Origin of the sequence: Corynebacterium sp. BF-R-2 (genome assembly GCF_024586525.1) — a bacterium.
Classification (GTDB): Bacteria; Actinomycetota; Actinomycetes; order Mycobacteriales; family Mycobacteriaceae; genus Corynebacterium; species Corynebacterium singulare.
This window is the reverse complement of record NZ_JAMFTP010000002.1, coordinates 57,672-171,010: the sequence shown is the minus strand read 5'-3', so window position 1 is coordinate 171,010 and position 113,339 is coordinate 57,672. Positions and strand designations below refer to the sequence as shown.

The 113,339-nt window shown below is 60.3% G+C and carries 109 protein-coding genes, 1 tRNA gene and 1 pseudogene (2 of these 111 cut by a window edge); 60 read left to right on the top strand and 51 right to left on the bottom strand.

Features of this window, described 5'->3' with window-relative positions:
* From M5J09_RS01925 to glpR, 4 genes are all read left to right on the top strand, one after another.
* A protein-coding gene (locus M5J09_RS01925; protein WP_257156787.1) for a UTP--glucose-1-phosphate uridylyltransferase crosses the window boundary here: on the top strand, positions 1–87 show its 3' portion. It extends 843 nt beyond the left edge of the window; only the last 87 of its 930 coding nucleotides appear in the window; its start codon lies beyond the left edge, outside the window; its stop codon occupies positions 85–87.
* Positions 88–147: 60 nt separating this feature from the next.
* Positions 148–1,440: a gephyrin-like molybdotransferase Glp gene (gene glp, locus M5J09_RS01920; protein WP_239179971.1), complete on the top strand. Its 1,293-nt coding sequence runs from the start codon at positions 148–150 to the stop codon at positions 1,438–1,440.
* A gap of 4 nt (positions 1,441–1,444) precedes the next feature.
* Entirely contained in the window at positions 1,445–2,155 is a 711-nt protein-coding gene (locus M5J09_RS01915; protein WP_257156786.1) for a GNAT family N-acetyltransferase, read from the top strand.
* Positions 2,156–2,297: 142 nt separating this feature from the next.
* Positions 2,298–3,629, top strand: coding sequence for a gephyrin-like molybdotransferase receptor GlpR (gene glpR / locus M5J09_RS01910; RefSeq protein WP_257156785.1), 1,332 nt, complete (start codon positions 2,298–2,300; stop codon positions 3,627–3,629).
* Here glpR and M5J09_RS01905 read toward each other — a convergent pair whose 3' ends face one another.
* Together M5J09_RS01905 and M5J09_RS01900 are read right to left on the bottom strand one after the other, a co-directional pair.
* Complete coding sequence (locus tag M5J09_RS01905; RefSeq protein WP_257156784.1) at positions 3,630–4,247, bottom strand: DNA-3-methyladenine glycosylase I; 618 nt, start codon at positions 4,245–4,247, stop codon at positions 3,630–3,632.
* A gap of 24 nt (positions 4,248–4,271) precedes the next feature.
* The gene (locus M5J09_RS01900) at positions 4,272–4,841 is read right to left on the bottom strand and encodes a methylated-DNA--[protein]-cysteine S-methyltransferase (RefSeq protein ID WP_257156783.1); all 570 of its coding nucleotides are present in this window, start codon (positions 4,839–4,841) and stop codon (positions 4,272–4,274) included.
* A 19-nt stretch (positions 4,842–4,860) separates the two neighbouring features.
* Between M5J09_RS01900 and M5J09_RS01895 the strand changes: the two genes are divergently transcribed.
* Positions 4,861–5,274 (top strand): DoxX family protein, encoded by a 414-nt coding sequence (locus M5J09_RS01895; protein ID WP_239179962.1) that lies wholly within the window; start codon positions 4,861–4,863, stop codon positions 5,272–5,274.
* Positions 5,261–5,950, top strand: coding sequence for a zf-HC2 domain-containing protein (locus tag M5J09_RS01890; RefSeq protein WP_257156782.1), 690 nt, complete (start codon positions 5,261–5,263; stop codon positions 5,948–5,950). The genes M5J09_RS01895 and M5J09_RS01890 overlap by 14 nt, the downstream gene beginning before the upstream one ends.
* A 35-nt stretch (positions 5,951–5,985) precedes the next feature.
* On the opposite strand, the gene M5J09_RS01885 is transcribed toward M5J09_RS01890, so the two are convergent.
* A complete protein-coding gene (locus tag M5J09_RS01885; protein ID WP_257156814.1) occupies positions 5,986–7,572 on the bottom strand; it encodes a phospholipid carrier-dependent glycosyltransferase in 1,587 nt (528 codons plus the stop codon).
* 56 nt (positions 7,573–7,628) lie between these two features.
* Between M5J09_RS01885 and rsmI the strand changes: the two genes are divergently transcribed.
* The 6 genes from rsmI (at position 7,629) to M5J09_RS01855 (ending at position 14,430) form a co-directional block, all read left to right on the top strand.
* On the top strand, positions 7,629–8,477 hold the full coding sequence (gene rsmI, locus M5J09_RS01880; protein WP_070536783.1) for a 16S rRNA (cytidine(1402)-2'-O)-methyltransferase: 849 nt from the start codon (positions 7,629–7,631) through the stop codon (positions 8,475–8,477).
* A gap of 310 nt (positions 8,478–8,787) precedes the next feature.
* A complete protein-coding gene (locus tag M5J09_RS01875; protein ID WP_257156781.1) occupies positions 8,788–10,629 on the top strand; it encodes a BCCT family transporter in 1,842 nt (613 codons plus the stop codon).
* 92 nt (positions 10,630–10,721) lie between these two features.
* Entirely contained in the window at positions 10,722–12,554 is a 1,833-nt protein-coding gene (gene metG / locus M5J09_RS01870; RefSeq protein ID WP_144791516.1) for a methionine--tRNA ligase, read from the top strand.
* 5 nt (positions 12,555–12,559) lie between these two features.
* Positions 12,560–13,753 carry an MFS transporter gene (locus tag M5J09_RS01865; protein WP_257156780.1) on the top strand — a complete coding sequence of 398 codons (1,194 nt, stop codon included), beginning with the start codon at positions 12,560–12,562 and terminating at the stop codon, positions 13,751–13,753.
* 100 nt (positions 13,754–13,853) lie between these two features.
* Positions 13,854–14,135 (top strand): type II toxin-antitoxin system RelE/ParE family toxin, encoded by a 282-nt coding sequence (locus M5J09_RS01860; protein WP_070536774.1) that lies wholly within the window; start codon positions 13,854–13,856, stop codon positions 14,133–14,135.
* Positions 14,136–14,169: 34 nt separating this feature from the next.
* Complete coding sequence (locus M5J09_RS01855; RefSeq protein WP_042530098.1) at positions 14,170–14,430, top strand: HigA family addiction module antitoxin; 261 nt, start codon at positions 14,170–14,172, stop codon at positions 14,428–14,430.
* A gap of 36 nt (positions 14,431–14,466) precedes the next feature.
* Here M5J09_RS01855 and M5J09_RS01850 read toward each other — a convergent pair whose 3' ends face one another.
* Positions 14,467–14,970: a GNAT family N-acetyltransferase gene (locus M5J09_RS01850; protein ID WP_070536772.1), complete on the bottom strand. Its 504-nt coding sequence runs from the start codon at positions 14,968–14,970 to the stop codon at positions 14,467–14,469.
* Between the two features lie 9 nt (positions 14,971–14,979).
* On the bottom strand, positions 14,980–15,171 hold the full coding sequence (locus M5J09_RS13285) for a GNAT family N-acetyltransferase (RefSeq protein WP_042530102.1): 192 nt from the start codon (positions 15,169–15,171) through the stop codon (positions 14,980–14,982).
* Between the two features lie 24 nt (positions 15,172–15,195).
* Here M5J09_RS13285 and M5J09_RS01840 point away from each other — a divergent pair, with 24 nt between their 5' ends.
* The 5 genes from M5J09_RS01840 to M5J09_RS01820 all read left to right on the top strand — a co-directional run bounded on the left by M5J09_RS01840 (position 15,196) and on the right by M5J09_RS01820 (position 21,139).
* Positions 15,196–16,020 (top strand): TatD family hydrolase, encoded by an 825-nt coding sequence (locus tag M5J09_RS01840; protein ID WP_257156779.1) that lies wholly within the window; start codon positions 15,196–15,198, stop codon positions 16,018–16,020.
* Between the two features lie 233 nt (positions 16,021–16,253).
* Positions 16,254–17,402 carry a resuscitation-promoting factor gene (locus M5J09_RS01835; protein ID WP_257156778.1) on the top strand — a complete coding sequence of 383 codons (1,149 nt, stop codon included), beginning with the start codon at positions 16,254–16,256 and terminating at the stop codon, positions 17,400–17,402.
* 34 nt (positions 17,403–17,436) lie between these two features.
* On the top strand, positions 17,437–18,279 hold the full coding sequence (gene rsmA / locus M5J09_RS01830) for a 16S rRNA (adenine(1518)-N(6)/adenine(1519)-N(6))-dimethyltransferase RsmA (RefSeq protein ID WP_257156777.1): 843 nt from the start codon (positions 17,437–17,439) through the stop codon (positions 18,277–18,279).
* Between the two features lie 8 nt (positions 18,280–18,287).
* Positions 18,288–19,223, top strand: a complete 936-nt coding sequence (locus M5J09_RS01825) for a 4-(cytidine 5'-diphospho)-2-C-methyl-D-erythritol kinase (protein ID WP_374982089.1) — start codon at positions 18,288–18,290, stop codon at positions 19,221–19,223.
* A 32-nt stretch (positions 19,224–19,255) separates the two neighbouring features.
* Positions 19,256–21,139 (top strand): ABC-F family ATP-binding cassette domain-containing protein, encoded by a 1,884-nt coding sequence (locus tag M5J09_RS01820; RefSeq protein ID WP_257156775.1) that lies wholly within the window; start codon positions 19,256–19,258, stop codon positions 21,137–21,139.
* Positions 21,140–21,147: 8 nt separating this feature from the next.
* Here the strand turns inward: M5J09_RS01820 and M5J09_RS01815 are convergent, their stop codons facing one another.
* Positions 21,148–22,062, bottom strand: coding sequence for an AEC family transporter (locus tag M5J09_RS01815; RefSeq protein WP_257156774.1), 915 nt, complete (start codon positions 22,060–22,062; stop codon positions 21,148–21,150).
* A gap of 112 nt (positions 22,063–22,174) precedes the next feature.
* On the opposite strand from M5J09_RS01815, the gene M5J09_RS01810 reads away from it, so the two are divergent.
* Positions 22,175–22,732: a hypothetical protein gene (locus M5J09_RS01810; protein WP_257156773.1), complete on the top strand. Its 558-nt coding sequence runs from the start codon at positions 22,175–22,177 to the stop codon at positions 22,730–22,732.
* A gap of 99 nt (positions 22,733–22,831) precedes the next feature.
* A complete protein-coding gene (locus M5J09_RS01805) occupies positions 22,832–23,155 on the top strand; it encodes a putative quinol monooxygenase (RefSeq protein ID WP_070536824.1) in 324 nt (107 codons plus the stop codon).
* Between the two features lie 110 nt (positions 23,156–23,265).
* On the opposite strand, the gene M5J09_RS01800 is transcribed toward M5J09_RS01805, so the two are convergent.
* Positions 23,266–25,152 (bottom strand): acyltransferase family protein, encoded by a 1,887-nt coding sequence (locus M5J09_RS01800; protein WP_374982091.1) that lies wholly within the window; start codon positions 25,150–25,152, stop codon positions 23,266–23,268.
* 508 nt (positions 25,153–25,660) lie between these two features.
* Between M5J09_RS01800 and M5J09_RS13250 the strand changes: the two genes are divergently transcribed.
* Positions 25,661–25,963, top strand: coding sequence for a hypothetical protein (locus M5J09_RS13250; protein ID WP_257156771.1), 303 nt, complete (start codon positions 25,661–25,663; stop codon positions 25,961–25,963).
* 91 nt (positions 25,964–26,054) lie between these two features.
* On the opposite strand, the gene M5J09_RS01790 is transcribed toward M5J09_RS13250, so the two are convergent.
* On the bottom strand, positions 26,055–26,843 hold the full coding sequence (locus tag M5J09_RS01790; protein WP_042530124.1) for an HAD family hydrolase: 789 nt from the start codon (positions 26,841–26,843) through the stop codon (positions 26,055–26,057).
* Positions 26,844–26,913: 70 nt separating this feature from the next.
* Here M5J09_RS01790 and M5J09_RS01785 point away from each other — a divergent pair, with 70 nt between their 5' ends.
* Complete coding sequence (locus tag M5J09_RS01785) at positions 26,914–27,948, top strand: 3-hydroxyisobutyryl-CoA hydrolase (protein ID WP_257156770.1); 1,035 nt, start codon at positions 26,914–26,916, stop codon at positions 27,946–27,948.
* A gap of 7 nt (positions 27,949–27,955) precedes the next feature.
* Here the strand turns inward: M5J09_RS01785 and M5J09_RS01780 are convergent, their stop codons facing one another.
* From M5J09_RS01780 to M5J09_RS01760, 5 genes are all read right to left on the bottom strand, one after another.
* On the bottom strand, positions 27,956–29,140 hold the full coding sequence (locus M5J09_RS01780) for a DUF6882 domain-containing protein (protein WP_257156769.1): 1,185 nt from the start codon (positions 29,138–29,140) through the stop codon (positions 27,956–27,958).
* A 23-nt stretch (positions 29,141–29,163) separates the two neighbouring features.
* The gene (locus M5J09_RS01775; RefSeq protein ID WP_257156768.1) at positions 29,164–30,306 is read right to left on the bottom strand and encodes a glycosyltransferase family 1 protein; all 1,143 of its coding nucleotides are present in this window, start codon (positions 30,304–30,306) and stop codon (positions 29,164–29,166) included.
* A 7-nt stretch (positions 30,307–30,313) separates the two neighbouring features.
* Complete coding sequence (locus tag M5J09_RS01770; protein ID WP_070536757.1) at positions 30,314–31,537, bottom strand: NAD-dependent epimerase/dehydratase family protein; 1,224 nt, start codon at positions 31,535–31,537, stop codon at positions 30,314–30,316.
* A gap of 238 nt (positions 31,538–31,775) precedes the next feature.
* Positions 31,776–32,378 carry a TetR/AcrR family transcriptional regulator gene (locus M5J09_RS01765; protein WP_070536754.1) on the bottom strand — a complete coding sequence of 201 codons (603 nt, stop codon included), beginning with the start codon at positions 32,376–32,378 and terminating at the stop codon, positions 31,776–31,778.
* On the bottom strand, positions 32,371–34,749 hold the full coding sequence (locus tag M5J09_RS01760; RefSeq protein WP_070536753.1) for an MMPL family transporter: 2,379 nt from the start codon (positions 34,747–34,749) through the stop codon (positions 32,371–32,373). The genes M5J09_RS01765 and M5J09_RS01760 overlap by 8 nt, the downstream gene beginning before the upstream one ends.
* A 183-nt stretch (positions 34,750–34,932) precedes the next feature.
* On the opposite strand from M5J09_RS01760, the gene M5J09_RS01755 reads away from it, so the two are divergent.
* From M5J09_RS01755 to M5J09_RS01740, 4 genes and pseudogenes are all read left to right on the top strand, one after another.
* Positions 34,933–35,589: a GAP family protein gene (locus tag M5J09_RS01755; RefSeq protein ID WP_257156767.1), complete on the top strand. Its 657-nt coding sequence runs from the start codon at positions 34,933–34,935 to the stop codon at positions 35,587–35,589.
* Between the two features lie 268 nt (positions 35,590–35,857).
* The gene (locus M5J09_RS01750; RefSeq protein WP_070536750.1) at positions 35,858–37,510 is read left to right on the top strand and encodes an ABC-F family ATP-binding cassette domain-containing protein; all 1,653 of its coding nucleotides are present in this window, start codon (positions 35,858–35,860) and stop codon (positions 37,508–37,510) included.
* Positions 37,507–38,751 (top strand): MFS transporter, encoded by a 1,245-nt coding sequence (locus M5J09_RS01745; protein WP_070536748.1) that lies wholly within the window; start codon positions 37,507–37,509, stop codon positions 38,749–38,751. Before M5J09_RS01750 ends, M5J09_RS01745 begins: the two co-directional genes overlap by 4 nt.
* Positions 38,748–39,732 (top strand): annotated as a pseudogene (locus M5J09_RS01740) (IS481 family transposase). Before M5J09_RS01745 ends, M5J09_RS01740 begins: the two are co-directional and overlap by 4 nt.
* A gap of 67 nt (positions 39,733–39,799) precedes the next feature.
* On the opposite strand, the gene M5J09_RS01735 reads toward M5J09_RS01740, so the two are convergent.
* A complete protein-coding gene (locus M5J09_RS01735) occupies positions 39,800–40,345 on the bottom strand; it encodes a gamma carbonic anhydrase family protein (RefSeq protein ID WP_257156766.1) in 546 nt (181 codons plus the stop codon).
* Positions 40,346–40,361: 16 nt separating this feature from the next.
* Positions 40,362–40,763, bottom strand: a complete 402-nt coding sequence (locus M5J09_RS01730; RefSeq protein WP_257156765.1) for a hypothetical protein — start codon at positions 40,761–40,763, stop codon at positions 40,362–40,364.
* A gap of 35 nt (positions 40,764–40,798) precedes the next feature.
* Between M5J09_RS01730 and M5J09_RS01725 the strand changes: the two genes are divergently transcribed.
* Positions 40,799–41,668, top strand: coding sequence for a patatin family protein (locus tag M5J09_RS01725; protein WP_257156764.1), 870 nt, complete (start codon positions 40,799–40,801; stop codon positions 41,666–41,668).
* A gap of 180 nt (positions 41,669–41,848) precedes the next feature.
* Positions 41,849–43,411, top strand: a complete 1,563-nt coding sequence (locus M5J09_RS01720; RefSeq protein ID WP_257156813.1) for a TrkA C-terminal domain-containing protein — start codon at positions 41,849–41,851, stop codon at positions 43,409–43,411.
* A 31-nt stretch (positions 43,412–43,442) separates the two neighbouring features.
* Here M5J09_RS01720 and M5J09_RS01715 read toward each other — a convergent pair whose 3' ends face one another.
* Genes M5J09_RS01715 through pth (M5J09_RS01705) form a run of 3 tightly spaced genes read right to left on the bottom strand, consistent with a single transcriptional unit; the run spans position 43,443 to position 46,671 of the window.
* Positions 43,443–45,086 carry a peptide chain release factor 3 gene (locus tag M5J09_RS01715; RefSeq protein ID WP_257156763.1) on the bottom strand — a complete coding sequence of 548 codons (1,644 nt, stop codon included), beginning with the start codon at positions 45,084–45,086 and terminating at the stop codon, positions 43,443–43,445.
* 24 nt (positions 45,087–45,110) lie between these two features.
* A complete protein-coding gene (locus M5J09_RS01710) occupies positions 45,111–45,956 on the bottom strand; it encodes an SDR family NAD(P)-dependent oxidoreductase (RefSeq protein WP_239179929.1) in 846 nt (281 codons plus the stop codon).
* A 49-nt stretch (positions 45,957–46,005) separates the two neighbouring features.
* Positions 46,006–46,671 (bottom strand): aminoacyl-tRNA hydrolase, encoded by a 666-nt coding sequence (gene pth / locus M5J09_RS01705; protein ID WP_257156762.1) that lies wholly within the window; start codon positions 46,669–46,671, stop codon positions 46,006–46,008.
* A gap of 37 nt (positions 46,672–46,708) precedes the next feature.
* On the opposite strand from pth (M5J09_RS01705), the gene M5J09_RS01700 reads away from it, so the two are divergent.
* Both M5J09_RS01700 and M5J09_RS01695 read left to right on the top strand, forming a co-directional pair.
* Complete coding sequence (locus tag M5J09_RS01700) at positions 46,709–47,692, top strand: nitronate monooxygenase (protein ID WP_257156761.1); 984 nt, start codon at positions 46,709–46,711, stop codon at positions 47,690–47,692.
* A 126-nt stretch (positions 47,693–47,818) separates the two neighbouring features.
* Positions 47,819–49,210, top strand: a complete 1,392-nt coding sequence (locus M5J09_RS01695; protein WP_371440944.1) for a glyceraldehyde-3-phosphate dehydrogenase — start codon at positions 47,819–47,821, stop codon at positions 49,208–49,210.
* 180 nt (positions 49,211–49,390) lie between these two features.
* Here the strand turns inward: M5J09_RS01695 and ppk2 are convergent, their stop codons facing one another.
* The 8 genes from ppk2 to M5J09_RS01655 all read right to left on the bottom strand — a co-directional run bounded on the left by ppk2 (position 49,391) and on the right by M5J09_RS01655 (position 57,010).
* Positions 49,391–50,284: a polyphosphate kinase 2 gene (gene ppk2 / locus M5J09_RS01690; protein WP_257156760.1), complete on the bottom strand. Its 894-nt coding sequence runs from the start codon at positions 50,282–50,284 to the stop codon at positions 49,391–49,393.
* Positions 50,285–50,365: 81 nt separating this feature from the next.
* On the bottom strand, positions 50,366–50,692 hold the full coding sequence (locus M5J09_RS01685) for a PepSY domain-containing protein (RefSeq protein ID WP_257156759.1): 327 nt from the start codon (positions 50,690–50,692) through the stop codon (positions 50,366–50,368).
* Between the two features lie 237 nt (positions 50,693–50,929).
* Positions 50,930–51,805 carry a fumarylacetoacetate hydrolase family protein gene (locus tag M5J09_RS01680; RefSeq protein WP_257156758.1) on the bottom strand — a complete coding sequence of 292 codons (876 nt, stop codon included), beginning with the start codon at positions 51,803–51,805 and terminating at the stop codon, positions 50,930–50,932.
* Between the two features lie 5 nt (positions 51,806–51,810).
* Positions 51,811–52,362, bottom strand: coding sequence for an aminoacyl-tRNA hydrolase (pth, locus tag M5J09_RS01675; protein WP_257156757.1), 552 nt, complete (start codon positions 52,360–52,362; stop codon positions 51,811–51,813).
* Between the two features lie 105 nt (positions 52,363–52,467).
* A complete protein-coding gene (locus M5J09_RS01670) occupies positions 52,468–53,136 on the bottom strand; it encodes a 50S ribosomal protein L25/general stress protein Ctc (protein WP_257156756.1) in 669 nt (222 codons plus the stop codon).
* Positions 53,137–53,345: 209 nt separating this feature from the next.
* A complete protein-coding gene (locus tag M5J09_RS01665; protein WP_042530161.1) occupies positions 53,346–54,320 on the bottom strand; it encodes a ribose-phosphate diphosphokinase in 975 nt (324 codons plus the stop codon).
* A 24-nt stretch (positions 54,321–54,344) separates the two neighbouring features.
* Complete coding sequence (glmU, locus tag M5J09_RS01660; protein ID WP_257156755.1) at positions 54,345–55,808, bottom strand: bifunctional UDP-N-acetylglucosamine diphosphorylase/glucosamine-1-phosphate N-acetyltransferase GlmU; 1,464 nt, start codon at positions 55,806–55,808, stop codon at positions 54,345–54,347.
* Between the two features lie 65 nt (positions 55,809–55,873).
* Entirely contained in the window at positions 55,874–57,010 is a 1,137-nt protein-coding gene (locus M5J09_RS01655) for an MFS transporter (RefSeq protein WP_257156754.1), read from the bottom strand.
* 70 nt (positions 57,011–57,080) lie between these two features.
* Here M5J09_RS01655 and M5J09_RS01650 point away from each other — a divergent pair, with 70 nt between their 5' ends.
* The 5 genes from M5J09_RS01650 to M5J09_RS01630 all read left to right on the top strand — a co-directional run bounded on the left by M5J09_RS01650 (position 57,081) and on the right by M5J09_RS01630 (position 64,641).
* Entirely contained in the window at positions 57,081–58,709 is a 1,629-nt protein-coding gene (locus tag M5J09_RS01650; protein ID WP_257156753.1) for a multicopper oxidase family protein, read from the top strand.
* 248 nt (positions 58,710–58,957) lie between these two features.
* A complete protein-coding gene (locus M5J09_RS01645) occupies positions 58,958–59,698 on the top strand; it encodes a trimeric intracellular cation channel family protein (RefSeq protein WP_257156812.1) in 741 nt (246 codons plus the stop codon).
* Positions 59,699–59,899: 201 nt separating this feature from the next.
* Entirely contained in the window at positions 59,900–60,508 is a 609-nt protein-coding gene (locus M5J09_RS01640; RefSeq protein ID WP_042530172.1) for a TetR/AcrR family transcriptional regulator, read from the top strand.
* A complete protein-coding gene (mfd, locus tag M5J09_RS01635) occupies positions 60,509–64,159 on the top strand; it encodes a transcription-repair coupling factor (RefSeq protein ID WP_257156752.1) in 3,651 nt (1,216 codons plus the stop codon).
* A complete protein-coding gene (locus M5J09_RS01630) occupies positions 64,159–64,641 on the top strand; it encodes a hypothetical protein (RefSeq protein WP_257156751.1) in 483 nt (160 codons plus the stop codon). Before mfd ends, M5J09_RS01630 begins: the two co-directional genes overlap by 1 nt.
* Before the next feature lie 115 nt (positions 64,642–64,756).
* On the opposite strand, the gene M5J09_RS01625 is transcribed toward M5J09_RS01630, so the two are convergent.
* Positions 64,757–66,244 (bottom strand): amino acid permease, encoded by a 1,488-nt coding sequence (locus M5J09_RS01625; protein WP_070538517.1) that lies wholly within the window; start codon positions 66,242–66,244, stop codon positions 64,757–64,759.
* Between the two features lie 82 nt (positions 66,245–66,326).
* On the opposite strand from M5J09_RS01625, the gene M5J09_RS01620 reads away from it, so the two are divergent.
* On the top strand, positions 66,327–66,941 hold the full coding sequence (locus M5J09_RS01620; protein ID WP_257156750.1) for a MazG nucleotide pyrophosphohydrolase domain-containing protein: 615 nt from the start codon (positions 66,327–66,329) through the stop codon (positions 66,939–66,941).
* Here the strand turns inward: M5J09_RS01620 and M5J09_RS01615 are convergent.
* Positions 66,938–67,360, bottom strand: a complete 423-nt coding sequence (locus M5J09_RS01615; RefSeq protein ID WP_257156749.1) for a hypothetical protein — start codon at positions 67,358–67,360, stop codon at positions 66,938–66,940. The two genes, M5J09_RS01620 and M5J09_RS01615, sit on opposite strands and share 4 nt — an antisense overlap.
* A gap of 169 nt (positions 67,361–67,529) precedes the next feature.
* Between M5J09_RS01615 and M5J09_RS01610 the strand changes: the two genes are divergently transcribed.
* The 9 genes from M5J09_RS01610 (at position 67,530) to M5J09_RS01570 (ending at position 76,772) form a co-directional block, all read left to right on the top strand.
* On the top strand, positions 67,530–68,321 hold the full coding sequence (locus M5J09_RS01610) for a lytic transglycosylase domain-containing protein (RefSeq protein ID WP_257156748.1): 792 nt from the start codon (positions 67,530–67,532) through the stop codon (positions 68,319–68,321).
* 131 nt (positions 68,322–68,452) lie between these two features.
* Positions 68,453–69,730 (top strand): phosphopyruvate hydratase, encoded by a 1,278-nt coding sequence (eno, locus tag M5J09_RS01605; protein WP_257156747.1) that lies wholly within the window; start codon positions 68,453–68,455, stop codon positions 69,728–69,730.
* A 157-nt stretch (positions 69,731–69,887) separates the two neighbouring features.
* On the top strand, positions 69,888–70,439 hold the full coding sequence (locus M5J09_RS01600; protein ID WP_070538523.1) for a septum formation initiator family protein: 552 nt from the start codon (positions 69,888–69,890) through the stop codon (positions 70,437–70,439).
* Positions 70,440–70,473: 34 nt separating this feature from the next.
* Positions 70,474–71,022, top strand: a complete 549-nt coding sequence (locus M5J09_RS01595) for a DUF501 domain-containing protein (RefSeq protein ID WP_070538537.1) — start codon at positions 70,474–70,476, stop codon at positions 71,020–71,022.
* Positions 71,023–71,038: 16 nt separating this feature from the next.
* Positions 71,039–71,992, top strand: a complete 954-nt coding sequence (locus M5J09_RS01590) for a Ppx/GppA phosphatase family protein (protein WP_042530188.1) — start codon at positions 71,039–71,041, stop codon at positions 71,990–71,992.
* A gap of 53 nt (positions 71,993–72,045) precedes the next feature.
* Positions 72,046–72,122 (top strand) — tRNA-Leu (locus M5J09_RS01585).
* A gap of 241 nt (positions 72,123–72,363) precedes the next feature.
* The gene (locus M5J09_RS01580) at positions 72,364–73,170 is read left to right on the top strand and encodes a Bax inhibitor-1/YccA family protein (RefSeq protein ID WP_144791461.1); all 807 of its coding nucleotides are present in this window, start codon (positions 72,364–72,366) and stop codon (positions 73,168–73,170) included.
* Between the two features lie 1,023 nt (positions 73,171–74,193).
* On the top strand, positions 74,194–74,943 hold the full coding sequence (locus M5J09_RS01575) for a DUF3558 family protein (protein ID WP_257156746.1): 750 nt from the start codon (positions 74,194–74,196) through the stop codon (positions 74,941–74,943).
* Positions 74,944–75,179: 236 nt separating this feature from the next.
* Positions 75,180–76,772 carry a hypothetical protein gene (locus M5J09_RS01570; protein WP_308937007.1) on the top strand — a complete coding sequence of 531 codons (1,593 nt, stop codon included), beginning with the start codon at positions 75,180–75,182 and terminating at the stop codon, positions 76,770–76,772.
* A 50-nt stretch (positions 76,773–76,822) separates the two neighbouring features.
* On the opposite strand, the gene M5J09_RS01565 is transcribed toward M5J09_RS01570, so the two are convergent.
* The 3 genes from M5J09_RS01565 to M5J09_RS01555 form a co-directional block, all read right to left on the bottom strand.
* Positions 76,823–77,029 carry a hypothetical protein gene (locus M5J09_RS01565; RefSeq protein ID WP_070537014.1) on the bottom strand — a complete coding sequence of 69 codons (207 nt, stop codon included), beginning with the start codon at positions 77,027–77,029 and terminating at the stop codon, positions 76,823–76,825.
* Between the two features lie 46 nt (positions 77,030–77,075).
* The gene (greA, locus tag M5J09_RS01560; RefSeq protein ID WP_042530214.1) at positions 77,076–77,597 is read right to left on the bottom strand and encodes a transcription elongation factor GreA; all 522 of its coding nucleotides are present in this window, start codon (positions 77,595–77,597) and stop codon (positions 77,076–77,078) included.
* A 102-nt stretch (positions 77,598–77,699) separates the two neighbouring features.
* Entirely contained in the window at positions 77,700–78,191 is a 492-nt protein-coding gene (locus M5J09_RS01555; protein WP_042530216.1) for a DUF4307 domain-containing protein, read from the bottom strand.
* 92 nt (positions 78,192–78,283) lie between these two features.
* Here M5J09_RS01555 and mca point away from each other — a divergent pair, with 92 nt between their 5' ends.
* The 3 genes from mca to M5J09_RS01540 are packed head-to-tail and all read left to right on the top strand — an operon-like array spanning position 78,284 to position 80,258.
* Entirely contained in the window at positions 78,284–79,174 is an 891-nt protein-coding gene (gene mca, locus M5J09_RS01550) for a mycothiol conjugate amidase Mca (protein WP_257156745.1), read from the top strand.
* Positions 79,175–79,177: 3 nt separating this feature from the next.
* Positions 79,178–79,471, top strand: a complete 294-nt coding sequence (locus tag M5J09_RS01545) for a hypothetical protein (RefSeq protein WP_042530219.1) — start codon at positions 79,178–79,180, stop codon at positions 79,469–79,471.
* Positions 79,472–79,487: 16 nt separating this feature from the next.
* On the top strand, positions 79,488–80,258 hold the full coding sequence (locus M5J09_RS01540) for an isoprenyl transferase (RefSeq protein WP_042530221.1): 771 nt from the start codon (positions 79,488–79,490) through the stop codon (positions 80,256–80,258).
* Here M5J09_RS01540 and coaA read toward each other — a convergent pair.
* Entirely contained in the window at positions 80,255–81,181 is a 927-nt protein-coding gene (coaA, locus tag M5J09_RS01535; RefSeq protein ID WP_042533172.1) for a type I pantothenate kinase, read from the bottom strand. The two genes, M5J09_RS01540 and coaA, sit on opposite strands and share 4 nt — an antisense overlap.
* Positions 81,182–81,326: 145 nt before the next feature.
* On the opposite strand from coaA, the gene glyA reads away from it, so the two are divergent.
* Positions 81,327–82,628: a serine hydroxymethyltransferase gene (gene glyA, locus M5J09_RS01530; protein ID WP_042530224.1), complete on the top strand. Its 1,302-nt coding sequence runs from the start codon at positions 81,327–81,329 to the stop codon at positions 82,626–82,628.
* On the opposite strand, the gene M5J09_RS01525 is transcribed toward glyA, so the two are convergent.
* On the bottom strand, positions 82,625–82,957 hold the full coding sequence (locus tag M5J09_RS01525) for a DUF5997 family protein (RefSeq protein ID WP_141741459.1): 333 nt from the start codon (positions 82,955–82,957) through the stop codon (positions 82,625–82,627). The genes glyA and M5J09_RS01525 overlap by 4 nt on opposite strands.
* Positions 82,958–83,043: 86 nt before the next feature.
* On the opposite strand from M5J09_RS01525, the gene M5J09_RS01520 reads away from it, so the two are divergent.
* From M5J09_RS01520 to M5J09_RS01500, 5 genes are all read left to right on the top strand, one after another.
* Positions 83,044–83,733 (top strand): LysR family transcriptional regulator substrate-binding protein, encoded by a 690-nt coding sequence (locus M5J09_RS01520; RefSeq protein WP_257156744.1) that lies wholly within the window; start codon positions 83,044–83,046, stop codon positions 83,731–83,733.
* Positions 83,734–83,841: 108 nt separating this feature from the next.
* On the top strand, positions 83,842–84,519 hold the full coding sequence (locus tag M5J09_RS01515; protein ID WP_239179889.1) for an LGFP repeat-containing protein: 678 nt from the start codon (positions 83,842–83,844) through the stop codon (positions 84,517–84,519).
* 267 nt (positions 84,520–84,786) lie between these two features.
* On the top strand, positions 84,787–86,145 hold the full coding sequence (locus M5J09_RS01510; RefSeq protein WP_042530232.1) for a PhoH family protein: 1,359 nt from the start codon (positions 84,787–84,789) through the stop codon (positions 86,143–86,145).
* Positions 86,146–86,217: 72 nt separating this feature from the next.
* Positions 86,218–86,787, top strand: a complete 570-nt coding sequence (locus M5J09_RS01505; protein ID WP_042533174.1) for a GNAT family N-acetyltransferase — start codon at positions 86,218–86,220, stop codon at positions 86,785–86,787.
* Between the two features lie 57 nt (positions 86,788–86,844).
* Positions 86,845–87,981, top strand: a complete 1,137-nt coding sequence (locus M5J09_RS01500; RefSeq protein WP_257156743.1) for a hypothetical protein — start codon at positions 86,845–86,847, stop codon at positions 87,979–87,981.
* A 66-nt stretch (positions 87,982–88,047) separates the two neighbouring features.
* Here the strand turns inward: M5J09_RS01500 and M5J09_RS01495 are convergent, their stop codons facing one another.
* The 4 genes from M5J09_RS01495 to glpX form a co-directional block, all read right to left on the bottom strand.
* Positions 88,048–89,619: an MDR family MFS transporter gene (locus M5J09_RS01495; RefSeq protein ID WP_257156742.1), complete on the bottom strand. Its 1,572-nt coding sequence runs from the start codon at positions 89,617–89,619 to the stop codon at positions 88,048–88,050.
* A complete protein-coding gene (locus M5J09_RS01490) occupies positions 89,613–90,224 on the bottom strand; it encodes a TetR family transcriptional regulator (protein ID WP_186302131.1) in 612 nt (203 codons plus the stop codon). Before M5J09_RS01490 ends, M5J09_RS01495 begins: the two co-directional genes overlap by 7 nt.
* A gap of 180 nt (positions 90,225–90,404) precedes the next feature.
* The gene (locus tag M5J09_RS01485) at positions 90,405–91,805 is read right to left on the bottom strand and encodes a class II fumarate hydratase (protein WP_257156741.1); all 1,401 of its coding nucleotides are present in this window, start codon (positions 91,803–91,805) and stop codon (positions 90,405–90,407) included.
* Between the two features lie 98 nt (positions 91,806–91,903).
* Complete coding sequence (gene glpX / locus M5J09_RS01480; protein ID WP_042530243.1) at positions 91,904–92,923, bottom strand: class II fructose-bisphosphatase; 1,020 nt, start codon at positions 92,921–92,923, stop codon at positions 91,904–91,906.
* A 162-nt stretch (positions 92,924–93,085) separates the two neighbouring features.
* On the opposite strand from glpX, the gene M5J09_RS01475 reads away from it, so the two are divergent.
* Positions 93,086–93,715: a DUF4245 domain-containing protein gene (locus M5J09_RS01475; RefSeq protein ID WP_257156740.1), complete on the top strand. Its 630-nt coding sequence runs from the start codon at positions 93,086–93,088 to the stop codon at positions 93,713–93,715.
* On the opposite strand, the gene M5J09_RS01470 is transcribed toward M5J09_RS01475, so the two are convergent.
* The 3 genes from M5J09_RS01470 to xseA are packed head-to-tail and all read right to left on the bottom strand — an operon-like array spanning position 93,705 to position 95,607.
* A complete protein-coding gene (locus M5J09_RS01470; protein WP_239179881.1) occupies positions 93,705–94,058 on the bottom strand; it encodes a hypothetical protein in 354 nt (117 codons plus the stop codon). The genes M5J09_RS01475 and M5J09_RS01470 overlap by 11 nt on opposite strands.
* On the bottom strand, positions 94,059–94,313 hold the full coding sequence (locus M5J09_RS01465) for an exodeoxyribonuclease VII small subunit (RefSeq protein ID WP_042530249.1): 255 nt from the start codon (positions 94,311–94,313) through the stop codon (positions 94,059–94,061). It abuts the gene before it with no gap.
* 52 nt (positions 94,314–94,365) lie between these two features.
* The gene (gene xseA, locus M5J09_RS01460) at positions 94,366–95,607 is read right to left on the bottom strand and encodes an exodeoxyribonuclease VII large subunit (protein WP_042530250.1); all 1,242 of its coding nucleotides are present in this window, start codon (positions 95,605–95,607) and stop codon (positions 94,366–94,368) included.
* 140 nt (positions 95,608–95,747) lie between these two features.
* Between xseA and M5J09_RS01455 the strand changes: the two genes are divergently transcribed.
* On the top strand, positions 95,748–96,707 hold the full coding sequence (locus M5J09_RS01455; protein WP_186302130.1) for a 4-hydroxy-3-methylbut-2-enyl diphosphate reductase: 960 nt from the start codon (positions 95,748–95,750) through the stop codon (positions 96,705–96,707).
* Between the two features lie 51 nt (positions 96,708–96,758).
* On the opposite strand, the gene M5J09_RS01450 is transcribed toward M5J09_RS01455, so the two are convergent.
* Genes M5J09_RS01450 through M5J09_RS01440 form a run of 3 tightly spaced genes read right to left on the bottom strand, consistent with a single transcriptional unit; the run spans position 96,759 to position 100,111 of the window.
* Positions 96,759–97,487: a DUF6542 domain-containing protein gene (locus tag M5J09_RS01450; protein ID WP_257156739.1), complete on the bottom strand. Its 729-nt coding sequence runs from the start codon at positions 97,485–97,487 to the stop codon at positions 96,759–96,761.
* Positions 97,488–97,522: 35 nt separating this feature from the next.
* Entirely contained in the window at positions 97,523–98,623 is a 1,101-nt protein-coding gene (locus M5J09_RS01445; RefSeq protein ID WP_371440956.1) for a DNA recombination protein RmuC, read from the bottom strand.
* Between the two features lie 6 nt (positions 98,624–98,629).
* Positions 98,630–100,111: an AI-2E family transporter gene (locus M5J09_RS01440; protein WP_070537023.1), complete on the bottom strand. Its 1,482-nt coding sequence runs from the start codon at positions 100,109–100,111 to the stop codon at positions 98,630–98,632.
* A 47-nt stretch (positions 100,112–100,158) separates the two neighbouring features.
* Here M5J09_RS01440 and ychF point away from each other — a divergent pair, with 47 nt between their 5' ends.
* A complete protein-coding gene (gene ychF / locus M5J09_RS01435; RefSeq protein ID WP_042530257.1) occupies positions 100,159–101,244 on the top strand; it encodes a redox-regulated ATPase YchF in 1,086 nt (361 codons plus the stop codon).
* Between the two features lie 27 nt (positions 101,245–101,271).
* Positions 101,272–102,462 (top strand): amidohydrolase, encoded by a 1,191-nt coding sequence (locus M5J09_RS01430; protein ID WP_257156738.1) that lies wholly within the window; start codon positions 101,272–101,274, stop codon positions 102,460–102,462.
* Here M5J09_RS01430 and M5J09_RS01425 read toward each other — a convergent pair.
* Genes M5J09_RS01425 through M5J09_RS01400 form a run of 6 tightly spaced genes read right to left on the bottom strand, consistent with a single transcriptional unit; the run spans position 102,459 to position 107,447 of the window.
* Entirely contained in the window at positions 102,459–103,301 is an 843-nt protein-coding gene (locus tag M5J09_RS01425; protein WP_257156737.1) for a MurR/RpiR family transcriptional regulator, read from the bottom strand. The two genes, M5J09_RS01430 and M5J09_RS01425, sit on opposite strands and share 4 nt — an antisense overlap.
* Positions 103,302–103,319: 18 nt before the next feature.
* A complete protein-coding gene (phnE, locus tag M5J09_RS01420; RefSeq protein WP_257156736.1) occupies positions 103,320–104,138 on the bottom strand; it encodes a phosphonate ABC transporter, permease protein PhnE in 819 nt (272 codons plus the stop codon).
* Positions 104,135–104,929 carry a phosphonate ABC transporter, permease protein PhnE gene (gene phnE / locus M5J09_RS01415; protein WP_257156735.1) on the bottom strand — a complete coding sequence of 265 codons (795 nt, stop codon included), beginning with the start codon at positions 104,927–104,929 and terminating at the stop codon, positions 104,135–104,137. Before phnE (M5J09_RS01415) ends, phnE (M5J09_RS01420) begins: the two co-directional genes overlap by 4 nt.
* On the bottom strand, positions 104,926–105,726 hold the full coding sequence (gene phnC / locus M5J09_RS01410; RefSeq protein WP_257156734.1) for a phosphonate ABC transporter ATP-binding protein: 801 nt from the start codon (positions 105,724–105,726) through the stop codon (positions 104,926–104,928). Before phnC ends, phnE (M5J09_RS01415) begins: the two co-directional genes overlap by 4 nt.
* A 45-nt stretch (positions 105,727–105,771) precedes the next feature.
* Positions 105,772–106,764, bottom strand: a complete 993-nt coding sequence (locus tag M5J09_RS01405; protein WP_257156733.1) for a phosphate/phosphite/phosphonate ABC transporter substrate-binding protein — start codon at positions 106,762–106,764, stop codon at positions 105,772–105,774.
* 26 nt (positions 106,765–106,790) lie between these two features.
* Positions 106,791–107,447, bottom strand: coding sequence for an HAD family hydrolase (locus tag M5J09_RS01400; RefSeq protein WP_144791923.1), 657 nt, complete (start codon positions 107,445–107,447; stop codon positions 106,791–106,793).
* Between the two features lie 128 nt (positions 107,448–107,575).
* Here M5J09_RS01400 and M5J09_RS01395 point away from each other — a divergent pair, with 128 nt between their 5' ends.
* The gene (locus tag M5J09_RS01395; protein ID WP_042530272.1) at positions 107,576–108,484 is read left to right on the top strand and encodes a cation diffusion facilitator family transporter; all 909 of its coding nucleotides are present in this window, start codon (positions 107,576–107,578) and stop codon (positions 108,482–108,484) included.
* A gap of 9 nt (positions 108,485–108,493) precedes the next feature.
* Here M5J09_RS01395 and M5J09_RS01390 read toward each other — a convergent pair whose 3' ends face one another.
* Positions 108,494–109,450 (bottom strand): winged helix DNA-binding domain-containing protein, encoded by a 957-nt coding sequence (locus tag M5J09_RS01390; protein ID WP_257156732.1) that lies wholly within the window; start codon positions 109,448–109,450, stop codon positions 108,494–108,496.
* A gap of 10 nt (positions 109,451–109,460) precedes the next feature.
* A complete protein-coding gene (locus M5J09_RS01385; protein WP_257156731.1) occupies positions 109,461–111,008 on the bottom strand; it encodes a succinic semialdehyde dehydrogenase in 1,548 nt (515 codons plus the stop codon).
* Positions 111,009–111,098: 90 nt separating this feature from the next.
* On the opposite strand from M5J09_RS01385, the gene M5J09_RS01380 reads away from it, so the two are divergent.
* Positions 111,099–112,271: an alanine racemase gene (locus tag M5J09_RS01380; protein WP_257156730.1), complete on the top strand. Its 1,173-nt coding sequence runs from the start codon at positions 111,099–111,101 to the stop codon at positions 112,269–112,271.
* A protein-coding gene (locus M5J09_RS01375; protein ID WP_257156729.1) for a D-arabinono-1,4-lactone oxidase crosses the window boundary here: on the top strand, positions 112,268–113,339 show its 5' portion. Its footprint extends 209 nt past the window's final position; 1,072 of the gene's 1,281 nt are visible here — the first part of the coding sequence; its start codon is at positions 112,268–112,270; the stop codon falls past the right edge of the window. The genes M5J09_RS01380 and M5J09_RS01375 overlap by 4 nt, the downstream gene beginning before the upstream one ends.

The following is a 113,339-nucleotide window of genomic DNA, read 5'->3' as shown; positions in this document are numbered from 1 at the left end:
CGTGATGAGAAGTATGGCCCTGCGCTGTACAAGGCCCTCAAGCACATCATGGATGAGTATGAAGCGGAGAACGGCCTGAAGGGCTAGCCTCCGCACATTAAGCTTTAGTCCATCCCCCACAGACCCCACAGCGAAGGTAGGCGGTGTATGCGTTCGGTCGATGACCAGATGGCGTTCATTCTTGATGCGGCGGTGACCCCGGAGCCGGTGCGCATAGCCATCGCGAATGCCCTGGGACTCAAGTGCGCTGAGGAAGTGCAGGCGAATCAGCCGCTGCCGGGCTTTCCGCAGGCAGCGATTGATGGATATGCAGTGCGTGCAGTTGATGTCGGCGGAGAGAAGGCACTTAAGCCCCGTCCGCGGCCGGCAGAGGATGAGGCGGGTGACCCTGCCTCAGAACCGGAGACTGAACGTTCCCTACCTGTGGTCGGTGAGGTACCGGCAGGTTCGCGTCAGCCTTTGCGCCTTCAGCCTAAGCAGGCAGTGCGGGTGTACACGGGTGCACCTTTGCCGACGCTTGCCGACGCTGTCCTGCCCCTCGAATGGTCTGATCGCGGACGCAAGCGCGTAACCTCGCACCGTCCAGTGCGCTCGGGTGACTTTGTCCGTCGCGTGGGCGATGACATTCAGCCGGGTGACGTTGCAGTGTCCTCTGGGACCGTCCTGGGGCCAGCACAGATTGGCCTACTCGCTGCGGTAGGCCGCTCCAAAGTTTTGGCCTATCCACGTCCGCGCGTGACCATCGTGTCCTATGGCAAAGAGTTGGTCGATATTGACCGTGAACCGGGCTTAGGTCAGGTCTTTGACGTGAATTCCTATGCCTTGGCGGCCGCAGCGAAGGAGGCCGGCGCCGACGTGCAACGCGTGGGTATTGCTGCCGGCGAGCCGCGCCGCGTGCGCGAAGCTCTGGAAACCCACCTCGCGCGTAGTGAAGTTCTCGTCATTTCCGGTGCCGTGGGTGGCGCAGGCGCAGACGAGATCCGTGGGGTTCTCGATGAGCTTGGTGACGTCGATACCTCACGTGTAGCCATGCACCCAGGCTCGGTTCAGGGCTTTGGCTTGCTGGGAGAGGAACGTATCCCGACCTTCCTGCTGCCCTCGAACCCGGTCTCTGCGCTGGTCATTTTTGAGGTCTTTGTTCGCCCGCTTATTAGGCTATCCCTGGGCAAGCGAAGCGGACAGCGCCGAGTGGTGCGCGCTCGTGTGCTCAACCACGTTGAGTCTCGCCCGGGCCGGCGTGGCTTTATCCGTGCGCGCTTGATGCGTGACGCTGAAACCTCTGACTACCTTGTGGAAGGGCTCGGTGGGGCCGCGGGCGCACCTGCTCACCTGCTTGCCGGTTTGTCAGAGGCCAACGCCATGATTCGTATTCCGGAGGAAGTCACGGAGATCCGACCAGGCGATGTGGTTGACGTTTTGTTCTTGACCCAGCGCAGCTAGGCCCATGCTGGATCCCTTTGGAAATGCCGCTGGGCGGCTGTCGAGCCCTGCGAGCGGTGAGGTTAACCCGAATCATCCTGGTTGGCCAGAGGCCACTCCCGTCGTTCGCATGAGACCAACTCCGGCGTTTCCACACGGACTGTCTGTGCGTCTGCGGCCGCTCATGCGCGGTGATGGCGGAGCTTGGCGGCAGCAGCGAATTGAGGATCGTGAGTTTCTCAAGCCGGTGGAACCAACCCTGCCCACTTCTTGGAACTCCGCGCATTCTCAGTCCGCGTGGTGGAACCACCTGATGTTCCTGCGTGATTCAGCCCGCTCCGGCACCGTGGTCCCTCTTGTTATCGAGGTTGACGGCCAGTTTCGTGGTCAGTTGACCTTGGGAAACATCCAGCACGGAGGAGTCAGTGAATGCTGGGTGGGCTACTGGGTACATTCAGGGGTACACCGCGCGGGTATTGCCACTGCGGCCTGCGCATTGGGGGTAGATCATGCTTTCTGCCGGGTTGGTCTGCACCGCGTGACCGCGACCTATCTTCCGGGCAATCCCGCTTCCGGCAAGGTCCTTCACAATAACGGTTTCCGTGATGAGGGTTTCCTTCGCCGCAATTTGCATATTGATGGTGCGTGGCGTGATCACCACTTTTTGGCGCTCAATCGAGAGGATTTTGCATCGAGTGCCGTCGAGCGCCTGCGTAGTAGTGGTCGTATCGCATAAAGGCCGTCGACCTCTGCTTTCACTTAAGTCACAACCTTGTAATTTTGGGGCCGACAATGCCCGAATCGGGTAGTAGGGAGGCTAAAGTGGGGGCCTAGTTGTACTCCCTTTTCGTCGACCCTGGAAAGTGGGAACCTTCCTCATGATGACCACTGTGCCCATCATCCTCGTCATTGTGGTGTGGCTTTTCATTCTTGCTCCGTGGCTGCTGCGCTCCCAGCGCCCCATGAGCCACACCGGTGAGGCCTTCGAGGAGACCCGCGTGCTCTTTGAAGGCGACTCTGGCTCCGTACCGGGCCGCCGCAAGCCACGATTGGGTAAGGCGGATATCCGGCCCAGCGCCCGCGTCTCTGCCGAGGACCCGGATGCCGAGTATGAGTTGGTGCTGGCTGATGATGCCTCGGATGAGGATTCCAGTACTGCTGATGTCGCTTCCAGTAAGGGTCCCGGTGAGGGGACTGAGGGCCATGTCGTGGCGGACACTATCGACGGCGAAGTGGTCGAGACCCCTGAGGGCGCCACCACGGCTGATTCTGTGGCGGCGGTCCCCGTCGGTGCTGAGAATGCCGCATCAGATGCAGACGCGGCCGAGGACACCAGTGATGACGACGGTGAGGATGACGTCATCGTGGAAGAGGAACGCATCCAGGAGCCCAACGCAGACGTCGATCCCGTTGAAGCTGAGGTCTTTACCACGCCGGCCCACACCTCAGTGGCAGAGGATGCCTACGACTTCGATGAGACCTTCACGTCCCCGGTTGATCTCCTTTATCCGGGGGCTATCGATGCCCCGGCTGCCGCGAGTGCTGCTGACATTGGTGAGGGTACGGCTGATGCTGAGGAGGCTGATGCTGAGGACTCCGCAGAGTTCGATGATGCCGTCTCTTCCGGATCGGCTGCTGTTCCCATGAGCGAGGCCGTTGACGGGGAAGAAGAACCGGAGCGCAACCCACACACCGATACCGAGCTTTCCGCTGAGGAGCTTGCCTTTGCACAGCGCCGCCTCGGACGCGGCGGCTGGGATCCGGTAAAGGAGAAGGAAGCATCCGCAACCCGCTACCAGCGCCGCCAGCGCACGCTTATAGGCTTGGCCGTGGCCGTGGTTGCCACGGTTTGTCTCGGCATCGTCTTTGGCGGCTGGGCTTGGTGGCTCGCCGGAATCGCCGGTGTCATCACCACCGTGTACCTCGTCGCATTGCGCTCCCAAGTGCGCCGCGAGCAGGAGTTGCTGCGCCGCCGCGTCTACCATTTGCGCCGTGCACGCCTTGGAGTGCGTAACGCAGAAAACCCAGCTGAATCGTTGCCGCCAAACCTGCGACGCCCAGGTGCCCTCGTCCTCGAGATTGATGATGAGAGCCCTGACTTCGATTACTTGCCGGTCTACGACGAGGATGACACTGACGGTGATTTCGACGGCCCGCACAGCTCTCCACGTCAGCGCCGCGATGACCTTGCGGCGCGCCGTGTGGGCTAGTTAGGCCGGCCAGATACCGGAGGTGCCGCGGCGGTGTGAGCCCACCAAGTGGGCATCCACCATGCCGATGGCCTCCATGAGGGAGAAACAGGTCACCGGCCCTACAAACTTGAATCCTGCATTCTTCAAAGCTTTGGACATGTCTTCAGCTTCCGGCGTGTATTTGGGAATATCTTCCTCGCATTCAGGAGCGATGGTGTCTTCTGGCAGGAAGCTCCAAATGAACTCATCGAGCCCGCCCTCCTCGCGTAATGCCACCGTGGCCTTAGCGTTGGTGAGGGTGGCCTTGATTTTTAAGCGATTGCGGATAATGCCGTCATTTTCCATGAGGCGTTCGATTTCTTCCTCCCCAAAGCTGGAGAGCAGATCCGCATCAAAACCGGCAAAGGCTTCGCGGAAAGCATCACGCTTGCGCAGCACGAGCTCCCAGTTCAACCCTGCTTGAAATCCTTCGAGGCACAGTCTCTCCAAGAGAGCGGACTCTTCGTGAACGGGCATACCCCATTCAGTGTCGTAATAGTGGCGTAGCAGCGGCGAGGTCATCGCCCATGCGGGGCGCCCCAATCCCTCCGCGTCGTACACAGGCCCAGTATCGTTCGTCATTTCCGTAACAGTCATACCTTCTTAGACTGCGCAAACCTCTCAGCGGTTCCCGCTCTGCGCCATCCTAGCGTGGTGTTCTTCGTGTTCTAGGAGGAAAGCCTTGGCTTCGGCGCCGCCGCGGTAGGAACCGATAAGCCCGTCGGCGCGCACTACTCGGTGACAAGGAACCACGATCGGCAGCGGATTGGATGCGCAGGCGCTGCCGGCTGCCCGAACCGCACGCGGGCTTCCTGCGGCCTGTGCTAAGTGCGCATAGCTCCACCGATGCCCATAGGGAATGAGGCCGAGAGCTCGGTGGGCGCGATCACGGAAGGACAGCGGGGGAGTAGGCAGGGCGAGTTGCACGTCGAAATGGTGGCGGGTGCCGCCAAAGTATTCGATGAGTTGTTTCGTTGCGGAGCAGAGCACGCGCTCGGGTACGCAGGTAGACCTAGCCGCTGCTGTTGCAAGTGGGGGTTGCGGGACCGCATCCAGATCAGGGTTCTCAGTAGGAAAATAGACATGGGTTAAGCCGTCGTCGCTGGCGACGAGGGTCAATGAACCCAGCGGTGAATCTACGGTGGTCCAGATGCTCATGGCGCGGGAGTCCTTTCGTAGGGCAGTGGGCATCCAGGGTAGTCTATGAATCATGAATCGACCCGCTGTTCGCGATGCCGCGTTGCTCATCTTCCGTGCAGTGCTGGGCGTCATCTTCGTGGCGCATGGCGTGGACAAGATGTTCTTTGCTGGCATGGACGAAACCACCGGGCAGTTCTCTGCGTGGGGAATCCCGCAGCCGCAGCTATCGGCCTATTTGGCCAGCGTTGCGGAAATGATTGGTGGCGCCGCCTTGGTCGTCGGCCTGTTGACCACCTTTGTGGCCGGCGCACTGGCGCTGCTCATGGCATGTGCTCTTTACTTCGTGCATTTGAGTAATGGCCTCTTCACTGCGGACGGTGGTATCGAGTATCCGCTGGTGCTCATGGTGTCCTTACTCATGATTGTCGTGTTTGGTTCGGGTCGCGCCAGCGTAGATGGGGTGTTGAACCGTGCTGACGCATGAGCAGGTGCAGGCGGCAATCTCCGCGCAGTTGGACGGTGAAGTGCCGCAGCTTGCTCCGGATGTCATCGATGCCCACCTTTCCGGATGCCCGGAATGTGCGGCCTTCCGCGATAAAGCAGCTGCGCTGTCTCATTCATTGAGCCAGGTCCAACCTGCAGGGCACCCCCCTCGGGACCTCTCAGAGGTCATCCTCGCGGGCGTGGAACCGGAATGGCAGCGGGCCTCGAGCGCACGCCAAGCCTCCGTGGCTCTTGCGAGAATAAGCCTGTCAGTACTGTCCGTGGTCTTTCTTGTGTGGGCAGTGGTGGTCGTGGTGAGTGCATCTGGGCTGACCACCACCGGCAGTGAAGGAACTCTGGCAGAAGGTGCGGATCCGGAACGCGCACGCCTGCTCATGGAAGCAGCTGCGTTGCGCTTTGGACTAGCCAGTGGTCTTGGCTTTGCCGCTTGGCGGCCAGCATCAGCGCCTGGCCTGCTGCCGGTCGCCTGTACCATGTTCGCCTTCCTCTGTGGCTTCACCATGCGGGATTTCGCATTGGGAACGGCGGGGGCCGGCCAAATCTACATCCTTGTGGCCACGGGATTGGCTGCAGTGGGCCTGGGCTGGGCGTGGGCCGCGGACAGGGGCTTTGTGCTGCGGGACGTTTATCGCGCCCTGACTGCGAGCCCTCGTTAAGCGTTAGGGGAACAGACACATCCTGTGAGGTGGGATTAGCTCCACGATGGCAGCCACATCATCGACTGATACCACGATTCAGGGATGAGAAATCCGTACAGAATGGGGGAGAAGTACGCGAACATGGCGACCACGAGCGCCGCATAGCACACAGTCAGGAAGGTTCCTAGCGGTATCGCTGAACCGAAGATCGAGCGGAGCCATGGCCACCTGAGTTCCGGCCCACGGCCAATCATCTGGCCACACGCGAGAGCAATGAGCACGATGACAAAGGGGATGAAGGCCGTGGCGTAGAAGAAGTACATCTGTCGGTCAAAGACCATGAGCCAGGGGAGGAAACCGGCAGCTGCGCCCACGAGTGGGATGAGGAAAGCACGGTTGCGTCGCACGAGCAGCGACCACAGGCCCCACAACACGGCCGGAATGACGAGCCACCAGATAGCGGGGGTGCCGAAGAGATAGAGCATCTCGCGGCAGTCACCACCATTGGGGCAGGTGAGATCGGTAGAGGAGTAATAGAGAATAGGGCGCGCTGCCACGAGCCACGCCCATGGCTTGGAATCCCACGGGTGGCTATGGCCGCCCGAGGAGGTTAATGAAGCGTGGAACTCCAAGACCGAGCTGTGATAGTAGAACCAGCCTGCAATAGGTTCGGGGAGATTGAGGAGCCACGAACCTTCGTCGATCGTGCCGTCCACCTTTGCGTGGCGGTACACGGCGGTTTCATCGGCAAACCATGCACGCCAGGACCAGGCGTACAGGGCAATGGGCAGCACGACGATGGAGGCGAGAGCTGCCGGAGTGTCACGGATGAGGGTGCCAAGGACGTAGCGGCGCACACCGTACATGCGGCGCAGAGCTAGGTCAGAGAAGACGCTCATGAGGCCGAAGAACATGATGTAGTACAGGCCGGACCACTTCACGGACAACGTCAGTCCCAAGAAAACACCGGCCGTAAAACGCCACCAGCGGAAGCCAAAACGGGGACCGAAATCAGATGTACCCATCGCCCCCGTGATGAAAGCGGTGTGGAGGCGCTCACGCATCTGCTGGTGGTCACGGGCAAGCGCCCAAGCGGCGGCGACAACAAAGAAGACCTGGAAGATGTCCAGCATGCCAAACTTCGAAGAGACGAGGAGCACGCCATCGCATACGGCGATCAGTCCAGCTAAGAATCCGACGTGCCAGGAACCCGACAAGCGGCGAGCCAGGGCCATCGTGAGTAGTACAGTGCCCACACCGAAGAGGGCGGTCATGAAACGCCAGCCCATCGGGGTATAACCAAAGACAGACTCGGAAAGAGCGACAATCTGCTTTGCTAGCGGTGGGTGAACCACGAGACCGTAGCCGGGGTTGGACTCGATTCCGCCGAGGAACAGGTTGTGCCAGCTGCTCACCATGTCCCAGGCCTGCGGCACGTAGTGCTTCTCGTCGAAGACCGGGGTGCCTTCCGATACTGGACTGGTGAGGCCTACAAAGCGCGTGATGAAGGCCAGCACAGCGATAATGGCGGTGCTAATGGTGTCGGAACTGGTCCAGACGTAGGGGCGGGGCGCAGGCGGCGCCGGCCGGGTATGGCGGCCGGGCGCGGCGGTGTGGCCCTTCCGGGCAGGTCGGGGGATGGACGTTGCGATACTCACTCGGAAGAGTTTAGCGTGCGTGTGCCATGCTGGGGTGTATGAGTCTTCAGCTTGATCCTTTGCCGCGCGGTGTCATCCTCGCTGCGACGCCCCTAGGAAATCCTGGCGATGCCTCCGCACGCCTCATGCAAGCCTTGGGGCACGCCGATGTCATCGCTGCGGAAGATACCCGCCGCGTACGCAACCTAGCCCAAGCATTGGGCGTGGACATTCGAGGCAAGGTGGTCTCCAATTTTGATCACAATGAGGCGGAGCGCTCACGAATGCTGGTCGACGCCGCGCGAACCGGGACGGTTCTTGTCGTGTCCGACGCAGGAATGCCGTTGGTTTCTGATCCTGGTCATTCCATCGTCGATGCGGCCGTGGCGGCAGGTGTCCCCGTCACCTGCTTCCCTGGTCCGTCCGCGGTGCCCACGGCCTTGGCGCTCTCAGGCTTGGGGGTGGGGCACTTTCTCTTCGATGCCTTTCCTCCGCGTAAGCCTGGTCCACGCAAAGCGTGGTTGGAGTCGTTGGTAGGGGAGCGCCGCGCTATTGCCTTCTTCGAGTCGCCGCACCGGCTAGCGCAGACGCTTGGCGACGCCTCCACGATCCTCGGCGCCGAACGCCGCGCTGCGGTGTGCCGCGAACTGACCAAGACCTATGAAGAGATCAAGCGCGGAACGTTGGGTGAGCTTGCTGAATGGGCAGAAGAGAATGCGCGCGGCGAAATCACCGTGGTGATTGAAGGTGGTGCTGCTGAGCCCGCGTCGCTAGAGGAGCTACTTGCTGAGGTCCGTGCTGAGGTGGAGCGCGGCGTGCGCGCAAAGCAGGCCTGCAAGCAAGCAGCCGCGGGGACTGAATGGTCGAACCGTGAGTTGTACGACGCGTACCTCGCTGCCCGCGACTAGCCTGCCGCCGTTCCCGCGCAGTGGGGGAATGTGTGGTTGTGCAGCATCGACGTTGTGTGGTGACCGCTGTCTCTCTTTCCCTAATCGTTATCGTATCGTTACGTGATCGATCTGTGAGTACGCGGTGAGACGGTCTAAAATCCTCTGTCAGCTGCGCAGTCCCAGTTCGGGACAGGACCGCGGTGGGGAAAAGGGGGACGTCGGAAAGCACGGGCTCCTGCCTATTTTTCTGCGGATATGTGCGATACGGTGCGCCTTTAGCGCGCCTGCAAGTTGACTAGTTGGTGGCAGGGCAGCAAGGTCTGAGACTATGACAGACTCGACCAATGTAGACAACGTAAAGGACACGGGGGTCTCGTCAGCCGTGCCGAGCGGGACAAGCTCGCAAAGCACGGTCGATGAGTATCGCACTGTCGATGAGCGCCTCGAGGCAGCCTCGGCCACGAGCCAGCTCCAGGACATGATCACCAACAAGGCCTTCAACCCGGGGGCCTACTCGGTGCCCGCAGAGGACAAGGAAACCGAGGAGTTCGGCCCCGGCGGCATTGATTCGCCGATTGACTGGTCCATTGTTGGCATCGCCGGCCTTCTTGTGGCCGCCATCGTGGCCTGGGGCCTGGCCGCACCGGATAACTTCGGTGCTTTCGCAAGCAACGCCCTGAATTTCGTCGTCAATGACTTCGGCTGGGCCTACGTGCTGTTTGGCACCATCTTCGTCGTCTTCGTGATCTTTATCGCGATGTCGAAGTTTGGCACTATTCGCTTGGGGCACATCGATGAAGAGCCCGAATTCTCCACGGTGTCCTGGATTGCCATGATGTTCGCTGCCGGTATGGGCATCGGCCTCATGTTCTACGGCGCTTCCGAGCCGCTCAACTACTTCAAGAACGGCGTGCCCGGCCACGGCGAGCACGAGGTGGGGACCGCCATGGCCACCGCGATGTTCCACTGGACCCTGCACCCCTGGGCCGTCTACGCCATCGTGGGCCTGGCCATTGCCTACTCCACTTTCCGTATCGGTCGTAAGCAGCTGCTGAGCCAGACCTTCGTGCCGCTCATTGGTCAGCGTGCCGCTGACGGTGCTCTGGGCAAACTCATTGACATCCTGGCCATCTTCGCCACCGTCTTCGGAACCGCCTGCTCCCTGGGCCTGGGTGCTACCCAGATCCAGGCAGGACTTGAGGCCTCGGGCCTGATTGAGAACCCGTCCCAGGGCGTTGTCATCGGCATCGTGCTTGTGCTGACCTTGGCCTTCATCCTGTCCGCCATGTCTGGTGTGGGCAAGGGTATTCAGTACCTGTCCAACGCCAACATGGTTCTGGCTGCACTGCTGGCCATCTTCGTGTTCATCCTGGGCCCGACGGTCACCATCCTTAACCAGATTCCAGGTTCGATTGGTAACTACCTGGCCAACTTCACCGAGATGATCGCCCGTACCGCTGAGTCCAACAACGGTGAGGCAGCCGAGTGGCTATCGTCTTGGACCATCTTCTACTGGGCGTGGTGGGTGTCCTGGTCCCCGTTCGTCGGTATGTTCCTGGCGCGCATTTCTCGCGGCCGCTCTGTCCGCGAGTTCTGCATCGGCGTCCTCCTCGTCCCGGCTGGTGTGTCCACCATCTGGTTCGCCATCTTCGGTGGCACCGCCATTCACATGGAGCAGAACGGCAACTCCATTTCCGGTGATTCTGCTGAGCAGGAGCTCTTCAACCTCCTGCAGAACCTTCCGGGAGGCTTCATTGCCGGCATCGTCGCTGCAATCCTCCTGGCCACGTTCTTCATCACCTCGGCCGACTCCGCGTCCACGGTCATGGGCTCCATGTCCCAGTCCGGCGCCACCACCGCCAAGCCGTGGCTGTCCGCCACGTGGGGTGTGCTCACCGCGGCCGTTGGTCTGACGCTCCTGCTGTCCAGTGAGGACTCCCTGTCCAACCTGCAGAACGTCACCATCGTGGCAGCCCTGCCGTTCCTCTTCATCGTCGTTGGCCTCATGTTCGCCATCTACAAGGACCTGAGCAACGACGTTATCTACTTGGAGTACCGTGAGGCCCAAGCCTTCCAGCGCAAGCTAGCCCGTGAGCGCCGCCTGCACCGCGAGTTCCAGCGCGAAGAGGCCTACAAGGCCCGCCGCCGTCAGCGCATGCACAAGAATTAGTCGCGCCCGGTAAGTTCGCGCCTGACAGCGAACACGTAGTGACACCCCCTCACTGCACATACGGTGAGGGGGTGTTCGATAGAGTAGGGGCCATGACTGAGACAGTTGTCGTTAATGTTGCTTGGCCCTATGCCAACGGACCCCGCCACATCGGACACGTGGCGGGCTTCGGCGTTCCTTCCGATGTGTTTGCGCGCTTCCAGCGAATGCGCGGCAAGGATGTCCTCATGGTCTCCGGCACGGACGAGCACGGCACCCCGCTGCTGGTCCAAGCGGACAAGGAAGGCGTTACCGTTCGTGAACTGGCGGATCGCTACAACCGTCAGATCGTGACCGACTTGGCGGGCCTCGGACTGTCGTATGACCTTTTCACCCGCACCACCACCCGCAATCACTACGCGGTGGTGCAAGAACTCTTCAAAGGCCTCTACGAGAACGGCTACATGCTCAAGGAGACCACCCAGGGTGCTATCTCGCCATCGACGGGCCGTACCTTGCCGGACCGCTACATTGAGGGCACCTGCCCGCTGTGTGGCGCCGATGGTGCCCGCGGTGACCAGTGCGATAACTGCGGCAACCAGCTGGACCCGGTAGACCTCATCAACCCAGTGTCCAAGATCAACGGGGAAACGCCGGAATTCATCGACACCGAGCATTTCCTGCTGGACCTGCCTGCGGTCAAAGACGCCCTCGAGTCGTGGCTGAAGACCCGCGAAGAGTGGCGTCCCAACGTGCTGAAGTTCTCCCTCAACCTGCTGGAGGATATGCGCCCGCGTACCATGACCCGCGATATTGACTGGGGTATCCCGATCCCGGTTGAGGGCTGGGAGGACAACGGAGCGAAGAAACTCTACGTGTGGTTCGATGCGGTTATCGGCTACCTGTCTTCCTCCATTGAGTGGGCACACCGCACCGGCAACCCTGAGGCATGGAAGCACTACTGGCAGAACCCGGAGGCCCGCCACTATTACTTCCAAGGCAAGGACAACATCACCTTCCACTCCCAAATCTGGCCGGCGGAGCTCTTAGGCTACGCGGGCAAGGGAGCAAAGGGTGGTCAGCTGCACACCTACGGTGAGCTGAACTTACCCACGGAGATTGTCTCCTCGGAATACCTGACTATGTCGGGGTCCAAGTTCTCCTCCTCCAAGGGCGTGGTTATCTACGTCAAAGACTTCCTCAAGGAGTTCGGCCCCGATGCCCTGCGCTACTTCATCGCAGTGGCCGGTCCAGAGAACAATGACACCGACTTCACCTGGGATGAGTTTGTCCGCCGTATCAACAACGAGCTGGCCAACGGCTGGGGCAACTTGGTCAACCGCACGGTGTCAATGGCGTTTAAGAACTTCGGCGAGGTACCGGCCCCGGCTGCTCTGGAGCAGCCGGACAAGGATATTTTGGCACTGGCGGAGGACACCTTCGCCACTGCCGCGGACTTCCTTGAGCAGTCCAAGTTCAAGCAGGCTATGACTTCCATCATGCACGTCGTGGGTGAGGCCAATGCCTACGTTGCCGCAATGGAACCATGGAAGCTGGCCAAGGATGAGACGCACCGCGAGCGCCTCGCTACCGTTCTGTGGACGGCACTTCAGGTGGTTTCTGACTGCAACGTCATGCTCACCCCCTTCTTGCCTTTCACCGCGCAAAAGGTACACGAGACCTTGGGGCGTGAGGGTGTATGGGCCGCACAGCCACAGGTTGAGGACGTTGTCGATGACATGCCGGTCGAGGTCGTGGGTGTGAACCTTCCGCCGGAGAACCACCCGTATCCGATCATCACTGGTGATTACACCGCACAGCAGGCGGCGTGGAAGCGTATCGACGTCACGCCGGGCACCACGCTGCAGAAGCCGAAGCCGCTCGTGGCCAAACTTGACCCAGAGCTCGGTGAGACCGGCCCAGAATGGGCCCCGGTACAGAAGTAGGTTCTGTGGGGCAGCGCTTCCGGCGCACACTCGCGCCTGCCTTGCTGTTCACCGTCGTGTGCCTCACGGCGGTGAACTTGCGATCCGGCATTGCCTCGGTAGCGCCGGTTCTCGGACAGATTCAGGGATTCTTCGGTATCTCGTCCGGTGCAGCCGGACTGCTCACCGCGCTGCCAGGCCTGTGTTTTGCGGTCATGGGCTTGGCTGCTGTTCCCATCGCGCGTCACGTAGGGCTGAGCCGCACCTTGGCGGCCGGCACGGTAGCACTCGTTGCCGGATTGGCGCTGCGCCCATGGGTCAGCAGCTTCCCGCTCTTTGTGGTCCTGACAGTCTGCGTTGTCGCCGGCATCGCGCTGGCCAATGTCCTGCTTCCAGCGTGGATTAAACAACATGGCTCGGGACGCACCCTAGTGGCGCTCATGACGACGTACACGACGATGCTGGGGGTATCGAGTGCGCTGGGGCCGTTGTCGGCGGTCACTCAGCGCACATGGCAGGGTGCGCTGTGGGTGTGGTGCCTGCCCGCCATCGCGCAACTCATCGCGTGGATGGTCGTGCTCCCGCGGACCGGACGCGATGTTGCCCACGGAGCTGTCGACGGCGAGGGCGCCCCGCGCCCCATGTATACCTCGCCCACGGCTGTGGCCATGCTCTTCTTCTTTGGACTGCAATCAACCATGGCCTATGTACAGATGGGCTGGCTGCCCCGCATGCTCGTAGAAAAAGGCGTGGGTGAGAACACCGCGAGCGTGGCTCTGGCCATCATCGGTGTCTTTAACATTGCTGGCGGCGTGATCATGCCGTGGCTTATCTCAAGAATATACAGGCTGGCGGCTGTTCCTGTGGTGCTGGCGCTGTGCACGGGCGCCGGCTGGGCCGGTGTGCTGCTGGCTGCTGACTCCACGCCGCTTTTGTGGGCCTGCCTGATGGGCATTGGCGGCATGTGCTTTCCTTTGGCGCTGGCTTTGCTGACTGCACGGACCCGCAGCGCGCTGACAACTGCGCGCCTGTCCGGCTTCGTCCAACCTGGCGGCTACATCCTCGCTGGGTGTGTGCCTCTGCTCGTTGGTGTTATTCGTGGTGCCACCGGTAGCTGGACCGTCGTGCTAGTCGGCCTTTTGGTGCTGTCGCTGTGCATGCTTGTCGCTGGTTTGCGCGCCACCACGCGGGTCTACATTGATGACGAGCTTGTTGGCTAGCGAACTCAGAGCTGGCAAGATACATTTTTAGCTACAATGAAGAAGCATTTGACGCCTTGCGTTATTGACGCGCGGCGTCATGGGGGGATAGGGTGAGACTGTGATCCAGTCGTTTGCGGACAAGGCCACCGAGCGTTTATGGAATCGTGAGAAAGTACCTTCCATCGACCCGCGTATTCACACGGTTGCTCTCCGTAAGCTGAGGCAGCTGGGTTATGCCCAGAGGCTGGATGAGCTCCGAATACCTCCGGGAAACAGACTCGAAGCGTTGAAGGGTGCTCGGCAGGGTCAGTACAGCATTCGCATCAACAGTCAATGGCGGATCTGTTTCCGATGGACCGCCGCAGGGCCACAGGAGGTTGAGATCGTTGACTACCACTGAGAAGCTCCCCCCAGTGCATCCAGGTGAAATTCTTGTGGAGGATTTCCTTAAGGAGATGGGGATAACCCAACACAAGCTCGCCGTATCGATTGGAGTTCCGCCTCGTCGGATCAATGAAATTGTCCACGGCAAGCGAGCTATCACCGCTGATACTGCACTGCGGTTGGCCAAGTTTTTCGGAATGACTCCGCAATTTTGGCTAGGTCTCCAGTCGCACTACGACTTGGATGTCGCGGAAGATAAAATCCTCTCTGAGTTAGAGGAAATTGAGCCGCTCACACCGGCTTCAGCCTAACGACTCGGCATAGCCAACGGTGGAGCGGTCAACGCGCTAGGAGCGGTCAAAATCGCGTTGCAGGTGCACCAGCCCCAGGCGCACGCCGTCCTTGGTGTGGATATTGGGCATGCGGCCGGTTTCGCTAAAGCCGAACTTCTTGTGCAGGGCAATAGAGGACTCATTGGTGTCCACGATGTAGGTAATGATGGTTTCCACGTACTCATTCTCGGCGGCATGATCCATGAGCGTGGCCATCAGTTCGCTGCCGACACCCCTGCCGCGCGCAGACTCAGCGATGTAGATGGAGTCTTCAGCGGTGCCGTAGTAGATGGCGGGGGTCACGAACTGGAAATATGCTGCCCAGCCGACGATCTCCTCGTCGTCCACAGCGACATAAACCGGGTAACCTTCTTTCTCCATCTGTGTAAGCCACTGCTCGCGGTCTTCCACGGTTTCCTGCCAGGTGACGAGGTTAGCAGCCGGCGTTGCAGCGGAGGCGGAGTTATAGATGGCGGCGATGGCGGGGGCGTCGCCAAGCACTGCGGGACGAACGTGCATGATTGATCCTTAAACCATGAGTTGCAAATGGGTGAGGTCGGGCCAGCGCCCAGCCTTGCAGGTCACTTTCTTGAACGTACCTACAGTGGCAAAGCCGAACTTCTCATGCAACTTGATAGAGGCCGTGTTCTCCGGAAAGCCCGGTTGAGGGCCGATGTTATCGCGGGGGACAGTGGAGTCCGTCGCTGTGCGGATTCTCATGCGCGCGCGACTACACTCGCAGCCATGTCTAAGAAGAAGCCACGCCCCACGCCCGTGCCCGCCGAAGGTCTGAGCCAGCTTATCGACGCCCACACGCACCTCGCCTCGTGTCGCGACTCTGACGCCGACTTGGTTGTCCGCGCCCGTGCCGCTGGAGTGGAACGCATGGTCACCGTTGGTGATGGTTTGGCTGAGGCTGAAAAAGCCCTGGCTGCCGCCCACGAGTTCGATAACGTGTATGCCGCGTGCGCAATTCACCCGACAAAGGCGGGTGAGCTCGACGAGGCCGCCCGTGCTCGCCTGACTGAGATGGCTGCGGACCCGCGCTGCGTGGCCATCGGCGAGACCGGCCTGGACACATATTGGATTCATCACGAACCGGAGAGCACCGCACCGCTTGAGGTGCAGGAGGAAGCGCTGCGCTGGCACGCGGAGCTGGCGGCCAAGGTTGGTAAAACCCTTATGATTCACAACCGTGAAGCTGACGAGGACCTCATGCGCGTGCTGGGGGAGTGCGCTCAGGCGCCGACGGTGATGCTGCATTGTTTCTCCTCCCCGCTGGAGGTGGCCAAGGCAGCGCTCGACCGCGGCTATATCCTCTCTTTCGCCGGCAATGTGACTTTCAAGCGCAATGAAGAGATGCGTCAGGCGGCGGCACTGGCACCAGCGGGTCAGCTGCTTATTGAGACCGACGCTCCGTACATGACTCCGGAGCCTTTCCGTGGGTCGCGCAATGAGCCTTCGCTTATCGGACATACCTACCGTTGTGTCGCGGAGGCCCGTGGTCAGCAGGTGGAAGAACTTGCTGCGGAGGTGACGGAAACTTTCGCCGCAACCTTCGGGGTGTGAGGATCTTCACTTTTGCTAAACCTCCTGCTCAGAGGTGGCAGGCGTGTTTGTTGTGACGAGTGTTCTGCCAGTGGTAGCGGCGTGTACGTACTTCTCGATTGTTACGTCCTGTTACCGTATCGTTATCCAAAGTTAGCCCGGCATTGAGATTGCCGGGGCGCGCATTCTGTCGCGCAGAGTCAGGTGCCGGGCGCATGCTCGGCACGTCATACTGCAGAGACGAGAAAAGGTTTATGTCCCCGAAGAAGCAGATCAAGCGAATCAACAATTCCCGCTCCCTGCCGTTGCGCATGGCAACCGGCGGTGTACTGGGCACCCTCGCCGTGGGCGGTGTTGTCGCCGTCGGTGCGCAGAAGGACATCACGCTTGACGTCAACGGTGAAACCACCACTCTGGCTACCTTTGCCGGGGACGTCAACACCGCCTTGGAAGCCGCCGGGGTCAGCGTAGACGGTGAGGACCTGGTGTACCCGGCCCTCTCCGAGCAGCTTGCCGACGGCGACTCCATCACCGTTCGCACCGCCAAGCCGGTCGCCGTCACCATTGATGGCGTGGAAACGCAGCTGTCCTCCACCGATCTCACCGTCTCTGATCTGCTCGGCGGCCTCGACGGCATTGTGCCGGGAGCTGCGGTAACCTCCGGGGCGAAGGAAATCGCGGACGACGAGGTAGTGACCGAAGGGATGAACATCGAGGTAATTTCTCCGAAGATTGTCAAGGTCTCCGACGGAGGCTCCGTCTCCTATGCAAGCGTCTCGGCGAAGACCGTTGAGGATGCGCTCGAGGCACGTGGCATCACCGTGGACAAGGATGACCGCGTCAGCCCAGAGCTTGATACCCCGGTCACCGCCGGCATGAGCATCACCGTGGATCGAGTCACGGTCTCTAAGGAAGACAACACTGAAGAGTTCGATGCACCGGCTAAGTATGTGGATGATCCTGAGCTGGAAGAGGGCACCGAGGAGGTCCGCGAAGAGGGCACTCCAGGCTCCCGCACCGTCACCCGCAAGATCGTGACGGTGAATGGCGAAGAAGAGTCGAACGACGTCATTAAGGAAGACGTCCATACCGAACCGATCGCCGCCCTCATCGCGCGCGGCACTAAGCCGAAGTCCACCGCCCCTGCCGTCGCTGAAGGCTCGGTCTGGGATGCCATCGCGCAGTGTGAAGCCACTGGCAACTGGTCCATCAATACCGGTAACGGCTTCTCCGGCGGCCTGCAGTTCACCCCGTCCACTTGGGCTGCCTTCGGTGGCAATGAATACGCACCACAGGCCTGGCAGGCCACCCGCGAGCAGCAGATTGCCGTAGCTCAGAAGGTCCAGGCCGCTCAGGGCTGGGGCGCATGGCCTGCCTGCACCGCGAAGCTCGGCCTGCGCTAAAGCTTTAAGTGCTCGGCGTATTAATCTGGATGACATGACACAACCCCTCCTGCTGGGCCCGGTGGAGATACGCGAGCTTGCTGCCGAGCTCGACGTGACACCGACAAAGAAGCTGGGCCAGAATTTCCTGCATGACCCCAACACCATTCGGCGCATCGTTGCCGCCGCGGACCTTGACTCCGAGGACCGCGTGGTGGAGGTTGGGCCGGGTTTGGGATCACTGACCCTGGGCCTTGTGGGAGAGGTCGAACATGTCACGGCCGTGGAAATCGATCCGCGCCTGGCTGGCAAGCTTCCGGGAACCGTCGCTGAGCGTGCTCCCGAGCAAGCGGATCGCCTGACCCTCGTAGAAAAGGACGCCCTCGCCGTTGGGGCCGGGGAGCTGGGGGAGCCCACCGCACTCGTGGCCAACCTCCCGTACAACGTCGCCGTTCCGGTTCTCCTGCACCTGCTTGAGCTTTATCCTTCGATTCGTCGCGTACTCGTTTTGGTTCAGCTCGAGGTGGCCGAACGTCTTGCTGCCGCGCCGGGCAGCAAGGTTTATGGCGTGCCCAGTGTGAAAGCCTCGTTCTACGGGCCGGTGCGCCAGGCCGGGACGATAGGCAAGAACGTGTTCTGGCCCGCCCCCAAGATCGAATCGGGCTTGGTGCGTATCGACTGCACGCGTCCTTATGACGAGTCTCTTCGCCCGCGTCTCTTCGCGCTGGTTGACGCTGCTTTCGCACAGCGCCGTAAGACTCTTCGCGCTGCGCTGGCTGGGCACTACGGCTCCGCCGCGGCGGCTGAAGAAGCGCTGCGTGCAGCGGACATTGATCCGCGCCTGCGCGGTGAGAAGCTTGGTGTGGAGGACTTTGTCCGACTGGCGGAAGTCTCATGAGCAATCCCATGACAACACCCCCGCGCCTGTGGCAGGCCCGTGCCCATGCCAAGGTGAACCTGCACCTCGGGGTTGGCCAGGCGCGCGAGGACGGCTTTCACGAGCTCGCCACCGTGTTTCAGTCCCTCGACGTACACGATCGAGTGAGCTACCGCTGGGCCGAGGACACCACCGTGGAGGTCACTGGGCTTCACTCGGCGGGGGTGCCGGCATCCATCGACAACTTGGCCTGGCGTGCCGTGGAACTGGTGGCGCAGCGCCTCATGGTGCCGGCGACTGGCACCCTCACGATGGAGAAAAGCATCCCCGCTGCCGGCGGCATGGCGGGCGGATCGGCCGATGCTGCTGCGGCTCTGCTCTTGGCCAATCATGCGCTGAGCACCGAGTTCGGCCGCGAACCCGTCACCGAGGAGATGCTCTTCGAACTCGCCGCCGAGTTGGGCTCTGACGTGCCCTTCACGCTCATGGGCGGCACCGCACTAGGCCGCGGCCGCGGCGAATTGCTCACGCCGATGCTGGCGCGTGGCCGTTACATCTGGGCCATCATCACCAATTCCGAAGGCCTATCCACCCCGACGGTCTTTCACAAACTTGATGAACTGCGAGCCGCCGGCCGAGGAAGCGCTCCGCACCTCGATACAGAGGCTGTGGGCCAAGCACTCGTCAGCGGCAACCCGCGGGAGCTTGCCGCTGCTGTGCACAATGACCTTCAACCGGCAGCATTGTCCCTACGCCCAGACCTGCGCAAGATTCTGGATACTGGTGAGGCTGCCGGCGCGCTCACAGGCATTGTCTCTGGTTCTGGCCCGACCTGTGCCTTTCTATGCGAGGACGAGGAGACGGCGGCTGAGGTCGTTGCCAGTGTGTGCGCTGATAACCGCGGGACTCGTGGACTTGTGACCACGGCTCCTGCCACGGGCGCAAGCCTCGTCGATCTTTCCTAATTGATACTGCCACCCACTAGGATGAAGGCGTTATGGCGAACCTCATCAACCTGGAAAATGTAAGCAAGTCCTTTGGACTCAAGACCCTCCTGAACAGGGTCTCTCTCGGTGTTCAAACCGGTGATCGTATCGGTATCGTCGGCGTCAACGGTGGTGGTAAAACCACGCTGCTGGAGGTCCTCACGGGCATTGAGCCGCCGGATTCGGGGCGAGTATCGCACAACTCGGATCTACGCATGGCGGTGGTGACGCAGCGCTTTGAGGTGGAGGAGTCGCTCACCATTGCCCAGGTCATTATCGAGCCCCTCGGTTTGGAAACCTTCGAGTGGGCCTCCAATGCCAAGGTGCGCGATGTCCTCGGCGGGCTCGGTATCGTCGACCTCGGCCTCGATACCCCGGTGGGATCCCTTTCCGGTGGTGAGCGCCGCCGCGTGAATCTTGCGGCCGCGCTGGTGCAGGACCTTGATGTGGTGGTGCTTGATGAGCCGACGAACCACCTCGACGTGGAAGGCGTGCAGTGGCTGGCGAAGCACCTGCTTGCCCGCAAGCTAGCGGTCATCGTTGTCACCCACGATCGCTGGTTCCTCGACACCATTGCTACGACCACGTGGGAGGTCCATGATGGCGTGGTTGATGCGTACGAGGGCGGTTACAATGACTGGACTTTCGCCCGCGCTGAGCGAGCCCGGCAGGCCGATGCCATGGAGCAACGCCGCCAGAATCTGGCGCGCAAGGAGCTCGCGTGGCTGCGCCGCGGTGCACCGGCGCGAACCTCGAAGCCGCGCTACCGCATCGAGGCCGCTGAGGCACTCATTGCGGATGTTCCCGCACCGCGCGACAAAGTTGAGCTCATGGCCTTCTCCAAGCAGCGCCAAGGGCGCGTTGTCATTGAACTCGAGGATGCCACAGTTACGACGCCGGATGGTCGCACGTTGGTGGATCACCTCACGTGGCGCCTCGCCCCAGGTGAGCGCATTGGGCTTGTCGGTGTCAACGGCTCAGGTAAGACAACGTTGCTGCGGGCGCTCGCAGGTGAGGTGGAGCTGGCCGCAGGTAAGCGTATCGAAGGTAAAACCGTGCGCCTTGGTTGGTTGCGGCAAGAGCTTGATGACCTCGACCCAGAACGCAGGCTTCTCGACGCCGTCGAGGACGTCGCCACCTATGTGCATCTGGGAAAGAAGGAACTCAGTGCTTCTCAGCTGGCGGAACGCCTGGGATTTTCCGCCAAGCGCCAGCGCACTCCAGTGGGTGATCTGTCCGGAGGTGAGCGCCGCCGACTGCAGCTGACCCGTGTGCTTATGGCGGAGCCGAACGTGCTGCTTCTCGATGAGCCCACGAACGACCTTGATATCGATACCCTTCAAGAGCTGGAATCCCTCTTGGATTCTTGGCCGGGCACGATGGTGGTTATCTCGCACGATCGCTACCTCATCGAACGCATCGCGGACAATACCTATGCGCTCTTCGGCGATGGCAAGCTCACCAACCTTCCCGGTGGTATCGAGGAGTATCTCCGGCGCCGCCAGCAGATGGAGGCCACCGCGTCTCGCGGTGTTATTGATCTTGGGGAGAAGTCTTCGGAACCTGCCGCGGACGCTGCCTCCAGCTCAGCAGCAGATTCCGCGCAAGGACCGGCACGAGGTTCTGCCGCCGCAGCCCCCACCAAGCGTCTCAGCTCCCAGGAAGAGCGTGAACTCACCAAGAAGATGAATTCACTCGAGCGCAAGATGGCCAAGCTTGATGAGAAAACCTCACAGTTGAACGAGAAAATGGCTGCCGCCGCCGAGAAAATGACCTCCGGCGAGGGCGATTCCGCAGAGCTGTCGACGCTGGACGCAGAACTCAAGGCCGTTGCCGCCGAGCGTGAGGAGCTCGAGATGGAATGGCTGGAGCTGGGAGAGAAGCTCGAAGGATAGGGAATGCCCTAGCCGAAGAGAGCCGCGATACCCAGCATGGCTGGCAGTGAGAGGAACGTGGTGAGGAAAACCGTATCGCGCGCTACGGTCTCACCAGTCTGGTAGGTTGCGGCGTAGTTGTACACGTTTTGTGCCGTGGGCAGCGCCGCCAAGATGAGTGCGGCATAGAGCTCGCTACCGCTTAAGCCAAAGGCTAGGCCTGCAGCAAGGGCGATGGCCGGCATGGCGATAAGTTTGAGCACTGTCGCGGTGATGGTAGGAAGCCGGTCATTGTCCAGAAGTGAGTCTCCTTTGAGGGAAGCACCAAAGCTCATGAGGATCATCGGAATGGATGCCCCGCCTAGGATCTCCAGAGGCGCCATGATGACGTCCGGCACGGTCCATCCCATGGCCGAGACGATGAATCCCAGAACTGCCGCGATGACGACCGGCGCGGTGAGACCTGAAGTCACTGAGCGGGTCACAGAACGGAAGCTTGTTCCTTGTGCATTGAGTCCCGCGATGATGAACGGGGACAGCACCGCCATTTGAAGCACGAGGGCGGGGACGACGAAGGTGGCGTCACCGATCACGTAGGTAGCGATGGGGAGACCGATGTTGACCGAGTTGTAATAGCTTGAGGCCGCAGCTCCCGCCATCGTCTCTGCGCCGCTACGACGGAAGAACAGCAGGCTCAGCAGCCCGTATAGCCCCATCGTCGCTACCGAGGCAACCGCAATGACCGCCACGACAGGAGAAGCAAACGCCGAGGTATCTGACTGTGCCACACTGGAGAAAATTAGCGCCGGGGTTGCAGCCCAAAATGCAACTCGGTTGAACTGCAGCCGAGCTTCGCCTTTACCGATGACACCTTTCTGTGCCAGCACGAAGCCCACAGCGATAACGACGAAGATAATCGCAAACCCCGTCACAACATCCAGCACTACTGCTCACCCTTTCGCCTACGTCTCGGAGGATAACAATGCCATATCGAATTTCCTGTGAGTCCGGAAGGTTAGTTCTCAAACACGGGGATTCTATGGCACGGTAGTAGGCATGAATGCATTCCGTCGTGTTTCTCGCCTGTCCGCCACCGCTGTTCTGACCACAGCCCTCGCGGTGTCCGGCGCATCAGCCGCCCAGGCACAGGATATTAACCAGCTGTCCTCCCAGGCCACTGAGCAGATTAATTCTCTCCAGATCGAGCTGCCTGCCCAAGCATATGATGTTGCGAAGCAGTTCAATGTCCAGCTGCCGGCTTTCATCAAGAAGCCGACTCCCGCCGTGGCGAATGAGCTCGTTGGAGCTACTCACGCTCACCTGCTGAAGCAGGGCCACCATGCTGATGGGAACGCCAAGAACATCGCCCAGGAATGGGCGGACCAGGCAGCTGCCGGCAAGGTCACCTTCCATGAGAACGCCGGTGACGGCCTGACGCACCTAGAAGAAGGCAGCGGCAATATCTACAAGCTCACCGAGTCTGAAGCGAAGGACCGCGTTAACTGGCTCAACCGCGATGTACCCGTGACCAAGACTGACGGCACTGGCTTCGGTGTTGCCCAGTCCTACGACGGCACTTACGTCTATGTGGCGGAGTACTTCTTCAACAAGTAGCCCCCACAAAATAACCCCAACAAAGACCAGTGAACGAAGCCCTGCCGTTGTAGGCAGGGCTTTCTGCACGTTTTCGGCCAGCGCGTTACTGTGGGGTTCATGATTTTGATCAACGTACAGTTCCACGTCAAGCCTGAGTACGCCGAGACCTTCCTCGATGAAATTGACTGGTACACCAAGGCCTGCCAGGCCGAGCCCGGTTGCATCGACTTCAAGTGGTTCCGCGATCCGGAAGACAAGCAGCGCTTCCTGCTGCTGGAGTCCTACAAGGACGGCACGGATGTCGACCACGTCAATACCGAGCACTTCAAGCGTTCTTGCGAAGAGCTCCCTAAGTACTTAATGGAAACCCCGGACATCATCAATACGAAGATCGAAGGAAAGACCGAGTGGGATAAGATGGCCGAATTTTCCGTCGACTAATTCGCTGCTACCGACTTATCTGGGCTTACCCCACACGACAAGCGCCGCTTCCGAGCGGCGCTGTTGGCGTTTTATAGGGAGCAACCAGGCTTACCTCCGCTGGGAGTGGCTCATGCTTCGCATGCGGTCGCGAGAGATTTGTCGTCGTTGGCGTATTGTTCGAGAGCTTCCTCAAAGGCGTGGGCGTACAGGCTCGCGCCTTCGGCTAGCGGATGAACACCATCGTCATACAGCAACGCCGGGTTCTCTTGTGCGGTGCCGCACCAATCCGCCAGGTAGACGTTGTCGCGCTGCGATGCTGCCTCGACCATCTCCGCGCGTGCTTGGCCCATCCACTCGCGGTCACCATACGGTAGGGCGAGGATGACGGTTCGCTCGGGGCCGATAGTATCGAGTAACTCATCCAACTGCCCGTCAGCGGCCGCGCCATTGGTGCCAAGTCCTACAAAGACGGTGGAACGCAGCTGGCCGGACTCACTCAGGGATGACACCTGGGGGAGTGCAGCGGAGTAGTGGCGGGAGACCTCCGCATCTATGTAGATACCGGGGAATGCAGCATTGAGCGCCTCTGAGGAGGCGAGCATGACGGAATCACCTATCGCCGTAATCTCCGCGCCAGTGGGAAGCTGTCGCTTCTCCTTCGGCTTCTCTGAAGCCGTAGGCGTTGCTGCGGCAGACGCTGCCGCCTCTTCGTTGGACTGCGCCATGCGCTCCAACTCACGCTCAAGTTCCGTCTTGTCACTGGAAGTCACTACTCCGTAAATCACTCCCACGACAGAAAGCACGACGAGGGCTGGGACGGCGGGCCACATGGCCTTGCCAAAGCCCTCCTTCATCTCATGCAAGGAGGGGCGTGCTGCCCAGTAATTGTGCCATGTCTTGAGGTAACCACCGCGGCGGAAGGGGTTTTCCACAAACTGATAGGTGATCTCTGCCAGTACGAAGGAGAGCGGCAGGGCAAGAATCCCCAGGGCCCACGCGGGTGCATCGGAGACAGCCAGCAGAATCATGATGATGGGCCAATGCCACAGGTACAGGGAAAAGGACCTCTGTCCCAGCCAACGCATGGCGCGCGTGCGGAACAACCAGGTCAGTGGCCCAGCTTCGCGCACCACGCCCCATATCATGGCAGCACCGAGCACACTGGTGAGCACAAGTCCGCCCCGGTACGTGAACTCGCGGTCCGCGCCCATCCATACCAGCTGCGTCAGATAAGCCACACAAGCCAGGGTTCCCACGGTGCCGGCGATTGCGCCTTTGCTTGATGACGCCCACGAGTCCGCCCCCGCATCCTTCGCCGTCGTGGTGAGCACGAAGGACAAAAGCGCGCCGATGAGGAGGCCGAAGGCGTGCGTATCGGTTCCATAGTAGACGCGGGTAGGGTCCTCGCCGGGCGTGAAGAGGAACGCCATAGCGAGGGCAGAGGCGATAGCGAGCAGCAGAGTCACCGCGATGGGGAGGCGCTTGGGTTTCGCGCGTGAGATGCGGAAGACACCGATCATGAGAAGCGGCCATAGCAGGTAGAACTGCTCCTCCACAGCAAGCGACCAATAGTGTGCAAAGACCTGAACTTCATTGGGCGCGAAGTAGGTTTGGCTGGTGGCAATTTGGGTCCAGTTGTTGACAAAGAACAAGGTGCCCAGGAATTGCTCACGGATGCCAACGGCCAGGTCACCCCCTATCGCTGCGACTAGTGCAGTGCACACGCAGAGCACGATGAGCGCCGCCGGCAGGATGCGACGGAAACGTCTGATCCAGAAATCCTTGAGGTTAATGCGTCCGGTGACGTTGTACTCGCGGACAAGCAAAGAGGTAATGAGGAAGCCAGACAGGACAAAGAACATGTCCACGCCCAAGTAGCCGCCTGGCACAAGGTCACCGAAGAAGTGATACAGCACCACAGCTAGGACTGCGAGGCCACGAAGGCCGTCGAGCCCCGGTACGTGGCGCAGGCGTGCGCGCCGCTCCCGCTTAACGGTGGCGGATTCCTTCGGCACAGCCAACACGTCAGTAGCGTGCTCGTTCCCATTCTGGCTGACTGCTACAGCAGATGATTCAGCACGTTGATCGGCGCGGACCTGTTCCTTATCGGTCAGCTTGCTATCTTCCGCTGTGGTTGCGGACCGCCGCTGTTCACGGGAGGGGTGTGCCGGCTTGAGCTGTTGCGCGGTCGGTGTGCCCACGGGCTGGGAGCGGCGAGCCAAGGCGCGCGCAATCTCGTTGTCTGATGTTTCTGTGACCGGCTTTGTCGTGATAGACGGGCTCGGAGTGGTCTTCTTCGGCGTGCTCGGCTCTGGCAATGGTTGCACTGGACTAGTGGGAACCGCGGGAGCAGTGCGTTTTGCCTGTTGTGCAGCAGCGGCCCCTGGCTGAATCTTGACAGCACGCGGGAGCGGGCGGCGGCGTCGCGAGGGTGTGTCCTCGGCATCTTCGCGGGCCTTAGTAAGTTGTGCCTTGCGCACAGCGGACGCTTTGGGGAGGGACGCCGAATCTAGCTCAAGGGAGGTGTTGTCGCTCCTCCGGGGACGTAGGCGGCCAGATTTCGGTGCGGGCTTCGGCGCCGGTTTAGAAGCTGGCTTGGGCTTCGGCTCTGGCTTGGGCTCAGGCTCGGACACTGGCTTCGGCTTAGGCTCTGCCTTGGGCTTAGGCTCGGACACTGGCTTCGGCTTAGGCTCTGCCTTGGGCTCTGGCCTCGGCTCGGGTGCGGCCGATGGCGGGGAAGAAGGGGAGGGCGTCGAGGGACTTGAGGAAGACTTCTCACGCTTTGTCGAACGTGACAACAACGACCGCACAAACTTCTTCACGTAAACACTCCGCACGTGGGGATCAGAGGGCTAGGGAACCCGGGTAATGCTACTCCGCGGGCATGGTTGAACCGGACAGGATACCTGGGAGCGTGTTAGGAGCTAAGAAGCTTACGCAGAACCACGCTGACACCATTGTCTGTATTGGCTGGGGCGATGATGTCTGCCACCTCCTTGAGCTGTGCGTGCGCGTTGTCCATGGCAACGGCAGTACCAGCAACGCGCAACATCTCCAGATCATTGAGATAGTCGCCGAAGGCAACTGTGGCAGAAACAGGAACCCCAGAGAGTTCTGCCAGTGTGGTGAGCGCGGCGCCTTTATCAACGCCACGGGCCATCACATCGAGCCACATCTTGCCGGACACCACGACGTTATCGTCGGGCACAGCTCTCCGGATGGGCTCATAAACGTGCGCCTCGGTACCGGATTCACAGAAGATAGCGATTTTGATGATGTTGGTATCGGGGACGTCGCCAAGCACAGGCACCCATGTGACCGCCTTGTAGTACGTGGAAATTTCCTCGCGGGCGGCTGCCGGTACATCCTCAGAGGCGAAGGCCGTCTCCGGGGTGCACAGAACAGTGGCGTGCGGCTCGGTGATGGCATCCGCGGCGGCGCGAGCGGCGCGCACAGTTTCTTCCCCGATAGGCGAGGTAGCGATAATCTCCCCGCCACGCACGACCACAGAACCATTCTCCGCAATGAAGGTACCAAGGTCAGGGAACATCTCCGTGAGCGTGGCAAGCTGACGGCCCGACGCCGGAACCAGTTCGCAGTGTTGCGCGGCGGCCAACGCGCGGAGTTCAGGAAAATCGGCGGGCAGCTGGCCGTGCGGATTGAGAAGCGTGCCATCCATATCGAGGGCAACGAGCTGTGGAAGCAAGAAAGAACACCGTTTCTGTAATCGTAAAATTCGGTGGCCGAAAGATTTGTGATGTGGAACACTGGTGCGTATGACTACGACTGATCCAGTGCTCGTTTCTGTCCGCAACCATACCGGAGTCCTTGAACTCAACCGACCTAAGGCACTCAACTCGCTGAACCCAGAGATGATTAACATCATTCGCCGCAGCCTCGAGGAGTGGGCAGAGGATGATTCTATTGAACAGGTCCTCATTCACTCAGCGAGCGAGAAGGCATTCTGCGCTGGTGGCGATGTTCGTCATGCGCGCGAAGGGATTGCTGATGACAGACTCGAGGACGTTGATGCTTTCTTTGCCTCCGAGTACCTCACTAACGGCGACATAGCTGAATTTCCAAAGCCCTACATTGCGGTGATTGACGGCGTTGTCATGGGCGGTGGCCTGGGCATTTCACTTCACGGTTCGCATCGAGTGGTGACGCAGCGCGCCTTTGCTTCTATGCCGGAGATGAACATTGGCTATGTCACCGACGTCGGTGTGGCCTATGCAGCTCAGCGTATGGTGGGCACCCGTGGGGTGGCATCACCTGGTCTGGCTAAGTTCTGGGGAATCACTGGCTACCGCATGTATGCCGCCGATATGCTGTGGACTGGCGTTGCTACGCACGTGGTGAAAGATGCTGCTCAACTCATCGAGGCAGCCATCGAGCGCGGGATCGACGCTGCCTTGGCCGACCTAGCCCTTCCTGCACCGCAGGAACCAGCACCGCTGGAGCAGGTAGCGAAGGACTTGGAGGAGACCTTTGCGCTGTCGACGTGGGAGGAGATTTCCACAGAACTGGACAAGCGCCCGATGATCGCTGGTGAAGTGAAACGGCTCATGTCCGCGGCATGCCCAGCGGCGATCATTGCTGCCAACGAGCTTTTTGAGGCCGAGGCGAAGGTCGATGACATCCGCGAAGCCCTCTTGTTGGAGCTCAAGCTCGGCATGCACATGTACCGCCGTCCGGATTTTTCGGAGGGCGTGCGGGCGGTTCTCGTGGACAAAACCCAGGATGCGCAGTTCACTCCGTCCTCGATTGAGGAAGTTGATTCGGAGGAATTCCGCGCAATCCTCACGCCCTAGTGAGAAGTTAGAACCCGCGCTGGCGTTGATAGGCGGCGCGGGCACGCTGCTCATCAACCCCCTGTGGCACGGGGATGCGCAACGTGGCGTCAATGGCGGCTGGTGAGGGCGCAGGCAGGCGGAAGGCAGGGGCGTCGGACAGCGCGAGGCCGTGGCGCCCATCCGGTAGGCGCACCGGCAAGAGCGTCCACAATCCGAGGATGGGCAAGGCCAGCTGTGGCAGACGAGCGTGGCGGGCGTAGGCTACGGGGACTCGAGCCCGGAGGAGGTCAGGCACGGCGTGGTCATAGGCGAACCGCCGCAGATTGCCAGCTGCCTGTGCTGCCTTGGTGGAGGCGAGGGCATCGGCCCAGGCCCATGTGTAGGTCCCAGCCTTCTCATCGAGTGTGGCGATGAGGTGAGCTGAGGCCGTCAACGAACCATGGGCGGTCGTCACCACGGTGCGTGAGGTATCAGGATCCAGGTCTGCACTGAGGTTGGGGAAGCGCCCGTCGAGGAAGAATTGGTGCTCGGCAGCAAGGTAGTGGGCATCGGCAAGAATGTCACGCGCGGTGGGGCCCGGGTGCTGCGAGGGGTGAGGAAGAGCAACGATACGGGAGCCCTCGAACTGAGCTAGAGCGTCGGGGGTATCGTTGGGCACATTCATATAGGAGGCGAGCTCGGCGGTAGCAATGCGCTCGTCGACGCCTCCCTCGATGTCTCCACTCCGCTCCACACCGGCGAGGATGACCGCAGCGGGATGTGGGTCGAGCTCTGCGAAATCCACGGCAACGAGGGACTCGCCCTCACCCTGGGGAACGCGGACGACAGGCCGGTCACCAACGAGGCGGCGTGCTAGGCCACGCAGGAGCTCATTGTCCGGCTGGGGGCCGCGAAATTCCGGGATAGCGGAGTGTTCAGCCAAGCCCGTGGCCCAGTGGAACTGGCCATCCTTCATGGTGGCAAGGCGCAGGCCCTCAAAATCGTAGGTGCCGTTGGCGGTGGTAAAACGCACGGTGGCGCGCTGGTCCAGAGCAGGGTGATCCTCCTGCTCGGGCTGCTCTGTCTGCTCGACATTCGCCGCCTGACGCGGTGGGGTGGGAACGAAGTTGACCTCGACGTCACTGACATCGCCGAGGCGGCGAGCGAAGGCGGCGTCAATGCCGGCCTGGATAAATGCGCCGGCGGAGTACAGGTTCTTCGCTGAGTCCATAAGTGCTCCTTGACTGTTGCTCTTTAGTCCCTGCGGTAGGGATGCTCGATAGCCTCCTCATATGCGGCGAGGAGGGCCTGAGTGGATTCTACCCAGGAATACTTTTCTGCCTCGCAGCGGGCAGCAGCTCCCATGTTCTCTCGGCGTGCGGAATCCTGAAGCAGCTCAACCGCAGCGTTTGCCCAGGCAGCGTCCCCGGCATCGGGATCGATGAGGTGTCCGGTGACCCCTTCCTCAATGACGAAGGGAATACCACCTGCTCGCGTGCCGATGACGGGCACGTGCGACGCGAAAGACTCGAGAGCGACGAGCCCTAGTGTTTCAGTAGCGGACGGGAAGAGGAAGACATCCCCAGTCGCAAACGCCGCGGCCAATTCCTCACCGGAAAGATAGCCGGTGAAGACGGTGAAGGAAGGGTCAAAGGTTTCCTTGAGCTCGTTGAGGAAGGGGCCGTCGCCGACGATGGCTAGACGGGCATCGTCACACTCAGCACGCACGAGACGCATCACGTTGTTGAGTCGCTTGAGATCCTTCTCCTTGGAGACACGGCCGATGTAAGTGAGAAGCGGCGCTTCAGGGTTGCCATCGGTAAGGCGGGTGCGCATCTCCGCGGTGGCCCGGGAGGGATGGTAGGTCTCAGTATCCACGGCCTTCGGCCACAACTTCATATTTCGAATTCCTACCTCGCGGGCCGTGTCCACCATGGGGCCAGAGGTACACAGGTTCACTGCAGCCTGATTGTGGAGATACTTGAGCGCGGCTTCAGTGAGCGGGCGTGTCCAACCGATGCCTAGGGCATCGACATACTCGGGGACGTTGGTGTGGAAGCTCGCCACGAGAGGAACGGCATCGCGCTGCGCGGCAAAAACACCGAGGGCGGCGGTCCAAATGGGGTTGACGGCATGGATGACATCGGGGTCGAAATCCCGAATCTCTCTGAAGAAGTTCCAGGAGGGCAAGCCAAACTTGATCTCTGGATAGACCCAGAGTGAGAGGCTCGGGATACGCGTGACTTCGAAGCCGGCATAGGTGTCAGGCGCCTTGCCTGTGGCAAAGATGCGGACCTCATGGCCCATCGCCGCCAGCTGATCTAGAGTGCGGGTCAGACGTGTGACCACGCCGTCAATTTTGGGCAGAAAAACCTCGGTAACGATCGCGATGCGCACGGGCAGATTAGGCCTTTGCTGCGTTGTCGGCCGCGTCTACCGCGGTGTCAGGAACACCTGCGTGCTGCTGCTTGGTCCACAGGGACTGGGCCGGAATCTTAGAGCGATCGACGCGCTCTGCGTATTTGCGAGCAACATCCTCGACCTCATGGAGCAAACCTTCCGACAAGGTGGTGGGCTGCAGTCCCAGTTCCAAGAAGGTGTCATTGGTGACATGAAGCTCGTTTTCCGCGGACTCCTTGCGCGGGTTGGGCACGTAGGCCACCTCGGCGCCGGAAATCTTCGCGAGCAGCTCAGCCAAGTCACGCACGCGGTGGGTCTCAGTCATCTGATTAATGATTTTGACGCGCTCTCCACGTGCCGGCGGGTTGTTGAGTGCTAGCTCGATGCAGCGCACCATGTCCCGGATGTGGATAAACGCGCGGGTCTGGCCGCCGGTGCCGTGGACGGTGAGGGGGTAGCCAATACCTGCCTGGATGAGGAAGCGGTTGAGCACCGTGCCGTAATCGCCGTCGTAGTCGAAACGGTTGATGAGGCGCTCGTCGCGCGCGGTCTGCTCGGTGTGGGTGCCCCAGATAATGCCCTGGTGCAGGTCGGTGATGCGCAGCTCGTCGTTCTTGGCGTAGTAGGCAAACAGGTGCTGGTCCAGCACCTTCGTCATGTGGTAGACCGACCCCGGGTTGGAGGGGTAGAGGATTTGTTGCTCCACCACGCCGTTATCCCCGGTATCCACCTGGACGTCCAGGTAGCCCTCCGGGATCTTCATGCCGGCGGTGCCGTAGCCGTAGACGCCCATGGTGCCCAGGTGCGCAACGTGAATGTCCTGGTCGGACTCCACGATGGCGGCGAGCAGGTTGTGGGTGGCGTTGATGTTGTTATCCACCGTGTAGCGCTTGGTGCGAGAGGACTTCATGGAGTACGGCGCGGCGCGCTGTTCGGCGAAGTGCACAACGGCGTCAGGACGCTCGGTGGTGAGGAAATCCAGCAGGGCATCGTAGTCCTGCGCAACGTCGATGTTGCGGAAACCGATGGTCTTGCCGGTCACTTCGTTCCATGCGGCAAGGCGTTCGTCGATGCTCACGATGGGGGTGAGGGACTCAGCACCCAGCTCCGTGTCGATAGCGCGGCGGGAGAGGTTGTCCACGATTGTTACCTCGTGGCCCTGGTCGGAGAGATAGAGGGAGGCGGGCCAGCCGCAGAAACCGTCGCCGCCGAAAATCGCTACCTTCACTGTTTATTTTCTCCACATCACTAGTTCGGGGGCATTACCTACGGCGCCTTGTGCTCCGCCGTTCTGCTCCCGTAGAGGAGGGAGTGAGGCGATACAGAACTAGCCGCCGGATGTGGAAGATCCACGCCGCGGCGGCAGGCACACTTTTAGAAACGATACCCGCCGGGCGCCTCCTGAGAGGGGCCAAGCGGGTAAACAGTGAGTGAATGTTTCCTAAGGGTGCAGAAAATACGTGCGCCTAGGGCGCAGGAGGGACGGTGCGCAGGGCCGAGAACGCTCGCTTGACCAATTCTTCGGCACCGACCGAGTCATTGGTGAGCTGGTGCGTGTTGCATTCCTTCAGCGCCACGATGGCGGCACCGGCGCTGGCCTGCAGAAGAACTGCTACCTCGAAGGAGTCACGCGCGGGAAAGCGTGCGTGGAAGGAATCCAGCACGCCGTGTGCCACAGCTTCGTACTTCTTCTTTTCCTCGCTCGAGGTGCTGAGGTTCTCCAGGGCCTCGCCGACGCGAAACAGGGAAGTCAGAGAATGCAGCTGCGCCTGTTGGTCGCCGAGGGAGTCGAGGACGATGGACTCGAAGAGCTCGGTGACACCGCGTGCCTCCGGGAAGAGGTCCGGCACCTCAGCGCTGAACTGCTCGAGGACGTCCGCGGTGAAATACAGCAGCGCGTCGGCCGCGGAGGTGAAGTAGTTGTGGAAGGTGCGCGCAGACACCCCGGCGGCCTTGGCGATGGCGCCGACGGTGACGGCATCGCTGCCACAGCTCAGGGCGAGGCGCGCGGCGGCGTCGGCCAGCGCGCGGCGCGTCGCTTCCTTCTTGGTTTCACGCAGGCTAGCCATTGCGCACCTTCTCCTGCTGGAAGGCCAGGAGCTCGTCGCGGTTGCGGGACAGGGCTTCGCCCTCGATGTCGAGGTTCGGGGTGATCTTGTCCAGCCACTTCGGGTAGTACCAAGCGCGGGAATCCAGGATGAACATGGTGGCCGGGATGATGAGCATGCGGACCACGAAGGCGTCGAACAGCACGCCCACCGCCAGGGCAAAGCCCATGGTCTTGATGAACGGCTCATCCATGAGGATGAAGGCGGCGAAGACCGAAATCATAATGAGGGCGGCAGCGGTGACCACGCGGGCACCGTGCTTGAAGCCATTCGAGGTGGCGTTGCCCGCCGTCTTGCCGTGCGCATAGCCCTCGCGCATGCGGGTGACCAGGAAGACCTGGTAGTCCATGGCCAGGCCGAAGGTGAGGCCGATGAGCATGATGGGCAGGAAGGACAGCAGCGGCTGCGGGTCGTCGATGATGCCCAGCATGCCCTCCTGGAAGATGGCCACGGTCACGCCGAAGGCGGCGCCCATGGACAGGGCGAAGCCGGCCGCGGCGATGAGCGGTACCCACAGGGAGCGGAAGACGAGCATGAGGACGAGGAAGGCCAGGCCCAGGACGATGGCGATGTAGGGGACGAGGACGTCGCTGAGCTTCTGCGAAATGTCGTCGAAGATGGGGGTAATACCCGTGATGCCATAGCTGCCGCCGGTGGAGTCCGTGAACTCCTGCTGGTAATCGCGCAGGTGGTTCAAGGTGTCGGTGGTCGCCGGATCGGTAGCGCCGGTGGTCGGGGTGATCATGACCTGGGCGGCGTCGCCATTCTCCGTGGTCTGGACAATCTGGGCGTTCTCCACGCCCTCGGTGCCCTGGATCTTGGTGAGCAGCTCCTGGAAGGCCGGCATGCGGTCCTGCTCGGCCACGTTGGCGACGTCCACGAAGGCGATCATCGGGGCATTGCGGCCGGGGCCGAAGGCCTCCTCGGTCATCTCGTAGGCATCGCGCTGCGGCGTGCCGAGCTTAGCGGTGCCATCCGTGGGCATGGCCAGGCGCAGCTGCGCGGCCGGGATGGTGAGGATGCCCAGCAGGACCACGCCTGCGATGAGGTGCAGCCACGGGTGGGCACGGATGCGGCGTACCCAGAGCAGGCCCATGGTCGGCTTCTCGTCCTCTGGGTCCGGAACCTTCGGTCCGGGAACGCGGCCAGCAAAGACCTTCGTGCCCAGCAGCCCGAGCAGACCCGGGATGAAGGTCAGCGCCACGCACACCGCGATGATGACGGTGGCGGCCGCGGCGAGCGCCATGGTGGACAGGAAGGGGATGCCGATGATGATCAGGGCGGTCAGTGCGATGACCACGGTAATACCGGCGAAGACCACGGAGGAGCCGGCGGTGCCCAGCGCGATGCCCATGGCGTGCGCGCGGGTGGCCTTGTCCATCTTCTTCAGCTCCTGCGCCAGCTCCTTCGGGCTCAGGTTGTTGAGCCCGGAGGAGGTAATGAGCTCGTTGCGGAAGCGGTTGACAATGAACAGGGCATAGTCAATGCCCACCGCCAAGCCAATCATGGAGGCCAGGGTCGGCGTCATATCGGAAATGGTGTCCGTAAACAAGGTGCACAGCTGCACGCCCAGGATGCCAATGCCCACACCAATGACGGCGGAGATGAGAGGCATGCCAGCGGCGACAAAGGAGCCGAAGGTGATAAGCAGTACCACGGCGGCGACGATGATACCGATGAGCTCCGCGGAGCCGTTCATGCTTTCGGCTGCACCGCTAAAGGCGTTGCCGGAGTACTTCACAGTGAGGTCGCTGCCATTGTCGTCGAAGTCCTTGAGTACATCGGTAACCGCAGTGAGGTCATCGGCCGGAATGTCCATGACATTGTCGGCATCAAAGGTCACAGAAACGGTACCGGTGCGTTTGTCTGCGCTGAGCGGGGAGAGTTGCTGCAGGTTCTTTTCAATCTGCTCCTGTGGCATGCCCTGGGAGGCCATCTGCTCACCCATCTGTTTTTGCATGCCGGCAGCGGCCATAACGGGGTTGACCAGGGAGTCAGTATCGGTGAGGACTCCGGTGTCCTTCAACTCGCCGAGCAGCTTGTCGACGTCCCCCGCTACCTCCGTATCCTGCAGCGTGCTGCCTTCAGGGGCCTGGATGAGGACCGTGCCGGAAGGCTCGCTCATGGCATCAGTCTCGGTGCCGAAGCGCTCCATCATCTCTTCCTGAGTGACGGTGGAGTCCATGTCCGGCATGGAGAAGTTTGGGTTGGGCGATTTGGCAAAACCAGCGGCGAGTCCGCCGAGGGCGATGAGAAGTACCAGCCAGAAGGCAAGGAAAGGCCATACCTTTCGGTAGGACCAGCTGCCCAGGCGGTAGAGGAATGCTGACATACGTGTTCCTTCATTGGAAAGTCGGAGAATATTTCACCTAACGCGAAACATTGCACAGTTTATGCAAACTTGCGCGATATGTGCACATTCGCCGGTGGGTATCACGCAGATGCACGTTGTGTGATGTGGGATACTGGTGGACTCTCTGGCTGGTGTGAAAAGTTGCCCTGTACACTGGCCCGCATGCTCGAAGCCGTGCTCAATGCCTTTGCCGATTCCGTCAACGCTCTACTGATCGGAATCCTGGTGGCCATCGGCATCATGCTTCCGCGGGGTAGCTATCGCAAGATTGCGGCCCTAGTCATCGTCGGTGATTGGTTCGGCGTGCTTACCGCAGCGGCCGTGGTCATGTTCGTGTTCGTCGGCATCCAGGACAAGGTGGCCGCCGCACTGGAATCGCCGCTGCTCGGCTGGGGGCTGGTCGTCATCGGTCTAGGACTAGGCCTCTTGGCATGGCGTTCCAAGGGCGAGCCCAATGAGATGGTACAGAAGCTCCTCGGCCCGCTGCGCACACCTTCGGCCAAGACTGTCGCGGTAGGCTATGCCATGGGCGTTATCCAGTCCTTGACCTCCGTGCCTTTCTTCTATGGCCTGATGCACCTGGCGGCCGGAGATTTCAGTAACACCATTAAGTACGGTGGACTCTTCTTCTATGCCACCTTCGCGCTCTCGCTGCCCACGCTGTGCGGGCTTTTCATCGCTGTGGTTCGGGCGAAACCGCATTCCTGGGCGGGCCGCGCCTTCGCATGGGCGCGGGATAATTCTGCCGCAGTTGCGCTCTGGAGCGGCTACGGCGTGGCCGCCTTCCTGATGATCATGGGTATCTTCGCTTTGCTTTAGGGCTCGCTTTTTAAGTGATGCGACTGCTGTCCTAGCTTCGCGGACGTGGAACTGGCCTAGCTGTACTGACCGGGAACGTTCGTTGACTTGCGTGGCATCGCCCGGGCACTGTATCCTCGGCCGCATGTACTCAGGCATCGCCTCAATGAAGCTGCGTTCCGTCCGCTGACGGCGGCGGGACCCCTTATGACCTCTCGTCTGCCGTCCTGGCCATCTGCCGGGCGGCCGCTTCGTGGTGCCCGGCTCCATGACGAGCTGAAAGTACGCAATGCCAACCACAGAACCTTTACAGTCATGTGCCTGGATCGGGACACCCCAAGGGCACGCTGCACACATCCGCGCTGAGTCACTCCACCTGACACTCGGCGACAGGCCGCTGCTGAGTGGGACTGACGTCACCGTCTCCACCGGGGCGCGACTGGCGATCGTCGGCGACAACGGCCGGGGCAAGACCACCTTGCTCCATATACTGGCGGGGATCTTGAAACCCGACTCGGGAGTGGTGACCCGGGTGGGTTCCCTCGTCCTGGTCAAGCAGGACATGGCCACCGAGGGCGATCGCACGGTCGGTGACCTCATTGCCGAGGCGACCGCCCCATCCAGGGCCGCTCTGCAGGCCCTCGACGTGGCTACCGCGGCGCTGGCCGCGGGCGATGACGCGGCCGACGCCTATTCCGCCGCACTCGAGGCGGCCACGCGGCTGGACGCCTGGGATGCAGACCGCCGTGTTGACATCGCCCTGGCGGGCCTGAACGCCTGTAGCGACCGCGATCGGGTCCTGTCGACCTTGTCGGTCGGCCAGCGGTACCGGGTACGGCTGGCGGTCGCCCTCGGATCGACCCCTGACCTGTTGCTGCTGGACGAGCCCACCAACCATCTGGACGCTGCAGGGCTGTCCTTCCTGACTGAGCGACTGCGGGACCACCCCGGTGGCTTGGCCTTAGTCAGCCACGACCGCGCCCTGCTGCGCGACGTGGCGACCAGCTTCCTGGACCTCGACCCGACCCGCGATGGCCTTCCGCGCACCTACGCGGGCGGTTACGAGGGCTGGATCGAAGGGCGGCAACGAGAACGGGCCGCCTGGGAGCAAGACCATGCCGCCCAGGTCGCCCGGCATCAGGAACTGGCCCGCGCCGCCGCCGACGCACGCTCCCGCCTGTCGCAAGGCGGTTGGCGACCCGACAAGGGCACGGGCAAGCACCAACGGGCCACGCGCGCTGCCGGGGTGGTCCAGGCTTTCAACCGCCGCATCGTGGACCTGGAGCGTCATCAGATCGACGTGCCAGAGCCACCGCTGCGGTTGGCATGGCCCAGATCGTCAGCGCGGACCGGTCAGAACATCGTCAACGCCTCCATGCTCACCGTGACTGACCAGTTGGCCACCCCGGTCTCGGTGGACATCAGCGGTGGAGACCGGTTGGTGGTCACCGGGCCGAACGGTGCTGGGAAGTCCACACTGTTGGGGCTTCTCGGTCGGCGACTGGCCCCGAGTACAGGCCAGCTGCGGGTGAACCCGAGGGCGCGCGTCGCCCTGTTGTCTCAAGAGGTCCCTGACTGGGACGACGCCCTCCCCGCACACGTGGTCTACGAGACGTACCTGGCCACGCAGGGCCGCCGATCACAGGCACCCTCCCTCGGCTCACTCGGGCTGCTTGAGCCCGCGGCAACCCGCACACCCGTGGGGCACCTGTCGCAAGGGCAACAACGCCGCCTCCATCTGGCCATGTGCCTGGCGGTGGACCCGGACCTGTTGCTCCTGGACGAGCCCACCAACCATCTGTCATCGAGCCTCGTCGACGACATCACCACCGAGCTCCTGCGGACCTCCTGCGCCACGATCGTCGCCACGCACGACCGGCAGATGCTCGACGACCTCACCGACTGGCCCCACCTCAGCCTTGCCCCAAAGGACCTGCCATGAACCCCCTTCGCCCCTTGTCCGTCCCCGGCTACCGACCGCTGTTTGCAGCGATGGTGCTCACAGTCTTCGCCCAGGGCGCCTGGACCCTCTATTTAGCCATGCAGACCCTCGACCTGGGCGCCACGGCGGCCACCTTGTCGGGTGTCGTGGCGTGGAGCGGCATCGGCCTGCTCGCAGGATCCTTGCCCGCCGGGGTACTTGCGGACCGCGTCGCTAAGAAGTCTGTCATCGTCGGCGTCCTCACTGTCAACCTCGCCGCCTCGACGACGACCTCCACCGCCGCCATCTTCGACGCGGCCACTTTCTGGATGCTGGCAGTGTCCGCGTTCGTCATCGGCGTCTCGACTGCCTTCTTCTTCCCGGCCTACACCGCGCTCGTGCCCGTCCTCGTGGGAAGCGACGACCTGATGGCCGTCAACGGGCTCGAAGGGACCACCCGACCGCTGGTAGGACAGACCCTCGCCCCCGGCGTCGTCGGTGCCGTCATCGGCGCGAGCGTGCCCGCCGCGGGCGGGTACCTCATCTCCGGCGCGCTCGGACTCGCCCTGATCGCCGCCCAGCGGCTTCCTGCCCCTTGCTCTGCCGAGACCGACGCCGAAGCTCCGGCCACCTCTGCGCTGCGGGACCTGCTCGACGGGTTCGGCTACGTCGCCCGCACGCGCTGGGTTCGCTCCAGCGTGCTGTTGGCGGCTGCCATGGGCCTGGCCGTGACCGGCCCGCTGGAAGTTCTCCTGCCCGCGCTCATACGCTCGACCCATGACAACGCTCCGGCTGTGTACGGATTCGTCCTCGGAGCTCTGGGCGTCGGCGGCCTGGTGGGTTCCCTCGTCGCCGGCTCATGGCCCACCCCCTCACACTTCCTGCCCGTAATGGTCGGCGCATGGGCACTCGGCTGCCTTCCATTGGCCATCCCCGCACTCACCAACAATCCGTGGATCATCAGCGCCGGACTGGCGGTCTACGGTGCGTCGATCGGAGTTGGGATGGTCATCTGGGGCACGGTCCTGCAGGAACACGTACCGCTGGAGATGCTTGGCCGAGTCGCCAGCCTCGACTTCTTCATCTCCATCGCCTTCATGCCACTGTCCATCGCACTCACCGGACTCCTCAGCCGACACATCGCCGCTGCCAGCTTGTTCATCGCCGCCGGACTCGTGCCGCTCGCCACGACGATCCTCCTTGCAGTCCTGGGGCAACTCCGAACGCCGCGGACGACGCCCGTCGCAGCAGGTGAGGAGTGATGCACGCCAACGCCACCCTGACACCTCGCCACCGGCTCAAGGTGGCCCAGCTCGTCGTCGACGACGGTTGGCCCATCAGCGAAGTCGCCGCCCGCTTCCAGGTCTCCTGGCCGACCGTGAAGAGGTGGGGCGACTGCTATCGCGCCGGCGAGTCGATGCAGGATCACTCGTCCCGGCCGAAGACCTCACCGAACAAGACGGACAAGGCGACGACGAAGCGGTGCGTCAGCCTGCGGATACGGCTGCGTGAGGGCCCGTGCAGCTCGCCGCCCGACTCGGCATCGCACCCTCGACCGTCCACCGCATCTTGGCCGGTGCCCGACTGAACCGGCTTTCCTACGTGGACCGCGAGACTGGCGAACCGATCCGCCGGTACGAACACCCCACCCCGGCTCCCTGCTCCACGAGGACGTGAGGAAGCTCGGGAACATCCCCGACGGCGGTGGCTGGCGCTACGTCGGCCGCCGCCAGGGCGACCACAACCGAACGGCGACACCGGGTAAGCCGAAGAGCAAGGTGCACAACCCCAGGCTCGGGTACGCGTTCGTGCACACCGTCATTGACGACCACTCCCGCGTCGCGTACACCGAGGTCCACGACGACGAGACCGCCGTCACCGCGGTCGGGGTCCTGCATCGGGCTGTGGCGTGGTTTGCCGATCGCGGCGTCGCCGTGGAGCGGGTGCTGTCCGACAACGGTGGCGTCTATCGCTCGCACCTGTGGCGGGACACCTGCGAGGCCTTCTCGATCACCCCGAAGCGGACGCGTCCGTACCGGCCGCAGACCAACGGCAAGGTAGAGCGCTTCCACCGGACCATGGCCGACGGGTGGGCCTACGCCCGCTGCTACACCAGCGAGCAAGAACGACGCGACGCCCTGCCGGATTGGCTGCACCAGGACAACCAGCACCGCCCGCACACGGCCTGCGACAACCAGCCGCCGTTCTCACGATTGATCAATGTCCCCGAGCAGTACACCTAGCTGACAAAACTGTGGCTGATCTTGCAGGGCGGGCTCAAGAACTTTGGCAACTAGGGCAGTTGCGGCGTTAGTCGTAGAGGACGTCGTCGAGGGGGAGGGCGTCGCCAAGCAGTGCCTGATCCTTTGCAATGTTGACGTAGCGCGCGGCGTGTGGGATGAAGGCGGCGGATTCCTCAGGGCTCAACTTGCGGCGCACCTTGGCGGGTACCCCAGCGGCTAGGGTACCGCCGGGAATATCCTGGCCTTCGAGCACCACCGCGCCGGCGGCGATGAGAGAACCTGGGCCCACGGTGGAGCCGGAGAGCAGGGAGGATTTCATGCCGACGAGCGTGCCCGCGCCGACGCGGGTGCCGTGCAGCATGGCCATGTGGCCCACGGTGACATCATCCTCCAATACGCAAGGCTCTCTGGACTCGACGTGGATGACGCAGTTGTCTTGGATGTTGACGCGGGCGCCCAAGCGGATAGAGCCAACGTCCCCGCGCAGCACGCTGCCGTAGAACACCGAGGAATCCGGGCCGATGGTGACGTCACCGATGATGGTGGCGTTCGGGGCAATCCAGGCGCTGCGGTGGATGCGGGGAGTGTGTCCTTGGAAAGGGAGGATGAGCATGGTGGGGTGAACTTTCTTAAGAACTTGTGGTTTCGATGGACACGGCGAGGGACTCAGAGATTTCATGATCACCGGGCGCGGAGCTGAGCTGGGCGAGGCTATCCCTCTCTGCGGGGGACAACGGGATGGCCCAACCCCGCTTGGGATCATGAACGGGGCGTTGCGCCTTCGTCGTAGGAGAGAGGTGAACCGTGGCCTGAGGGCCACGCAGCTGCGCAGGATCGCCGGAGCGGGCCACCTCACTGAGCACCTGTGCACCGTCTGGGGAGGTCACCAGGATGATGAGGCCGCCGGCCGTGTGGACGGACAGGTGGTCTACAGAGACCTCGACGGCGTGGGGATCCGGGGAAGCCAAGCGGACGGTGGGGGAGCCGCCGAGCTTATCGACGATCTCCTTTACCGCAGAAAACAAACTCATGGCGCGATCCTAGCGCGGGGGTACCATTGGGCACTGTGATTGACGCGAAAGATACAGCACTCGTCATTGAAGGCGGCGGCATGCGCAATTCCTATACCGCCGCGTGCATCGTCAAGCTTCTGCAGGAGGAGGTGGAATTCGGCTGGGTCGGAGGCGTGTCCGCGGGCTCCTCGCACACCGTGAACTTCCTCTCCCGCGACCTAAGTCGCTCGGAGGAATCTTTCGTGGACTTTGCCAAGAACCCCAGCTTCGGCGGGCTGGGCTCCCTCCTGCGCGGCAATGGCTATTTCAATGCTGAGTACATCTACGAAAAGTCCGCCGATAAAGATATGCCGTTTGATTGGGAGGCTTTCCACACCAACCCAGCGCAGATGTGTATCTCAGCCGCACGTGCGGACACGGGGGAGAGTGTCTATTGGGGGCGCGAAGACATCGAGACTCAAGAGGACCTCATGGTGCGCGTGCGTGCGTCCTCGACGCTGCCGCTCATCATGCCGATGCGCGTCATCGACGGCGCTCCCTACGTCGACGGTGCCATGGGCGAATCCGGTGGCATTCTCATTGAGCAGGCAGAGAAAGCCGGGTTCGACAAATTCCTCTTCCTCGGCACCAAACCGCGCGGCTATGTTCGGCCCAAGGTGGGGCGCCCCACTGCGCTGCGCCGAGTATTCCGCAAATATCCTGCGGTGGCAGAAGCCATGATTGCCCGCCCACCGAAGTACAACGCCTCTAAGGACCGCCTCCTCGAACTGGAAAAGGAAGGCCGCGCCCACCTGTTTTTCCCGGAGGACATGCAGGTATCTTCTACTGAACATGACGTTGCTAAGTTGCGCGCTAACTTCGATGCAGGGCGCACGCAAACCTACGCGGAGTGGCCTGCTTGGCGGGAATTCCTCACGGCGTAGCTCTTCGTTGGGGCCTGAAGGTGGCATTCCGCTGTACCGAAATATGAGACCTTCCTCTCATGTGGCTATGGCAACATCTTGTGAGAAAGCTGTGCGCTGCATGGATGGGCGAAGAGGGATGTAGCTACACCATCCGCTACATGGAATTTCCTGCCCATTTTCCTAGAATAATTGACCGTGATGTCACTATTTGATGGAAATATTTGGCTGAGCATTTTCTTCATTGCGCTGCTCGGCACGTTGTTTGGGATGATTCCCTTTGGCCCGTTGCGCTTTGGTGCAGCGGGTACGTTGTTCGTTGGTTTGGCCTTCGGCGCCTTCATTGAGCTTGACGGCACAATTCTCAGCAGCCTGCAAGAAATGGGCCTAGGCCTCTTTATTTACATGCAGGGCTTGTCCGCTGGCGAGCGCTTCTTCAAGGGCTTTTCTGCCCAGCTTAAGCACATGATTACAGCTGGCATTGCTGTGATTGCTGCCGCTGGCGTAGCCCTGCTGGCGGGTGGATGGCTGGGCTTGTCACCCTTACTGTCCGTCGGTGTGTTCTCTGGTGCGACGACCTCGACGGCGTCGCTAGCCGTAGCACAGCAACAAACCGGTGAGGACCTGCCGGCTGTGGGGTATTCACTGGGCTACCCGGTAGGCGTAGCCGTGGCCATTTTGCTCGTGGCGTTTCTGCTTAAGCAATCGTGGCCAGGCAAGAAAGACCAAAGCAATTCCGCGGACAAAATCTTCCGATCGCGCACCATTCGCGTGACGAAGGACATTACCTACGACGAACTGGTTGAACGGTTCGAGGACCACTTCGTCATCGCCACGATTCGTCGCGGTAATTCTCGGGATGTTGCCGGAGACCGCCCGGAGATTCGCAAGGGCGATGTCCTCCGCGTCCTCGTCACGAAGGCAAAGAAGCATGAACTGACGGACGCACTTGGTGTGCGCCAACCCCAGGTGCCCTTCGTAGACAGGCGCCTTGTCATCGAAAATGTCGTGGTCTCGAACTCCGACATTGCTGGTCGAACGATTGGTGAGCTCGACCTTTTCCAGCGTTATGGCGGCCGCATTGTTCGTATCCACCGCGGCGATGATGAGTTCCTCGCTAGCTTTGACACCCACCTCGACCCAGGTGACCGAGTGGACATCATCGTGGAGCAGGATCGCCTGGACGGTATCAAGGCCTACTTTGGCGACTCCGTTGAGGGCTACTCGCAGCTGAACTGGATTTCGGTGGGCGGCGGCCTGTTCTTGGGCTACCTGCTGGCACTTGTTATCGTTCCGATGCCGGGTGGTGCCTCCTTCGAATTGGGCTTCGCTCTCGGCCCCCTCATCGTTGGACTTATCCTCGGTGCACTGCACCGCACGCGCCGCATTCCGTGGAAGGTGCCGGCATCTATCAACACTGCTCTTCAGCAGTGGGGCCTAGTTATTTTCCTGTCCTCAGTGGGCCTAGCCTCCAGTGAGGCTTTCCAGTCCACGGCTTTCTCCTGGCTGGGACTGAAATGCATGGCGCTTGCTGCCATCGTCACCGTGGTTGCCATCATCATTTTCAGCGTGGCGAACCGCTTCTTGGGCCAGTCAGAAACCCGAACGGCCGGCGGTATTTCCGGCATCTTCGGCCAGCCCGCCGTGGTCAACTACGCGACGGGCATGAGCTCTGATTCCCGCATCATGACCGGCTACGCCGCCACCATTGTGGTGGCACAGATCATCAAAATTGCGGTCATCCCCATCATGCTCACCGTGTAAGAGAGCCGCTGGCCGCGAGGTCGCTGGCGGCCTAGTCTGCGACGAGGGTTTCGATGGTGAGCTCCGGATGCTCCTTTTCCACGAAGGCCAGCTTCCACTTATCGCCAAAGAGGGCGATGAGCTCGCCGTCGGTGCGGGTAAAGATTTCCACGCCGCGTTGGCGGCCTAGCTCGGGGGCGGACTCGGCATCAGTGCGGCGCGCCACGGAGTAGGGGATGGGCTCGGTGACGGTTTCGACGTTGTATTCCACGTCCATGCGGGCTTGCATGACTTCGAACTGCATGGGGCCGACGGCAGCCATGACCGGCGCGGCATCACCGCGGGTATCGTTGCGCAGGATCTGTACAACGCCCTCCGCCGCAAGCTGGTCCAATCCCTTGCGGAAGGCTTTGTAATCACCCAAGGATTTTGCGCGCAAAATCTGGAAAGCCTCCGGTGCGAATTGCGGCATGGGCTTGAACTGGACCTTCTTGCCCGTGTAAATCGTGTCACCCGGTGCGAGTGAACCGGCGTTGACCAGGCCAACAATGTCACCCGGGAAGGCAGAATCCACGGTGTCACGCGTGCGGCCGAAAACCGTGAGCGCATACTTGGTGGAGAAGCTGCGTCCGGACTGGGCATGGTTGACCTGCATTCCGCGCTCAAATTCGCCGGAAACCACGCGCATAAACGCAAGGTTGTCGCGGTGCTTGCGGTCCATGCCTGCCTGCACCTTGAAGATGACGCCCGCGAAGTCATCGGTGACCTCACGCACTTCATCGATCGCGGCCGCGCCACCGGAGCCAGCGGCCTCAATGGCCTTGGGGTCCGACTCGCGGGAGCGCGGGGCCGGGGCAATGGCACACAGCGTATCGAGGATCTGGTGCACGCCGAAGTTCAGCATGGCGGAGGCAAAGATGAGCGGGGAGGTGACGCACTGCTCAAAAAGCTCTTGGTCGTGCAGGGCGCCGTCGGCAGCCAGCAACTCGGCTTCCTCGACCGCGGTCTCCCACGCATCTTCTTCCTTGTCCGCAGCTGCGTCAGGCGCGTAATGCTCTTCTGGGGCAATGGTGGAGCCACCTGCGGTGCGCAGGAAGTGAATGTACTCATCCACCTCGCCGTCGTCGGCAACGTGAGCAAGTCCGCGGAAGTCACCGGCAATGCCCACCGGCCAATAGAGCGGGGTGGGCTGCAGCTGAATCTCGTTGACGATCTCATCGACAAGCTCCAGCGGCTCGCGGCCCACGCGGTCCCACTTGTTAATCACCGTAATAATGGGCAGACCACGGGCTTTACAGACACGAAAGAGCTTGAGGGTCTGGGGCTCGAGGCCCTTGGCGGCGTCGATAAGCATCACTGCGGCGTCCACCGCCGTGAGCACACGGTAGGTATCCTCCGAAAAGTCCGCGTGACCCGGCGTATCAACGAGGTTGATCATGTAGGGCTCGCCCTCATAGCCCTCCGGTGCGTACTCGAACTGCAGAGCCGAGGAAGCCACGGAGATACCGCGGTCTTTCTCCATCTCCATCCAGTCAGAGACCGTGGACTTGCGGTTGCCCTTGCCGTGCACCGCGCCGGCCTCATTGATGACGTGCGCATGCAGTGCCAGCGCCTCCGTCAGCGTGGATTTACCAGCATCCGGGTGGGCGATGACGGCGAATGTGCGGCGGCGGGAAGCTTCGGAGGCAATACTCATGCGGGTTAGTTTAGCCGCTGGGTGCTACCACTCCACATCGAGCTGGCGGGCCAGATCATCAAAGACACGCCGCGCCACGGAGCGGTTCTTCGCAATCGGGCGCTTGAGCCCCGGCTTGCGCTTCTGGTTGTAATACTCACCGGACTCAAAATGGATGCCCGGGGTACCGGTGAGGAAGAAAGCGAGGTTTTCGCCACCCTGGTCCGCGGAGCCAAATCGCTTGCCCATCGCGCTGGCATAGAGCTTGCTCGTTGTGCTCGTGGACGTTGTGCCAAACCCAGTCTTGAGCACGCCGGGGTGGAAGGCCACGGAGGTAATCCCGTGGGCGTCGATGTAGCGGGTGAGCAAAATATCCCCCAACTTCGCGTTACCGTAGGCACGCTCCGCGGTGAACTTCTCAAAGGTATTCGGGTCACCTGGGTCAAAGGAGGACATGACCATATTCGCTACGGAGGACGTCTGGACAACGGTGGCGTCGCTTTCCCGGAGGGTATCGCGCAGCAGGGAAGTCAACAGGAAAGGAGCCACAACATTGACCTGCCAGGTGCGCTCAAAGCCGTCTGCGGTGGCGAAAGGGCCGTCGAAAATACCGCCGGCGTTATTGCCCAAGGCATGGATCTGCTCGTACTGACTCAGCTCCTCCGCAAGACGGCGCACCTGACCCAAAGATTCATAATCAGCCACGTGATAGTTCGCCCCGAGCTCCTCAGCCACAGCCTTCGTCTTCTCCGGGTTACGGCCTACCAACACGAGTATGTCCTGCGGGCGGCGCCTATGCAGGATGCGGGCGGCCGAGGCACCCACTCCGTTGGAGGCTCCGGTAATAACGATGGTCCGGGGTTCGTGGTGCGAGGGCAAGGTGTGGCTCATACCTGGATAGTGTAGGGCGATTCTCGCGGATGCGCGGGGTTAGTTTCTTTTACTTTACGCGGGAGTGGATCTCGTTCTGGGCCTTGGATAGCCCCTCGGCGACGATGAGGCGGGCCGCGTCGGCTGCGGTGGCGATGGAGGATTCGAACTCTGGGGAGGCGTCGACAGGCGCGAGCACCCACTCCGGAATTGACCCACCCTTGCTTGGGCGGCCAATACCCACTCGGATTCGCAGGTAATCGCGGGTCCCCAGGCGCTCAGTGAGGGACTTCAAACCGTTGTGACCATTCTCGTTGCCGCCCTTCTTGAGACGCACTGTACCGGAAGGCAGGTCGAGCTCATCATGGATGACGATGATGCGCTCTGCGGGTACTCCCAGCTGCTCGGCGAGTGGAGCAATCGGATCGCCGGAGAGGTTCATATAGGTGTGGGAGCGCACCACCAGCGCTGTGGTGTCCTCCACGGTGAAAGATGCGACGCTGAGCTTGTGTCCCCTGACCGGCTCAAGAACGTCTCCGGCCTGGGCAAGGAGATCATCAACCGCCATGTAACCCACGTTGTGGCGCGTTGCCGCATACTTCGCGCCAGGATTGCCCAGGCCCACGATGAGCCATTCGGCGCTCAGGTTCGCTGGGTCCAGTCCAGCGGCCTTCTGAGATGAGGGCGCGGAGTCGCGGCCGAAGAGGCGGGTAAAGAAGTCACGGAGTACGGACACAATTACTTCCTTCAGGAATTTTCTCTAGTCTGGGGTCATGCCTAAGCTTCTTGAGACTATCACTTGCCCGGTTCTACCTGCTCCGATGGCTGGCGGTCCCACCACACCTGCCTTGGTCCGAGCCGCACAGCAGGCAGGTTCCTTCGGAGCGTTGGGACTAGGAAGTGCATCCGTCGAGGCCGCGCAGCGCGCCATCGAAGACTGTGCTGGCATGCGCTTTGGCGTTAATCTTTTCTATCCGCAGCGCGAACTAACTGCAGCCGAACACGCCGCTGCGGAATCCTTGGCTAGCGAGGAGAACGCTGTGCTTTCCGACGTCTCCCTGACCTTCGGCTGGCACGAAAAACTTAGCGCCGCACTCAATGGTGGGGCAGCGGTTCTGTGGTCCATGTTTGGTGTATTTACTACAGAAGAGGTGGAGCGCATCCACGCTGCGGGCGCGGAAGCTTGGACCACGGTGACCACCCCAGAAGAAGCGGCTGCGGCTACTGCTCGGGGTGTCGATGTCCTGTGCGTGCAGGGACCCGAAGCCGGAGGGCACCGCGGAGTGTGGGACCCCGCTGCGGAGCCAGACCAGCGCCCGCTGGCAGAGCTTGTCGCTGCGGTACATGACGTCACCGATCTCCCGCTCATTGCCGCAGGAGGACTCCGCACGTCAGAGGATGTTGCGACAGCGTTGAGCTGGCCGGGCGTGCGCGCAGTAAGTTGTGGCTCAGCCTTCCTTCTCAGCGAAGAAGCCGGAACCAGTGAGCGTAACCGGGAACTCCTGCGCCGTGGTGGTGACACTGTGTCCACCCGTGCGTTTTCCGGCCGCTATGCCCGCGGGCTGGAAACGGCCTACACCCGCGCCCACCCTGACCTGCCTTTGGTTTATCCGTACCTTAATGCTGTGCTCAAGCCGCGGCGCGCCCGTCACGACGCGGAGGTTGACTACTGCCTCGTAGGTACCCAGGTGGAGAAACTTAACGGGGGTAGTGTGGCCCAGATCCTCGGCCAACTGCTCCCAAACGGGCATGTATAGCAGTTAATATTTACGGTTGAACAGAGTTTTACACCCTCTTTGACGAGAAAAGGATACAAGCACGTGACTGTAACCCCGCACATTGGGCACGAGGACTGGAACGAACGCCTGGAGCGAGCACAGGAGATGATCCCGCTCATCCACCAGCTGCACCGCAACAACAATGTCGTGACCTCCATTTACGGCCGCATGCTTATCGGTGTGACGGATATCGACATCATCAAGGCTCACCGCTACGCCCGCCGCATTGCCGAGCGTGAGCTCTCCACTGCTGAGACCCTTCCTATCCTCAAGGAACTGTGCGCGATGAACCTGGGCACCGCCTCCGTTGACTTGGGCCGTCTTGCCACTGGTTTCGCAGAGTCGGGCTCCGATAACCTGTCGAACTACCTTGAAGAAACCCTCGTGGACCTCGTGGGCGCTGCCGTGGACAAGGAATCCAAGGATGTTGTGCTCTACGGTTTCGGCCGTATCGGCCGCCTTCTGGCCCGCATCCTCATTGCCCGTGAAGCTGCGTACGGCGGTGTCCGTCTGCGCGCCATCGTCGTGCGCAAGAAGAGTGATACTGACATTCTGAAGCGCGCCTCCCTCCTGCGCCGCGACTCCGTCCACGGTGCCTTCAACGGCTCCATCGCTGTGGATGAGGAGAACGAGGTCATCTGGGCTAATGGCACCAAGATTCAGATGATTTACGCCAACAACCCGGCTGAGATCGACTACACCCAGTACGGCATTGACAACGCCATCGTTGTGGACAACACCGGTGTCTGGCGTGACCGTGATGGCCTGTCCCAGCACCTGCAGTCCAAGGGCGTGTCTCGCGTGCTGCTCACCGCGCCGGGTAAGGGCGATCTTAAGAACATTGTCTACGGCATCAACCACGGTGACATCGAAGAGTCTGACCAGATTCTTTCTGCCGCATCCTGCACCACCAATGGCATCACCCCAGTGCTGAAGGTCATCAATGACCGTTACGGTGTTGTCCACGGTCACGTCGAGACCGCGCACTCCTTCACCAATGACCAGAACCTCATTGATAACTTCCACAAGGGTGACCGTCGCGGCCGTGCCGCCGGCCTGAACATGGTTCTTACTGAGACCGGCGCTGCCAAGGCAGTGTCCAAGGCGGTTCCGGAGTTTGAGGGCAAGCTCACCGGTAACGCCATCCGCGTTCCTACCCCGGACGTGTCCATGGCAGTGCTCAACCTCGAGCTGGAGAAGGAAGTAGACCGCGATGAGGTCAACGACTTCCTGCGCAACGTCTCCCTGCACTCTGACTTGCGCCAGCAGATCTCCTACATCGCCTCCCCGGAGGTTGTCTCTTCCGACTTCGTGGGCTCCACCCACGCGGGCATTGTTGACGGCCTAGCCACCATCGCTACTGGCAAGCACCTCGTGCTGTACGTTTGGTACGACAATGAGTTCGGCTACTCCAACCAGGTTATTCGCATTGTCGAAGACCTCGCGGGTGCCCGCCCAGCGGTGTACCCGAAGCGCGTTGACGTTTCTGAGCTCTAAGAGTTCACAACACTGACCGCCCTCACTCGCGTTTGGTGAGGGCGGTTTCTGATGCCTAAGTCCTCCTTAACCCGCACAAGAGAAGAAGGCCCTCACCGGGGAAAATCACTACCTAGACGGAATGCTAGGGAGAGTTTCTGCTGGTGAGGGCCGCTGCGTTAGCGAGAAGGCCTGAGGTGTTTACTTTTTCTTGCCCTTCTTATGCTTCTTCTCGGACTTCTTACCAGACTGCTTGCTGTTGACCTTGTCGCGCTCCAGTTCAGCAGCAACGTCTTCAACATACGCAAAGTCGTTGCGTGGCGGACGCTCGTACTCGGCTTCTTCATCTGGGCGCGATGGGATCTCCGGGATATCCTGTTCGACGTGCTGGTAGGGGATGGTCTTAAGGATGTGGTTGATTACGTTGATGCGGGAGCGCTTCTTATCCTCCGATTCCACGGTGTACCACGGCGAGGTGGGAGTATCCGTGTGGACGAACATCTCATCCTTGGCGCGGGAGTAGTCTTCCCAGCGAGTAATGGACTGGAGATCCATGGGGGAGAGCTTCCAACGGCGCAGCGGATCATTGCGGCGCGACTTGAACCGGGCAATCTGTTCCTCGTCGGAGACAGAGAACCAGTACTTCAGAAGGATGATGCCATCTTCAATGAGCATGTGCTCCAGCAACGGTGCCTGGTGGAGGAAACGGACATACTCCTGCTGGGAGCAGAAGCCCATGACGCGTTCCACACCGGCGCGGTTGTACCAGGAGCGGTCGAAGATGACGATTTCGCCCGCGGTGGGTAGCTTTTCGATGTAGCGCTGGAAGTACCACTGGCCAGCCTCACGGTCCGTGGGCTTGGGGAGGGCCTCGATGCGGCAGGTACGCGGGTTGAGATACTGCGTAATGCGCTTGATGGCGGAACCCTTACCAGCGGCGTCGCGGCCTTCCATGATGATGACCACGCGGGCGCCGGTCTCAACTACCCACTGCTGCATCTCGACGAGCTCAGCCTGGAGGCGCTTGAGCTCCTCCTCGTAGGCCTGCTTGTCGAGCTTCGGGGGTTTGGAGGGAGACTTCTTTGTTGAACTCATACCCTCAAACCTACCCTTAAGCTGGGGAAATACCTAAAACAGGCCGCTGGTGGGCAGCCCGAACGGGGGCGAAAAGGGTATTTAGTCAACCTCGTGGTTGGTCACCGTGCCGTTGGTGGCATCGACGTCGAATTCATGCTCTTGGCCGTGTGCTGTGAATTCAATCTCCCAGTGTGGGCCCCTGGCGTCGTCGCCGTCATCGAGCTCGACTTCCTTCTCTGTCACGGCGCTTGCGTCAACGCCGGCGTGAACATAAGCGGCGGCGAGAGCATCCTCCCTGGAGATAGTGCCGGCCGTGGTGGCATTATCTGCCGATGGGGCGCCTGCATTCGTGGTTCCTGCCGGCTGATCATCCTGATCATCTTGATCGTCGTGGTCATCGTCGTTCTGTTCAACGACCGTCGTCACCGGCGCCTCGGTCACTGTTTCGACCGGGGCCGGGGTCGTGGCGGCGGGTGCCGTTTCGGTATCATCGTCAGAGGAACATGCGGTTAGTGCAGCGGTAGCGCACAGGGCGATGCCGGCGGCGGTGAAACGGAAACGATGAGTTATAAAAGGCTCGTCCTTATGATGTCTGGGACATGGTGTTAACGACCGTAACGAAAGTAGTGAATACTTGCCGAAACCCCTGCGCACAGCTGAATATTAACTGTCCCGGCACGCGCAGCCTTCCCCGCAGCCAGCAGAGGGCGGCTCACCGACGTGCGTGGTACTCTCAATTGCTCCCAAGCCGTCGATGCTAATGCGCGTTACCGACCCATCTCCCAGCATCGCGTCCTCGCCGCGGGCAAAGCCAACACCTTCCGGAGTACCGGTGGCGATCACGTCCCCAGGGTTGAGTGGATACAGGGAGGAACAAAAGGCGATGAGCTCCGCCACGGAGAAGAAGAGGTCATCGGTGTTATCGTCCTGGCGCACCTGGCCGTCGACAGTCGTAGTGAGCCGCGCGCCACGGCCAGGTGCCCACTCGTCTGCGGTGGTGAGCCACGGCCCGAAACCAGCCGTGCGGTAAAAGGACTTTCCTGCGTGGAACTGGGAGGTGGCGCGCTGGTAATCGCGCAGAGTGTAGTCATTCATAATGGCGTAGCCCGCGACATGGTCCACGGCATCAGCCACGCGCACGCGGTGCGCACGAGTGCCGATGACTACCGCGAGTTCGCCCTCATAGTCCAGCTTCTTGGTGGCGAAGTCGGGGATGTAGACATCATCAAAGGGGCCAGTGAGGGCCTCAGGAAACTTGACGAAGAGCGTGGGTTGGGTGGGCAGCTCGCGGCCCATTTCCCGAGCATGCTTGGCGTAGTTCACACCCACGCAGATAATCTTGCCGGGAGTGGGGATGACGGGTGCTAGGTCGGCATTATCGAAGACGACGGGCTCGCCGGACAGCTGCGCGGCTTTGCGCCAGTCGGGGCTAGCGAGTAGCTTGCCGACGTCCTCATAGTCCAACTCCGTGGCCACATTCGGACCGTCGATGCGGATGGCGCAGGTGCCAAAACTGGTGCGGAGAGTAGCGAGCTTCATGGCCACTAGTCTAGCGCGCGAAGAATCTCCTCCACCGCATCCGCACACATGATGGGAACGTCCTGAGCCTCCTGCTTGGTCCAGGGCTTTAGCACGAAAGAAGCCGGGTCCATACGGCCTGGTGGGCGGCCAATGCCCACGGACAAGCGCTGATAGTCCTTAGTGCCCAAGGATTTTGTTGTCGAGCGCAAGCCATTGTGGCCGCGGTCTCCGCCGCCGAGGCGGAGCTTGATGGTAGCGAAGTCGAGTTCCAATTCATCGTGGATCACGATGATGTGGTCGGGGGCGACGTTGAAATACTGCGCCAAAGCTTTAATTGGTCCGCCGGACAAATTCATAAAGCATCGCGGTTTGGCAATGATGACCTTCGTGGCGGCGCCGCCCTGCCCATGGCGTGCCTCGGCAACATCAGTGTTTGTCTTCTTGTGGACGGAGAACGAAGCATATAGTTCGTCGGCCAGTTCATCGGCGACGTCGAAGCCGATGCTGTGGCGCGTACCGGCATACTTCGGGCCCGGATTGCCCAGTCCTACGACGAGATATGGAGAAGAAGTCACGCGCACCATTTTAGGCGGGAAAGGCGAGAAAACGGCGAACCGCGCCCCCGCTCCCTAGCATGTGGGGAGCGACAGCGCGGTGCGTATGAGGGGGAGGGGAGAGGATTACTCCTCGTCCTCGCCGTCCTTCTCCTCGGTGGACTCGGCGTCCTCTTCCTCGGAGTCAGCGCCAGCCTCGGCGCCGCCTTCCTCAGCAGCCTCAGCAGCTGCCTCGAGCTCCTCGTCAACCTCCGGCTCGGAGATGGAGACGATGACGGTGTCTTCCTCGGCAACCAAGGTGGTGCCCTCCGGCAGGGTGACGTCGCCGGCGGTAACAACGGCGCCATCCTCGAGACCCTCGATGGAGACGGTGAGCTCTTCCGGAATGTTGAGAACGTCTGCCTCGACGAGCAGCACGTCTGCATCCTGGATGAACATGAGGCCCGGAGCCGGCTCGCCCTCGAGGACAACCGGAACCTCAACCTCAACCTTCTCGCCACGCTTAATGGAGAGCAGGTCGATGTGGTCGATGTTGAAGGTCAGAACGTTCTGGTCAATGTTCTTGACCATGACGAGGTGCTGCTCACCCTCGAGCTCGAGCTCGAAAACGGCGTTGACACCGTTGTTGCGGACCAGAGCGGTGATCTCCAGGCGGTCAACAGCGAAGTGCAGGACGTCAACGGCGTGGCCGTAGACAACGCCCGGCACCTTGCCAGCGGCGCGCAGACGGCGAGCAAAGCCCTTACCAAACTCAGAACGGACTTCGCCCTTAATGACTGGACGGGTGTTAGCCATGTGTAATCTCCTTGAAGTATTCGGTGCGGCGAGAGCTTCTGCTGAAACCATATAGATACGACAAAAGCCTGCCGATGGACGTCTTGGACGAGTCATCGCAGGCTTAATTCAAGATTCACTGCTTAACTTGTGCTATCGCGTCGATAACGGATTTCTCCCTCGCCGAGACTCAGAAGATTTTAGCAGCAGCGTTGTCGTGGAACCAAATCCTAGTTGGTTTCGAAGAGCGTGGTCACCGAACCATTCTCGAAAATTTCGTGGATGGTGCGCGCCAGCAGCGGGGCAATCGACAGCACCGTGAGGTTCTCCCAGCCTTCCGTAGACTGCGGCAGGGTATCGGTCGTGATGACCTCTTCGGCACCGCACTGCGAGAGGCGCTCGCGGGCCGGGTCGGAGAACACACCGTGGGTGCAGGCGATAATGACGGTCTTGGCGCCGGCCTCCTTGAGGACATTAACTGCGCCGGCGATGGTGCCGCCGGTGTCAATCATGTCGTCGAGAAGCACGCAGTCCTTGCCCTCCACGTCACCGACAACGCGGTTGGACACCGTCTTGTTGGCTTCAGTATTAGAACGGGTCTTGTGGACGAAGGAGAGTGGGGCATCACCCAACTCATGTGCCCACTTCTCCGCAACCTTGACGCGGCCAGCATCGGGGGAGACCACCGCGAGGTTGTCCAGCGGGTAGTTCTTCTTGATGTGGTCCACCAGGATCGGCATGGCGTGCATGTGATCGACCGGGCCATCGAAGAAGCCCTGGATCTGGTCGGTGTGCAGGTCCACGGACACGATGCGGTCCGCGCCGGCGGCGGCGAGCAGGTCTGCCACCAGACGGGCGGAAATGGGCTCGCGGCCCAGGTGCTTCTTATCCTGGCGTGCGTAGGGGTAGAAGGGCAGGATGGCGGTGATGCGCTTGGCGGAGCCGCGCTTGAGAGCATCAATCATGATGAGCTGCTCCACCAGCCACTTGTTGAGAGGCTGGGTGTGGGACTGCATCACAAAACAGTCGGCACCACGCACGGATTCCTCGAAGCGGATGAAGATTTCGCCGTTGGCGAAGTCGCGGGCGGTGGTCGGAACCAGGTCGGTCTTGAGCTCCTTGGCCACAGCTTCCGCCAACGCCGGGTGTGCACGCCCGGTGAAGAGCTTCATGTTCTTGCTGCTGCCGGTAACCTTGCCAGTCATCAGTAAATATCCTTTTACGTGTTGTTAGTTGGTGGTGTGGTCGTCATCCGAGGAGCCCTGGGCCTTGTCCGCAGCGTCTGCCGCAGGCGTGCCCGGGCGCTTCTTCTGAACCCAGCCCTCGATGTTGCGCTGCTTGCCGCCGGAGACAGCGAGTGCTCCTGGGGGCACATCGTCCTTAATCACTGTACCCGCCCCAGAGTAGGCACCATCACCCACGGTGACGGGGGCGATGAACATGGTGTCGGAGCCAGTGCGCACGTGGCTGCCGATGGTGGTGTGGTGCTTGTTGACGCCGTCATAGTTGACGAAGACGGAGGAGGCACCGATGTTGGAGTAGTCCCCCACGGTGGCGTCGCCGATGTAGGTGAGGTGTGGGACCTTGGTGCCGCGGCCGATCTGGGCTTTCTTGGCCTCGACGAAGCCGCCAAGCTTGCCCTCCTGGCCCACGATGACGCCGGGACGAATGTAGGTGAATGGCCCAACCGTGGCGTCCGTGCCGATGACGGAATCGAAGCCGTGCGTGCGCACGACGCTGGCGCCGGCACCGACCTGCATATTGGTCAGGGTGGTGTCGGGGCCAACCTCGGCACCATCGGCGATGGTCGTTGCTCCCCACAGCTGGGTGTTGGGGTGGATGGTGACATCCTGGCCAATCGTGACGTTTACCCCAATCCAGGTGGTCTCAGGGTCAACGATGGTGGCGCCGCCGCGCATGGCCTTCTCCACCATGCGGCGGTTGAGCAGACGCCCTGCCGCAGCGAGCTGCACGCGGTCGTTGACGCCGGACAGCTCATCGGGGTCCGCAGCAACGTGGGCGCCGACGCGGTGGCCCGCCTCGCGAGCAATCTCCAGCACATCGGTGATGTAGAGCTCACCCTGGGCATTGTCGGAGTTGAGCTTGGTGAGAGCATCACGCAGCACGGCGCCATCAAAGGCGAACACGCCGGAGTTGACTTCGCGCACCGTACGCTGTTCTTCAGTGGCGTCTTTCTGTTCCACGATGGCGGTCACAGAGTCATCCTCTGCGCGCAGGACACGGCCGTATCCCGTCGGATCCTCCAAGGTCATGGACAACACGGTGACGGCGTTGCCTTGGCCTGTGTGGCTCTCGTGCAGCTCGCGTAGGGTTTCTGGACGCAGCAGGGGAACGTCGCCATTGGTGACAATGATGGTGCCATCGAAGTCCGGCAACGCGCTCAGGCCACACTGCACGGCATGGCCGGTTCCATTCTGTTCTTCCTGAACGGCTTGCGACACCTCGCAGTCCAGTTCCTCCGCAATGGCGTCAACAGCCGGGGAAACTTGGTCACGCTGGTGGCCGACAACGACCACGAGGTGTTCCGGATTGAGCCCCCCAGCGGCATGAAGTGCATGGCCGAGCAGTGACCGCCCGCCAATCTCATGCAAAGTCTTCTGGGTTGAGGATTTCATGCGGGTGCCCGCGCCGGCAGCGAGGACAATGGCGGCGCAGTCGGTTGTTTCAGCCACGAGTGTGTGCGTCTCCTGTGTTGGGGGTGTCAGGACTTACTGGGATTCATCATAACGCGCTTGCGTTACTTTCCGTGAGAAACCTCCGGAAGCGCACGCGCACGCCACGCTCCGAGCAGGCCCACAACAGCAAGAAAGAGGATAGCCGCAGATGGTCCCGCCAAGGCGATGACAGCGGAAATTCCACCGACGATGAGGAGGATGACACCCATCATGGTGTTGGCAGCGCCCACGTAGCGGGTGCGCTTGTCCTCGCCCGCCATGTCCACGACATACGTCTTGCGGGCCACGCGGATGCCTGCGTGTGCCAGATTGACCAAGAAGAATCCGATGGGTAGAGCCCACGCGCTTATCGACGTCGGCGCCCACGCCGCACACGCCACAATCGCCAGCAGGATCACTGCGGCAAAGCCGGCCGCCCAGGACATGACCAGGCGGGAGGATTTATCCGAGAGCACGCCTGATACCCGTCCACCGACGAGGCTGGCCAGACCGGAAGCCAAGACGAAGCCGCCGAGGCCACTCAGCGCCTGCGAACCAACGCTTTGGGAGAGGACGACAATAAAGGACGTCGAAAGCGCTGAGACTAAGAGCAGAGCACGCACGTTAACGAAGCTGCGGAAACGTTTGTCCTGGGTATAGAGCTGCCACGTAGCTGCACCGATCGCGAGTAGCAGCGCGAGTCCCCAGCGCGGCAGCTCGCCCAAGAAAGCGAGGACACCGCCGGTGATCAGCGTGACGGCACCGCCCAACTGCGTTGCCCGGCCGGTGACAACACCGCGGCTGCCCTTAGAAATGGTGCGGCCCTGGACGTCTTTGCCGGTCAGTGAGCACAGTGCGCGTAGCAGCGCGAGCACAGCCAGGGCGAGGCAGACGACGAGGCCGAGGAGGGGGCCGTCGAGAAGCACGGCGGCTGCCGCGATGATCCCCGCACACACGCCCTGTCCCACCGAGCCCAGCAACCACAGGCGTTTGCGGGCCGGATGCGAGGTCACCCACGGGGTCAGCGCCGCCTGCGGGAGCATCGACCCAGACTCACGCAACGGAACAAGAAGACCGGTAAAGAAACCGGGCACACCTGCCACACTAAAAAGCCAGGGTAGGACGGTCTTTCCAGATAGCAGCTGATCGCCCACGCCCTGCAGTCCGTTGGACCAGACAAACTTCCGAGCATTAGCGGATTCTTTCGCGGGAAGAGACATGACTGTGATCTTAAGCCCGACTACGCCAATGCGAAGGTTAAGGTTTGCCTGACCGCCTAGTGTGAGAGGCATGTCTGTCTCTGTGTCGCGCCCTGTGTCCCGCCGAGTCTTTGTCCAAGGAACCGTCCTCACCGTTGCCGGTGCCTCCCTTCTAAGTGTCAGCGCTTGCTCCACGTCGTCAGACCAGCCCGAACCGCTCGGCTATGACGGTGAACCCCGTGCTCTACCAATCCCGCCGGTAGAGGAAGGCACGAAGGAAGGGAAGTCCCGAGTATTCACGCTCACCGCCCAAGAGGGGCACTCAGAGGTACTCCCTGGCAAGGACCGGACACGGACGTGGGGTTTCAACGGGCCCTTCCTGGGGCCGACGCTGCGTGCCCGCCGCGGTGAGAAGATCCGCGCGGAAATCACCAATGACCTGAGTGAAATGACCACGGTGCACTGGCATGGCATGCAGCTTCCGGCCTATTCCGACGGCGGCCCGCATTCGCCGATTCAGAGTGGTGAAACGTGGAAGCCTGAGTGGGAGATCATCCAGCCGGCAGCGACGGTGTGGTACCACCCGCACCCGCACCTGGCTACCGCCACGCATGCCTACCGCGGGTTGGCCGGTATGTTCATCATCGACGATGACGTTTCCGATGGCCTTGACCTGCCACACGAGTACGGCGTGGACGATATTCCCGTGGTCATCATGGACGCCAAGTTCACCGAAGACGACCAGCTCGATGAGACGAGCGACAACACCCTGGGCCTGCTTGGCACAACCCCGCTGGTGAATGGCATTACCAACGCCCGCTTCGAGGCCACAACGCGCCGGGTGCGCCTGCGCCTGCTCAACGGTGCCTCGATGCGTTTTTACACCCTGGAGATCGGTGATTCACCGTTCCACGTGGTGGCGACGGACGCAGGGCTTCTCGACGCCCCCGTGGAAGTCGACTCCCTCCTTCTCGGCCCCGGTGAGCGCGCAGAGGTCATCGTGGACCTCGAGCCGGGTAAGGAAGTGCAGCTGCGATCGGTGCCGCGTAAGGATAACTTCGGTGTGCCGACCGACAAGGACGCCGCTGACTTCGGCTTCCGCGATTCCTTCGACCTGCTCACCATTGTGGGGCCGGAGGAGTCTGCGCCAGAGCCCCCGGCGCTGCCGACAGAGCTGGATCCTGCTGCGAGAGAAACCCCGTCTACTGAGGGCCTGACCGAGCGCGAATTCGTCCTCAACACTTTCATGATCAACGGCGAGCAAATGGACATGACCCGCGTGGACACCGTCATTGATGAGGACGCCCTAGAGCTGTGGACTGTCACCAATGAGAATTCCGACTGGCCACACAACTTCCACATCCACAACGCCCGCTTCAAGGTTCTGGAGTGGGACGGCGATGAGAAGATGAACGTCTTCAACTCCGGTTGGAAGGATATTGTTAACCTTCCCCCGAAAGCCACCGCCCGCCTGCTCGTGGAGTTTGGCTACTTCCCGGACAAGACCATCCCGTACATGTATCACTGCCACATGCTGTTGCATGAGGACCAAGGCATGATGGGCCAATACGTCATCGTGAATAAGGGCGAGAAACCTGATGTGCGCGTCAAGCCAGGTGCCCTTGTCTTTGATGAGGATGCCCCTGGCCATGCCGGGCATGCCAGCCAGGTCGTGGACTCCTCCCGCAGCCCATATGCCTCACCGGCGGCCACGTCCTAGCGCATTTGTTTGCGTGGCACAGCCTGCCTGCCGCCGGCTGCGCTAGGGGCCTTTGATAGGACTGTTGTTGGTCTCCGCGTGTTCTTGATGTTTTCAAAAGTGCAACCCTGAAAACCGAACGACCCTAGGCGTGTGAATCTGATGTATGACGGTCAGGATCTGCGACCAGCGTGAGTCGCCTTGCACCTCTGGACAAATAGGAAAGTAAGCATCCAGCTTCTCACCGTGCGCTAGGGTCGATACCTGTGATTCAAGACGTTGACCCTCTTATCAATTCCCTATACCAAGCTTTTGATCTCATTGGTGTGGTGCTGAACGGAATCATTGGCGGCACCATTGCACGCCGGCGGGAATTCGACATCATCGGCTTCGTCTTCCTCGCGCTCTTCTCTGGGCTCGCCGGCGGCATGATCCGTGACATGCTCATAGCTAATGGTCCGGCGGCAGCTATTTCTGATCCGCTGTACCTCACGTTGGCCTGCGTTGGCGCACTCATCGCTTTCCTCACTGATCTCAAGGGCAAGGCATGGGAGATTTTCCGTGAGCATGGTGATGCCATCATTTTGGGTGTGTGGTCCACCACTGGGTGCGTGAAGGGGCTGGCCAATGGCATGCCGCTCATTGCCTGTGTCTTCCTCGGTGTGCTTACCGCCGTGGGCGGCGGAATGGTGCGCGACGTGGCCTCCGGAATGATTCCTTCTGTCTTCGGAGGCAGCCCCCTCTATGCGGTTCCCGCCGTGCTGACCGGCGTGGTCATGGTGACCTTCGCCGAGTACGACAAGTTTGCCCTGGGCATGATCATTGCTCCCATCGTGGGCTGCGGCATGGCCATTACATCCTACTGGCGCGGATGGGTACTTCCGCGCGCCGGCGTGGCGCCGGTGAACTACACCGCAGCCCAGGTTGCAGCTATTGCAAAGAAAGCGGAGCTTAAGGGGTTTCGGCGCGGGAGTAAGAAGCGGACAGGGAAAAATCAGGGCGACAGCTAGGCAATAAAAAAGCTTCCCCACCAGGACTCGAACCTAGAATGACGGTACCAAAAACCGTAGTGTTGCCGATTACACCATGGGGAAACAGCGCCGTGCGTCAGCGCTGGGGGACATGTTACCTGACGGGGTTCGAGAGTCCTAAATGCCTCCCCGCTTTTTGCGAGTGCGGGTCATGTCCGGTGGGGGAGATAGAGTAGGAGCATGGTTCGACAAAGGATGACCGGCCGTGAGCGCCGTGAGCAGTTGATTTCCATTGGCCGGGCGGCCTTCGCGGAGCTTGGCTTCGATGGCGCCAGTGTGGAGGAGATCGCCGCGCGCGCAGGTGTGTCTAAGCCCGTGGTGTACGAGCATTTTGGCGGTAAAGAAGGCCTTTACGCGGTGGTCATCGACCGCGAGCTCGTAGCCTTGGAAAAAGTGGTCATCGAATCCCTACAGGAGGGGTCTTGGCGTGAGCGTATTGAGCGCGGAGTTGTGGCGCTGTTGACCTACGTCGAAGAGGAGACTGATGGTTTCCTCATTCTGGTCCGTGATTCGAAGCCGGGGGAGGAGCGCAGCTTTTCCACCTTGCTGAATACCGCGGTGAACCAGATTGCTCACATTCTGGGTGAGGCCTTCGAGCATCGAGGATTCGACCCCGAGCTTGCCGTGCTTTATGGACAGGCGCTCGTAGGAATGGTGGCTACCACCGCGCAGTGGTGGCTGGATGTGCGCGAACCTTCGCGTGAGACCGTGGCCGCGCACATTGTGAACCTGTGCTGGAATGGCTTGTCCGGTATGGAAGCGACTCCGAAGCTGAAGGGAGAGAAGTAGATGACCACTCCGATGTTGGGCGGGCTGCTCAAGGTAGCAGCGTCTGATCCTAAGCTTAAGGGGCTCGCCGCCCAGGTGGGCACGTCATCCCTGCACATTACGGGCATTGACCAAGCCCGCCCGTGGGCTATCGGCACCTTGGCACACCATGCGCCCGTCCTGGTCGTCGCAGCATCGGGCCGCGAGGCGGAGGATCTGACAGCGGAGCTCACTGCGTTGTTGGGGGACAAGGTGGCGTATTTCCCGGCGTGGGAGACGCTCCCGCATGAAAGGCTCTCGCCTGCCGCCGATATCGTCGGCAAGCGCGCCCAAGTCCTCGACCTTGTTGGCGCTGGTAAAGCCAAGGTTGTGGTGACCTCCGCTCGTGGTTACTGCCAGCCCATCTTGAGCAAGGTGGAGGGGCGTGCGCCCATTTTCCTCAAAGAAGAGGAGGAGCACGAGTTTTCCCATATCGTGTCGGAGCTGGAGTTCCGGGCGTACAAGCACGTGGACATGGTGGCTAAGCGCGGTGAGTACGCTACCCGTGGCGGCATCCTTGATATTTTCCCCACTACCTCCGATTACCCGGTGCGCGTGGAGTTCTGGGGAGACGAGATTACGGATATTCGCCAGTTCTCCGTGGCGGACCAGCGTGCCTTTACGGAGATTGAGGTAGGTGAGGTCGCTATTTACCCGGCCCGTGAGCTACCCATCACCAACGAGGTGGCTGCGCGTGCCCGTGACTTGGCCCAGAAGTTTGGTGGCAACGCGGCACTCGCTGAGCTGCTTACCAAGGTGGGTGAGCACATACCGGCCGAAGGTATGGAGGCGTTGCTCGCCGTGCTTGCCGACGTCCCCTTCGTCACCCTCCCCGAACTTCTCCCCACCGGAACGCACGTGCTCCTTGTCGCTCCGGAGAAAATCCGCACGCGAGTCGCAGATCTGGAATCCACTGATGCTGAATTTCTCGCCGCAGGGTGGGAAGCCGCCGCCATGGGTGCGGATGGCCCGCTTGCAGCCGAAGGTCTTGACACGGAAGCCTCTAGCTACCGTTCCTACGAGTCCTTGGTGGCCACGTGTGCGCAGATTGAAGCACCGCTGTGGACCTTTGCACCTCCCGGCATGTTTGCGGCGGCGGAGTCGGAGACCCTGCCGCTCGACTTTGAACCTGGCCCCACACCACGCGGCGATATCCAGGAAATTGACGCCATGATGGCGCAGCTTCTCGCTCACACCACTGCGGGCGGGCGTGCTGCGTTCATTGCTCCTGCGCAGGGCGCTATCAAGCGTATGGTGGAGCGTTTCGCCGAAAAGGGAATTCCCACCAAGGTGGCCACGCCAGGCTGGGAGCCAAGTCCCGGCGAGGTCACCCTGTATCAAGCTCTGAGCCATGCCGGTCTCGTTTTCCCCAAGGTGCGCAAGCTAAAGGACGCTGAAGCGCTCCCGCTCGTTGTCGTTACGGAGACAGATCTCACGGGTAATCGCGTGGGCGATATTGCGGGAGCGAAACGTCGCCCAGCAAAGCGTCGCAACCGAGTCGATCCACTGGCCCTCAAGCAGGGCGACTATGTGGTGCACGAAACCCACGGTATTGGCAAGTTCCTCAAGATGGCTGAGCGCACTATTCAGTCTGGTGATGAGACCTCGCGCCGTGAGTACATCGTGCTTGAGTACGCCGCTTCAAAGCGCGGCCAGCCCGCTGACCAGCTGTGGGTCCCCATGGACTCGCTCGACCTGCTGAGTAAATACACCGGTGGTGAGGCCCCCACCTTGTCGAAGATGGGCGGCTCCGACTGGAAAAACACGAAGAAGAAGGCGCGCGCCGCTGTGCGCGAAATCGCAGGCGAGCTCGTGGAACTCTACGCCAAGCGGCAAGCCGCACCGGGTCACCAATTCGGTCCGGATACGCCGTGGCAGGCGGAGATGGAGGACAATTTCCCCTTTGTTGAGACCGAGGACCAGATGTTGGCCATCGACTCCGTGAAACAAGACATGGAGTCCACAGTGCCGATGGATCGCGTCGTTGTGGGTGACGTGGGCTATGGCAAGACTGAGGTTGCTGTGCGCGCCGCCTTCAAGGCAGTCCAAGACGGCAAGCAGGTCGCGGTCCTAGTCCCCACAACGCTGCTGGCCCAGCAGCACACCGATACCTTCCGTGAGCGCATGCAGGGCTTCCCAGTCGATATCGAGGTGCTCTCGCGTTTCACCTCGACCAAGGAATCCAAGGAGATTCTTGCTGGCTTGGCGGATGGCTCGGTGGACATTGTCATCGGTACCCACCGCCTGTTGCAGACCGGCGTGCAGTGGAAGAATCTAGGCCTTATCGTCGTCGATGAGGAGCAGCGCTTCGGTGTCGAGCACAAGGAACACATCAAGGCGCTCAAGGCCTCGGTGGATGTGCTGACGATGTCCGCAACCCCGATTCCCCGAACCCTGGAGATGTCCATGGCGGGCATCCGTGAAATGTCCACGATCCTCACGCCGCCGGAGGACCGCCACCCAGTGCTGACCTATGTTGGTGCCTACGAGGACAAACAGGTTGCTGCCGCCATCCGCCGCGAGCTGTTGCGGGATGGACAGGTGTTCTTTATCCACAACAAGGTCGCGGACATCGAAAAGAAGGCTCGTGAGCTGCGAGATCTCGTGCCTGAAGCGCGCATTGTGGTGGCCCACGGCCAGATGAACGAGGACGTCCTGGAACAGACCGTTCAGGGCTTCTGGGATCGTGAGTATGACGTTCTGGTGTGTACCACCATTGTGGAAACCGGCCTGGATATCGCCAATGCCAACACCCTCATCGTGGAAAATGCCCACCACATGGGCCTGTCCCAGCTCCACCAGCTGCGCGGACGTGTGGGCCGCTCCCGTGAGCGTGGTTATGCCTATTTCCTTTATCCGAAGGGCGCCACGCTCACTGAGACTTCCTATGACCGCCTTGCTACCATTGCCCAGAATAATGACCTCGGCGCCGGCATGGCTGTGGCCATGAAGGACCTGGAAATGCGCGGTGCCGGCAACGTCCTTGGCGCCGAACAATCCGGACACATTGCTGGCGTGGGCTTTGACCTCTACGTTCGTCTCGTCGGTGAGGCCGTGGAGACCTTCAAGGCACTCGCGCGGGGAGAGGCCCCAGCCGTCACGGACGAGGGGCCGAAGGAAATCCGCATCGACCTGCCTGTTGATGCCCACATTCCGGAAAGCTACATCAACTCTGAGCGTCTTCGCTTGGAGGTCTACCGGAAGCTCGCGGCCTCCAAGGACAACGCGGACCTGCAACACACCGTGGAGGAGATGGAGGACCGCTATGGACCCGTGCCGGAGCCGGTGCAGCGGCTGCTGGCCGTCGCCCGCCTGCGCCACCAAGCGCGCCGGGCGGGGGTTGCCGATATCACAGTGCAAGGAACCCGCATCAAGGTCCATCCGGTAGAGCTTGCGGATTCCAAGCAGGTGCGCCTCAAACGCCTCTTCCCAGGGTCTAATTACCGTGCAGCTGCCAAGGCGATCCAGCTCAATTTCCCCAAAGCCGGCCGCAATGTGACGGACCCCAAGCTGCGCGATGTCGAACTAGTGCAGTGGATGGCGGACTTCTTAACGGCCATGTTTGAGCTGGACCACGTCGATGTCACCGGTGGGAAGGCCACAAAGAACGTCATCAGCGTAGGGGAAAAGTAATGAAAACCGCCAACCGCCGAATTGTCTTACTTGCAGTATGGATGGTCGCTGCTGTGCTGACCATTCCAGCGTCACTTGTCATAAAGATGTTGGGTAAGAACGGGGGTTGGCTCGTCTTTCTTGTGCTGATGTATGGGGTGCTGATCGTAGGCTTCTGGATTGCTCTCGGCTTGCTCCCTCTGCTCATTCGTGGTGAGTATCCCAGCAAGCTTGCCTGGGCTTGGGCGGGGTTAGCCATGACCTTCATCGGCTTTGCCATGTTCCACGCGAACATGCCTGATTTTGGTGACGTGGGACCCGCCACCGTCCCCACATGGTGGCATGGAAATGAGAAGGCGGCTGGAGCCACGGCCTACGCCGGCCTAGGAATCAGTGCCGTTGGCCACATTCTGTGGATTGCCGCGTGCATCGTCTACGCGGTCCGCTCCCGCAAGGGTGATGCGGAATCTCCGGGAACGGTACGAGGCACAGGAAACGCTTGAATCAGCGCAGAGTTCTCATGGTGACATGGATGCTGTCGGCCGTCGTGGCCGTTCCTTGAGTGCTGGCCGGGACGTACTAGGGGAACACCACCTCGCGTCGGGGCCGGGCCCTACCTTAAAGGGACAGCCAGCCGGCGCTGAGGCCCCACACTGCAGCAATCGCACCAGCGATGACAACGAGCACCACGCACCATTCGAAGTTGTTGAACACACGCTCCTTCTTATACAGGCGGGTAGCCACATACGGAACCATGCTTGGCACCACGGCCAGTGCACCTAACAGCACATACACCAGGTCAGCTGCGTAGATGAGCCATAGCGAATACACGAACGCCACAAGCCCAATAAAGAGGTGGTGGCGGTTCTCCTTGGAGCTAACCTCAGGGCCAGACATGTCGAACTTCACGCCGGCATGTGGGTGGGTCAGGCCCTTGCCGCGGATGGCAAGAAGAACCAGGTAGAGAGAGGAAAAGATATAGGGCAGCAGGTACATGATGGTGGCCAGCTGCACCATGGCGTTATAGGAGGTCTCGTTGAGGAAGAAGACGATGACGAAGAGCTGAATTGCCAGCGTAGAAATGAGCTGTGCTACCCACGGCGCACCAGCCAAGTTGATGGTGCCAATTTTGCGGGGCAGCAGGCCGTCGAAGGCCATCATGGCAATTGGCTCGGCACAGAGCATCTGCCAGGACACGTAGGCGCCCAGCACGGATAGACACAGGCCGATCGAAATGAGCGCGCCGCCCCATTCACCCACGGCAGCGGTGAGCACGGAGGCCATAGAGTTATCAGGTAGGGCCGCGAGTTCTTCCTGGGTGAGTACACCGAAGCTCAACGTGGACACGGAGACAAGCAACACGAGGACGCTGATGAAGCCGATAACGGTGGCGCGGCCGACATCGGAACGGGAGCGTGCCTGCTTGGAGTAGACAGAGGCGCCTTCGACACCAATGAATACCCACACGGTGAAGAGCATGATGCCCTGGACCTGTTCAAAGAGCGACTTATCAGAGTTCTCACCCCAGAAATCCAGAGTGAACTTATCCCAACTAAAGCCGAGGAAAGCAATGAGCACGATGAAAGCCAGGATAGGAACGATCTTGGCAATGGACGTCACCATGTTCATGATGGCTGCCTGCTTAATACCGCGGGCGAGCACTGCGAAGATGCCCCACGATAGAAGTGACACGGCAATCGCGGAAACCCATTGGTGGTCGGCGTCAAAGAAGGGCACGTAGTGGCCGATGGTGTTAAAGAATAGGGTGGCGTAGCCCACCTGGGCCATGACGGAACCCAGCCAATAGCCCCAGCCGGAGGTAAAACCGATGAAATCACCAAGACCAGCGCGGACGTAGGAGTATACGCCAGAATCGAGGTGTGGCTTGCGGTGAGCAAGGATCTGGAAAACGAATGCCACAGAGAGCATGCCGATGCCGGCGATGAGCCAACCCAGCAGCATGGCGCCGGGTCCGGCCACGGAGGCGATGTTCTGCGGCAGAGAGAAGATGCCGGCGCCCACCGTGGAACCGATGATGAGCGCAACGAGCGTCCACAGCGTCACGGAGTGCGTGCGCGGCGATTCGGTGAGTGGTGTAGAGGTCATTGGTCAAAAATACCCCTTAAGGCGGGCTTTTGCGCAACTGTAGTCAAAACTCATGGGGCGAGAGCCCCTATACTCGGTGCCTATGACTGTCCTGTTGCTCGATCCGCGTTGGCCCACCATGCTCCCCATGGAAGTCTATGGAAAGCTGCGTGGGCCTGCGGTTTTCACCGATGAAGTGCCGGTGAAAGTCCGGTGGAACTTCGATGAGCTGTTGTGCGGTGACGATCCTTTGGGGCAAGGTGTGCTGGTGAGCACGAATGCGTCGGATCCGAAGGTGCGTGCGCTTCTCGACGCCTCCCATGACCTCATCCTTGCCCCATCCCTCGAGGATCCGCTGTGGCAGGCGCGAGAGGTCATGTCGCGGGCTCGCACGATTGGGGAATGGGAACGGGAGCAGACACATGATTCCTTGCTGCCATACCTTGCTGAAGAGTCCGCAGAGTTTGCTCAAGCGGTGGAGCAGCGTGCCCCCGATGCTGAACTGATGAAGGAACTAGGGGACGTTTTCCTCCAAGTCCTTTTCCATGCCGAGATTGCTGCGCGTCGTGGAGCCTTCACCTTGGATGACGTGGCGGCCTCTTTTGTCACAAAAATGCGCTCCCGCGCGCCCTACCTGTTTGACGGCACAGAGAGCGTCGTTGGGGTAGAGGAGCAGGAGCGCTTGTGGGCGGAGGGTAAGGCCCGCGAAAACCTTTAGTTCTTCTGCAGAACGGAAGACAGAAGCGGAGCGTAATCCGCAATCTTGGAGGACAGGCCGGTGCCGCCGGTGGCGATGGTGTCTTCCTTTACGATCTTGCACTCGAGTGCGCGGTCAGCGGTCTGGCCAGCGTACTTCACTGCGACCAGTGCCACCGGGCCGAGGTCTTGGGTGGTGCCCAGCGCGGTGAGGTTCTGGGACAGCTGGTTGCGGGTGGTGGTTTCGGTGAGCAGCTCGCCCTCGGTGCCTCGATCGATGAGGGTCAGGGTGTTGCGCAGGGTGTCGCAGTCAGCAGTTTGGATGCCCTGGGACAGGAAGCCGCCCAGTTCATCGAGGGAAGCAGCGGATGCGGTGGCAGGAACTGCGGCACCGAGGGTGACGATGGCGGCGGCGGTGGCGGCAATACGACGGATGGACATGGAACTCCTTGAATTGTGAGTAGAGAACAGCACTATTTCCCGGCTCGGTGAGCCGTTCATCGGTGCAGTCTAGCGCAGTAAGTTACGCATGGGAACACTTTGACATAATTTTGTTACCGATCTGTGTCGGTGCGAAGTAGGGGTTGAGTGCGCTGTAGTATTCCTGCCTATGACTAAGGGGCTACGGAGGATCGGGGGCTGCGGCCTCGGCATTGTCCTGGCGATCATTCTTATCATTTCGCTCGTGGCCTGGAGCTTGTCCTTCTTAGATAAGCCCTCACCTTTCCGGCAGCTCGAACCCGTGCCTCAAGACCTTCCCCCCATTGGTGGAGCGGACGTGCCCGCTATCGACGTCGAGGCACCCGGGCGCACCGCGGACAAACTTTCGTGGTGGTCGGATCAGCTCAAGGACGCCACGAGTATCCCTGAGCAAGCTTTGCGTGCCTATGGCAATGCGGAACTTATAGCGAGCAAGACCTGGCCTGACTGCAACCTCCGGTGGAATACCCTCGCCGGTATTGGTTGGGTAGAGACCCGCCATGGCTCCTATAACGGCAACATTTTTAAACGCTCATCACTCGATGAGAACGGCTACCCCGATCCGCCCATCGTGGGAATTCCCCTCGATGGCTCGAACAACACCACCCTTGTCCCTGACAGCGATGGTGGCACGATTGACGGCGATGCCGAATTTGATCGCGCCGTGGGGCCCATGCAGTTCATCGCGTCCTCTTGGGAACACCTTGGACGTGACGCAAATGGAGACGGTGTGGCTGACCCCAACCAGATAGATGATGCCGCCCTTGGTGCGGCGGCTCTCCTGTGCTTTGGTAATCGAGACTTGTCTACCCCAGAAGGGTGGCGTGAGGCGATTCTCAACTACAACCAATCCGAGGATTATGTGCGTAAAGTGGCGGGTGCTGCCAATTCATACGCGATTGAGCAGCCGGCAACCTCCTAGATTTTAGTCACGTTGTCCGGTTCTGCCCGACGTGTTCCGAAGTTTTCTGGAACAATGGATAGCAGGTGATTTGGGAGCCCTCCCGAAGCACAACCCCAAAATCAATTTGGCTCTATAGGAGTGAAAGCAGCATGGCTGACATCATCCACGTAATGGCACGCGAAATCCTTGATTCCCGCGGTAACCCCACCATCGAGGCGGAGGTGTTCTTGGACGACGGTGCACGCGGCGTCGCTGGCGTACCGTCCGGCGCCTCCACCGGTGTTCACGAGGCGCACGAGCTGCGTGACGGTGGCGAGCGCTACCTGGGTAAGGGCGTGCTCAAGGCAGTAGAGAACGTTAACGAAGAGATCGCAGACGAACTCGCTGGCTTCGAGGCTGATGACCAGCGTCTCGTCGATCAGGCCCTCATTGCACTGGACGGCACGGATAACAAGTCCCGCCTCGGTGCAAACGCCATCCTGGGTGTCTCCATGGCCACCGCCAAGGCTGCTGCAGAGTCTGCAGGCCTGCCGCTTTACCGCTACATCGGTGGGCCGAACGCTCACGTCCTGCCGGTTCCGATGATGAACATCGTGAACGGTGGCGCGCACGCTGACTCCGGCGTTGACGTCCAGGAGTTCATGATTGCTCCGATCGGTGCAGAGAGCTTTAGCGAGGCCCTGCGTATCGGTGCAGAGGTCTACCACGCACTGAAGTCCGTAATTAAGTCCAAGGGCCTGTCCACCGGTCTCGGTGACGAGGGTGGCTTCGCTCCTGAGGCTGAGTCCACCAAGGCTGCTCTGGATCTCATCATTGAGGCAATCAAGAAGGCTGGCTTTGAGCCGGGCAAGGATGTGGCTCTGGCGCTCGACGTTGCCTCCTCTGAGTTCTTCAAGGACGGCAAGTACCACTTCGAGGGCGGCGAGCACACCGCTGAGGAGATGGCTAAGGTCTACGAGGACCTCATTGCTAACTACCCGATCGTCTCCATCGAGGATCCGCTGCAGGAGGATGACTGGGAGGGCTACACCACGCTCACCGAAACTATTGGTGACAAGGTCCAGATCGTCGGCGATGACTTCTTCGTCACCAACCCGGCCCGTCTGAAGGAGGGTATCGACAAGAAGGCTGCTAACGCTCTGCTCGTGAAGGTGAACCAGATTGGTACCCTCACCGAGACCTTCGACGCCGTCGAGCTCGCTCACCGCAACGGCTACCGCACCATGATGTCCCACCGTTCCGGTGAAACCGAGGACACCACCATTGCGGATCTGGCCGTTGCTCTGAACTGTGGCCAGATCAAGACCGGTGCCCCGGCTCGTTCCGAGCGCGTGGCTAAGTACAACCAGCTGCTGCGCATCGAGCAGGAGCTGGATACCGCCGCTGTCTACGCTGGCCGTTCCGCCTTCCCGCGCTTCCAGGGCTAAAACTCCCTCGAAGTTAAGAATTGACCCGCAATCGCGGGATATTCCTTAAAGGTGCCGCAGGAATCTGTGGCACCTTTTCCTGTGACACCTGTTATTTTTGTGACTCGCTCGCGCGCTGACCCGCAGCCTGCTTCTCGGGAGCTAGACTAACTTCCCGATGGCACGCACTACCTCTCTTCGAACTAAACGCCGGAACACCGTTCCGGTACATACGCGTGCCCGGGACGCTCACAAAACCACGAAGCGCCCGAAGCAGCCGAAGGGCCTCGACATTCTCGGTGTCGGCGTCATCATCGCTGTCGTGCTCGTTGTTCTGCTGACCATCGCCGTCCCGCTGCGCAATTACTACCATGGCCAGTCAGAGATCGCGCGCCTTGAAAGCTCAATTGCAGCGAAGCAGGAGCGCAAGGACCAGCTCCTCACTGAAATCGACAAGTACCAGTCGGACGAGTACATCAAGCAGGAAGCACGTCGCCGTTTCGGCGTCATGGATGAGGGAGAGACGGCTTTCCGCATCATGGATCCTCGCATGGACTCTGGAGATACCGTCACGTCGGAGCACCGCGAGGTGACCGATGACCGCGAATGGTACGCAGTCCTCTGGGACTCCGTCGCAGAGGAAGCTGAAACAGAAACACAAGTAGGGGAGAACGCCGACGGCGGCGTTGCGGTGGAGCCGAACACAGAGACCGACAACCCTACTGAATAGGACTGATCCACGTCCTCGTGTCACAATGGTCTCCATGACCGTGACCGATGCTGATCTCGACGTCGTCCGCGAACAACTAGGCCGCACCCCGCGCGGCGTCGTGGACATTGCCTACCGCACTCCCGATGGAGCTCCCGCAGTGATTAAGACTGCGCCTAAGCTTCCCGACGGCACCCCGTTCCCCACCCTCTACTACCTCACTGACCCGCGTCTGACCGCAGAGGCTTCTCGTCTCGAGGTGGCCCACGTGATGAAGTGGATGGAACAGCGTCTCGCCGAGGACGAGGCTTTGCAGAAGGACTACCGTGCTGCCCATGACCACTACCTTTCCACTCGTAATGAGATGGAAGACCTAGGTACAGATTTTTCCGGTGGAGGAATGCCTGAGCGTGTCAAGTGCCTCCATGTTCTCATCGCCTACGCTCTGGCCGAAGGGCCTGGCCGCGTTCGCTTCGGAACGGAAGCCGTAGCCATGGCGGCAGAACACGGTAAACTCCGAGGCAGCGCCATCCCGGAGGATTGGCCCACCGTGGGGGAGTTGGGCATTGACATGGCTCAGTTCGATTTTTCAAACGCCGGTTAAAAGAAAGGCTTAACGTATGACTCGCGTTGCTGCTGTCGACTGCGGCACTAACTCCATTCGCCTTCTCATCAGTGAGATTCAGGAGGATGGAAAGATTCGAGATATCTCTCGCACCATGGAAATCGTTCGTCTTGGCCAAGGCGTCGATGCTACTGGTGAGTTTGACCCAGCGGCACTCGCGCGTACCAGAGCTGCGCTTGAGGAATACGTCAAGCAGATGAAGTTTGAGAAGGTTGAACGTGTCCGCATGGTGGCCACCTCCGCCACGCGTGATGCCAAAAACCACCGTGAATTTTTCGACATGACCGCTGAGCTTCTGGGACAGATTCAACCCGGTGCTCGCGCAGAAGTTATTTCCGGCGAGGAGGAAGCCTTGCTGTCTTTCACGGGTGCGGTGGCCGATCTTAGCTCCGAGAAGGGGCCGTACTGCGTCATCGATTTGGGCGGTGGGTCGACCGAATTCGTCGTCGGCACTATCGATGGCGAAATCCTTGGCTCTCATTCCGCACAGATGGGCTGCGTTCGCCTGACGGAACGCATGATGCGCAGCGATCCACCTACCGAGGCGGAAGTGGAGATCGCCTCCGATTATGTTGCCGAACGCATGGCTGACGTTGAAAAGATTGTGCCCATTGACAAGGCCGTTACTTTTGTGGGTTGCGCTGGCACCTTCACAACCTTGTCTGCCTTGGCACAGGGCATGGAGCGCTATGACGCGGATTCCATCCATGGCTCTGAGCTTCGTTTTGACGCCCTGCGTGTGCTGACGCGGCAGATGATTGGTCTGGCCTCAGACGTGCGAGCCCTCAACCCCGTCATTCATCCAGGCCGCGCCGACGTGATCGGCGGCGGCTGCGTGGCTGTCGAGGGCATCATGACGATGATTGAGCGTAACAGCAGCGCCCGTTCCTTCTTCATCAGTGAGAAGGACATTCTCGACGGCATCATCGCAGGGCTCGCTGCAGCCTGACCCTATTTTCTTTTCGGCATTACCCGTGTCCTAAAATAGTTAGGCACGGTTTGGCCCCCATAGCCCAATCGGCAGAGGCAGTCGACTTAAAATCGATTCAGTGTGGGTTCGAGTCCCACTGGGGGCACCACTGAGAGCACCACTACCAGCGGAAACGTTGGATTTCCGGGGCGTGGGTGAGGGGTGCGGTAGGGGAGGCGTCGCCAAGCGCAGTGCTTTTCGACGTCACCCTCCTAAGAAAATTTTGCGAAGTTTGGGATTTTTGGGAACTTCCTAGAAGCCGGATGCGTTGACACTAGTGACAAGATGATCACGGCGGTCCTTCGGGGCCGTCTTTATTGAGAAAGACTGTGAAAGGAATCGGGATTCACGTGCGTTCTAGCAACCCCGTCATGAGTTCCCTCTCATCCAGCCAGACCCAGACTCAGCCACAGAGCAACCCGTTTGGTCAGAATGACAATCCGTTTAACCAGGGCAACGCAAGTGCCGATCGTCCGCTGACCGTTGACGACGTGGTGACCAAGACTGGTATCACCCTCGCCGTCATCATTGTGGCGGCAGTTCTTAACTTCGCGATTGGCGAGCTTGTCAACCCAGGTATCGCGATGATTCTGACCCTCGTTGGTGCCCTCGGTGGCTTTATCACCGTTCTGGTTTCGACCTTCGGTAAAAAGTACGGCTCTGCTGCCGTGACCTTGATTTACGCTGTCTTCGAGGGCCTCTTTGTCGGTGGTTTCTCGCTCATGTTTGCCGGCGTCTCCTTTGGTAACTCCGATGGTATGGCTCTCATTGGTCAGGCCATCATGGGCACCGTAGGCGTCTTCATCGGCATGCTCATGGTCTACAAGACCGGCGCAGTGAAGGTAACCCCGAAGTTCAACAAGATTATGTTCGGCCTTATCGCTGGTGTCGCTGTATTGGCACTGGGTAACTTCTTGGGCGCTATCTTCTTTGGCTTCAACCCGCTGCGCGATGGCGGCATGCTGTCCATTATTTTCTCCCTGGTTTGCATTGTGCTGGCTTCTTTGTCCTTCATGACTGACTTTGACCAGGCTGACCGCCTCATTCGCCAGGGTGCTCCGGCACAGTATGCCTGGGGTATTGCTCTTGGCCTCGCCGTAACCCTGGTCTGGCTCTACACTGAGATTCTCCGTCTTCTGAGCTACTTCAGGGACTAGTTCTCACAACTGCCCTTAATCAACCGGCGGCCGTCACCCACTGTGGTGCCGGCCGCCGGTTCTTTCATGTTGTACGGAATAGTGCGGCTGGTCGAAAGAGTATTCAACACTACTGGTTCAGGGGTTGCCACGTATCGTGGCAACCACATCTACTTCTTCTTCTATTCAACTACCGGTGTTGGTGCCTCTGCTAGGTCGCAGCATGCCTCAGGCGTTGTTAGATATAGCGAGGGTAGTGGCTCAGATTAGTAAGACTTTGGCGCGGTGGTTCAGTCCCACGCGTGTGATCAGCTGTTATATGACCGACTCGGCCGACCGTGGTTGAAACGGTGATGGAGTCCTTCCTTTCTTGGATTGAGTGTCGGTGAGGGGGCGTCGTTTGAAACGACGACACAGGAGCGCCCTAGGGGCCGTCGTTCGAAACGACGAGAAAGTTCATGGTCGTGATGTGAGGCGGGGAAGCAGTATGCTCGTCGTCGTTTCACACGACGGACACCGCGAAAGCGTCGCTTCTTAATGGAGCGACCGTGTCCGGTTGCTTTAATCGCCGACGCCTTGGGTACCTGTTTCGTGGAACCTTGTGTAGGTGTAGAGCAGTTTGCGCTTTAGTGGGCTGATTTTTGAGGAATGACCGGATAAGTATGTACTCAGGTTTACTGGTGAGGGTGCTCAGATACGGGGGGGGGGGGGGGGGGGGGGGCGGTCTGACTCTCCAGGCTCAGTCGATTTGTGTAGGGCCACGAAGGAATCGGTTGAGCGCAGTTTTCAAGCGGAGCTGTCCGTTGACAGTATGCTGTTAGAGCCTCTTTGACCTGCTTACAGCACTGTAATTAGGTTACCCCCGTTGATTTTATTCTCGGCCGTCTTGCCTGAGCTCGTCGGTGACAAACCCAGTTTCTTCACAGTTAATAACCAGCAGCTATTTGCAAAATTTCTAGCAGTATTCATTGATATGTGTGATTTGCGCAAGAACAAGCTTAGATTTTCCTTCATTCTGACGAGACAGATGAGGAATTCTGGTGCATGCTTGTTTCCGAAGCCACTCGATGGAGTTCTTCTCCGGAAGGCGGTTTCGAACAGTCAGAGAGATTGCTCAAAAGGAAAACCATGAAGCGAATCGGGGGCCTTGCGCTGATGGCAGCTTGTCTAGGGGTGCTAACGAGCTGCTCATTGGGGCCAGGTGATCGCACTCATGGTGAAAATTCGGGGGTTTCCCGAGATTTCTCTGACAATAAGAGTGGCGGTGACTCAGCGGTCTCGGGGGTCGCTGATGTCACCGCCACGGGGGTGGGAAGCATTGGGGGTTCTATTGGAACAGGAAGTCCAGATTACAAGTTTCTTCCGAATTTGGGATCGTTTGAACGACAAAGTTCGAGTTTTGAAATCTTCGATCCATGCGAAAGCAGCCGGGGCAGATTCCTGGCGAGTTTAGGTTTAAAGAAAGTTGGAGAAGATAAACGTGAAACCGGTTTCAGGTCGTGCCGTTTCACTTTGGCTAAGAGCGATGGCAATAGTGCGAATATAACACTTGAGTCTAGGCATTATTCGATGGGAGAAGTCAAGAATGCTTTTCCTGATGGAAGTGCGGGAGTTGGTGAGTACGCAGATTTAATTTATCTCGTCGAGGAATCGCTCGTCGTCGCGGCTACTTGTACTGGGTACATCGAAACAGTGGGGGGTACCTTCTCGGTTTCATGGACTGACGTTTCAAATGGGGCATCAAATAAAGAGAATTGCAGGAATGCGGAAAGGCTAATCAGTACCTTCATTTAAAAAGAGGGGCTCGGGGTGTAATTATGTTAGTGGATCAGGAAAATCTAAATCAGCAGGTCGAGTCGATTCATAACTTGGATCGGAGCTTGGCCTTGGCGGGGCAGAACGCTCATAGCCCACTAGACGGCGGTTTCTCTCCCGTAACGGGGTTGAGTGAAGTTGGCACGATTCATCAGCGGGTGCTGGCGACGGATCCGGGGTCTGCCCGCAACTCGTTAGAGGGATTTCGAAGCCAGGTGGCATGGCTTGGGGACACACTCCAAACTGAGCTAGCCGGCTTTGAATCGCAGGATGAGCTGAATAGTCGCGGGCTCGATGTGGCCGATGCTGGTGGCGGCGGTGGGGCAGAGGCGATGCCCATCGTGGACCAGCCGGATCCGGGGTACAGCCCGTTTGGGTTCACCATGCCGATTGTGGATCCTGGTGCGTCGATTATGGGGCTGGCATCAGATTTGTTTACGACAAAGTTCTGGGATGTGTCAGAAGCGAAAGCGCGTTGGAATGCTCTCAGCCGGGAGGTTGGTGACATCGTTGCCGGTCTGCATGAATCGGCAGGGTCCCTCGAATCAGAGAACGACAGTGAGGCTACAACGCGGGCGGCGGCGAAGATTCGTGAGGTCGCCCAGGCCGGGACGCATTTCATTGCGAACTCTGCAGTGATGCAGCAAAAGCTTTCTGGATTCCAAGCTCGGATTATAAGCACACAAGCGGAAGCGGTAGCCCTAGCTTTTGAAGTCATGGCGATACCGGAGCCGACGATGCGCGAGGCTGCTGAAGCAGCAGCGTTGCGATACATGCAGGGCCTCCTGCAGGAAGGCGTTGTCGCAGCAATGCCTTATCAGCATGCGCTCATGGATGCCGCCCCGCCCAGCGGGGGTGGTGACGTCAATACAGAGTTTGGCACGGTGGCCGGAGATGGCACTCAGTACAACACCAATGGCGTTACTTGGCCGAAGCAGATCGCCGAGGCCGTTGAGAGCGGCAAAATCGGACCGGGCTCCTTCGATGTTGCGAACGGTGAGATGCAAGGCCTCACAGACCTGGGGATGGATGCTGCGGACATTGCGAAGTTCCAGTCTGATTTGCGGAACCGGGGACGAAGCGTCCTAAGTGAGCTGGGATTCGGTGACGCACTTGCGCCTATCGACGCCTCCCGCATGGGGACCTCAGCCGCGACCGCTGGGGTTGGATCCGTGAATCCCGCGGGCACACTTCAAGTGGGATCGGGACAGGCGATTCCGTCTGGCCTGGGCAGCGGCCTAGGCAGTGCGCTGGGTGGGAGTACAGGATCCCCCGGTATTGGAGCTTTCGGGGTGCCGGGATCGAAATCTACTTCTGGGGGATCGGTAGTCGGAGGAGTGCCGAATGGAATCAATCGGGGCCTTGGTCGCATCCCAGAGAACCCACTGACCTCGGCGGCAGGCCTGGGTGGCGGACCAGCTTCGGTGTCGACGGCCCAGACGGGAACACACCCGGTGATCGGTGGACTACCAGGCGCGTCGGCGAATGGTGGGGTGAGGGACGGGAGGGCGTCGTCAAGCGCAGGCGGTGCCGGCGGATCCGTCGCGGCACCCATTGGTGGTGCAACGGGAAACGGTACAGGTGCTGTGAATCCCGCGGCAAAGCCGGGGACAGGAGCTACTAAGGGCGCAGCGGGAATGCGCATGATGCCGATGATGGGCGGTGCTGCGCGCGGGGGAGAGAGCGAGAAGCGGATTAAATCCGTAACCACGCAGGTCGAGCGCGACCCCAACAAGCGCGACCTTCTTGGCGAATCGCCTGCGGTTCTTCCTGGCGTGATCGGGGATTGGGCACGCGAAGAGAACTAAAACGCACAAAGCGGCACCACGCTGAATGTGGTGCCGCTTGGGTGGTGCGTTTAGTACGCAGTTTCCGTGGCGGTTTCCGTGACAGTCTCAGTAGCGACGGCCTCGGAAGCACCGGCGCCCGGAGCCTCGCCCTCGAAGGTAGCGGCGGTTTCAACCTTCTCGGAGGAATCCTGCTGGCTCGGCGGGTGGCAAGCAGCGAGAGTAAGACCAGCAGCTACGGCCATACCAGCGGCAGCGAAACGAGTGAACTTCTTCATGGGTGTAACTCTTTCTCAGAAATACAGTGACGTAGAGCAGTATAAATTAGGACTGGCGCGGCGTGGCGGCCTTTGCAGAATCATACGGTGCAGCAGAAACCACGGTCACTGAAATGGTCTTGCCATTCGGTGCGGTGTACTCGCGGGTCTCGCCTTCAGATGCGCCAAGCAGCGCAGCACCCAGCGGGGACTGCTCGGAGTAGGTCTCTAGGTCCTTGTTGTCGGAAGCAGCGGCGCGGGTACCGATGAGGAAGGTCTCGCGGTCCTCTTCGTCGCCGTTGTAGTAGACGTGGACAACGGAGCCGATGTCAGCAACGCCCTCCTGCATAGCGGCACGCTCGGTGGTGGAGTTAGCCAGAACCTCGGAGATCTGCTTAATGCGGGCCTCTTCCTGGTCCTGCATCTCACGCGCGGCGTCGTAGCCGGCGTTCTCCTTGAGGTCGCCCTCCTCGCGGCGCTCGTTAATTTCAGCGGCGACGACCGGTCGGTGGTCGATGAGGGCCTGCAGCTCGGCCTCGAGCTTGGCCTTGGTTTCCGGGGTAATATACTGCTTCTGCTGCTCAGCCATGGTGCAACCTTCCGTCTACGGGTAATTTTTCAACGAATGGGCGCAAAAGCGCAGGTGGTGCAGCCCATTCAGAACGCTCAACATACTAGCATAGCTGGGCTTTTAGCTATGGGTTGCCGCACCCTCGAAAGTGACGTTGTCCATCGAATCGATGTCCAAGTACGAAGGAATATTGCCGGAGCAGCCGTAGGCGCCACCGGCGACGGCGCGATGGTTTGTGGGGATATCGATAGCGATGCGCTGTGCGTCGTCACCGCCGGCAGGGACCGCTATTTCGCGGCGGCCGACTTCAGCCTTGGAGTAATCGAAGGCCTGGACAATGCAGTAGGCAGGTTCTTCAACGCGGTTACGGGTGATATCAACCCAGACGCGGGCGGTATCGTCAGAGATGATTTCGTGCGAAACATAGGAAATGTGTGCGTTGACCTTCTGCTGTGTCTGGAAATACCGTATGCCGAAGACGATGAGAGCGATAAACGTCGCTGCAAAAATGAGGACGAGTGCCCGGTTTGTCCACGAGCCCTTGTTCTTTGGTGCGGAACCGTAGCGGGATTGGGAACGGGAGGCAGGGCGAGCAGAACCGGCAGAAGACATGAGTCTGATTCTAACCAACCTTCGTCAATAACAAACTATCCACTAGACTAGGCCCTTGTTTAAGACGAATATTGAGGGAGATGTATCACCCAGTGAGCACTAAGCGCCTGCTAGCTATCCACGCGCACCCGGACGATGAATCGTCGAAGGGCGCCGCCACTACCGCAAAATATGCGGCAGAAGGTGCAGAGGTCCTCGTGGTCACCTGTACTGGTGGTGAGCGCGGAGACATCATTAACCCCGCGATGGATCGCCCTGGCGTGCTGGAAAACATCGGGAGCATTCGCCGAGAGGAGATGGCTGAGGCGGCCGCGGCGTTAGGTATTCAGCACCGCTGGCTTGGCCACGTCGATTCCGGTCTTCCGGGCAATTCGCTGGACCCCAACATCAAGAAGATGCTCCCGGAGGGCTGCTTCGCGCTCAAGGAGGATGATGAGGTGGCCCAGGAACTCGTGGAGATTATTCGCGAGTTCAAGCCCCAGGTCATCATCACCTATGACGAGAACGGTGGCTACCCGCACCCGGATCACCTCATGGTGTACCGCTCCTCCATCATCGCGTGGGACAAGGCTGGGGATGAGACCTACCACCCCGAACTTGGCCAGCCGTGGGAGCCCACGAAGCTCTACTACAGCCACGGGTTTGTGTACCAGCGCATGAAGATCTTCCATGACCTCCTCATTGAGGAAGGCAAGACCAGCCCTTATGAGCCGATGCTCGCGCGGTGGGACACCACCTTCGGTGACATCATGGCGCGCGTCACCACGCAGGTGGAGTGCGCCGATTATTTCCAGAACCGTGAAGATGCGCTTCGCGCCCATGCCACCCAGATCGATCCTGCAGGCGCCTTCCTAGCCACCCCTGTCGACGTGCAACAGCAGCACTGGCCCACGGAGGAATTCGAGCTGGCTAAGACGCGTGTGTCCACAGAACTGCCAGAAAATGATTTATTTGCGGGAATCCCGGAAGTAGGGGAGTCTTAAAGCATGAATGCTTTGTACTTCGCGGCACACGACGTTGCCTTGCTCGCACAGGGAGCGCAGAGCGGACCTGTGGGACCGGAGTTTGGTAAGGCCTCGCCCATCGGTCTGCTCATCCTTGCACTTATGGGCGTGGCAGTACTGTTTGCTGGTTGGAACTTCCACCGCCGCTATTCGCGCTTCCGCCGTCGCACCATGTTTGCACAGGACCACGGCATTGATCCCTTCGATGACGAGGCTGTTGATGCCGCCATGAAGGAAGCCGGCATCCTCGATACCAGTAAGAAGTCCATCTTCTAAAGCGGAGGGCGAGACCGTGAATATCCTTAACCAAGCGCTTTACCCTCTCTACGAGGCGCGCCTGACGCGCGAGATTAAGGGCAAGCCGCAACCGCGCCACGTAGCCATCATGGCGGATGGTAACCGCCGGTGGGCGCGCGAGGCCGGCTTCACGGACATTAGTCACGGCCACAGGCAAGGCGCGCGAAAGATTAGTGAGATGATTTCGTGGTGCCACGGCACCGACATCGAAGTCGTTACCATTTACTTGCTCTCCACCGAGAACCTGAAGCGTAGCCAGCAGGAAGTGCAGCTGCTTTTCGACATTATTTCTGATGTGGTTACTCACCTATCCCAGGGAGACCTGGACTGCCAGATTCGCCTCGTAGGCCACCTAGATCTGCTCCCCGAGAAGGTCACCGAGAAGATGCGCTGCGCCGCTGAGGCTACGGAGGACCATAAGGGCGTCATCGTTAACATCGCCGTGGGCTACGGCGGGCGTCAGGAGATTGTCGACGCCGTCCAAAACCTCATCCGCAGCGAAGCCCAGAAGGGGCTGAGCGCGGAGGAAATTGCGGATACGGTGACCGCGGAGGCCATCACCGGGAACCTCTACACCAAGGGGCTGCCAGATCCGGATCTGGTGATTCGCACGTCCGGTGAGCAGCGCCTGTCAGGCTTCCTGTTGTGGCAGGCTGCCTACTCCGAAATCTGGTTCACTGATACGTACTGGCCTGCCTTCAGGCGCGTCGATTTCCTGCGCGCCCTACGCGATTATTCGCAGCGCTCGCGCCGCTTCGGACGCTAAAGCTTTCGCATTCGCACCCGGTCCACCAAGTGGTGGGAACCCTTGCATAGCACGAGCGACGCACGCACGCGGGTGGGCAGGATGTTTTCAATGAGGTTGGGCAGGTTAATGGATTGCCAAATTTCACGTGCCTGCTCATAAGCTTCGTCATCTGTCATGTCGGCGAAAGACGCGAAGTGTGCGCCGGGCTCGCGGAAGGCGGTATGGCGGAGCTTGAGGAAGCGCTCAATGTACCAGTGCTCAATATCGTCGACGCGGGCGTCAACGTAGACAGAAAAGTCAAAGAGATCGGAGACCATGAGTGTTGGCCCGGTCTGCAACACGTTCAGGCCTTCCAGAATAAGAATGTCCGGCTGATGAACCTCTTGATACTCATCCGGAACGATGTCATAGGATACGTGCGAGTACAGCGGTGCTTTCACCAGAGGCTTGCCGGACTTCACATCGGTGACAAAACGCATCAGCGCCCGTCGATCATAAGATTCCGGATATCCTTTGCGCTGCATCAGACCGTGCTCTTTGAGATAAGCAGTGGGGTAGAGGAAGCCATCCGTGGTGACGAGATCCACCTTGGGGTGGGAATCCCAACGCTGCAGCAAGACTTGGAGAAGACGCGCCGTCGTGGACTTACCTACAGCGACAGAACCGGCCACCGCGATGACGAAAGGTACGTGCGTGGGCGGATTGCCTAAGAAGCCTTCGGTAGCGGCAGTGAGCTCCTGGCGGGCCTTAACCTGCATGTGGATGAGACGAGACAGGGGCAGATAGACCTCGGCCACCTCCGTGAGGTCGATGCGGTCACCGATGCCGCGTAGCTTCTCTACCTCAGTTTCCGTCAACACCTGCGGCATGGATTTTCGCAGGGCGCGCCACGTATCGCGGTCAAAATCGAGGTACGGGCTCGCATCGGTCATTCGCGCCATGCCGACCATTGTTCCACTCGCGTATCCCGGGTGTACAAATTGGTGCGAATGAAAAATCCCCCGCGCGGGGGAGGCGGGCATTAGGATGTAGAACAAGCTTCGGCGATTTTTCAGGACCATCTTGTAGAAGGGACTTTACGTTTCCATGACCACTCCGAATTCTGCTGACCTGCGCTACCAAGAGATGCGCGAGCTCGACCCCGAGGTCTTTGATGCCATCAACGGTGAGATTGCACGCCAGCGCGGCACCCTCGAGATGATCGCTTCCGAGAACTTCGTCCCGCGCGCGGTGTTGCAGGCGCAGGGCTCCGTCCTTACCAACAAGTACGCGGAGGGCTACCCGGGCCGCCGCTACTACGGTGGCTGCGAGCACGTGGACATCGTCGAAGACCTGGCCCGTGACCGCGCTAAGTCCCTTTTCGGCGCTGAATTCGCCAACGTTCAGCCGCACTCCGGAGCCCAGGCCAACGCCGCTGTTCTCGGTTCCTTGATCAATCCGGGCGACAAGATCATGGGCCTGTCCCTTGCCCACGGTGGACACCTTACTCATGGCATGAAGCTCAACTTCTCCGGCAAGCTTTACGAGGTTGCGGCATACGAGGTGGATCCGGAGACCATGCGTCTGGACATGGACAAGGTCCGTGAGCAGGCCCTGGCTGAGAAGCCGCAGGTCATTATCGCCGGCTGGTCAGCCTACCCGCGCACCATCGATTTCGAGGCTTTCCGGTCCATCGCCGATGAGGTGGGGGCCTACCTGTGGACGGATATGGCACACTTTGCCGGTCTCGTCGCTGCGGGCTTGCACCCGTCCCCAGTCCCGCATTCCGACGTTGTGTCCTCCACCGTGCACAAGACCTTAGGCGGCCCGCGTTCCGGCCTCATTCTGGCCAAGCAGGATTTCGCGAAGAAGATCAACTCCAACGTCTTCCCAGGCCAGCAGGGCGGTCCGCTCATGCACGTTGTGGCAGCGAAGGCTATCGCGCTGAAGATTGCTGCTACCGAGGAGTTCAAGGAGCGCCAGGAACGCACCCTCGAAGGTGCACGTATTCTTGCTGAGCGCCTCACCGCTGAGGATTGCACCAAGGCTGGCGTGGACGTGCTCACCGGCGGCACCGATGTACACCTCGTCCTCGTTGACCTGCGCAACTCTGAGCTTGACGGCCAGCAGGCAGAGGACCTCCTCCACGAGGTCGGCATCACCGTCAACCGCAACGCAGTGCCGAATGACCCGCGTCCGCCGATGGTCACCTCGGGCCTGCGCATCGGTACTCCGGCCCTGGCTACCCGCGGCCTGGATGCCGCCGCGTTCACTGAGGTCGCCGACGTAATCGGTACGGCACTGGCTAACGGTAAGAACGCGGACGTCGCCAAGCTGCGCGCCCGCGTTGAGAAGGTCGCCGCGGACTTCCCGCTGTATGACGGCCTTGAGGAGTGGAAGCTGGTTTAGGCTTCGCTGTCATTCTCCGAGCGCTCCTCGGCGTGGGCTTTACGAGCGGCTTCAAGCCACTCGGGCATTGCGCCGAGGAGTTCTTTGATCTCTGCGGTGGTCAGCGGGCGGTCCATATCGTTCTTTTTCAGAGCGGTCACGGAGATGCCCAACTTTTGCGCCACGACGGGGCGTGGGTGCGGACCCTCACGACGCAAGGTGGCCAGCCACTCGGGCGGGTTCTCCTGGAGATCACGCAACTGCGCGTGGGTTACAGCGTTAGCCTGAAACTCTTCCGGGGTGGCGGGAAGGAAAATGCCCAGCTTCTTTGCGGCGGTCTGCGCGCGCATGGCGGTGCCGGAAGGTTCGGTCGCATTATCAATATTAGGGGTATCAGTCACGGTCACCACGGTAGCAGCACCGTAGGATGAGGTGCATGCTGCGCCTTGTCTTTTCCACTGGTACCGAACCTGGCAAATGGTTCCACCGCTACCGCGATTCGCACTCGCCAGAGTCTCTGGTGACGTTCGATGCGGATGATTCGATGGCGGCGTTGTTGGCAGGCGAGGCTGACCTGGCGCTGACTCGCGTTCCGGACCCGCGCATTCATAGTGACTTCCACGTTGTGCGTCTCTACGAAGAAGCGCCGGGCATCGCTGTGCCCAAAGACTCTGTTTATGCGGAGGTGGGGGAGGACCTCACCGCGGAGGATATTGCCGACGAGATTCTTAATTACAAAATTGGGGCCGACGCGCTTGTCGACGTCCCCTCCGTCCGCACCGCCCTCCAGGTTGTTGCCGCTAACGTGGGTGTGGCCATTGCTCCCCGTCCGCTTCTTAAAGTGCTGAGCAAGAAACAAGTAGTAGCCCTTGGGTTTTCGGACTCCACCATTCCTCTGACTGAGATCGCGCTGGTCTGGCGCAAAGAAGATGACTGCGATGAGATTCAGGATTTCGTGGGCGTGGCCAAAGGGCGGACGCGGAATACGTCCCGCAATACCGCGCACAAGCGCAGCGCACGAGACAAAGCTAAGGCCAAGCAGGCGCGCAGAAAGTCACAAGGAACCTCACATTCAAAACCGTTATCGAAACGATATAAGGGCTCTCATCAGCGCAAACGCCGTTAAGGTGTCCCTTTTGTTGTCAAATCACAGGGTCGCATAGTGGCCAAAAAAGATTTGGATATCTACGGTGGACTCCGTTCTCAACGAAAGTTACTGAGAAAGGAATAAACAATGAAGAAGATGACCCGTCGTTTCGCTGCTGGTTTCGCCGCTGCCACCCTGTCTCTGGGTGTTGTAGCCTGCTCCGATGCTGAGGATGCCGCTAAGGACGCTGGCGACGCTGCACAGTCTGCCGCTGCCGACGCTACCGATACTGCTGGTTCCGCAGTAAACGAGGCTAAGGACTCTGTCAACGGTTCCGACGAGGCTGAGGCTTCCGAGGGCGCTGAGGGCTCCGAGGACGCAGACGCTTCTGATTCTGCAGATTCCTCCGCTTCTGCTGATTCCTCCAACTCCGCAGACGCTTCCGAGTCCTCTGACTCCGAGGGCGGCATGGAAGGCGTCGAGACCGCCAACGGTGAGGTTCAGGTTGCTTCCGACTTTGCCAAGGCTATTAAGGACAAGGCTGCCGAGTGGGGCGACCCAGAGTCCATCGAGACCTCCGCTGATGGCAACGTCGCTACTTTCGCTAAGGACAAGCTGCTCGCCTTCAGCGAGGAAGCTGGTGCACAGCCGGTTATCGGTAAGATTGCTGAGACCTGGGCTGCAGAGGGCGGCGTGGACAGCGAGATCGGGCTGCCGACTGGCCCGGAGAAGGCCGAGGGTAACGGCTGGATCCAGGAGTTCACCAACGGCACCATTTCCTGGATGAAGGGTGAGTCTGGCAAGTACGAGGCCACCATCAAGTAAATTCATTAAGTAAGACTTTTCCTCGTTCTTACTAGCTTTCCCCGGCGCCATGCCACCCACGTTGACTCGTGGGAAAGGTGTGGCGCCGGGGATTGTCGTTTTAATACTGTTCATCTTGCACCCATGTAATTTCAACCTTCGGCCTCTAGCTTGGGGAGTGTCCGGAGGCTCCCACAGGCTTCCTGGATAGTTCGAAAATCACCAGCTTCACAACGCCGCCCCAGGTCGATGAGTTGGGGCGGCGTCACAAGGGAGAACCCTGCCGTTATGACCAATCCTTCCGTCCTCACCGAGCAGCCGAACGAGGCCGCCGTGGCTACCAAGACCTACGTCATCGATACCTCCGTCCTTCTCTCCGATCCCTGGGCGTTGCGCAAGTTCGCCGAGCACGATGTGGTGCTGCCCATCGTTGTGATTTCTGAGTTGGAAGGAAAACGTCATCACCCAGAGCTCGGCTGGTTTGCTCGCCAAGCTCTTCGCTTTTTGGAGGATCTTCGCGGCACCTATGAGGCATTGGACCATCCAGTTCCGGTGAACGCGGAGGGCGGCACGCTGCGCGTGGAACTCAACCACCAGGATCAATCGCTGCTGCCGGCGGCTTTCCGCGGCCCTGAGGGGGACCACCGCATTCTGGCCTGCGCGCTCAACCTCCAGCATGAGGGCAAGGACACTGTCCTCGTGACCAAGGATGTGCCTCTGCGCGTGAAGGCCGGTGCGGTAGGCCTCCAGGCTGATGAATACCACGCCCAGGATGTCGTTCTCACCGGTTACACGGGTATGGCTACTATTCACACCGCCGCGGAAGTCATTGACGAGTTGTACAGCGAAGGCGAGGTGCTTATCGATGGCTCCGTGACCACCACTGGCACTCGCGTCGAGGATCTGCCTGTGCATTGTGGAGTCACACTTCAAGCCGGTGCGCAGTCAGCGCTTGGTCGTGTAACTCCGGAAGGCGCCGTGCGCCTTGTGCGTGGCGATGCCAACGTCTTTGGTCTCCAGGGCCGCTCAGCCGAGCAGCGCGTGGCACTAGAACTGCTGCTGGATCCTTCCGTGGGCATCATGTCCATCGGTGGTCGCGCTGGTACTGGTAAATCCGCGCTGGCCCTCTGTGCAGGCCTCGAAGCCGTTCTTGAGCGCGGTGAGCACCGCCGTATCGTGGTCTTCCGTCCGATGTATGCGGTGGGTGGCCAGTCCCTGGGCTACCTTCCGGGGTCTGAGAGCGAAAAGATGAACCCGTGGGCACAGGCTGTGTATGACACGCTCGAAGGCCTTGTGTCCGAAAATGTCATGGATGAGGTGCAGGATCGCGGCCTGCTGGAGGTCCTCCCGCTTACCCACATTCGTGGGCGCAGCCTCCACGATTCTTTTGTCATCGTCGATGAGGCCCAGTCCCTTGAGCGCAACGTGCTGCTCACTGTTCTGTCCCGACTGGGGCGCGGCTCGCGTGTGGTGCTGACCCACGATGTGGCGCAACGCGACAATCTTCGCGTTGGCCGCCACGACGGCGTCCAAGCGGTTATTGAGAAGCTCAAGGGGCACGAACTTTTTGCTCACGTCACCCTGCAGCGTTCGGAGCGCTCGGCAATTGCGGAGCTCGTCACCGATCTACTCGAAGGTGAGAATTAGCGCGTTCGCGCATGGCGATCGAGGTGACCTTAGCTTGGCAGAGATGACCCTAGGTCAGTAATAATTGTGATCATGAGCGAAAACGCGAACGACAAGAAGAAGGATTTCCGCATCCGCCCCTTCACTGCAGCGGACTACCCGCAGATGCGTGAGATCTACGAGCAGGGCCTCAACACCGGTCACGCCACTTACGAGACCCGATCGTTGACCTTCGAGGAATTTAAGAACGTCAAAATCATGCCGTCAGTCTTCGTTGCTGTTGAGGCGGATGATGACTCGAAGGTTCTTGGCTGGGTCTGTGCTGCGCCAGCATCCTCCCGTACCGTGTTCCACGGTGTGGTCGAAGACTCCATTTATCTCAGCTCTGAGGCCCAAGGCCGTGGCATTGGCGGCGCGCTGCTGGATCGCCTCATTGAGGTGTGCCGAGACTTGCACAAGTGGGCCATTCACTCATGGATTTTCCCGGAGAATGCAGGGTCCGCAGGCCTCCACAAGTCCCGTGGCTTCGTTAAGGTTGGCACCTACTCCCACATGGCGAAGATGACCTACGGTGAACTCGCTGGCCAGTGGCGTGATACCGATGTGTATGAGTTGCTCTTGCCGAAGCCGGAGGAGAAGAAGGCCAATACTTCCACCAACTAGGCATAGGTGCCGTTAGGGTAGAGGATGTATCTATTCTCTATCCTTCGTGGGTGAACCATGTCCTTCCGCACTTCTGTCCTTGCCCTTACTACCGCCGCAGCCGTGACGGCCGGTGCTTTCGCTGCACCCGTCGCCGCGGCTGCAACTTTTCCCTCTGCAGGCTCGGTTCCGGTAGCTGAGCTCGACGTAAACCATCCCGACGGTGCTCTTGCCTATGCCTTTGCTGATCCCGTCATGCAGTCTGAGATTGATCTGGTGACTCGCCAGATGCGTGAGCTCCGCGGTAAGGCATGGGATGCGAATCTTCCTTTCAATGGCGGTACGCTGCAGCAAGCAGCGCGTGCCAACGGGTTCAACACTCGTGAGGAATACGCGAATGGCATTGCATGGGATCGCGGTCTCGAGCATGCCGCGCTGCAGCGTGCTGCAGAGTGTAATTTCCTGTTTGACCACCAACGAGCCGTTGGCGCTAAAAAACCAGAAGTCCTAGACAGTTCTTATCCGGCCGAGAACCTGACCTCCGCGAAAATGGACGACGCAGTGTTCTCTTGGTCCACGCATCGAAATGAAGGCCCCAGTGAGTGGGAGAAGCTCGTTCGCGCGAACGGCGTGCGGTCAACGGGTAATGGGCACCTTCATTCCATTCTCAACCCTGAGCTCGTGTATTTTGCCCAAGCCGAGGTAGGGAAAGTCACGGCGGGCCTCTATTCGGATAAAGACACACCATTTGAACCCGAGCGCCTAGCGTCGGGCCGCCATGCGTTCCCTATTGCTGTGCCAGAGGACGCGGTAAGGAACCCTGATCTCATCACTACCGGTGGCACCAGCGTCGGCAGCACAGGCAGTGTGGGATTGAGTATCGATGGTTTCTGGGGAGCAAAGCTGGGGATCCCGGCGGCGTCGCCAAGCTCCAGTGATCCGGATGTCCTCGATGTTAACGAGGACGGTACCTATGAGGCCAAGGCGGAGGGGACCGCAACCATCACGCTTAATACGTATGAACTGCGCAATGGACAGCCACAGGTGTCGGACAACCAGGTGACCAAGACGGTGACCGTGCGCAAGAAGTCCCTAGGCGGGGACTTGAGCTCCGGCGGCATGGATGCTGGAACCATTGTCGGCATCATTTCTGGCGTGCTAGCACTTATCGGTGTAGCGACCCAGGTGGCTCGTCAGCTGGGAATCCTGCGCTAACCCTCGACATGATAAATCCTCGCTACATGAAGGTGTAGCGAGGATTTCTTTGTAGGGAGGGACTCGTTAGGAGATGGTCTCCTTGAGGTGCTCCTCACGCACCGGAAGGATGAGCAGGAGGGCGACGATAGCCATCGGCACCATGAGCAGGATGACGGGGGTAAGGCCATCGTTGTAGGCGTTGAGGATGACATCCTTAATCGGGCCAGGAAGCTCTGCCACCATGGATGGTGTCAGGTTAGAGGAGCCTCCGCTAGCACCGAACTTCTCCGCAAACGGAGCTCCGGCCTTGCCCATGGAGGCAATAGCCCCTGGCATGTTGGCGGCCATCTCATCGCGCATGTTGTGGATGAAAAGGGAACCCACCAGGGATGCACCAATGGCGGAACCAATCTGACGGAAGAAGTTGTTGGCCGCGGTCGCGGTGCCCACCAACGCAACGGGGAAGGAGTTCTGCACGATGAGGACAAGCACCTGCATGACAAAGCCCAAACCGATGCCGAAGACGAGGAACTCTGCACCGAGTTGTACAAGGGAAGTATCGACGGTGAGCTTGGACATCCAGAACAGAGCGCCGGCGGTGATGGCGAGACCGATAATGGGGTAGTGCTTGTAGTGGCCGGTGCGGGCAATGATGAAACCGATGGCGGTTGACGTGACGATCAAGCCGAGCATCATCGGGATCATCATGAGACCAGCCTTGGTTGGGGTCAAGGTGTGGACCATCTGCAGATAGGTTGGCATATAACCCAGAACGCCGAACATTGCCAGGCCCAGGACCATGCCGGCGGCAGTGGTGAGGACCATGTTGCGGTTCTTGAATAGGTGAACCGGTATGAGCGGCTCCTTGGCCTTGCTCTCAACGATGAAGGAGATAACGGCACCTACGACGACGATGGCAGCAAGCACAAGGATGATCGGGTCCGACCACTCGTATTGGGTGCCGCCCCACGTGGTCATGAGGATGAGGGAGGCTGTGGTGATAGCGATGAAGGTCGCGCCGAGGGCATCAAATTTGCGCAGATCTGTATCGCCCACGCGAAGGTTGAGCACCAAGGTGCAGACCGTGATGGCGAGCAGGCCCAGCGGAATGTTCATCCACATGCCCCAACGCCAGCCTGGGCCGTCGGTGAACCAACCGCCCAAGACGGGGCCGAGAACAGAGGAAAGGCCGAACACGCCGCCCATAATGCCCATGAATTTGCCGCGCTCACGGGCCGAAGTGACCTCAGCAATGATGGACTGGGAGGAAATCATCATGAAACCAGCGCCAAAGCCCTGAACTGCGCGGCCAATGATGAGCAGATTCATGCTGTGCGCGAAGCCACCCAGAGTGGAACCGACAACGAACGTGGCGATACCGCCGATGTAGAGCCACTTGCGGCCCATCATGTCACCGAGCTTGCCGGAAATGGGCATAGCAATGGTCATGGTGACAAGGAAGGCAGAGATGACCCAGCTCATGTGGTCAACGCCGCCGAGCTCACCCACGATGGTGGGAAGCGCGGAGGAGAAGATCATCTGGCCCAAGGAGCTCATCAGCATGGTGAGCACGAGGGCGGAGAAAACGAGGGCAAGGTTGTTATCCGGCTTGCCGTTGTCGGCCTGAGTGGTCGACTCAGTCGCGGTATCTACCATGTCAGTCCTTTCGAATAATCGTTAATAAGTGTGAGTGCCGAATCAAAGCGTTGCTCAAAGGGAATAGCGCAGCTGAAATCAGGGGAGGAGGTGGCAATCCAGAAAGCCTCCCGAATGGCAGCAGCAATAAGGATGGCCTCCGTTTGAGGTGACACGGAGGGCATGCGCCGCAGGGAGGGTTCTTTCTCGAGTCTCTGGGAAAGAAGCTCAAGAATTTCGTTGGACTTTGCGCGTTTGCGGCTTAGCGACGCCGCTGCCGCGTCAGCGTCGCGGGAAATCCGGCGGCGTCGCTCAGCGATGTCATCTGAGGAATGTTGACCAATGAGATGTTCTTTAATGAGATCGACCGCCAGCTTGAAAACGCTGTCCGTAGGAGTCTCAAGGAAATAGCTTTTTTGGTCCTCCGAGAACTCCCGGCTTGGGTTGCCGAGGACGGCAGAATCTTTGGAATCGAAATAGTTGAAAAAGGTGCGCCGAGAAATACCGGCTGCCTCGCAAATCTCCTCAACAGTGACGTCGGCGAATCCACGCTCATCCACCAAGTGGGTGGCGGCGTCCTCGATTCGCAGGCGCGTCTTGAGGCGCTTCTGCTCGCGTAATGACATTTCTTCTTGCACAGAGTGCAACAGTACACTCAGTGCAAGTTTGCACCAAGTGCAAAGCCGGTGATTTTAGGAAAACGTCTGGAAGAATATGTCGCGGGTCACCACGCCGTTGAGGGTTGTGTAAAACGACGACACCGCCCTCCCGAAGGAGAGCGGTGGAGAGGCTTCTTAGCGTGAGCTTTAGAAGTCGTCGCGGTCGCGGTTGGTCATGGAGAGAACATTGAGGCGCTCGTCAAGCTCCTCCTCGGTGAGGTTCTCGCCATCGACGAAGCCGAGGTCGATGACGGCCTCGCGCACGGTGATCTTCTCATGCAGTGCGTGCTTGGCGGCCTTAGCAGCGTTCTCGTAGCCAATCTTAGAGTTCAGCGGGGTCACGATGGAGGTGGAGGACTCCGCGAACTTCTTCATGCGGTCCTCGTTAGCCTCAATGCCGTCGATGCACTTCTCAGCGAAGACGCGGGAGACGTTAGCCAGAAGGCGAGAAGACTCGAGGACGTTGCGGGCCATCATCGGAATGTAGACGTTGAGCTCGAACTGGCCATTGGAACCACCGAAAGCAACAGCTGCGTCGTTGCCGATAACCTGGCTGACCACCATGGTGGCGGCCTCACACAGGACCGGGTTGACCTTGCCCGGCATGATGGAGGAGCCCGGCTGCAGATCCTTGAGGTGAATCTCGGACAGACCGGTCAGCGGACCGGAGCCCATGAGGCGGATGTCGTTCGCAATCTTGTTGAGGGAAACAGCGACGGTGCGCATAGCGCCGGAGAACTCCACGAGGGCGTCGCGCGCAGCCTGCGCCTCGAAGTGGTTCTTCGCCTCAGAGAGCTCCTTGACGCCGGTGAGCTTCTTCAGCTCCTCGGTGACCTTGGCGCCGAAGTCCGCGGACGTGTTCAGGCCGGTGCCGGTGGCGGTGCCGCCGATGGCCAGCTCACCCAAACGCGGGAGGGTAGCCTCGATGCGCTCGATGCCAAGCTCGATCTGGCGGGCATAGCCGCCGAACTCCTGGCCCAGGGTGATCGGGGTGGCGTCCATGAGGTGGGTACGGCCGGACTTCACCACATCAGCGAACTCCTTGGCCTTCGCGACGAGGGACTCGTGCAGAACCTTGAGGCCCGGGATGAGGTCGTTGACAGCAGCTTCGGTGGCCGCCACATGAGTAGCGGTGGGGAAGGTGTCGTTGGAGGACTGGCCCATGTTGACGTGGTCATTCGGGTGAATCTCCACGCCATTGTTGTGGGCGATGGAGGCGATGACCTCGTTGGTGTTCATGTTGGAGGAGGTGCCGGAGCCGGTCTGGAAGACGTCGATCGGGAAAGCCTCATCGTGCTTGCCCTCTGCAATCTCGGTGGCGGCAGCAATGATGGCATCAGCCTTCTCGGCGTCCAGCTTGCCAGAGTCCTTGTTCACCTGTGCGCAGGCGGCCTTGAGCAGACCGAGGGCGCGGATCTGTGCGGACTCGAGACCGCGGCCGGAGATCGGGAAGTTCTCTACTGCACGCTGGGTCTGGGCGCGCCACAGGGCGTCGACCGGAACCTTGACCTCGCCCATGGTGTCGTGCTCAATGCGGTATTCAGTCATGAAGTCACCTTTTCTGTGAAGTGTGCGTTGTTGATTGATTTATGTGTGCCGTAGCACGGCGCTGTTGGCCACCGTAGCACTGTTCTGTGGAAGGCGGATTAGCTTTCCTGATCGTGCGGGTTGGTGTAGTCCACCACGGAGTATTCCTGCAGCTTGGCCAGCTTGTGAATGGAATCCACGTAGCGGATGGTGCCGGACTTGGAGCGCATGACCAGGGAGCGGGTCGTCGCACCGTTCTTGCGGTAGGACACACCACGCAGCATGTCACCGTTGGTGACACCCGTGGCAGCGAAGTAGCAGTTCTCAGAAGAGACCAGATCGTTCGTCGTGAGCACGCGATCCAAATCATGGCCAGCCTTGCGAGCCTTCTCAGCTTCTTCCTCGTCCTTCGGCCACAGCTTGCCCTGAATCTCGCCTCCCATGCACTTCATGGCACAAGCGGTGATGATGCCCTCTGGGGTGCCGCCGATGCCCATCATGAGGTCGATGGAGTTGGTGTCCTGGCACGTGGCAATGGCGCCGGCTACGTCGCCGTCCATGATGAGGCGGACCTTGGCACCAGCCTGGCGGATCTCCTTGATGAGTTCATCGTGGCGCGGGCGGTCGAGCACAACGACGGTCAGGTCAGCTGGCTTGATGCCCTTTGCCTTGGCAACGGACTTTACGTTCCACTCGACGGGCTTGTTGATGTCGATGCAGCCGACACCATCTGGGCCCACGGCAATCTTCTCCATGTAGAAGACCGCAGAGGGGTCGTACATGGTTCCGCGCTCAGCAGCGGCGATGACGGAGATTGCGTTCGGGCGGCCTTCAGCCATGAGACGGGTGCCGTCCACCGGGTCGACGGCGATATCCATCTCAGCGCCGTCGCCGGTGCCGACCTCCTCGCCGTTGAAGAGCATTGGGGCTTCATCCTTCTCGCCCTCACCAATGACAACGACACCGTTCATCTCTACGGAGTTGATGAGCTTACGCATGGCATCCACCGCAGCGCCGTCGCCTTCATTCTTCTGTCCACGGCCAACCCAGCGGCCCGAGGCCAGTGCCGCGGCCTCGGTGACGCGCACCAGCTCCATCGCTAGGTTGCGGTCAGGGATATAAGACGTGTTGTCGGACATAAGTAAGTGGTCCCTTTCTTATCAGGTGGCTTGACCCGGGGTGGGAGAATTACCCGGAATACATCCTCTATTCTTCCACTTTTATGGTGGGCTTAAGCCCGAATGCCTCCCCCAGATGTGGGATCGGGGGTGAATGTGCGGGAAACTGCAGGTAGGTGGTCGATGTCGCGTTCGCAGGATGGGGCGTGCGATACTAGGCGGGTGGCTGCTGAAGAGAAACCAAAAATTTTCGAGGGCGCGCGTGACATTACCTTGACCGTTGGCGTCATTCTCATCATGATGTTCGTCGCGGTAGGTGCGACAGGACTGTGCTCCGTGAACCCTGAAAAATCGGGTCCGGTGCAGGACGTGGACGCCTCGACCTTCCTAGCGATGGAGGCGCGCAACACGGGAGCTGTCATTCGCGAACCTGTTCTGCCGGAAGGATGGCAGCCTAACGCTGCGCGCCGCAAGCAGATGGGTTCTGAGGTTGGTTCCGTCGTGAGCTGGCTGACCCCGAATGATGGCTATGTTGAGTCCGCACAGACGCAGCTGGCGCTTGGCGATGTCCCCGCGGCTTACGACTCCAACTATCGTGCCAACTCCGAGAAGCGTGAGGTGGCGGGCCACGACGTTGAAATCCTCAGCAGTGATGATCGGGATGTCCGCCCACTGTGGATTACTGACTTGGGCGATGCCCGCCTCGTCCTTACCGGCTCTGCCTCTGACGCTGATTATGAAACGGCCCTGGTCGCTTTCGTAGAGGCTGAACCGCTCACAATTGGCGAAGACGGCAACGTCGTCAGCGAATAGTGACGCGCTGCAGCGTTCCGTCCCACTCCACATCGATGGCGTTGCCCGCCGCTTGGGCAAGGGATTCCTGGTCGAGTCCGCTCAGGCGGGTCTTGCCAAGGTAGACGTCCACCTTCTCGTGGACGGACTTGCTGGGGAAGAGGGTGATGTCGGTGAGCTTGTCTTCTGCAAAACGCAGCACAATCGAGCCAGAGAAGTAGCTGATTTCCTCGCCCTCAGCGGTGTGCGGGGCACCGAAGAATTCTTCCGCGAGTTGGCGTGAATCTCCAAAGACCATGGAACCAGCTCCACCGGACTTGGAGACGAAGTCGACGCGGTCGCCCGGATAAGCATAGATCTTCATTTAGGCTTCAGCCTCCTCATTCTTGCGGAGGGCTTCCTCCACGCGTTTCGATGCGCCGTCGAGGTGCGCCTCACAAGCCTTGGCCAAAGCCTCACCGCGCTCCCAGTATTTGAGCGATTCGTCCAAACCCATTTGGCCTAATTCGAGAATCTTGACGGTTTCAATGAGCTCGTCGCGAGCCTGCTCGTAGCTGAGCTCCTCAACGGGTGGGAAAGCATCCTGGCCGGGCTGTCCGGCGCCAATGGTGTCAGTCATGAAAGAGATCCTATCTGTGTGGGTTAAGTCAGCGTTTTAAAACCTATCGTGCTTAGTCCGCTGCGTGGGAGGACATCGCTGCGGCGGTAATGGAGCCATCGCCCACCCGGATGCGCAGCTGTGAACCAGGAGGTGATTGCTCGTAGCTGGTGACCACCTCAGGCCCGCTGCCGTCGCGCGGAACAACTTGCACGATGGCATAGCCACGCTCGAGTGTGGCTGAGGGGCCCAAGGCGGATACGCGGGCACGCAGCGACGAGACTTGGTTGCTCTCCCGATCGAGCTGGTGCGTGATGACGCGGCGGATCAGGGAGACATGGCGGTCAAGTTCCTCGCGGCGAGCGGTAATCGGCACCATCGGGTCCGCGAGTACCGGGCGAGAGCGGATATTCTCCAGGCCACGCCGCTCGCGCTCCACCCACCCGCGCAGAGCAGCAGCCATGCGAGAACGAGCCTCCGCAATGAGCGCATATTCCTCTGCAGCAGAAGGGACAACGCGCTTGGCGGCGTCAGTGGGAGTGGCGGCGCGGAGATCGGCAACGTCATCAAGCACCGGGTGATCCGGCTCGTGTCCGATGGCGGAGACCACCGGTGTGCGGGCCTCAGCCACAGCGCGTTGCAGGGCCTCCTCGGAGAAGGGAAGAAGATCCTCCACCGAACCACCTCCACGGGCGATGATGATGACGTCGACCTCCGGATCGGCGTCAAGGGTACGCAGAGCATCAACAACCTGAGTCACGGCCGTGGCGCCCTGCACGGCGGTGTTGATGACCTCGAATTGAACGGCCGGCCAGCGGTCCTGTGCGACGGACAGGACATCGCGCTCGGCGTGGGAACCACGTCCAGTAATGAGGCCAATCTTCTGAGGCAAATAGGGCAGCGGCAGCTTGCGGGAAGGATCACAAAGCCCCTCCTGGCGCAGGCGCTGGCGCAGCATCTCCACGCGTGCCAGCAGATCACCGATGCCGACGTGGCGGATCTCGGTGACCCAGAGGGAGAAGCTGCCACGGCCAGCGTAAAAGGCTGGCTTGCCATAGACCACGACGCGGTCGCCGTCCTTGAGCGGGGAGGGCGCATTCCGAATGAGCGACGTATTGCAGGTCAACTGCACGGACTTCTCCTGCTCCACATCGCGCAGGGTGATATACGACAGCTTCCATGATGGCTTCATATTGAGCTGCGTAATCTGGCCTTCGACCCACAGGAAGCCGAGACGCTCAATCCAGCCTTTGACTTGGTCATTGACCTTGCCAACGGGCCACGGTGCCTCCGCGGAATTAGCCGGTTGGTTCACGCGTAGTCCTTTCTTCGTGCTGTGTTCTGCGTCCAGTCTAGGAGGTTGCTCGGACATGCACCCTCAGCGGGCGAGGAAGGCGAGTCAGCAGCTTAAACGGTAACTACAGTATGCGGCGGTTATTCGATACTCTGGGAGCCATGACTGAAACTGCCAAGAAGGTGCTCCTGGCGGCTCCGCGCGGCTACTGTGCCGGCGTGGACCGTGCTGTTGAGACAGTAGAAAAGGCGCTGGAGAAGTACGGCGCACCCATCTATGTGCGCAAGCAGATTGTGCACAACCGCTTCGTCGTGGAATCGCTAGCCAAACGTGGCGTCATCTTTGTCGAAGAAGCCTCCGAAGCTCCTGAGGGCGCACACCTGGTTTTCTCCGCACACGGCATTGCTCCGAGCGTGCGCAAGGAAGCACAAGAGCGCAAGCAGCTCACTCTCGATGCCACGTGCCCGCTGGTGACGAAGGTGCACAAGGAAGCACAGCGTTTCGAGCGTGATGGCTACCAGATTTTGCTCGTTGGTCACGAGGGCCACGAGGAAGTGGAGGGCACCGCCGGTGAGGCTCCGGAGGTGACGCACCTAGTGGATGGTCTGGAGGGCGTCGACAAGCTGCCGGACTCCCTGCAGAATGAGAAGCTTATCTGGCTCTCCCAGACCACGCTGTCGGTGGATGAGACCATCGAGATTGTGAACAAGCTGCGCGAGCGCTTCCCACACCTGGAAAACCCGCCGTCAGATGATATTTGCTACGCCACCCAGAACCGTCAGGAGTCGGTCAAAGCTATCGCCCCGAAGTGCGATCTGATGATTGTTGTGGGCTCCCAGAACTCCTCGAACTCGAAGCGCCTCGTAGAAGTAGCACTGGAGGCAGGCTCCACGGCGTCGTACCTCGTTGACTTTGCCTCTGAGATTGATGAAGCCTGGCTGGAGGGCGTTTCAACCGTTGGAGTAACCTGTGGTGCCTCAGTACCGGAGCTTCTCGTGCGCGAGGTACTCGAGTTCCTTGATGCGCGCGGCTACAACGATGTGGAACAGGTAACGACTTCCACAGAGACCATTACTTTCTCCTTGCCGCGTGACCTGCGCCCGGCTCGTACTGAGCGCTAGAACCTAGGGCACCTAAACCGCCTAGAAATCCTGGAGACCTAGAGCACTGCGCTAGTCCTCGTAGAGGTTCTCCTCGAGCTTCTGCTGAGGACGCGGCGCACGCTGCCTGTTTTCAGCAGACTTGGCGGCGGCTCGGCGGAACTCCTCACGTTCGTCTGCGTCAGGAGCTGCCTGACGGCGCCTTTGTCGTTCTTCTTCTTGTAGGCGGCGGCGCTCCCCGCGATCGCGCTCACGAACCCGGCGGGGCGAGGTGTTCTCACGCGCGACGAGCTCAGCCACAGAGAGGCGTTCGGAACGGTTGCGCTCATCAGCAGCAACCTCCGCGCGACGCTTCTTGAGGGCCTTGGTCTCTTGGCTCTTAGCAAGATTATTGCTGCGCCACACGCGAAGTACCGCCAGCAATGCGCATGCCAAGACTGTCACGATGAGGACAGGGAAGTGCTGGATAAGGGGGAAAGCCGAAGTGAGCAGCGCCGTCTTACTAAATGGCGAGGCGCCTTCTGGCAGCGCAGAAGCGGAGTTGATAAATCCGGCCCCCACTGCGCCGACTGCGTACAGCAAGGGCAAAGTAATCACAGTCATGTACAGGCCACGGGTCTCCACGAGCCAAGTCACCGCGAGGGAACCCAAGCCAAAAATCAGCGCGAAAGCCAGTCCGACACGCCCGAGCACACCAGACACGGCCATGGCCACGAGCGCCACGAGGAGCGCAACAAGAAGTGCTCGGGTGAGCGGCATTCCGCGACGGGGTGGGCGGCGACGATTTTTGGCAACTGACACGCCGTGAGAGTTTACCGGGATTTTCGGGTGAAACGTTAGTCATTATGGGCGCGCCGCGGCCACGACTCCACGCTGCGCGGTTCGACTGGTGTGCGATCCACGCGGGCAGGAATATCCAATTCCGTAAGCCGACGGGCGGTCACCCCAACCCGTGAATCCAAGCTGGCCAGGCTCGCGTTATAGGCCTCCACGGCTCGCTCGAGTCCTCGCCCCACCTTGTCATAATGCTCGTTGAGAGTATTAAGGCGCGTATACAGCTCGCGGCCTAAACGCTGGACTTCGCGGGCCTTATCGGATATCTCCTCGTGCTGCCAGCTCACCGCTACGGTGCGCAGTAGGGCGAAGAGCGTGCTCGGCGTGGCGATGACAATGTTGCGCTCAAAGGCAAATTCGAGCAGTTCAGCATCGACCGTCAGTGCAGCGTCGACGAACGTGTCGGCGGGGACGAAGAGGATGACAAACTGCGGAGTTGGGGAGAAAGCCTCAATGTAGTCCTTGCCGGAGAGTGCCTGGACATGGGAGCGCATGAGATGTGCGTGGCGCCGAAGGAAGCCCGCCCGATCCTCGGGGTCCTCACTCTCCATGGCGTCGAGGTAGGCGCTGAGCGGGACCTTGGCATCGACGACAATGCTGCGGCCACCGGCCAGGCGAATGACAAGATCTGGGCGCACGGCAGCGCCGTTGATGTATGCAGTGACCTGGGAGTCAAAGTCGACATGTTTGCGCATGCCGCCGAGCTCCACAACGCGTTCAAGTTGCACCTCACCCCAGCGCCCCCGAACATTCGGTGAGCGCAGCGCGCCAACAAGTTTGTCCGTGCGATCAGACAGCCGGGTAGAGGTCCGCGTTACTGCCTGGACCTGGCTGCTCAGTGCGGCCAGTGAGGTAGCACGGTCCTCCTCAATTTCTTGGAGCTGTAGTCCCAGCCTGTCCATTGCCTTCTCCAGCGGCGCAAGCTCTGCTTGCCGGCGCTGGGATTCCTGGAGAGCTCGGTGTTCTTCCGAGGGTTGGGAGGACTGCGCGGAATAGGCGCGGGCCAGCCACCCCAAGGCAGCGCCGATGATGAGTCCGAGGAAAAGCAGCAGCACGGGAAGAGTAGACGTCATGCCTGACATCATGGCATGCGCCGTGGACATCTCGGCTTAGTCTTTATCCTTCGACTGCAACATTTGTTCGAGAGCTCCGATTGCACGCTTGATGCCGGCGCGGGCGCCGTTTTCACGCTCAGTGAAGTCGGCATCGACGTCGACCTTGCGGTCTAAGGCGCTTGTGCCATCGGTGGCAACATCCTCAGCCGCGCCTTCGGGAGCAACGTGATCCGGGATGGACAACCATTGCTCGCGTTTCCGGTCACCCTGCTCTTGTGTATAGCGCCCGATGAGGAAGCCTGCCACGGTGGAAAACTGCAGATCCTCTGCGGTCCGTTCGCCGGATTGGAGCATCATCATGTCCTGGAAGTAGCGGTAGCCCACCGCAATGGTGGCTGCTGCCGGCACGGCAAGGAAGCCGCCCACGAGGCCGAAAAGCGCGGACCCCACTGTCACCGAGATCAGAACGATGACTGGGTGAAGGTTCATTGCCTTGGACTGAAGCCAAGGCGAGAGCACGTTGCCTTCCAACTGCTGGACCAAGAGGACAAGTCCCAAGACGAGCAGAGCCTTCGTGAAGCCAAGAGAAACCAGCGCGATCGTGACGGACAGTGCGCCAGCCACGATGGCGCCCACAAACGGGATAAAACCGGCGATGAAAGTGATGATGGCGAGCGCCATGGCCAACGGCACACCGATGAGGGCGAGGCCGAGGCCGATGAAGACGGCATCGACAGCTGAGACCACTGCCTGTGCCCGCACGAATCCACCCAATGTTGTCCATACGCGGGTGAGCAACTCGGTGAGGTGCCAGCCGGTGCGGCGGCCAGTGGCGGCGCGCAACCAGGGAAGGAAATTATGGCCGTCTTTGAGGAAGAAGAAGGTGAGCACCACGATGATGAACAAAGTCACCACAATGGACGTGGCCGTACCAATACCTGTGAAGACGGAGCCTGCGATGGAACCGGCTTGGCGTTGGAGCCACAAAGCGATTTCGTCGATATACGTGCCAATCTCATCCGGGTCGAGATTCAACGGTGGGCCCTGGGCCCACAGCTGGAGGCGCTGAATACCTTCGGCCGTCTGGAGATAGAGCGTCTGGGATTGCCGCGCAAAGTCCGGTGCGATGAACATGAACAGTGAGCCCACTGCGGTAAAGGACACCAAAATCGTGATTGCTGCGGCGAGTGCTGACGGGAGTCCATTACGGCGCATGGCACTGGCCACGGGGGCCAGCACGGTGCAGATAATCAACGCGATGAGGACTGGAAGAATGCCGCGCCAAAAATTGCCCAACATGCGGAACGTGGCATAAAGGAAAAGTCCGATGATGGTGAGGCGCAATGCCCACAATGACGCAGACTTAATGACTTCGCCGACCACCACCGAGCGATCCACCTGATTGCCCGGCGGGTGCGGAGAAACATCATCCAGGGACGCAGCATCGACTGAGTCGTCAAAGCGCCCGCCAAGCGCGGCCTCTGCGGCGGCGAGCTCGGGCGAGGAGGACTGAGGGCTAGGCTGATCGGAACTCACCCCACCATCTTGCCTTAAAAGATCCGGGGTGCGTTAGGATTGGCCCCGTGAGTCTTACACTAGGAATCGTCGGCCTGCCCAACGTGGGCAAGTCCACGTTGTTTAATGCCCTGACCCGTTCCGATATTCTGGCAGCGAACTACCCGTTCGCCACCATCGAACCGAATGTCGGCCTCGTTGAGCTTCCGGATTCCCGCCTGGACCGCTTGGCTGAGATCTTTAGCTCCGAGCGCATCCTCCCGGCCACCGTGTCCTTCGTGGACATCGCCGGCATTGTCGAAGGCGCCTCCAAGGGTGAGGGCATGGGTAACGCCTTCCTTGCCAACATCCGCGAGGCAGATGCCATCTGCCAGGTGGTGCGTGCCTTCGCTGATGACAACGTTATTCACGTTGACGGCGAGGTTAACCCGGCGCATGATATCTCGGTGATCAACACCGAGCTCATCCTCGCTGATCTCCAGACCATTGAGAAGGCCTTGCCGCGTCTGGAGAAGGAGGCCAAGAAGAACAAGGAGCTGACGGACACCGTTGAGGAGACCAAGAAGGCTCAGGCCATCCTCGAGGATGACCGCACGCTCTTCGCTGCATCCAAGAGCAATGAGATTGATCTCGCCCTGCTGCGCGAGCTTCACCTCATGACCGCTAAGCCCTTCCTGTATGTCTTCAACTCTGATGAGTCCGTGCTGACTGATGACGCCAAGAAGGATGAGCTACGTCAGCTCGTTGCCCCAGCCGAGTGCGTCTTCCTCGATGCTCAGACCGAGACGGAGCTTCTTGAGCTTGACGAGGCTGAGGCACTCGAGTTGCTGGAGTCGGTGGGCCAGGAGGAGCCGGGCTTGGCGACGTTGGCCAAGGCCGGTTTCGCCACCCTCGGCCTGCAGACTTACCTGACTGCAGGGCCTAAGGAAGCCCGCGCGTGGACGATCAAGCAGGGCTCTGCTGCGCCCCAGGCTGCTGGCGTCATCCACACAGACTTTGAGAAGAAATTCATCAAGGCTGAAATCGTTTCCTTCGATGATCTCGATGCCGCTGGCTCGATGGCTGAGGCTCGCAATGCGGGCAAGGTCCGCCAGGAAGGCAAGGAATACATCATGCAGGACGGAGACGTCTGCGACTTCAAGATCGGCGGATAGTCCCGCCACTCCGCGTAGGATGTGGGCATGAGTATCGCCCACATCCTTGACCGCGCCGCGGAAGCCACGACGTGGCAGGAAGCCCTGTACAAAGATTTGCATCAGCACCCAGAGCTCAGCATGCAAGAGGAGCGTACTCGCGGGGTTATCGCGGATAAGCTCCGTGAGTTTCGCGGGGTGGAGGTGCTGGAATTCGGCGGGGGAGTCGTCGGCATTCTCCGCAACGGTGAAGGAGCGACCGTCTTGGAGCGCGCCGATTTTGACGGTCTTCCCATTAAAGAGGACACTGACCTAAGCTATGCCGCTACGGGCGACGCTATGCATGCCTGCGGCCACGACACCCATGTGACCGCCTTGTTGGGTGCCACGGAGGCGCTGGCGAAAGCTAGAGACGCGTGGTCCGGTACCTTCATCGCGCTGTTTCAGCCTGGTGAGGAGACCGCCGAGGGCGCACAGTCCATGGTTGATGCGGGACTCACCGATAAGGTTCCGACCCCTGATGTGGCCTTTGGCCAGCACGTCTTCATTGATAAGAACGCCCCCGCCGGCAGCGTGCTTATCGCGCCCGGCCCAGTGCTGTCTACGGCGACCTCACTCACTGTCACGGTTTATGGTCATGGTTCGCATGGGTCGATGCCGCACCTGAGTATTGATCCGGTGGTGCTGGCCAGCTCTATCGTGCTGCGGCTACAAACCGTTGTCTCTCGCGAGGTCGATCCGCACCAGTTCGCCGTACTGACCGTGGGCGCGCTGCAGGCAGGTTCGAAGGCTAATATCATCCCGGATTCGGCCACTCTGCGCATCAACATTCGTGCTTATGACGAGAACATCCGAGCACAGATCGTGGAGGCTATCCACCGCATTATCGAGGCCGAGTGCCAAGCAGCGATGTCCCCGCGCGAGCCGGAGTTTGTACAGAGTGATAATTACCCCCTCACCGTCAACGATAAAGACGCGACCGAAAAAGTGCGCGCGCAGCTTATCGACGTCCTCGGTGGCGATAGTGTCCTCGACATGGAGCCGTGGACGGCGTCCGAAGATTTCTCTCGCATCCCCGACGCCTTCGGAGCCCCCTATTGTTTCTGGGGCTTCGGCGGGCGAACTGATGGCGCATCAATTCCCAACCACAACCCGCGATTTGCGCCGGAGCTGCAGCCGACGCTGAACACCGCGACCCAGGCGCTCATCGCCGCGGCCTACGCGTACTTGGGTAATTAATTCTCCATCGCCGATTGCAGCACAGTGAGCACCGCGCGCCGCGCCGCGGAATCATCGAGGTGGGAATCCACCAGCGTGACGAGTGCCTCTAAAACCAGCAGGAAGGCCACGCGGGAGGCATCCGCGAGTTCAGCGCGGAACGTTCCATCGGGAGAGGGAATGACCAGCGTGTAGGTGGCAAGATCCGCCAAGGGCGAAGAGGTAAACGACGTCAATGCGATGATGGCCGCGCCCGACGCGTGGGCCGCGGTCGCAGCTTTGAGCGTGAGCGTGGTCGAGCCGGATCCAGAGACCACGAGGCATACGCACTCGGAATCCAGTTGCGTTGCTGCGATGTGCTGGCCCGTGGCCTCTCCCACGAACTCTGCAGGGCGTCCGATACTGGTCAGGCGCAGCGCCATGGTTTGGGCGAGTGGAGCCGATAGTCCGTTGCCCACGATGAGGACGCGCTTCGCTCCCACAAGTGATTCAACCGTTGCTGTCAGTTCTTTCTCATTGAGTAGCGTGGTGAGTCCGTGTAGATAATTGCTGAAGCTGGCAATCTCGGCGGACATGCGGCCGACGTAGGTCGAATCGACACCGGGAAGCTGCCGTGGGCGTTGCGCAATCTCCTGCGTGAGAGCTACGCGCAGCTGCTGGTAGCCGTCGTAGCCCAGCGCCTGCGCCGTACGGATGACTGAGGTGCGGGAGGTACCGACCTTAGCCGCGAGCTGATCCGCGGTGGCGTGGAGGACAAAGTCCATGTCCTCCAAGATGGCCCGAGCCACGCGCTGCTCGATGGGCTGCAAGCTTGGCATGCGTGTAGTGATGTGTGCGGAAGGCGGGGCAGTATCAGTCATAGGGTCTGGGGATGTGGTTTAGGTGTATTTGGCTGCCACGATCCGGCGGCGAATGGCACCGGAGATGGCGTCGATGGACATGGTGATGACAATGACGACGATAAGCAGCACGCCCACGACGTCCCACTGTCGGTACTGCGTATAGCCGGTGAGCATGTCGCCGATACCACCCACTCCGATGAGACCGAGGACGGCGGAAGTACGCACGTTGATCTCAAAGCGATAGAGCGCTAGGGATGCTAACTCAGGCTGGACGATTGGCCACGTGCCCCAACGCACCGTTTCCACGAGAGTGCCGCCCGAAGCCTTCACTGCCTCAGCTGGGCCGGTTGGCGCGGTTTCGATGGCCTCATAGGTCCATTTGGCATGTGTACCGATGCCACCGATCGCCAAGGCGAGCGCACCTGTAAAAGGAGTGAGTCCAGTGACTGTCAGGATGATGATGGCGATGATGATTTCCGGTACCGCGCGGATGATGGCGAAGAGCGTGCGCAGCGGCAGGCATACCCAGCCGGGGGAGACAGTATTTGCGGCGAGGACGCCGAGGATAGTAGAAAGCACTACGCCAAGGAGCGCACCGATCCACGCCATGGCCACGGAGCGCCACGTCTGAAGGAGCGCTTCACCAAGCTTGGACCAGTCGGGGTTCGCAAACATGAGCACGAGGTAGTGCCAGATGCTCGCAGGGAGCTGCTTGAGCGCGGAGAAGTTGACATCGATGTAGCCGAAAGACAGCGCTAGGATGACAAGAATTCCGGCCCACGCACCCCAGACACCCCAGCTACGGGAACGTGAAGGCAGTGCGGATGGTGCAGTTGCTGGAAGTGCAGTGCTCATCGCAGCCTCTTTCGCAGGTTGACGGATACGATTTCAAGGGCAATGACTACGACGAGCAGCTCCAGCACGATGGCGGAGAGCGCATCGTAGCGATAGAATCCGCGGACTTCGTCGATGAGCAAGCCGATGCCGCCCGCGCCCACGAGGCCGAGGACCGCGGAGATACGGACGTTGAGTTCAAGAGAGTAGATGACCTGGCTGGCAAAGGCGGGCCAGGTTTGGGGGAGAGCAGTCACGCGATTGATTTGAGTCTGCGTACCACCAGTGGCGCGGCCGGCCTCCATGTAGGAGTCATCAGCGGAGTCAATTGCTTCAGAGACGAGCTTGACCACGATGCCGACATCGAAAAGCACTAGCGTAACGACGCCCGGTAGGGCGCCGACGCCGAGCATGGCGACGAGAATGGTGGCGTAAACGAGATCGGGCACCGCACGGACAACGTTGACGACGCCGCGTACGAGCGTGCGCCATGGTGTCGAGGGATTCGTGGGGCGTGCCGCCCACAACGACAGCGGAAGGGCAATCACCGCGGATATGGCGGCACCCACCATGGCCATAGCTAAAGTCTCGAGCAGAGGTTGCCACGTGCGCGGAAGGATGGACCAATCGGGGCTGAGCATCAGCGCTAAACGGTCGGCACCGTTGCGCCAATTGCGCGCAATCTGCCCCAAGTCGATCTCGATACCGCCCCAGGCGGGGATGCACGTGGCGATGGTCAGCGCGATGAACGCGGCCAGCCCACCGAGAATGCCGGGCCAATTCCGCTGCCGGGGAGGAAGCACGGCTGTCATACTGTGCTCCCTTGACTTCCCAGCTGGTCTTCCTCTCGGATGCGGCGGCCGTAGATGGTCTCGAAATCCTCCACAGAGGACCCTTGCGCGGGGCCATCGAAGACGATCTTTCCGTGGCGAATGCCGATGATGCGGGTCGCGTAGTCTTGGGCTAAGTCCACAAGGTGCAGGTTTACCAAAGTGGTGAGGTCACGCTCGGTATTGATGCGGCGTAGATCCTTCATGACAGAGTGCGCGGTAGGCGGGTCGAGGGACGCTACGGGTTCATCGGCCAACATGATGGCGGGCTTCTGGGAGAGGGCGCGGGCAATGGCCACGCGCTGCTTTTGGCCACCAGACAAAGCGCCGGCCTTGTTCCACACCTTGTCGAGGATGCCCACGGACTCCAAAGCTTCGGCGATAATCGTTTTGTCCGCCGAAGTTGAGATGCCCAGCAACGTGCGCCAACCTGGGTTGTGGGAGAAACGGCCAACGAGCACGTTAGCGAATACACTTGCGCGATCTGCCAGGTTGAACTCCTGGAAAATCATGCCGATGCGGCCACGTAGTGTGCGCAGTTGGGAACCTTTCGCGGCGGATATTTCGTGCGGACCAACGAAGATCTTTCCCGAGGTCGGCTGCACGAGCCCGTTAATGCTGCGGATGAAGGTGGACTTACCGGAGCCCGAAAGACCGACGATGGCGACGAATTCACCGGGGGCGATGTCCACGGAGACGTCGTCAAGCGCCAACGTTCCGTTGGGGTAGCGCACTGAGACATTCTCGAACCGAATGCCCCACGCCTTCTCCTCCGTCATGGGGAACCTTTCTAAGTGGGAAATGGGCAGTGGAGGAGTGCGAATCTACTGTGCGAAGCGTTCGTTGACCTTGCGCGCCATGTCGATGGACTCTTTCTTAGCCGGAACCCAGTCGGTGATGTCGAAGATGGCGGACATGGTGTCCGGGTCCACCTCAGAGAAGCCGTCCATAAGGTCGGTGATTTCCTTGCGGCGCTCCTCTGGGACATCATCCGATATGACGACGCCGCCATTGGGGTACATGTCGGTGTAGCCGAAGACGACGAGCTTCTCAGCCAAGTCAGGAGCCTCGGACGAATCGATGGTGGAGCGTGCGTCCCAGAAGCTGAAGCCCACTTCGGCGTCACCGTTGTAGACGGCCATGATGGACGCATCGTTAGAGGTCACAGGGACCTTCTTGAGACTATCAACATCAATGCCTTGGGACTCCATAGCCATGACCGGCAGCTGGTAGCCGGCCGGCGAGGTAGCACCGAGCATGGCGACGGTAGTTTTGGCATCAATCTTCTTCAGTGCGTCGAGGCCTTTCGGGCCCTGTCCCTCATTTTTGTCTGCGGTGGCGGTGCCGTTGCAGTAGAGGTAGTCATCGCCGCTTGCTGCGTAGGTGGCCTTGACTGGCTCATCCTCGCAGTACTTGTCAGGGTTGTTGGTGACAAACTGGCCGGCGTAGGAATCTGCACCGAAGCGCTCATCCTGCAGAACAGCGTGGGCGCCGTACATATCCTCAGCGGAGGCCAGCTGTGCTGCAGAGGCGATAGCGATGTCAGCCTGGCCGGAGCCGATGGCTTCGACGGCGGCCTGGTAGTCCTTGGTCACAACACCCTCAACCTCAACGCCGAGCTCCTCAGAGAGGTAATCAGTCAGCGGCTTCGCAGTGGTCACCAAATCATTGACCTTTTCGTTCGGGATGAGTGCGAGGGTGAGCTTCTCATCAGCGCCTTTCGCGGAGTCGGAACCGCTATCGGAGTCAGAGGAGCAAGCGGTAAGGGAGAGGGACAGAGTAAGAGCAGTGGCGGCAAGAGCGGTGAAACGGTGCATGATGAGTGTCTTTCTGTGCGTGTGGTTTAAAGAGCAGAGGTCAGTTGGGGAAAGATGTCGGTGACGCGGGTGACGCGCCAGGTCGGGTTAGCCTCACAGGGGACGGCGAAGGGGGAGTCAACGAGCACGGTGCGTCCACCCATGGCGGCCACGGGTGCAAGGTCGTACTCCCAAATATCTCCGAAGGAGATGAGGCGAGTCGGATCCGTGCCGGCAAGATCGGTGTCCAGGATGCGGGTGAGCCCTTGAGGTTTACCCACCCCGGTGTACACGGCGTCGAAGGACTCTTTGAGGCCAAGCGTATGAAGGGCAGCGCTAAGACCGATTTCCGGAGAGTTAGTTGCCAGAATGGTGCGGCCGGGGTAGGAAGTAAGGAACTCGGCAAGCCCCTCAGGGGCAGTAATGCCGGTGTCGGCGAGGTTCTCCCGCGAGGCCATGTATGCCTCCTGGCAAGTCTCTTCCGGCACGTCGAGTTCGGCGGCGAGAGTGTGGACGAGGTGGTAGCCGTCGCGCGCTGAGCCGACGTCATTGGAGTTCAGCAGCGCTTCAGCGTCATGAGCAATGGACGGGTGCCCGGCCTTCTCAGCAATATGGTGCGCATAGGCCAGCACGGGACCGTGGCCAAGGCTGACGGTCCCGTCAAAATCGAAGAGTAGGACTGGGCGAGTTATGTCTATGGACATAAAGTACAAACTAATGGTGGGTTATGTACTTCGCGACCGCACGCGGTAAACATTCAGTGAACAGTGCGTGCACATCCGGCTTTGGTAGTCTGAGGGATCGTAAAAAATCTCTCCACGAAGGTCGGGATATGTCTCTTCCTAGCGAGCAGTTGGTGCTCGAACGCTTCATGAAGCTCTCTATCGCCACTGCGGTGGCCACCATTGTTCTCAAGGTTATTGCTGCTGCCGTGACGGGATCGGTGGGCTTTCTTTCCGACGCCCTCGAGTCCGGCGTCAACCTTGTTGCCGCTGTCGTGGGATTCGTGGCTATCAAGATTGCAGCCAAACCCGCGGATGCGAACCACCAGTTCGGGCACGGCAAGGCTGAGTATGTCTCGGCGCTGGTGGAGGGTGCAATGATTTTCGTCGCCGCGGCGATGATCATCTACACCGCTATTCGCCGCCTCATGGAGCCGCAGCCGCTGGAGCAGCCTGGGCTAGGTCTTCTCCTATCGCTCGTGGCTTCCTTGCTCAACCTAGGCGTGGGCCTTTTGCTGGTGCGCGCGGGTAAGCAGCACCGTTCGGCTACTTTGCAGGCGGACGGAAAGCACTTGCTTACCGACGTCTGGACGTCCGTCGGCGTCCTCCTCGGCATCGGCGCGGTCAGCCTCACGGATTGGTTGTGGCTCGACCCAGTCATCGCGTTTGCGGTGGGCCTCAATATTTTGTGGACTGGGTACAAGCTGCTCAAGGAATCTCTGAGCTCTTTGCTCTCTGAGTCTTTGCCCAAGGAAGAACACGCGCAGCTCGACACCCTCCTCAACGAACTCGAAGAGCGTCACGACGTGGAGTTTACGTCTCGCCGCACCGTAGCCTCCGGCCGCAACAGGCTGGTCTACCTCACCATGGACGTGCCCGGCCAGTGGACGGTACTGCACTCGCACACCATTGCTGACCGCATTGAGGACGCCATCGATGAGCTTTTCCCCGGTGCTGAGGTCTTCATCCACGTTGAACCTGCCGGCACGGTTCATCGCCGCATCCTGCGCATGCCGTAATGCTTGTAGCTAGCGCAGGCTGGCCACGCCGCGTCCGCCTTCCATTACCCACGGCCAACTCAGACCGTTCTTGGTGAGGACATTGACGCGGATCCCATCGGGGACAATCCAGTCCTTGTTGGCGTAGCCCAGCAAGTATTCGTCGAACGCAGGCAGCTCGAGTCGTAGTTCTAGGGCAGTACGGATTTCCTCTGCAGAAACATCTTCCTGCCAAGTGGCCATCCAAAAGTCTTGGCCATCGTGGCGAGTGCGTCGAGCGTCTGCCGACTTCAAAGCTGTGGTGGCTTGAGTCTTGCTGAGCTTTGACCACGCTTGGAGGTCTTCTACCGAGACCGGACCATGACCTGAGATATACCGTTGACCAAGTTCGTGAAGGGGATCCGCGGGCTCGTGTTGGGCAACGGGAAGTGCATCAACGTGAAGAAAGGTTTCCTGGTTGCCGTCCTTGGGGCCTTGGACGAGGTCACCTGCCCCGCCGAAGGCACGCAGTAAGTGGGAGCCGCGACCTTCTGTGGGATCCACGCCCGTCTCGGCGAAAAGCTCATAGACCTGCGCGCGGGTTAATGGTGTGGTGGCTGCGCTGTGGAGGGCCTCTGAGCACGCTTCAAACATCTCTTCGCTGAGCCCTAGACTGGGGCGCCGAGACTTCTGGCTTGCGGCGATGCGTGGATAGAGGAGGCAGGACATCCAGCGGACGTCGGCAGCCGGCATGAAGTGCAACGTCCCTCGCTGGGGCCAGCAGCGCACCACGCGGTAGCTTTCTATCTCTTTCAGAACCTTGTCATCGTCACACCCGGCGCGCAGGGAAAGTGCACGAACACCAGCATCGTAAGTCTGCCCCTGTAGAGCAAGGAGATGCTCAGCGACGTCCAGCGCCGAGGTGAGCGATGGCCGCGCGGCCGACGGCGCTAGCCCTTGGGCAATGAGCCGGCGCGCTAGGATTTCATCACGGGATAGCTCGTGCATGGTTTCTCCTTTAAAGCCGGAAGGTCTTCATTAGCTGCATGCCCGTGGAAACCAAGGCGCGGAAGCGCTCCGGCGAGAGGTACTCCGACGGTGCCAAGGGATGCAGTCGCTGTTCAGCCACGGTGCGCTCGTTGGCCCACAGACGCATGCCGGTAATGCCGTGGCGGTGGTTCAGTCCGGACTCCTTGACGCCACCTCCGGGCGCGGCGATGGAACCATAGGCGGCAGCGAAGCCTTCGTTGATGTTGACCATGCCCGCCTCGAGTTGAGAAGCAACCTTCCAGGCGCGGCGCGAATTGCCGGACCACACGGAGGCGGATAGACCGTAGTTCGTGTCATTGGCGCGCTGAATGGCCTCCGCATCGGAGTGCACCGGGTACACGGCTAGGACAGGTCCAAAGGTCTCAGCGGCATAGAGATCCATCTCAGGGGTAACACCGATCAGCACGGTGGGCTCATAGAAAAACGGCCCCAGGTCTGGGCGGGCCTTCCCGCCGTAGACCACAGTGGCTCCTTTGGATACTGCATCTTCGACGTGGGCTACTACCGTATCAAGTTGGCGCTGCGAGGTAAGGGAGCCGATGGTGGCGGCATCGGAGAAGGCCGCGCCGAGTACTTGCTGGTCCAATGCCATCGTGAGTTCTTTGAGAAACCCCTCAGCAATGCTCTCGTGAACATATGCGCGCTCGGCAGACATACACAGCTGGCCAGATGAGGAGAACGCGGTGCGCACGGCGCCTTGGGCGGTGGGTTTCAAGGGGGCGTCGTCAAGCACCAGCATTGGATTCTTGCCGCCTAGCTCCAGCATGGTGGGGATGAGGCGCCCGGCAGCCTGCGCGGCAATGGACTTGCCAGCCTTCGTCGAACCAGTGAAGGAAAGACCATCGACGATAGGAATGAGGGCATCACCCACCTCCGCGCCGTTTCCCGGTACAAGTTGCCAGGCGGCCTCCGGAAGACCAGCTTCAATGGCTAGACGCCTGAGCAGGATAGCCGTCAGCGTGGTCTGGGAGTCCGGCTTGTGCACAACAGCGTTGCCCGCAGAAAGCGCTGCCAAGACATCGCCGACGCCTAACGAGAGCGGATAATTCCACGGCGAAATAAGCCCCACCACGCCTAGCGGATAATGCTGCGTGCGGGTCTTTGTTAACACAGGAAGCGCGCCGGGGTGGCGTTGCGTGCCGAAGGCTTTGCGGATATTAACCGCGTAGAAGCGCGCGCAGTTATAGAGATCCATGAGCTCGTCATAGGCATGCGCGCGGGACTTGCCGTTCTCCGCCTGGATAAGGTCGAGGATGAGCTCCTCGTTGTCCTGGACGAGGTCGTGGAGGCGCAGCAAGATCGCCGCGCGATTCCCCTGACCCACGCCGACGCGGGCATATTCAACGGCGCGTTCTACATCGTGGGCGGTGGCAACGGGGAAGCGAAAGAGTTCCTCGCCGGTAAAAGGCGCGTGAGCATGGTGTTCCTCGCCGGTGCCGCATACGTCGTGGGCGGGATCAGCGTCCAGGAAACTCTGCACACGGTGGGGGAGACGGGTCTGAGTAAAGGTTTTCATGACGTCCATTGTCCCAAAAATATTTGGCTCCGCTACACATTTTTTGAGATTTGTCTCACAAACCTAACTACGGGTGGCTAGGATTACGTTATGCCCACCCTATCCACCATCCCGCGAACGGAGGTGCGAGAGGCTATCGAACCTCTCGTGCGCTCCGGCGAGCATCCAGCACCCGTTGGGGTTATTGACCTTGCGGCTTTCGACTACAACGCCCAGCAGATGTCCACACGCGCCGGGGGATTGCCCATTCGGGTCGCCTCCAAGTCGGTCCGCAGCGTGTCGGCGTTGCGCCGCGCGCTGGAACATGACGGCTACCACGGAATCCTTGCGTATTCGGTGCCGGAGGCGCTCCATCTCGTTGCAGAAGGGTTCCGGGACATTGTCGTGGCCTACCCGAGTGTGAACCGACGGGCACTGCGAGAGCTGGCAGGCTCCGCGGCCGCGCGCGACACCGTGACGGTGATGGTGGACAGTGTCGAGTTGCTTGATCTGCTTCCCAGTCCACTGCGTCTGGCCATCGATATTGACTGCACTCTGCACTTGCCTGGCGTAGTAGTGGGTCCGCGTCGCTCGCCCATCCGGGAACCGGAGCAAGTGACGGTGCTGGCCCAGGAGATTCTGCGGCGAGGGCATCGTCTCGTGGGGCTCATGGCCTATGAAGGTCAGGTGGCGTCCGTGGCGGATGGTCTTCCCGGCCCGGTTGGGGCAGTCAAGCGCTGGCTGCGATCCCGGTCCATGGTGGATCTCGCGCCGCGACGCCGAGCCTGTGTGGCCGCTGCGCGGGAGGTGGCTGACATCGAGTTTGTCAACGGCGGTGGAACCGGCAGCCTGCAGGAATCTGCGGCGGAAGGCACATTGACCGAACTCGCCGCAGGTTCTGGGTTCTACACGCCGGCCATCTTCGACGATTTCACCGACATCAATCACAAGGCGGCAGCGTTTTTCGTCTGCCAGGTCTCCCGCGTGCCCGCCCCTGGCTGGGCAACGGTCAATTCCGGCGGGTGGATTGCATCAGGCCCGCCCGCTAAAGATCGCGTGCCGGTTCCGGTGTGGCCGCAAGGGCTAAGTTATTCCACCACCGAGGGTGCCGGAGAAGTGCAGACTCCGTTGCACGGCGCCTCCCTGAAGGTCGAGGATCCAGTGTGGTTTCGCCACGCCAAGGCCGGAGAGATGACAGAAAACGTCGATTGCCTCCTTGCTGTGGGGGAGGGCTGTGTCGAGCACTGGGACACGTATAGAGGACAAGGATGGACACTCCGATGAGTACTTTTAGCAACTGGGCTGGGTCGGTCACTACGAAACCTGCAGAGTTTCTGCAGCCTTCCCGCATTGACGAGATTCCTGACATCATCACGCGTTCGCGAAGCGTGCGCACCGTTGGAGCAGGTCATTCCTTCTCGCCGGTGGCAGCAGGGGAGGGGACGATGATGAATCTGGATAAGCTGAGTGGCCTGGTGGGCGTCGATAAGCAGCGCAAGCGCGTCCGATTCCTGGCTGGCACTCGTCTCCGTGACGTGCCGGGACTTCTGCGCCCCTTCGGGCTGGCTCTGACGAATCAGGGCGACGTAGACCCACAGTCCCTCGCCGGCGCAATTTCGACGTCGACGCACGGCACCGGCATCGATTACACAGGCTTCGCGGGTACGGTCACGGGCCTCACGCTTATCGACGCCGACGGCAACACCCGCACCTACTCTCTCGATGAGGATCCAGACCTGCTCAGACTCATCGTGGTGAGCATCGGGGCGCTCGGAGTGGTCGTTGAGGTGGAGATGCAGTGCGTTGACGCCTTTGACCTGCACGCGGAGGAAACTGGCATCGGTTTCAATGAGCTCATGGATAACTGGGAGGAGCTGTCTCGCAGCGTCGATCACTTCGAGTCCTATTGGTTTCCCCACACTGACCGTGCCATGGTGAAAGCTAATACGCGACTCGCACCGAATGGAGAGCACCGTTCACGCATCAAGCAGTTTATTGATGATGAAGTGGTGGGAAATGGTGCCTTTGCAGTCACTCTCGCGCTGGGGCGGATGGTGCCGGCAACGATTCCAGCGCTTAATCGCTTCTCCACTGCGGTAATCTCCCATAACCGCTATCGCGCCGCTGCCCACGAGGTGTTCGTGAGTCCGCGTCGGGTGCGTTTCCACGAAATGGAGTACGCCGTGCCGCTTGCCGCCGGCCCCGCTGCCGTCCGTGAAATACGCCGCTTTATCGAGGATCGTGACTGGCGTATTGGTTTCCCTTTGGAGTTGCGCACGACAGCGGCTGACGACGTCGCACTGTCCACGGCTTCTGGACGCGAATCGATATACATTGCCTTCCACATTCCGC

Coding starts and splice junctions, on each gene's coding strand:
- glp (WP_239179971.1), top strand. CDS start 148: ATGCGTTCGGTCGATGACCAGATGGCGTTCATTCTTGATGCGGCGGTG.
- M5J09_RS01915 (WP_257156786.1), top strand. CDS start 1,445: ATGCTGGATCCCTTTGGAAATGCCGCTGGGCGGCTGTCGAGCCCTGCG.
- glpR (WP_257156785.1), top strand. CDS start 2,298: ATGATGACCACTGTGCCCATCATCCTCGTCATTGTGGTGTGGCTTTTC.
- M5J09_RS01905 (WP_257156784.1), bottom strand. CDS start 4,247: ATGACTGTTACGGAAATGACGAACGATACTGGGCCTGTGTACGACGCG.
- M5J09_RS01900 (WP_257156783.1), bottom strand. CDS start 4,841: ATGCCCACTGCCCTACGAAAGGACTCCCGCGCCATGAGCATCTGGACC.
- M5J09_RS01895 (WP_239179962.1), top strand. CDS start 4,861: ATGAATCGACCCGCTGTTCGCGATGCCGCGTTGCTCATCTTCCGTGCA.
- rsmI (WP_070536783.1), top strand. CDS start 7,629: ATGAGTCTTCAGCTTGATCCTTTGCCGCGCGGTGTCATCCTCGCTGCG.
- M5J09_RS01875 (WP_257156781.1), top strand. CDS start 8,788: ATGACAGACTCGACCAATGTAGACAACGTAAAGGACACGGGGGTCTCG.
- metG (WP_144791516.1), top strand. CDS start 10,722: ATGACTGAGACAGTTGTCGTTAATGTTGCTTGGCCCTATGCCAACGGA.
- M5J09_RS01850 (WP_070536772.1), bottom strand. CDS start 14,970: ATGCACGTTCGTCCCGCAGTGCTTGGCGACGCCCCCGCCATCGCCGCC.
- M5J09_RS13285 (WP_042530102.1), bottom strand. CDS start 15,171: ATGAGAATCCGCACAGCGACGGACTCCACTGTCCCCCGCGATAACATC.
- M5J09_RS01840 (WP_257156779.1), top strand. CDS start 15,196: ATGTCTAAGAAGAAGCCACGCCCCACGCCCGTGCCCGCCGAAGGTCTG.
- M5J09_RS01835 (WP_257156778.1), top strand. CDS start 16,254: ATGTCCCCGAAGAAGCAGATCAAGCGAATCAACAATTCCCGCTCCCTG.
- rsmA (WP_257156777.1), top strand. CDS start 17,437: ATGACACAACCCCTCCTGCTGGGCCCGGTGGAGATACGCGAGCTTGCT.
- M5J09_RS01825 (WP_374982089.1), top strand. CDS start 18,288: ATGACAACACCCCCGCGCCTGTGGCAGGCCCGTGCCCATGCCAAGGTG.
- M5J09_RS01820 (WP_257156775.1), top strand. CDS start 19,256: ATGGCGAACCTCATCAACCTGGAAAATGTAAGCAAGTCCTTTGGACTC.
- M5J09_RS01810 (WP_257156773.1), top strand. CDS start 22,175: ATGAATGCATTCCGTCGTGTTTCTCGCCTGTCCGCCACCGCTGTTCTG.
- M5J09_RS01805 (WP_070536824.1), top strand. CDS start 22,832: ATGATTTTGATCAACGTACAGTTCCACGTCAAGCCTGAGTACGCCGAG.
- M5J09_RS01785 (WP_257156770.1), top strand. CDS start 26,914: ATGACTACGACTGATCCAGTGCTCGTTTCTGTCCGCAACCATACCGGA.
- M5J09_RS01780 (WP_257156769.1), bottom strand. CDS start 29,140: ATGGACTCAGCGAAGAACCTGTACTCCGCCGGCGCATTTATCCAGGCC.
- M5J09_RS01765 (WP_070536754.1), bottom strand. CDS start 32,378: ATGGCTAGCCTGCGTGAAACCAAGAAGGAAGCGACGCGCCGCGCGCTG.
- M5J09_RS01760 (WP_070536753.1), bottom strand. CDS start 34,749: ATGTCAGCATTCCTCTACCGCCTGGGCAGCTGGTCCTACCGAAAGGTA.
- M5J09_RS01755 (WP_257156767.1), top strand. CDS start 34,933: ATGCTCGAAGCCGTGCTCAATGCCTTTGCCGATTCCGTCAACGCTCTA.
- M5J09_RS01750 (WP_070536750.1), top strand. CDS start 35,858: ATGCCAACCACAGAACCTTTACAGTCATGTGCCTGGATCGGGACACCC.
- M5J09_RS01745 (WP_070536748.1), top strand. CDS start 37,507: ATGAACCCCCTTCGCCCCTTGTCCGTCCCCGGCTACCGACCGCTGTTT.
- M5J09_RS01735 (WP_257156766.1), bottom strand. CDS start 40,345: ATGCTCATCCTCCCTTTCCAAGGACACACTCCCCGCATCCACCGCAGC.
- M5J09_RS01730 (WP_257156765.1), bottom strand. CDS start 40,763: ATGAGTTTGTTTTCTGCGGTAAAGGAGATCGTCGATAAGCTCGGCGGC.
- M5J09_RS01720 (WP_257156813.1), top strand. CDS start 41,849: ATGTCACTATTTGATGGAAATATTTGGCTGAGCATTTTCTTCATTGCG.
- M5J09_RS01715 (WP_257156763.1), bottom strand. CDS start 45,086: ATGAGTATTGCCTCCGAAGCTTCCCGCCGCCGCACATTCGCCGTCATC.
- M5J09_RS01710 (WP_239179929.1), bottom strand. CDS start 45,956: ATGAGCCACACCTTGCCCTCGCACCACGAACCCCGGACCATCGTTATT.
- M5J09_RS01700 (WP_257156761.1), top strand. CDS start 46,709: ATGCCTAAGCTTCTTGAGACTATCACTTGCCCGGTTCTACCTGCTCCG.
- M5J09_RS01695 (WP_371440944.1), top strand. CDS start 47,819: ATGATCCCGCTCATCCACCAGCTGCACCGCAACAACAATGTCGTGACC.
- ppk2 (WP_257156760.1), bottom strand. CDS start 50,284: ATGAGTTCAACAAAGAAGTCTCCCTCCAAACCCCCGAAGCTCGACAAG.
- M5J09_RS01680 (WP_257156758.1), bottom strand. CDS start 51,805: ATGAAGCTCGCTACTCTCCGCACCAGTTTTGGCACCTGCGCCATCCGC.
- M5J09_RS01670 (WP_257156756.1), bottom strand. CDS start 53,136: ATGGCTAACACCCGTCCAGTCATTAAGGGCGAAGTCCGTTCTGAGTTT.
- M5J09_RS01665 (WP_042530161.1), bottom strand. CDS start 54,320: ATGACTGGCAAGGTTACCGGCAGCAGCAAGAACATGAAGCTCTTCACC.
- M5J09_RS01655 (WP_257156754.1), bottom strand. CDS start 57,010: ATGTCTCTTCCCGCGAAAGAATCCGCTAATGCTCGGAAGTTTGTCTGG.
- M5J09_RS01650 (WP_257156753.1), top strand. CDS start 57,081: ATGTCTGTCTCTGTGTCGCGCCCTGTGTCCCGCCGAGTCTTTGTCCAA.
- M5J09_RS01640 (WP_042530172.1), top strand. CDS start 59,900: ATGGTTCGACAAAGGATGACCGGCCGTGAGCGCCGTGAGCAGTTGATT.
- mfd (WP_257156752.1), top strand. CDS start 60,509: ATGACCACTCCGATGTTGGGCGGGCTGCTCAAGGTAGCAGCGTCTGAT.
- M5J09_RS01630 (WP_257156751.1), top strand. CDS start 64,159: ATGAAAACCGCCAACCGCCGAATTGTCTTACTTGCAGTATGGATGGTC.
- M5J09_RS01625 (WP_070538517.1), bottom strand. CDS start 66,244: ATGACCTCTACACCACTCACCGAATCGCCGCGCACGCACTCCGTGACG.
- M5J09_RS01620 (WP_257156750.1), top strand. CDS start 66,327: ATGACTGTCCTGTTGCTCGATCCGCGTTGGCCCACCATGCTCCCCATG.
- M5J09_RS01615 (WP_257156749.1), bottom strand. CDS start 67,360: ATGTCCATCCGTCGTATTGCCGCCACCGCCGCCGCCATCGTCACCCTC.
- M5J09_RS01610 (WP_257156748.1), top strand. CDS start 67,530: ATGACTAAGGGGCTACGGAGGATCGGGGGCTGCGGCCTCGGCATTGTC.
- eno (WP_257156747.1), top strand. CDS start 68,453: ATGGCTGACATCATCCACGTAATGGCACGCGAAATCCTTGATTCCCGC.
- M5J09_RS01600 (WP_070538523.1), top strand. CDS start 69,888: ATGGCACGCACTACCTCTCTTCGAACTAAACGCCGGAACACCGTTCCG.
- M5J09_RS01595 (WP_070538537.1), top strand. CDS start 70,474: ATGACCGTGACCGATGCTGATCTCGACGTCGTCCGCGAACAACTAGGC.
- M5J09_RS01590 (WP_042530188.1), top strand. CDS start 71,039: ATGACTCGCGTTGCTGCTGTCGACTGCGGCACTAACTCCATTCGCCTT.
- M5J09_RS01575 (WP_257156746.1), top strand. CDS start 74,194: ATGCTTGTTTCCGAAGCCACTCGATGGAGTTCTTCTCCGGAAGGCGGT.
- M5J09_RS01565 (WP_070537014.1), bottom strand. CDS start 77,029: ATGAAGAAGTTCACTCGTTTCGCTGCCGCTGGTATGGCCGTAGCTGCT.
- greA (WP_042530214.1), bottom strand. CDS start 77,597: ATGGCTGAGCAGCAGAAGCAGTATATTACCCCGGAAACCAAGGCCAAG.
- M5J09_RS01555 (WP_042530216.1), bottom strand. CDS start 78,191: ATGTCTTCTGCCGGTTCTGCTCGCCCTGCCTCCCGTTCCCAATCCCGC.
- M5J09_RS01545 (WP_042530219.1), top strand. CDS start 79,178: ATGAATGCTTTGTACTTCGCGGCACACGACGTTGCCTTGCTCGCACAG.
- coaA (WP_042533172.1), bottom strand. CDS start 81,181: ATGGCGCGAATGACCGATGCGAGCCCGTACCTCGATTTTGACCGCGAT.
- glyA (WP_042530224.1), top strand. CDS start 81,327: ATGACCACTCCGAATTCTGCTGACCTGCGCTACCAAGAGATGCGCGAG.
- M5J09_RS01525 (WP_141741459.1), bottom strand. CDS start 82,957: ATGCGCGCGCAGACCGCCGCAAAGAAGCTGGGCATTTTCCTTCCCGCC.
- M5J09_RS01520 (WP_257156744.1), top strand. CDS start 83,044: ATGCTGCGCCTTGTCTTTTCCACTGGTACCGAACCTGGCAAATGGTTC.
- M5J09_RS01515 (WP_239179889.1), top strand. CDS start 83,842: ATGAAGAAGATGACCCGTCGTTTCGCTGCTGGTTTCGCCGCTGCCACC.
- M5J09_RS01510 (WP_042530232.1), top strand. CDS start 84,787: ATGACCAATCCTTCCGTCCTCACCGAGCAGCCGAACGAGGCCGCCGTG.
- M5J09_RS01505 (WP_042533174.1), top strand. CDS start 86,218: ATGAGCGAAAACGCGAACGACAAGAAGAAGGATTTCCGCATCCGCCCC.
- M5J09_RS01500 (WP_257156743.1), top strand. CDS start 86,845: ATGTCCTTCCGCACTTCTGTCCTTGCCCTTACTACCGCCGCAGCCGTG.
- M5J09_RS01495 (WP_257156742.1), bottom strand. CDS start 89,619: ATGGTAGATACCGCGACTGAGTCGACCACTCAGGCCGACAACGGCAAG.
- M5J09_RS01490 (WP_186302131.1), bottom strand. CDS start 90,224: ATGTCATTACGCGAGCAGAAGCGCCTCAAGACGCGCCTGCGAATCGAG.
- M5J09_RS01485 (WP_257156741.1), bottom strand. CDS start 91,805: ATGACTGAATACCGCATTGAGCACGACACCATGGGCGAGGTCAAGGTT.
- glpX (WP_042530243.1), bottom strand. CDS start 92,923: ATGTCCGACAACACGTCTTATATCCCTGACCGCAACCTAGCGATGGAG.
- M5J09_RS01475 (WP_257156740.1), top strand. CDS start 93,086: ATGTCGCGTTCGCAGGATGGGGCGTGCGATACTAGGCGGGTGGCTGCT.
- M5J09_RS01470 (WP_239179881.1), bottom strand. CDS start 94,058: ATGAAGATCTATGCTTATCCGGGCGACCGCGTCGACTTCGTCTCCAAG.
- M5J09_RS01465 (WP_042530249.1), bottom strand. CDS start 94,313: ATGACTGACACCATTGGCGCCGGACAGCCCGGCCAGGATGCTTTCCCA.
- M5J09_RS01455 (WP_186302130.1), top strand. CDS start 95,748: ATGACTGAAACTGCCAAGAAGGTGCTCCTGGCGGCTCCGCGCGGCTAC.
- M5J09_RS01445 (WP_371440956.1), bottom strand. CDS start 98,623: ATGTCCACGGCGCATGCCATGATGTCAGGCATGACGTCTACTCTTCCC.
- M5J09_RS01430 (WP_257156738.1), top strand. CDS start 101,272: ATGAGTATCGCCCACATCCTTGACCGCGCCGCGGAAGCCACGACGTGG.
- M5J09_RS01425 (WP_257156737.1), bottom strand. CDS start 103,301: ATGACTGATACTGCCCCGCCTTCCGCACACATCACTACACGCATGCCA.
- phnE (WP_257156736.1), bottom strand. CDS start 104,138: ATGAGCACTGCACTTCCAGCAACTGCACCATCCGCACTGCCTTCACGT.
- phnE (WP_257156735.1), bottom strand. CDS start 104,929: ATGACAGCCGTGCTTCCTCCCCGGCAGCGGAATTGGCCCGGCATTCTC.
- phnC (WP_257156734.1), bottom strand. CDS start 105,726: ATGACGGAGGAGAAGGCGTGGGGCATTCGGTTCGAGAATGTCTCAGTG.
- M5J09_RS01405 (WP_257156733.1), bottom strand. CDS start 106,764: ATGCACCGTTTCACCGCTCTTGCCGCCACTGCTCTTACTCTGTCCCTC.
- M5J09_RS01400 (WP_144791923.1), bottom strand. CDS start 107,447: ATGTCCATAGACATAACTCGCCCAGTCCTACTCTTCGATTTTGACGGG.
- M5J09_RS01395 (WP_042530272.1), top strand. CDS start 107,576: ATGTCTCTTCCTAGCGAGCAGTTGGTGCTCGAACGCTTCATGAAGCTC.
- M5J09_RS01390 (WP_257156732.1), bottom strand. CDS start 109,450: ATGCACGAGCTATCCCGTGATGAAATCCTAGCGCGCCGGCTCATTGCC.
- M5J09_RS01385 (WP_257156731.1), bottom strand. CDS start 111,008: ATGAAAACCTTTACTCAGACCCGTCTCCCCCACCGTGTGCAGAGTTTC.
- M5J09_RS01380 (WP_257156730.1), top strand. CDS start 111,099: ATGCCCACCCTATCCACCATCCCGCGAACGGAGGTGCGAGAGGCTATC.